Source organism: Stenotrophomonas sp. YJH_SMC_119, assembly GCF_059368315.1.
This window is the reverse complement of record NZ_JCAFRP010000013.1, coordinates 1-114,255: the sequence shown is the minus strand read 5'-3', so window position 1 is coordinate 114,255 and position 114,255 is coordinate 1. Positions and strand designations below refer to the sequence as shown.

At 67.7% G+C, this 114,255-nt stretch carries 97 protein-coding genes (1 of these 97 only partly in view); 47 read left to right on the top strand and 50 right to left on the bottom strand.

What is annotated here, in order from left to right; translation table 11 throughout:
- Positions 1-792 carry the 3' end of a phosphoethanolamine transferase EptA gene (gene eptA, locus AC5P6S_RS17460; RefSeq protein WP_495204689.1) on the top strand. It extends 1,020 nt beyond the left edge of the window, so the window shows 792 of its 1,812 coding nt (coding positions 1,021-1,812); the start codon falls outside the window, past its left edge; it ends in the stop codon at positions 790-792.
- On the opposite strand, the gene AC5P6S_RS17455 is transcribed toward eptA, so the two are convergent.
- Positions 696-1,616, bottom strand: a complete 921-nt coding sequence (locus AC5P6S_RS17455) for a M14 family metallopeptidase (RefSeq protein WP_005409936.1) — start codon at positions 1,614-1,616, stop codon at positions 696-698. The genes eptA and AC5P6S_RS17455 overlap by 97 nt on opposite strands.
- Before the next feature lie 145 nt (positions 1,617-1,761).
- Between AC5P6S_RS17455 and AC5P6S_RS17450 the strand changes: the two genes are divergently transcribed.
- The 4 genes from AC5P6S_RS17450 to AC5P6S_RS17435 are packed head-to-tail and all read left to right on the top strand — an operon-like array spanning position 1,762 to position 5,683.
- The gene (locus AC5P6S_RS17450; protein WP_065183844.1) at positions 1,762-2,415 is read left to right on the top strand and encodes a DUF3348 family protein; all 654 of its coding nucleotides are present in this window, start codon (positions 1,762-1,764) and stop codon (positions 2,413-2,415) included.
- Between the two features lie 10 nt (positions 2,416-2,425).
- Positions 2,426-4,690: a DUF802 domain-containing protein gene (locus AC5P6S_RS17445; protein ID WP_076740105.1), complete on the top strand. Its 2,265-nt coding sequence runs from the start codon at positions 2,426-2,428 to the stop codon at positions 4,688-4,690.
- Entirely contained in the window at positions 4,687-5,325 is a 639-nt protein-coding gene (locus AC5P6S_RS17440; protein WP_005409939.1) for an OmpA family protein, read from the top strand. The genes AC5P6S_RS17445 and AC5P6S_RS17440 overlap by 4 nt, the downstream gene beginning before the upstream one ends.
- A complete protein-coding gene (locus AC5P6S_RS17435; protein ID WP_329757757.1) occupies positions 5,243-5,683 on the top strand; it encodes a DUF2894 domain-containing protein in 441 nt (146 codons plus the stop codon). The genes AC5P6S_RS17440 and AC5P6S_RS17435 overlap by 83 nt, the downstream gene beginning before the upstream one ends.
- 827 nt (positions 5,684-6,510) lie before the next feature.
- Here the strand turns inward: AC5P6S_RS17435 and AC5P6S_RS17430 are convergent.
- The 10 genes from AC5P6S_RS17430 to AC5P6S_RS17385 form a co-directional block, all read right to left on the bottom strand.
- On the bottom strand, positions 6,511-6,957 hold the full coding sequence (locus AC5P6S_RS17430) for an REP-associated tyrosine transposase (protein ID WP_024958589.1): 447 nt from the start codon (positions 6,955-6,957) through the stop codon (positions 6,511-6,513).
- Positions 6,958-7,126: 169 nt separating this feature from the next.
- Positions 7,127-7,885, bottom strand: a complete 759-nt coding sequence (locus AC5P6S_RS17425; protein ID WP_495204688.1) for a 2,3-dihydro-2,3-dihydroxybenzoate dehydrogenase — start codon at positions 7,883-7,885, stop codon at positions 7,127-7,129.
- On the bottom strand, positions 7,876-11,766 hold the full coding sequence (locus AC5P6S_RS17420) for an enterobactin synthase subunit F (RefSeq protein ID WP_495204687.1): 3,891 nt from the start codon (positions 11,764-11,766) through the stop codon (positions 7,876-7,878). Before AC5P6S_RS17420 ends, AC5P6S_RS17425 begins: the two co-directional genes overlap by 10 nt.
- Complete coding sequence (locus AC5P6S_RS17415) at positions 11,763-12,020, bottom strand: phosphopantetheine-binding protein (RefSeq protein WP_005409947.1); 258 nt, start codon at positions 12,018-12,020, stop codon at positions 11,763-11,765. The genes AC5P6S_RS17420 and AC5P6S_RS17415 overlap by 4 nt, the downstream gene beginning before the upstream one ends.
- Entirely contained in the window at positions 12,020-12,652 is a 633-nt protein-coding gene (locus tag AC5P6S_RS17410; protein ID WP_033835614.1) for an isochorismatase family protein, read from the bottom strand. Before AC5P6S_RS17410 ends, AC5P6S_RS17415 begins: the two co-directional genes overlap by 1 nt.
- The gene (locus AC5P6S_RS17405) at positions 12,652-14,304 is read right to left on the bottom strand and encodes a (2,3-dihydroxybenzoyl)adenylate synthase (protein ID WP_012480510.1); all 1,653 of its coding nucleotides are present in this window, start codon (positions 14,302-14,304) and stop codon (positions 12,652-12,654) included. The genes AC5P6S_RS17410 and AC5P6S_RS17405 overlap by 1 nt, the downstream gene beginning before the upstream one ends.
- Entirely contained in the window at positions 14,301-15,494 is a 1,194-nt protein-coding gene (locus AC5P6S_RS17400) for an isochorismate synthase (RefSeq protein ID WP_495204686.1), read from the bottom strand. Before AC5P6S_RS17400 ends, AC5P6S_RS17405 begins: the two co-directional genes overlap by 4 nt.
- Positions 15,491-16,687: an MFS transporter gene (locus tag AC5P6S_RS17395; RefSeq protein ID WP_242875163.1), complete on the bottom strand. Its 1,197-nt coding sequence runs from the start codon at positions 16,685-16,687 to the stop codon at positions 15,491-15,493. Before AC5P6S_RS17395 ends, AC5P6S_RS17400 begins: the two co-directional genes overlap by 4 nt.
- A 153-nt stretch (positions 16,688-16,840) precedes the next feature.
- Positions 16,841-17,152, bottom strand: coding sequence for a DUF3817 domain-containing protein (locus tag AC5P6S_RS17390; protein WP_076740115.1), 312 nt, complete (start codon positions 17,150-17,152; stop codon positions 16,841-16,843).
- Between the two features lie 125 nt (positions 17,153-17,277).
- Complete coding sequence (locus AC5P6S_RS17385) at positions 17,278-18,213, bottom strand: TIGR03571 family LLM class oxidoreductase (RefSeq protein WP_076740116.1); 936 nt, start codon at positions 18,211-18,213, stop codon at positions 17,278-17,280.
- A 66-nt stretch (positions 18,214-18,279) separates the two neighbouring features.
- Between AC5P6S_RS17385 and AC5P6S_RS17380 the strand changes: the two genes are divergently transcribed.
- From AC5P6S_RS17380 to AC5P6S_RS17360, 5 genes are all read left to right on the top strand, one after another.
- Positions 18,280-18,729 carry a GNAT family N-acetyltransferase gene (locus AC5P6S_RS17380; protein ID WP_065183539.1) on the top strand — a complete coding sequence of 150 codons (450 nt, stop codon included), beginning with the start codon at positions 18,280-18,282 and terminating at the stop codon, positions 18,727-18,729.
- 129 nt (positions 18,730-18,858) lie between these two features.
- Positions 18,859-20,379: a thioredoxin family protein gene (locus AC5P6S_RS17375; protein ID WP_449342889.1), complete on the top strand. Its 1,521-nt coding sequence runs from the start codon at positions 18,859-18,861 to the stop codon at positions 20,377-20,379.
- 241 nt (positions 20,380-20,620) lie between these two features.
- Complete coding sequence (locus AC5P6S_RS17370) at positions 20,621-21,250, top strand: superoxide dismutase (protein WP_049451607.1); 630 nt, start codon at positions 20,621-20,623, stop codon at positions 21,248-21,250.
- Positions 21,247-21,822, top strand: coding sequence for a flavin reductase family protein (locus AC5P6S_RS17365; protein ID WP_012480517.1), 576 nt, complete (start codon positions 21,247-21,249; stop codon positions 21,820-21,822). Before AC5P6S_RS17370 ends, AC5P6S_RS17365 begins: the two co-directional genes overlap by 4 nt.
- Positions 21,822-22,157 carry a tetratricopeptide repeat protein gene (locus AC5P6S_RS17360; RefSeq protein WP_495204685.1) on the top strand — a complete coding sequence of 112 codons (336 nt, stop codon included), beginning with the start codon at positions 21,822-21,824 and terminating at the stop codon, positions 22,155-22,157. The genes AC5P6S_RS17365 and AC5P6S_RS17360 overlap by 1 nt, the downstream gene beginning before the upstream one ends.
- Before the next feature lie 5 nt (positions 22,158-22,162).
- On the opposite strand, the gene AC5P6S_RS17355 is transcribed toward AC5P6S_RS17360, so the two are convergent.
- Together AC5P6S_RS17355 and AC5P6S_RS17350 are read right to left on the bottom strand one after the other, a co-directional pair.
- Positions 22,163-23,311, bottom strand: a complete 1,149-nt coding sequence (locus AC5P6S_RS17355) for a fatty acid desaturase family protein (protein WP_005409959.1) — start codon at positions 23,309-23,311, stop codon at positions 22,163-22,165.
- A gap of 11 nt (positions 23,312-23,322) precedes the next feature.
- Complete coding sequence (locus AC5P6S_RS17350; protein WP_262101627.1) at positions 23,323-24,393, bottom strand: ferredoxin reductase; 1,071 nt, start codon at positions 24,391-24,393, stop codon at positions 23,323-23,325.
- 92 nt (positions 24,394-24,485) lie between these two features.
- On the opposite strand from AC5P6S_RS17350, the gene fabR reads away from it, so the two are divergent.
- From fabR to AC5P6S_RS17330, 4 genes are all read left to right on the top strand, one after another.
- Entirely contained in the window at positions 24,486-25,142 is a 657-nt protein-coding gene (gene fabR / locus AC5P6S_RS17345; protein ID WP_005409961.1) for an HTH-type transcriptional repressor FabR, read from the top strand.
- A gap of 788 nt (positions 25,143-25,930) precedes the next feature.
- Complete coding sequence (locus tag AC5P6S_RS17340; protein ID WP_495204684.1) at positions 25,931-27,910, top strand: autotransporter family protein; 1,980 nt, start codon at positions 25,931-25,933, stop codon at positions 27,908-27,910.
- Positions 27,911-28,170: 260 nt separating this feature from the next.
- A complete protein-coding gene (locus tag AC5P6S_RS17335; RefSeq protein ID WP_065183534.1) occupies positions 28,171-30,330 on the top strand; it encodes a TonB-dependent receptor plug domain-containing protein in 2,160 nt (719 codons plus the stop codon).
- The gene (locus AC5P6S_RS17330; RefSeq protein ID WP_032965900.1) at positions 30,320-30,868 is read left to right on the top strand and encodes a thioredoxin-like domain-containing protein; all 549 of its coding nucleotides are present in this window, start codon (positions 30,320-30,322) and stop codon (positions 30,866-30,868) included. The genes AC5P6S_RS17335 and AC5P6S_RS17330 overlap by 11 nt, the downstream gene beginning before the upstream one ends.
- A 40-nt stretch (positions 30,869-30,908) precedes the next feature.
- On the opposite strand, the gene mntR is transcribed toward AC5P6S_RS17330, so the two are convergent.
- Positions 30,909-31,379: a manganese-binding transcriptional regulator MntR gene (gene mntR, locus AC5P6S_RS17325; protein WP_005409965.1), complete on the bottom strand. Its 471-nt coding sequence runs from the start codon at positions 31,377-31,379 to the stop codon at positions 30,909-30,911.
- Between the two features lie 117 nt (positions 31,380-31,496).
- Here mntR and AC5P6S_RS17320 point away from each other — a divergent pair, with 117 nt between their 5' ends.
- Positions 31,497-32,828, top strand: coding sequence for an Nramp family divalent metal transporter (locus AC5P6S_RS17320; RefSeq protein WP_012480522.1), 1,332 nt, complete (start codon positions 31,497-31,499; stop codon positions 32,826-32,828).
- 112 nt (positions 32,829-32,940) lie between these two features.
- Here the strand turns inward: AC5P6S_RS17320 and AC5P6S_RS17315 are convergent, their stop codons facing one another.
- The 4 genes from AC5P6S_RS17315 to AC5P6S_RS17300 all read right to left on the bottom strand — a co-directional run bounded on the left by AC5P6S_RS17315 (position 32,941) and on the right by AC5P6S_RS17300 (position 37,311).
- Positions 32,941-33,267, bottom strand: a complete 327-nt coding sequence (locus AC5P6S_RS17315; RefSeq protein ID WP_043035264.1) for a thioredoxin family protein — start codon at positions 33,265-33,267, stop codon at positions 32,941-32,943.
- Positions 33,239-33,706, bottom strand: a complete 468-nt coding sequence (locus AC5P6S_RS17310) for a flavodoxin (protein ID WP_080334823.1) — start codon at positions 33,704-33,706, stop codon at positions 33,239-33,241. Before AC5P6S_RS17310 ends, AC5P6S_RS17315 begins: the two co-directional genes overlap by 29 nt.
- A gap of 25 nt (positions 33,707-33,731) precedes the next feature.
- Positions 33,732-34,772, bottom strand: a complete 1,041-nt coding sequence (locus AC5P6S_RS17305) for a ribonucleotide-diphosphate reductase subunit beta (RefSeq protein ID WP_024957408.1) — start codon at positions 34,770-34,772, stop codon at positions 33,732-33,734.
- 175 nt (positions 34,773-34,947) lie between these two features.
- Complete coding sequence (locus tag AC5P6S_RS17300; RefSeq protein ID WP_262206115.1) at positions 34,948-37,311, bottom strand: ribonucleoside-diphosphate reductase subunit alpha; 2,364 nt, start codon at positions 37,309-37,311, stop codon at positions 34,948-34,950.
- Positions 37,312-37,742: 431 nt separating this feature from the next.
- On the opposite strand from AC5P6S_RS17300, the gene AC5P6S_RS17295 reads away from it, so the two are divergent.
- Together AC5P6S_RS17295 and AC5P6S_RS17290 are read left to right on the top strand one after the other, a co-directional pair.
- Positions 37,743-38,720, top strand: a complete 978-nt coding sequence (locus AC5P6S_RS17295; RefSeq protein ID WP_262206114.1) for a zinc-binding dehydrogenase — start codon at positions 37,743-37,745, stop codon at positions 38,718-38,720.
- 350 nt (positions 38,721-39,070) lie between these two features.
- A complete protein-coding gene (locus AC5P6S_RS17290; RefSeq protein ID WP_262238630.1) occupies positions 39,071-41,698 on the top strand; it encodes a TonB-dependent receptor in 2,628 nt (875 codons plus the stop codon).
- Positions 41,699-41,771: 73 nt separating this feature from the next.
- Here the strand turns inward: AC5P6S_RS17290 and betT are convergent, their stop codons facing one another.
- Together betT and AC5P6S_RS17280 are read right to left on the bottom strand one after the other, a co-directional pair.
- A complete protein-coding gene (gene betT, locus AC5P6S_RS17285) occupies positions 41,772-43,751 on the bottom strand; it encodes a choline BCCT transporter BetT (protein WP_164173254.1) in 1,980 nt (659 codons plus the stop codon).
- 203 nt (positions 43,752-43,954) lie between these two features.
- Positions 43,955-44,335, bottom strand: a complete 381-nt coding sequence (locus AC5P6S_RS17280; protein WP_495204683.1) for a VOC family protein — start codon at positions 44,333-44,335, stop codon at positions 43,955-43,957.
- A gap of 150 nt (positions 44,336-44,485) precedes the next feature.
- Here AC5P6S_RS17280 and AC5P6S_RS17275 point away from each other — a divergent pair, with 150 nt between their 5' ends.
- From AC5P6S_RS17275 to AC5P6S_RS17265, 3 genes are all read left to right on the top strand, one after another.
- A complete protein-coding gene (locus AC5P6S_RS17275; RefSeq protein ID WP_005409975.1) occupies positions 44,486-45,004 on the top strand; it encodes a sigma-70 family RNA polymerase sigma factor in 519 nt (172 codons plus the stop codon).
- The gene (locus tag AC5P6S_RS17270) at positions 45,001-45,945 is read left to right on the top strand and encodes a FecR family protein (RefSeq protein WP_495204682.1); all 945 of its coding nucleotides are present in this window, start codon (positions 45,001-45,003) and stop codon (positions 45,943-45,945) included. The genes AC5P6S_RS17275 and AC5P6S_RS17270 overlap by 4 nt, the downstream gene beginning before the upstream one ends.
- 69 nt (positions 45,946-46,014) lie before the next feature.
- Positions 46,015-48,963, top strand: a complete 2,949-nt coding sequence (locus AC5P6S_RS17265) for a TonB-dependent receptor (protein ID WP_495204681.1) — start codon at positions 46,015-46,017, stop codon at positions 48,961-48,963.
- A gap of 218 nt (positions 48,964-49,181) precedes the next feature.
- On the opposite strand, the gene AC5P6S_RS17260 is transcribed toward AC5P6S_RS17265, so the two are convergent.
- Complete coding sequence (locus tag AC5P6S_RS17260) at positions 49,182-49,505, bottom strand: DMT family transporter (protein WP_012480533.1); 324 nt, start codon at positions 49,503-49,505, stop codon at positions 49,182-49,184.
- Positions 49,505-49,858, bottom strand: coding sequence for an SMR family transporter (locus AC5P6S_RS17255; RefSeq protein ID WP_012480534.1), 354 nt, complete (start codon positions 49,856-49,858; stop codon positions 49,505-49,507). The genes AC5P6S_RS17260 and AC5P6S_RS17255 overlap by 1 nt, the downstream gene beginning before the upstream one ends.
- A gap of 160 nt (positions 49,859-50,018) precedes the next feature.
- Here AC5P6S_RS17255 and AC5P6S_RS17250 point away from each other — a divergent pair, with 160 nt between their 5' ends.
- Entirely contained in the window at positions 50,019-50,870 is an 852-nt protein-coding gene (locus AC5P6S_RS17250) for a LysR family transcriptional regulator (protein ID WP_024957419.1), read from the top strand.
- A gap of 462 nt (positions 50,871-51,332) precedes the next feature.
- Here AC5P6S_RS17250 and AC5P6S_RS17245 read toward each other — a convergent pair whose 3' ends face one another.
- On the bottom strand, positions 51,333-52,253 hold the full coding sequence (locus AC5P6S_RS17245; protein ID WP_005409981.1) for a M14 family metallopeptidase: 921 nt from the start codon (positions 52,251-52,253) through the stop codon (positions 51,333-51,335).
- A 131-nt stretch (positions 52,254-52,384) separates the two neighbouring features.
- On the opposite strand from AC5P6S_RS17245, the gene AC5P6S_RS17240 reads away from it, so the two are divergent.
- The 3 genes from AC5P6S_RS17240 (at position 52,385) to AC5P6S_RS17230 (ending at position 57,145) form a co-directional block, all read left to right on the top strand.
- A complete protein-coding gene (locus tag AC5P6S_RS17240; protein WP_049453433.1) occupies positions 52,385-54,466 on the top strand; it encodes a TonB-dependent receptor family protein in 2,082 nt (693 codons plus the stop codon).
- A gap of 62 nt (positions 54,467-54,528) precedes the next feature.
- Complete coding sequence (locus tag AC5P6S_RS17235) at positions 54,529-56,301, top strand: chloride channel protein (protein WP_483723519.1); 1,773 nt, start codon at positions 54,529-54,531, stop codon at positions 56,299-56,301.
- A 127-nt stretch (positions 56,302-56,428) separates the two neighbouring features.
- Entirely contained in the window at positions 56,429-57,145 is a 717-nt protein-coding gene (locus AC5P6S_RS17230) for an MgtC/SapB family protein (protein WP_065183526.1), read from the top strand.
- 71 nt (positions 57,146-57,216) lie between these two features.
- Here AC5P6S_RS17230 and AC5P6S_RS17225 read toward each other — a convergent pair whose 3' ends face one another.
- Positions 57,217-57,624, bottom strand: a complete 408-nt coding sequence (locus tag AC5P6S_RS17225; protein WP_065183525.1) for a MerR family transcriptional regulator — start codon at positions 57,622-57,624, stop codon at positions 57,217-57,219.
- Between the two features lie 63 nt (positions 57,625-57,687).
- Between AC5P6S_RS17225 and AC5P6S_RS17220 the strand changes: the two genes are divergently transcribed.
- Positions 57,688-58,515 (top strand): class I SAM-dependent methyltransferase, encoded by an 828-nt coding sequence (locus AC5P6S_RS17220; RefSeq protein WP_065183524.1) that lies wholly within the window; start codon positions 57,688-57,690, stop codon positions 58,513-58,515.
- Between the two features lie 80 nt (positions 58,516-58,595).
- On the opposite strand, the gene AC5P6S_RS17215 is transcribed toward AC5P6S_RS17220, so the two are convergent.
- From AC5P6S_RS17215 to AC5P6S_RS17200, 4 genes are all read right to left on the bottom strand, one after another.
- The gene (locus AC5P6S_RS17215) at positions 58,596-58,886 is read right to left on the bottom strand and encodes a DUF6959 family protein (protein ID WP_019659952.1); all 291 of its coding nucleotides are present in this window, start codon (positions 58,884-58,886) and stop codon (positions 58,596-58,598) included.
- A 121-nt stretch (positions 58,887-59,007) separates the two neighbouring features.
- Positions 59,008-59,844, bottom strand: coding sequence for an OmpA family protein (locus tag AC5P6S_RS17210; RefSeq protein WP_005409988.1), 837 nt, complete (start codon positions 59,842-59,844; stop codon positions 59,008-59,010).
- Positions 59,845-59,906: 62 nt separating this feature from the next.
- Complete coding sequence (locus tag AC5P6S_RS17205; protein ID WP_495204680.1) at positions 59,907-65,480, bottom strand: ESPR-type extended signal peptide-containing protein; 5,574 nt, start codon at positions 65,478-65,480, stop codon at positions 59,907-59,909.
- A gap of 235 nt (positions 65,481-65,715) precedes the next feature.
- Entirely contained in the window at positions 65,716-66,696 is a 981-nt protein-coding gene (locus AC5P6S_RS17200; protein ID WP_005409990.1) for an AraC family transcriptional regulator, read from the bottom strand.
- Between the two features lie 694 nt (positions 66,697-67,390).
- On the opposite strand from AC5P6S_RS17200, the gene AC5P6S_RS17195 reads away from it, so the two are divergent.
- The 13 genes from AC5P6S_RS17195 to AC5P6S_RS17135 all read left to right on the top strand — a co-directional run bounded on the left by AC5P6S_RS17195 (position 67,391) and on the right by AC5P6S_RS17135 (position 80,000).
- The gene (locus tag AC5P6S_RS17195) at positions 67,391-67,597 is read left to right on the top strand and encodes a Flp family type IVb pilin (RefSeq protein ID WP_012480544.1); all 207 of its coding nucleotides are present in this window, start codon (positions 67,391-67,393) and stop codon (positions 67,595-67,597) included.
- An 88-nt stretch (positions 67,598-67,685) separates the two neighbouring features.
- Positions 67,686-68,231: an A24 family peptidase gene (locus tag AC5P6S_RS17190; RefSeq protein WP_005409992.1), complete on the top strand. Its 546-nt coding sequence runs from the start codon at positions 67,686-67,688 to the stop codon at positions 68,229-68,231.
- Positions 68,228-68,704 (top strand): TadE/TadG family type IV pilus assembly protein, encoded by a 477-nt coding sequence (locus AC5P6S_RS17185; protein WP_005409993.1) that lies wholly within the window; start codon positions 68,228-68,230, stop codon positions 68,702-68,704. Before AC5P6S_RS17190 ends, AC5P6S_RS17185 begins: the two co-directional genes overlap by 4 nt.
- A gap of 23 nt (positions 68,705-68,727) precedes the next feature.
- Positions 68,728-69,765: a Flp pilus assembly protein CpaB gene (cpaB, locus tag AC5P6S_RS17180; protein ID WP_005409994.1), complete on the top strand. Its 1,038-nt coding sequence runs from the start codon at positions 68,728-68,730 to the stop codon at positions 69,763-69,765.
- Between the two features lie 18 nt (positions 69,766-69,783).
- Positions 69,784-71,139, top strand: coding sequence for a type II and III secretion system protein family protein (locus tag AC5P6S_RS17175; protein WP_005409995.1), 1,356 nt, complete (start codon positions 69,784-69,786; stop codon positions 71,137-71,139).
- 27 nt (positions 71,140-71,166) lie between these two features.
- Positions 71,167-72,423 (top strand): CpaE/TadZ family protein, encoded by a 1,257-nt coding sequence (locus AC5P6S_RS17170; protein WP_032965901.1) that lies wholly within the window; start codon positions 71,167-71,169, stop codon positions 72,421-72,423.
- Entirely contained in the window at positions 72,408-73,757 is a 1,350-nt protein-coding gene (locus AC5P6S_RS17165) for a TadA family conjugal transfer-associated ATPase (RefSeq protein ID WP_005413742.1), read from the top strand. Before AC5P6S_RS17170 ends, AC5P6S_RS17165 begins: the two co-directional genes overlap by 16 nt.
- A gap of 2 nt (positions 73,758-73,759) precedes the next feature.
- Positions 73,760-74,716, top strand: a complete 957-nt coding sequence (locus AC5P6S_RS17160) for a type II secretion system F family protein (RefSeq protein ID WP_065183523.1) — start codon at positions 73,760-73,762, stop codon at positions 74,714-74,716.
- Positions 74,717-74,744: 28 nt separating this feature from the next.
- Complete coding sequence (locus AC5P6S_RS17155) at positions 74,745-75,680, top strand: type II secretion system F family protein (protein WP_005409999.1); 936 nt, start codon at positions 74,745-74,747, stop codon at positions 75,678-75,680.
- Positions 75,680-76,570, top strand: a complete 891-nt coding sequence (locus tag AC5P6S_RS17150; protein ID WP_065183522.1) for a tetratricopeptide repeat protein — start codon at positions 75,680-75,682, stop codon at positions 76,568-76,570. The genes AC5P6S_RS17155 and AC5P6S_RS17150 overlap by 1 nt, the downstream gene beginning before the upstream one ends.
- Positions 76,567-77,025 (top strand): DUF3613 domain-containing protein, encoded by a 459-nt coding sequence (locus tag AC5P6S_RS17145; RefSeq protein WP_044570426.1) that lies wholly within the window; start codon positions 76,567-76,569, stop codon positions 77,023-77,025. The genes AC5P6S_RS17150 and AC5P6S_RS17145 overlap by 4 nt, the downstream gene beginning before the upstream one ends.
- An 8-nt stretch (positions 77,026-77,033) precedes the next feature.
- Complete coding sequence (locus AC5P6S_RS17140; RefSeq protein ID WP_111198469.1) at positions 77,034-79,187, top strand: TadG family pilus assembly protein; 2,154 nt, start codon at positions 77,034-77,036, stop codon at positions 79,185-79,187.
- 99 nt (positions 79,188-79,286) lie between these two features.
- Positions 79,287-80,000: a DUF2968 domain-containing protein gene (locus AC5P6S_RS17135; protein WP_012480553.1), complete on the top strand. Its 714-nt coding sequence runs from the start codon at positions 79,287-79,289 to the stop codon at positions 79,998-80,000.
- Positions 80,001-80,075: 75 nt separating this feature from the next.
- On the opposite strand, the gene AC5P6S_RS17130 is transcribed toward AC5P6S_RS17135, so the two are convergent.
- On the bottom strand, positions 80,076-80,471 hold the full coding sequence (locus AC5P6S_RS17130) for a hypothetical protein (RefSeq protein WP_111198471.1): 396 nt from the start codon (positions 80,469-80,471) through the stop codon (positions 80,076-80,078).
- A gap of 186 nt (positions 80,472-80,657) precedes the next feature.
- On the opposite strand from AC5P6S_RS17130, the gene AC5P6S_RS17125 reads away from it, so the two are divergent.
- Positions 80,658-81,482 carry an alpha/beta fold hydrolase gene (locus AC5P6S_RS17125; RefSeq protein ID WP_049397699.1) on the top strand — a complete coding sequence of 275 codons (825 nt, stop codon included), beginning with the start codon at positions 80,658-80,660 and terminating at the stop codon, positions 81,480-81,482.
- Between the two features lie 399 nt (positions 81,483-81,881).
- On the opposite strand, the gene AC5P6S_RS17120 is transcribed toward AC5P6S_RS17125, so the two are convergent.
- From AC5P6S_RS17120 to AC5P6S_RS17090, 7 genes are all read right to left on the bottom strand, one after another.
- Entirely contained in the window at positions 81,882-83,528 is a 1,647-nt protein-coding gene (locus AC5P6S_RS17120) for an MFS transporter (RefSeq protein ID WP_235643532.1), read from the bottom strand.
- Complete coding sequence (locus AC5P6S_RS17115; RefSeq protein WP_495204679.1) at positions 83,522-84,805, bottom strand: alginate export family protein; 1,284 nt, start codon at positions 84,803-84,805, stop codon at positions 83,522-83,524. Before AC5P6S_RS17115 ends, AC5P6S_RS17120 begins: the two co-directional genes overlap by 7 nt.
- Entirely contained in the window at positions 84,784-86,631 is a 1,848-nt protein-coding gene (locus tag AC5P6S_RS17110; protein ID WP_495204690.1) for an amidohydrolase, read from the bottom strand. Before AC5P6S_RS17110 ends, AC5P6S_RS17115 begins: the two co-directional genes overlap by 22 nt.
- A 119-nt stretch (positions 86,632-86,750) precedes the next feature.
- Positions 86,751-87,176, bottom strand: a complete 426-nt coding sequence (locus AC5P6S_RS17105; RefSeq protein ID WP_005410009.1) for a DoxX family protein — start codon at positions 87,174-87,176, stop codon at positions 86,751-86,753.
- A 2-nt stretch (positions 87,177-87,178) separates the two neighbouring features.
- Positions 87,179-87,835: a hydrolase gene (locus AC5P6S_RS17100; protein ID WP_005410010.1), complete on the bottom strand. Its 657-nt coding sequence runs from the start codon at positions 87,833-87,835 to the stop codon at positions 87,179-87,181.
- Complete coding sequence (locus AC5P6S_RS17095; protein ID WP_049395203.1) at positions 87,832-88,275, bottom strand: helix-turn-helix transcriptional regulator; 444 nt, start codon at positions 88,273-88,275, stop codon at positions 87,832-87,834. Before AC5P6S_RS17095 ends, AC5P6S_RS17100 begins: the two co-directional genes overlap by 4 nt.
- A gap of 50 nt (positions 88,276-88,325) precedes the next feature.
- Positions 88,326-88,658: a hypothetical protein gene (locus AC5P6S_RS17090; protein ID WP_005413754.1), complete on the bottom strand. Its 333-nt coding sequence runs from the start codon at positions 88,656-88,658 to the stop codon at positions 88,326-88,328.
- A 96-nt stretch (positions 88,659-88,754) separates the two neighbouring features.
- Between AC5P6S_RS17090 and AC5P6S_RS17085 the strand changes: the two genes are divergently transcribed.
- Together AC5P6S_RS17085 and AC5P6S_RS17080 are read left to right on the top strand one after the other, a co-directional pair.
- A complete protein-coding gene (locus tag AC5P6S_RS17085; protein WP_065183519.1) occupies positions 88,755-91,784 on the top strand; it encodes a sensor histidine kinase in 3,030 nt (1,009 codons plus the stop codon).
- Positions 91,777-92,430, top strand: coding sequence for a response regulator (locus AC5P6S_RS17080; RefSeq protein WP_043035219.1), 654 nt, complete (start codon positions 91,777-91,779; stop codon positions 92,428-92,430). The genes AC5P6S_RS17085 and AC5P6S_RS17080 overlap by 8 nt, the downstream gene beginning before the upstream one ends.
- A 42-nt stretch (positions 92,431-92,472) precedes the next feature.
- On the opposite strand, the gene AC5P6S_RS17075 is transcribed toward AC5P6S_RS17080, so the two are convergent.
- Entirely contained in the window at positions 92,473-93,666 is a 1,194-nt protein-coding gene (locus tag AC5P6S_RS17075; RefSeq protein WP_049395181.1) for an MFS transporter, read from the bottom strand.
- A 93-nt stretch (positions 93,667-93,759) separates the two neighbouring features.
- On the opposite strand from AC5P6S_RS17075, the gene AC5P6S_RS17070 reads away from it, so the two are divergent.
- Positions 93,760-94,689: a LysR family transcriptional regulator gene (locus AC5P6S_RS17070; RefSeq protein ID WP_043035217.1), complete on the top strand. Its 930-nt coding sequence runs from the start codon at positions 93,760-93,762 to the stop codon at positions 94,687-94,689.
- Positions 94,690-94,782: 93 nt separating this feature from the next.
- Here the strand turns inward: AC5P6S_RS17070 and AC5P6S_RS17065 are convergent, their stop codons facing one another.
- Both AC5P6S_RS17065 and AC5P6S_RS17060 read right to left on the bottom strand, forming a co-directional pair.
- Entirely contained in the window at positions 94,783-96,240 is a 1,458-nt protein-coding gene (locus AC5P6S_RS17065; protein ID WP_049395182.1) for an amidohydrolase family protein, read from the bottom strand.
- A 51-nt stretch (positions 96,241-96,291) separates the two neighbouring features.
- A complete protein-coding gene (locus tag AC5P6S_RS17060; RefSeq protein ID WP_049395183.1) occupies positions 96,292-96,993 on the bottom strand; it encodes an ankyrin repeat domain-containing protein in 702 nt (233 codons plus the stop codon).
- A 122-nt stretch (positions 96,994-97,115) separates the two neighbouring features.
- Between AC5P6S_RS17060 and AC5P6S_RS17055 the strand changes: the two genes are divergently transcribed.
- Together AC5P6S_RS17055 and AC5P6S_RS17050 are read left to right on the top strand one after the other, a co-directional pair.
- The gene (locus AC5P6S_RS17055) at positions 97,116-97,997 is read left to right on the top strand and encodes a LysR substrate-binding domain-containing protein (RefSeq protein WP_005410020.1); all 882 of its coding nucleotides are present in this window, start codon (positions 97,116-97,118) and stop codon (positions 97,995-97,997) included.
- Positions 97,998-98,129: 132 nt separating this feature from the next.
- Positions 98,130-98,567, top strand: coding sequence for a DUF3806 domain-containing protein (locus tag AC5P6S_RS17050; protein ID WP_012480567.1), 438 nt, complete (start codon positions 98,130-98,132; stop codon positions 98,565-98,567).
- A gap of 77 nt (positions 98,568-98,644) precedes the next feature.
- On the opposite strand, the gene AC5P6S_RS17045 is transcribed toward AC5P6S_RS17050, so the two are convergent.
- Positions 98,645-99,805: an amidohydrolase family protein gene (locus AC5P6S_RS17045; RefSeq protein WP_043035214.1), complete on the bottom strand. Its 1,161-nt coding sequence runs from the start codon at positions 99,803-99,805 to the stop codon at positions 98,645-98,647.
- Positions 99,806-99,987: 182 nt separating this feature from the next.
- On the opposite strand from AC5P6S_RS17045, the gene AC5P6S_RS17040 reads away from it, so the two are divergent.
- Complete coding sequence (locus tag AC5P6S_RS17040) at positions 99,988-100,629, top strand: hypothetical protein (RefSeq protein WP_012480569.1); 642 nt, start codon at positions 99,988-99,990, stop codon at positions 100,627-100,629.
- A 29-nt stretch (positions 100,630-100,658) separates the two neighbouring features.
- Here the strand turns inward: AC5P6S_RS17040 and AC5P6S_RS17035 are convergent, their stop codons facing one another.
- Both AC5P6S_RS17035 and AC5P6S_RS17030 read right to left on the bottom strand, forming a co-directional pair.
- A complete protein-coding gene (locus AC5P6S_RS17035; RefSeq protein WP_227860284.1) occupies positions 100,659-101,054 on the bottom strand; it encodes a hypothetical protein in 396 nt (131 codons plus the stop codon).
- A gap of 341 nt (positions 101,055-101,395) precedes the next feature.
- Entirely contained in the window at positions 101,396-104,122 is a 2,727-nt protein-coding gene (locus tag AC5P6S_RS17030; RefSeq protein WP_065183517.1) for a TonB-dependent receptor plug domain-containing protein, read from the bottom strand.
- A gap of 217 nt (positions 104,123-104,339) precedes the next feature.
- On the opposite strand from AC5P6S_RS17030, the gene AC5P6S_RS17025 reads away from it, so the two are divergent.
- Positions 104,340-104,939: a GNAT family N-acetyltransferase gene (locus tag AC5P6S_RS17025; protein ID WP_033833900.1), complete on the top strand. Its 600-nt coding sequence runs from the start codon at positions 104,340-104,342 to the stop codon at positions 104,937-104,939.
- Here the strand turns inward: AC5P6S_RS17025 and AC5P6S_RS17020 are convergent.
- Both AC5P6S_RS17020 and AC5P6S_RS17015 read right to left on the bottom strand, forming a co-directional pair.
- A complete protein-coding gene (locus AC5P6S_RS17020; RefSeq protein WP_012480573.1) occupies positions 104,936-105,712 on the bottom strand; it encodes a CDP-diacylglycerol diphosphatase in 777 nt (258 codons plus the stop codon). The two genes, AC5P6S_RS17025 and AC5P6S_RS17020, sit on opposite strands and share 4 nt — an antisense overlap.
- A 68-nt stretch (positions 105,713-105,780) precedes the next feature.
- Positions 105,781-106,461, bottom strand: coding sequence for a decarboxylase (locus AC5P6S_RS17015; protein WP_065183516.1), 681 nt, complete (start codon positions 106,459-106,461; stop codon positions 105,781-105,783).
- 170 nt (positions 106,462-106,631) lie between these two features.
- On the opposite strand from AC5P6S_RS17015, the gene AC5P6S_RS17010 reads away from it, so the two are divergent.
- The gene (locus AC5P6S_RS17010; protein WP_005413768.1) at positions 106,632-106,928 is read left to right on the top strand and encodes a hypothetical protein; all 297 of its coding nucleotides are present in this window, start codon (positions 106,632-106,634) and stop codon (positions 106,926-106,928) included.
- Positions 106,929-107,022: 94 nt separating this feature from the next.
- Here AC5P6S_RS17010 and AC5P6S_RS17005 read toward each other — a convergent pair whose 3' ends face one another.
- The 6 genes from AC5P6S_RS17005 to AC5P6S_RS16980 all read right to left on the bottom strand — a co-directional run bounded on the left by AC5P6S_RS17005 (position 107,023) and on the right by AC5P6S_RS16980 (position 114,012).
- The gene (locus AC5P6S_RS17005) at positions 107,023-107,907 is read right to left on the bottom strand and encodes a hypothetical protein (protein ID WP_049395924.1); all 885 of its coding nucleotides are present in this window, start codon (positions 107,905-107,907) and stop codon (positions 107,023-107,025) included.
- A gap of 111 nt (positions 107,908-108,018) precedes the next feature.
- A complete protein-coding gene (gene dld, locus AC5P6S_RS17000) occupies positions 108,019-109,719 on the bottom strand; it encodes a D-lactate dehydrogenase (RefSeq protein WP_049442216.1) in 1,701 nt (566 codons plus the stop codon).
- Entirely contained in the window at positions 109,716-110,855 is a 1,140-nt protein-coding gene (gene lldD, locus AC5P6S_RS16995) for an FMN-dependent L-lactate dehydrogenase LldD (RefSeq protein WP_005410033.1), read from the bottom strand. Before lldD ends, dld begins: the two co-directional genes overlap by 4 nt.
- 4 nt (positions 110,856-110,859) lie before the next feature.
- Complete coding sequence (lldR, locus tag AC5P6S_RS16990) at positions 110,860-111,624, bottom strand: transcriptional regulator LldR (protein ID WP_012480578.1); 765 nt, start codon at positions 111,622-111,624, stop codon at positions 110,860-110,862.
- Positions 111,625-111,677: 53 nt separating this feature from the next.
- Positions 111,678-113,336: an L-lactate permease gene (lldP, locus tag AC5P6S_RS16985; RefSeq protein WP_012480579.1), complete on the bottom strand. Its 1,659-nt coding sequence runs from the start codon at positions 113,334-113,336 to the stop codon at positions 111,678-111,680.
- A 223-nt stretch (positions 113,337-113,559) separates the two neighbouring features.
- Entirely contained in the window at positions 113,560-114,012 is a 453-nt protein-coding gene (locus tag AC5P6S_RS16980; protein ID WP_005413774.1) for an MgtC/SapB family protein, read from the bottom strand.
- Positions 114,013-114,255: the final 243 nt, after the last annotated feature.

Sequence of the window (114,255 nt, the reverse complement as noted above, 5' to 3'; positions counted from 1 at the left end):
CCCGCGCTGAAGGTGGCCGGCCAATGTGTCAATGCCGACGGCACCTGCTATGACGAGGTGCTGCTGCATCAGCTCGGTACACGCATTGACGCCATGAACGGTGACGCCCTGGTCGTGCTGCACCAGCTTGGCAGCCACGGCCCGACCTACTTCGAACGCTACCCGGCACAGTCGCGGGCATTCAGTCCGACCTGCGACAGCAACCAGATCCAGCGTTGCAGCAACGAGGCGCTGATCAACACCTACGACAACACCCTGGTCCATACCGACCGCATGCTTGGCAAGACCATCGACCTGCTGCAGGGTTATGCGGACCAGCGTGATGTCGCACTGATCTATGTGTCAGACCATGGTGAGTCGCTGGGCGAACGCGGAATGTACCTGCACGGCACGCCCTACTTCATCGCCCCGCGCGAGCAGACCCAGGTGCCGATGGTGATGTGGTTCTCACCGGACTTCGGCCGCAACGCGGGCGTGGACCTGGCCTGCCTGCGCGGGAATGCCCTGCACCGGGCGCACAGCCACGACAATGTCTTCCACTCACTGCTGGGCCTGTTCGGGGTCAACACCACGGTGTACCAGCCCGATCTGGATGTCTTCGCCGGATGCCGCGCGTCGGCTTCGCCGGCTGTGGCCACCTCGCCAGCCAAAGAACGGCGCCGGTTGATGCCGGTCGCTGCCCGCAACGTGGCGCGTTACTGCGCCGCCAGGGCGAAATCCAGGCCCGCACACACCGCCGCCACCTGGGCGTCGTTGCACTCCTGCGGGTTGGTGCGCGGGCTGTCCGGGTAGACCTCGGTGGTGGTGGCAAAGCGCGCGTCGGTGAAGCCGGCGCAGGCGCCGATCGACCGCGACTCACCCCACACCACGCCCGGTGACTGCAGCGGCAGGCCGACCAGGTTGCCCTCGGCGTCGGCCGGGGCGATATGGGTGACTGGCGCGACCGCAGCGATCAGGGCCTTCTGGAACTCGGCCTGCGGGTCTTCGCTGTTGCCGATCACGTAGAAGCCATCCGGAATGGTGTCGCGCTCGAACGGCTTGCCGTCGCGGGCGCAGCGCGCCGGATCGAACTCGTGCAGGTCGCTGTCGGTGGTCTCGTGCAGGTCCAGGTGCACCAGCAGGTTCGGTTTGCGCTCGGCCACCCAGGCCATCAGCGCGGCCGCTTCCTCGATCTGGCCGCCGTCACGGAAGCTGCGGTTGGGGTCGATGGCATCCGGGTTCCAGCGCTGGATGCGCTCGTAGCCCCACGGGCTGACGCACGGTGCCACGATCAGGTTCAGCCGGCCCAGGTAACGCTCAGCCTGCTGTTCCAGGAACTGCAGGGCGCCATGCACGCCGCTGGTTTCGTAGCCATGCACGCCACCGGTGATCAGTGCGGTCGGCAGCGCCGGGTTCCAGTCGTGGTTGACCACGGCGAACAGCGGGTAATGGTCCGGCGCATAGTCCAGCTGGCCGTACTGGATCACATCGAAGCTGTCGTCCAGGCGCTCGAGCGCGGCCACCACGTCATCGTGGTAGCTGCGCTGGCGCTGCTGGCGAGCCCGCCACTGTGCGCGTTCCGCGTCGCCCCAGGGCTGTCCGGGGGTGCCGATCGGGTAGAACTGCGCAACGGTCATTGGGGAACTCCAGGGGTCGAACGGATGGGTGCAGCCGGACATTCTAAGCCTTGTCGCGCCTGCGGGCGCCCCCGCCCGGCCCCGCCTTCATCCAGGCCGGGTCATCTGGTTGTAAAATCAACGGTTTTTGGCCCCTCACCCCTTGATGGCGAACGCAGCGCAGCCGGTCCTGGGTGGACCGGAATTCCTCCGCCTGCTCGCCCGTCTCAGCGACGGCGCGATGCCGGCCAGCAGTCCCGCCCTGACCGATCGCCTCGGCCAGTGGGTGGACTGGAGCCGTGCCGTGGCCCTGTCCGGGGCGCTCGGCGGACGCCTGCCCGAGCCCGGTGAAGCCGCCGAAGCCGTCGAGGATGTGCTGGCCGACTGCGTCCAGGCGCACACCAGCCTGCTGGCCTCGATCAGTGAGGACGCCGAGACCGAGCGCCTGCTGGATCTGGCCGAAGCTGCCGCTGCACCCAACTTCGCCTCGCTGCGCCAGCGCTACCGGGTACTGCAGCAGGCCATCCAGACCGCCACCGGGCGCCTGCGCGGCCGCCTGCGCGACCAGCTGGTGCAGGTTTCGCCCGAGCTGGCGCGGCTGGCCGAGGTCGATGCGGTGATGGAACAGACCCTCACCCCGCGCGAGCACAGCCTGCTGGCCACTGCGCCGGCCGTGCTCGGCGCCCGTTTTGAACGCGTGCACGGCCAGCCCGGCTGGCGCGCGGCCTTCCGCCATGACATGCGCACCCTGCTGCTCGCCGAGCTGCAGCTGCGCTTCCACCCGATCGAAGGGCTGCAAGACGCCCTGCGCTCCCACTGACCGGAACACCATGTCCAGAACTGCTTTCCATGTCGTTGTTTTCCTTGTCGGCCTGCTGGCCGTGTGCTGGATCGGCATTGGCTATGTTTCGGTGCATCCGCTGGGTGCAGCGGTGGCGGCGATCATCGCGGCCTGCTACATCGCCGGTGGCGTGGAGCTGTACCGCTACCGCCAGGCCAGCAACGGCCTGCGCAGTGCACTGAACGACCTGTCCAGCGCGAAGGAGAGCCTCACTCCCTGGCTGGAGCGCGTGCCCGCAGGCCTGCGCAATGCCGTGCGCCTGCGCGTGGAGGGCGAGCGCACTGCCCTGCCCGCTCCGGTGCTGACCCCTTACCTGGTCGGCCTGCTGGTGCTGCTGGGCATGCTCGGCACCCTGCTGGGCATGATGGACACGCTGCGTGGCACCGGACTGGCCCTGCAGAGCGCGACCGACATGGCCGCGATCCGCGGCTCGCTGGCTTCGCCGGTGCAGGGCCTGGCGGTGGCATTCGGCACCTCGATCGCCGGTGTGGCCAGCTCGGCCATGCTCGGCCTGCTGGCGGCGCTGCTGCGTCGTGACCGCCTGCAGGCCGTGCAGCAGCTGGATCGCGCCATTTCCGGCGACCTGCATCCGTACTCGCAGGCCTGGCAGCGCGCCGAGTCGCTGCGCCTGCTGCAGGCACAGTCCGCGGCGCTGCCGGCGCTGGTCGACCGCCTGCAGGCGATGACCAGCACCTTTGAACAGCACAGTGCGGCCGCCAATGAGCGCCTGCTGGCCGGCCAGGCCGAGTTCCTGACCCAGAGCCAGGCACTGCAGGAACGCCTGGCGGTCTCGCTGCAGCAGTCGCTGCGCGAAGGGGCTGAAGCCAGCGCCGCCGCCATCGGTGGCGCGCTGCAGCCGATGGCCGAGACCACCCTGGCTGGCCTGGCCCATCACGGCGAAGCACTGCATGCCCGCGTCGAGCAGGCCGTGCAGCAGCAGCTGGCCGGCCTGAGCGACGGTTTCGAGCGCAGCCGCGTCGCAACCGAGGCCAGCTGGGCCAAGGTGGTGAGTGAACAGACCCAGGCACAGCAGGCACTGGTGAGCGACCTGCGCCAGCACCTGCAGGCCTTCAGCGATGGCCAGGCCACGCATGCCGAAGCGCTGGTCACACGTATCGGCGAGCGCCTGCAGGCCGATGCACAGGACAATGCGGAGGCCTTGCGTGCTGCCGCCGAACAGCAGCAGGCCCTGAACAGCGCGCTGGTCGAGCGCCAGCAGCAGGCGTTGATCGCCGCCAGCGAGCATCTGGACGCGCGTGCGCAGGCGCTGCTGCAGGCACTGGAGCAGCAGCACAGCGCCAGCCAGTCGCTGCTGCAGGACCACGAACTGCAGCGTTCGCAGCAGTGGCAGGCAGCGCAGGCCACCGCCGCGACCGCGCACGCCGAACTGCAGGCCAGCCTGGACAGCCGCGAGCAGCAGCGCCAGGCGCGCTGGGACGCGGTCAGCGCCGAGTTGCAGCAGGCCCACGCCGCCCTGCAGGCGCAGTTGCAGGCCGGCGACGAACAGCGCCTGCAGCGCTGGAGCGATGCTCTGCAGCACGTTTCCACCGAGCTGGCCGAGCGCCTGCAGGCCAATGGCGAACGCCTGGCCGCGCAGCAGCAGCGCGTCTGCGACACGCTGGCGGAGACCGCACAGCAGATCGGCGAGAACGGTCGCGCACAGGCCAGCGCCACGCTGGCCGAAGTGTCCACCCTGCTGCAGACCGCCGCCGCCGCGCCCAAGGCCGCTGCCGACGTCATCAACGAGCTGCGCAGTACGCTGTCCGAGAGCCTGGTGCGTGACAACGCGATGCTGGAGGAACGCGGACGCCTGCTGGCCACCGTGCAGACCCTGCTGGATGCGATCAACCACGCCTCGCACGAACAGCGCACCGCTGTGGACGCACTGGTCGGTGGCTCGGCCGAGCTGCTGGAACGCGTCGGCAACCGCTTCACCGACCATATCGCCGCCGAGACCGGCAAGCTGGATGGCATTGCCGCAGCGCTCCACGGCAGCGCGGGCGACGTCGGACAGCTGGCCAGCAGCTTCGGCGAAGCGGTCGCGCAGTTCGGCAGCGCCTCCACCGAGCTGTCCGGCCGCCTGGAACAGATTGGCGGCGCACTGGACGCCTCGCTGGCCCGCAGCGACGAGCAGCTGGCCTACTACGTGGCGCAGGCGCGCGAGGTGGTCGACCTCAGCCTGCTGTCGCAGAAGCAGGTGATGGAAGAACTGCAGCAGCTTGCCACGCGCCGCGGCAAGGCCGGTAGCGCATGAGCGACGAGCTGGAGGTCGATGGCGGTTCGCACGCCCCGATCTGGGCCGCCTTCGGCGACCTGATGTCGGTGCTACTGGGCGCGTTCGTGCTGATACTGGTCGGTGTGGTCGCGGTGCAGCTGGAGCTGTCGCAGCGGCTGGACCAGGAAGTGAAGCAGCGCCAGGCCGAAGCCAAGCGCCTGCAGACCCTCGAACAGGCGCTGGCGGGCCCGTTGGCCGCCGGTCGCGTGACGCTGGTGGATGGCCGCATCGGCATCAGCGGCAGCGTGCTGTTCGCGCTGAACTCCGACCAGCTGCAGCCGGAAGGCCAGGAGCTGCTGCGCAGCCTGGCCGCACCGCTGGCCGCCTATCTGGGCAGCCGCGAAGAGATCCTGATGGTCAGCGGCTTCACCGATGACGCACCGGTGCGCGAAGGCAACCGGCGTTTCGCCGACAACTGGGAGCTGTCCGCGCAGCGCTCGCTGACCGTAACCCGCACCCTGATCGCCGATGGCGTACCGGCTGACGCCGTGTTCGCCGCCGCGTTCGGCAGCGAGCAGCCGGTCAGTTCCAATGCCAATGAGGAAGGCCGCGCACGCAACCGCCGCGTGGAGATCGCGCCGATTCCCAAGCCCAAGGCCCCGGATGCCAAGTAAGCTTTCAGCGCTCGAAGGCCTGCGCGCACTGGTGCGCGACCTCGATGCGGGGTCGCGCTCGCTGCCGCATTACCCGCAGGTGCCGATGCTGCAGCAGGTGCAGCGCGAGTGGTCGGAGCTGCGCAGCGAACTGCAGGTGCGCCGCTCACTGCGCACCGAGGCCCCGGCCGACGGCGGCCCGCTGAACTCGGCGGTGCTGGTGCAGCGCATGCTGGACACGATGCAGGCCACCAGTCCCGGCTACCTGCGCCACTTCATTGATTACGTGGACACCCTGTCCTGGTTGCAGGCGCTGCAGGATGGCGCCGCCAGCAGTGCGGATGCCGCAAAGCCGAAGCGGACACGCAAGCCGCGCTGAACATTCACTGGTAGTGCCGGCCGCTGGCCGGCATCAAACCGGACCGACCACGGCCGAAGCGCGCGCAAGCGGCGCTGAACAGCGAATGGCCGCGCTGAACATTCACTGGTAGTGCCGGCCGCTGGCCGGCAGCCATGCATCTCCGCGCAGGTCATGAGGTTGCCGGCCAGCGGCCGGCACTACCATCGAGGGTGCTCTGTGCGCCGGAATGCAATCTGCGCTGCGCTTCGCCATTGCTTTGGTAGTGCCGGCCGCTGGCCGGCATCACAACCAGACCGACCACGACCGAGGCGCGCACAAGCGGCGCTGAACAGTCAATGGCCGCGCTGAACATTGACTGGTAGTGCCGGCCGCTGGCCGGCAGCTATGCATCTCCGCGCGGGTCATGGGGTTGCCGGCCAGCGGCCGGCACTACCACCGAGGGCGCTCTGTGCGCCGGAACGCAATCTGCGCTGCGCTTCGCCTTTGCTGTGGTAGTGCCGGCCGCTGGCCGGCATCACAACCAGGCCGACCACGGCCAAGACGCGCGCAAGCGGCGCTGAACAGCGAATGGCTGCGCTGAACATCGACTGGTAGTGCCGACTGCCGGCCGGCAGCCATGCATCTCCGCGCGGGTCATGGGGTTGCCGGCCAGCGGCCGGCACTACCATCGAGGCTGCTCTGTGTGCCGGAACGCAATCTGCGCTGCGCTTCGCATTTGCTTTGGTAGTGCCGGCCGCTGGCCGGCATCACAACCAGACCGGCCACGGCCGAGGCGCGCGCAAGCGGCGCTGAACAGCGAATGGCCGCGCTGAACATTCACTGGTAGTGCCGGCCGCTGGCCGGCATCACAACCAGACCGACCATGCATACGGATACTCGCCAATCTGCCCAGCAAGACCGGCGCGCACCGGATTCCCCAGGATGTACAGCGCTTGCTGCGCCAGCGACTCCTCGGCCCTCACGGCATGATCAAAGTAGCCAGACTGCCAGACCGTACATCGACGCCCCACCAGGCGATTCAGGGCGAGCGCGCTCGACGATTTCATCCGGCGCGCGATGTCGGGAAGGTGAGCTGCGCGCAGCTCGAACATCCAGTGGACGTGATCCGGCATGACGACCCATGCGTGTGACTGTACGAGCCCGCGCTGTTCGATGTAGTGGAACTGGTCGATTACACATGCTGCTGCAGCTTCGCTTTCAAAGAGCCGGCGGCGCTGGTGTGTCGTGGTTGTCAGAACGTAGGACTGGCCGATGATCGAGTGACGGCCCAGGCGGAGGCGATGGCTGCTCATGCGCCATGGTGGGTCGATCATTGGGCGCTGGCTGTCGGGCCATGCCTCGATGGAGGTTGGGAGATGTCTGAAGTTGAATGAGCTTGCCGGCCAGCGGCCGGCACTACCGGAGCTGTGGGTTGCCGGCCAGCGGCCGGCACTACCACTGCCGGCAGGCGGCCGCCGGGGCTCAGCCGCGCAGGGTGGCGCCGCCGTCGACGTACAGATCACTCATCGCCACATGCCCGGCCTGGTCGGAGAGCAGGAACATCACTGAGTGCGCAATGTCCTCGGGGGTGGCCAGCTTGCGCAGTGGAATGCCGGCCTTGTAGGACTCCAGGCTGCCGGCGATTACCCGCTCGGCACCGCGCTCGTCCTGCCACATGCCGGTCTGCATCGGGGTCAACGTGGACCCCGGGGCGACGATGTTGCAGCGGATGCCCAGCGGCGCCAGCTCCAGCCCGAGGCAGCGGGTGAACATGGTGGCGGCGGCCTTGGACGCGGCATACGCCGCCATGCCATGCCGCGGCACACCGGCCGCATTCGAGCTGACGGTGACGATCGCGCCCTGGCCACGCGGTGACATCACCCGCGCCAGCGCACGCCCAACGTGGAACACGCCATCGGCGTTGACCGCGAACACCCGGCGCCAATCGGTATCGGTGGTCTCCGCAACAGCTCCCACATGCAGAACACCCGCCACGTTGGAGGCAAGGCCAATGGGCCCGATGCCGGCTTCCACACGATCCACCAGGGCGTCCACCGCTGCGCTGTCGGTCACGTCGAGTGCGAACGACCTGACCCGCGTATCGGCCACGTGTGGCGCCTCACGATCGGTCGCCACCACCGTGCAGCCGGCCTCGACCAACAGCCGTACCAGTGCCTCGCCGATGCCGCCGGAGGCACCGGTCACCAATGCCACGCGGCCTTCAAAACCGGTCAACTGCATGTTGCGATCTCCTGTTGCTCGTCCCATTGGCGCAGCCGCGCCGACAACCATGGCGCCAGCTGCGCCACCGCATCGCGGCCGGTCAGCTCGGCGTGCAGGAACGGCAGTTCCAAGGCCTGCACCTTGCGCGCGTGGGTCCGCCACAACGCCGACTGCAGCTGTGGTCGCGCCTGGTGATCCCGGCCCGCGCGGACGTGCACCAGCGTGCCATCGAACCGTTGGTGGATGTGTTCGCGGATCAATCGATTGGTGCCGGTCACCGCGCGCACCACGCCGTCGAGCACCACATCCGGCAGGCTGCCGAGTGCACTGCCACCACGCCGCAGGAACGCCAGAATGCGTTCACGGCTGTCCAGCTCCGGATGCGCATCCGGATCGTGGCCGGCAATCGCCAGCAGTGCCCGCAATGCAGCGATGGCATCGGGTTCCGGCTCGGCCCGCCAGCACTCGCTGGGATAAGCGTCCAGCAGCACCAGCTCGCCAACCTCGCGCCCGATCTCGTGGAGGCGCACCGCCATCGCCTGGGCGAGGATGCCACCCACCGACCAGCCCAGCAGATGCACCGGCCCCTTCGGCTGCAGTGCGACCACGCGCTGTACGTAGTCGTTGGCCATCGCCTCGATGCTGCTTGGCAGCGGCAGCCGCGCGTCCAGTGCCGGCGACTGCAGGCCATACACCGGGCGTGCCGGCTGCAGTGCACGGGCCAGGGTGCGGTAGTTCCAGGCGATGCCACCGGCCGGGTGCAGCACGAACAGCGGCGTGGGCCCGGCAGCGTCGGTCGCGGCCAGCGCGATCACTGGCCCCAGTGCGTGATCGGCCAGCGCGGGCGGCTCGGCAATTCGAACCGCCAGCGCGGCCACGGTGGGCTGCGCGAACAAGGCACCCAGACCCAGATCGCAGCGCCAGCGCTGCTCGATGGCCAGCAGCAGGTGCACCGCCGAAAGCGAGTCACCGCCGAGACTGAAGAAGTCCGCATCCACCGCCACCGGCGCCTCACGCCCAAGCGCCTGGGCGAACAGCAACGCCAGCTCCTGTTCCAATGGCGTGCGCGGCGCCAAGCCGGCAACTTCAAGTTGCGGTGGCTTCGGCAACGCGTTGCGGTCGAGCTTGCCGTTGGCGGTCACCGGCCAGTGGTCCACGCCGACAAACGCCGAGGGAACCATGTAGTCCGGCACACGCGTGGCGAGGTGGCTGCGCAGCATTACGGCATCGGCAAGCGCGGTTGGCACATAGGCCACCAGCCGGGCGTCGCCGGGCGCATCCTGGCGCAGCAGCACTTCCACGCGCTCCATGCCAGGCAGTTCGCGCAGTGCCGCCTCGATTTCGCCCAGTTCGATACGCAGGCCGCGCAGTTTCACCTGGTGGTCGCTGCGGCCCAGGTACTCCACCGCACCATCGCGGCGCCAGCGTGCTACGTCGCCGGTGCGGTAGATGCGCTCGCCCGCCAGGAAGGGATCGGCCAGGAAGCGTTCGGCGGTCAGGTCATCGCGACCGAGATAGCCACGTGCCAGTTGCACCCCCCCCAGGTACAGGTCACCGGCCACGCCTACCGGCACCGGCTGCATCCGCGCGTCCAGCACGTACAGGCGGGTGTTCCAGACCGGGAATCCGATCGGCACCGGCCGCGAGCGATCCTGCGCCGACGCCGGCCAGTAGCTGACATCCACCGCGGCCTCGGTCGGGCCGTACAGGTTGTGCAGCTCTGCGTGCACGTGCGTGTGGAAACGGTCGCGCAATGAGGCGTCCAGCGCCTCACCGCTGGTGAACACCCGGCGCAGCTGCAGCCCTGCCGAAGCCGGCGCAGCGAGGAAGGCATCGAGCATCGACGGCACGAAATGCGCCGTGGTGATCCCATGCCCACGGATCAAGCGCGCCAGTTCGGTGGGATCGCGATGCGCGTCAGGCCCGGCGACCATCAGGGTGGCCCCACACAGCAGCGGCAGGAAGAACTCCCAGACCGAGACATCGAAGGTGGCCGGGGTCTTCTGCAGCACGCGGTCATCGGCGCGAATGCCGTAGTGCTCGCGCATCCACAGCAGGCGGTTGACGATGGCACGGTGTTCGATGACCACGCCCTTGGGCTCGCCGGTGGAACCGGAGGTATAGATCACATAGGCCGCATCGCTGGGCGCCGGATCGGCCCACGGCGCGGCGAAGCTCAGCGCGGTCCACTGCTCCGGCGCGAGCACCGGTACGCCGGCCATGCGCGCCGAATCCTCGGCCGCAGCCAGTACGCACACCGGCTGTGCCGAGGCGAAAATACGTGCCAGCCGCTCATCGGGATGGGCAAGGTCCAGCGGAAGATAGGCCGCGCCTGCGCGCAGTACCGCGACCAGCGCGATCACCAGCTCCAGCGAGCGCGGCAATGCCACCGCCACCACGCTGCCCGGGCCGACATCCATCGCCCGCAGCTGCGCCGCCAGCGCGAAACTGCGCGCTTCCAGCGTTGCGTAGTCCAGCGTAGTGTCGCCGAACACCAGCGCAGGCGCGTGCGGATCCCGATCCATGCCCTGCTGCAGCAGCTCGACCAGGGTCGTCTCCGGCAGCGCGTGCGCGGTGGCATTGAATTCCTGCAGCACCTGCTGCGCCTCCTCGGGCGTCGCCAGGGGCACGGCTGCGATATCGTCAGCCTGCAGCGCCGCCGATACGAAATGCAGCAGCCGCGCCGCGTGCGCCTCGACATCCTCGCGACTGTACAGCGCGGGATTGGCCTCGATCTCCAGATCCAGCAGCGCCTGGCCATCGCCACGGAAGCCCAGCGTCAGGTCATCCACCGGCCCGGTGCACAGCACCTCCAGCGTCGCCTGCACGTCGGCCAGCGTCAGCGCCTTGTAGAACGGCTGCACATTCACCAGCGGACCGTGCAGGCGCTGCTGCGCGCCGACCAGGCCCAGGTCCCGGCGCAGCTGCTCACCGCGGTAACGGCCGTGCTTGCGACCCTGGCTGAGCTGCCGGCCCAGGCCGCGGGTGAAGGCCTCCACGCTGCCCTCGCCGGCCGCCACGCGCAGCGGCAACACATTCATCACCATCGCCGGCACCCGCGCCGACGCGTTGCCGAGCCGCCCCATGTAGGGCACGCCCAGCACCACTTCATCGGCCGCGCTCATCCGCCGCAGGTACTCGGCCGACAACGCGGCCAGCACATCCGGCCAGGGCTGCAGCCAACGCACAGAGGCCTGCAGCAGCTGCTCACGGAAGGCCGCATCGAGCGGCTGCACCCAGCGCAGCGCGTCGTCACTGGCCGCGAGCGTGCCGGCCAGGCCCACGCCTGCCGGTGCGCCCTGCATGTGCTCACGCCACCACTGCCCGGCCAGCGCGCGGCGCGGATCGGCACGATAAGCGGCATCATCGGCCAGCACGCCCGCCAGCCCCGGCAGTGGCTCACCCATGCGGCCGGCGTACAACGCGCACACGCGATCGGTGAACAGCGCCATGCCATAGCCATCAGCCGCCAGATGATGCACCCGCAGGTACCAGACCCAGCGCTGCCCGCCCAGCTCAAGCAGCATCTGTTGGCTGATCCGGTCGCGGGCGGGGTCGACCGGGCTCAGCCGGTCGGCGTGCATCAGGCTGCGTGCCGCAGCGGCAGCATCCGCTTCGGCGGAAACATCACGCACCGAAAGCAGCGGCACGTGTGCCGGGTCGTACCACTGCAGCGGCTGGCCATCGGCCCCTTCGGCAAAGCGCAGCGCAAAGGCCTGGGCTTCGAACGCAGCCTGGTCTGCCGCTGCAACGAACGCGGTCACGTCCAGCGGGCCATCGATCCACACCGCGTGCGCGGTATTGAATGACGGATTGTCCGGCGCCAGCCGCTGTGCAAACCACAGTCCGGTCTGGGCCTCGGTCAATGCCACCGGCGTGGCCAGCGCAGCGGCGTTCATGCGTTCTGCGCGGCCTGCAGCGTCTGCACCACGTTCCACCATTGGCGCAGCGTGGTGTGCTCGGCCAACTGCGAGAACTCAATCGGCAGGCCGGTGTTGCCCCAGGCCAGGACCAGGCCGAGCATGCGCATCGAGTCCAGGTCCAGGTCGATCAGGTTGTCGTCGTCACCGATCTCGGCCGGCGTACATTCCAGAACGCGCGCCACGTCGGCACGCATCCGCTCCAGATCCAGCATCTCAGCGGTGGCAGCCATCACAGCACCTCCAGCAACTGGTCGGTGGTCATCGGCACGCCACAGGTGCGTGCGATCCAGTGCAGCGCCTGATCGTGATCGGCGCGCGAGAAGTCCGCCACGGCATCGGCGGCGATGAAGGCCTCGATATCACGCTGGAACGCTTCGACCACGGTCGCGGTGCAGCCGATATGGGCGTACACGCCGGTCACCAGCAACTGGTCGCGGCCACGCACCCGCATCAGCGTCTCCAGGTTGCTGCGCTGGAACGCGCTGTAACGGTGCTTCACCAGCACGTGCTCGCCCGGCTGCGGTGCCAGCGCGTCGATGATCGGTTCATGGTCGGCGCTGCGGCGCATGCCCGGTCCCCACAGGTCGGCCTGCAGGCCACGGTCACGGCGATCCTGGTCGCCATGCTGGGCGGTGTAGAACACCGGAATACCGCGCGCGCGGCAATGCGCCAGCAGGCGTGCGATGTTGTCCACGGCCGGCCGCAGCGGTGCATTGCCGGCGTCGAATGCGGCCAGGAAGTAGCGCTGCATGTCGTGCACCAGCAAGGCGACACGATCGCGCTGCGGGCGCCACGGGCCGCGTGCCTGCGGCAGTTCGGCGGCGGTCGGCAAGGGGTAATCGGTGATACGGGGCAGCGCCATCAGCGCGTTCCTCCTGTCTGTTGCAGATGACGCGCACGCAACTGCGCGCGCAGTTCGCGGCGGCTGATCTTGCCGACCGCGGTGGTATCGAAACTGTCGACCAACACGACCTGGTCGGGCACCTTGAACGCCGCCAGGCCGCGCCCGCGCATCCAGGACTTCAGCGCCGGCGCCTTGAACGGTTCGCCCTGCGGAATCACGAAGGCACAGCTGCGCTCGCCCAGGTACTCGTCGGGAATGGAGACCACGGCCGCATCGAACACACCGGGGTGGGCCAGCAGGTGATCTTCGATCTCTTCGGCGGAGATCTTCTCGCCGGCACGGTTGATGTGGTCACCGGCGCGGCCCTGCACCACCAGGTAGCCTCCGGGCAGCTGCTGCACACGGTCACCGGTACGATAGAAGCCGTCATCGGTGAACGAGCGCGCATTGGCGACCGCGTCGTTGTGGTAGCCGCGGATGGTGTACGGCCCACGGGTGAGCAGATGCCCTACCTCGCCTTCGGCCACCGGCTGGTCGTGATCATCGACCACGCGCACTTCATCATCCGGACTGATCGGCCTGCCCTGGCAGGCCACGATCAGTTCCTCCGGGTCATCCAGCCGTGTGTAGTTGACCAGGCCTTCGGCCATGCCGAACACCTGCTGCAGCGTGCAGCCAAGGCCATCGATCACCCGTCGTGCGGCTTCCGGCACCAGTTTGGCGCCGCCTACCTGCAGTACCTGCAGGCTGGACAGATCATGCTTGCTGGTGGCGGCGGCCTGTGCCCACAGCAACGCCAGCGGCGGCACCAGCCCGCAGCAGGTCACCTGCTCGCGGGCGATCAGCGGGAAGGCCGCATCCGGACCGGGGCCGGGACTGAGCACCACGCGGGCGCCGGCATACAGTGCGCCGAAGAAGCCCGGCGAACTCATCGGGAAATTGTGCGCGGCCGGCAGCGCGACCAGATAGACGCTGTCGCGGTCGATGCCGCAGAGGTCATTGCTGGCGCGGAACGAGTAGATGTAGTCGTCGTGGGTACGCGGAATCAGCTTGGACAGCCCGGTGCTGCCTCCGGATATCTGCAGGAACGCCACCGACTGCGGGTCCGGATCGGACGGCAGCTGGCTGCGATCGCCCTGCAGTGCCTCCAGCGCGATGAACTCCGCCGCATCGCCGTCGATCACCACATGGCGAACCGCCGGCACTTCGGCCTGCAGCGCCCTTGCCAACGCGCGATGATCGAAGCCATCGTGCAGTGCGGTGGTGATGTAGGCACTGGCTTCCGCCTTGCTGGCGAAGTGGACCAGCTCGGTGATGCGGTGCGCCGGCAACGCATACACCGGCACCAGGCCGGCGCGGAACAGGCCGCAGACCGTGGTGATGAACCCGGCGGTATTGCCCAGCTGCACCAGCACCCGTTCGCCAGGCTGCAGGCCGAGCGCCAGCAGGCCCGCACCGATGCGGCCTGCCTCATGCCACAGCTGCGCATAGCTCAGGCGTACGTCGCCGGCGACTACCGCGATGTCATCGGCGTAGCGTTCTGCACGCTCGCGCAGGAAACCCGGGAAGGTCTCGCCACGCCAGTGACCGGCTTCGCGATAGCGCGCCACCAGCGTGTCGGGCCACACCTGCTGCAGTGGCAGGCGGGAAGAGTCAGTGGAGGTACTCATGCGGCAGGCTCGATGGCGGGCGCGGATTCATGGACACCCAGCGCGTTCAACAGGGCAGCGAACTTCGCTGCGGTTTCGGCCACCTCGGCCTCGGGGTGTGACTCGGCGACGATGCCGGCACCGGCATACAGGCGCAGCTGCGTGCCCTGCAGGCGCGCGCAGCGGATCGCCACGTACCAGTCGCCGTCACCCTGCGCGTCCAACCAGCCCACGGCACCGGCGTAGAAGCCGCGCGGCACCGGTTCCAGCTCGCGGATGCGCTGCAGCGCCGCCAACCGTGGCGTACCGCAGACTGCCGGCGTGGGGTGCAGCTGCGCCAGCAGTTCGGCGGCAGACGCCTGCGGATCCTTCAGGGTGGCGTGGATGCGGGTGCCCAGGTGCCACATGCTGGCGGTGGCATGCAGCACCGGGCGCGGCTGCGCATCGATGTGGCTGCAGTACGGTGCCAAGCCCTCGACGATGGCTTCGACCACGTGGCGGTGCTCGTCGTGGTCCTTGGTCGAGGCCAGCAGCGCCTGCGCCGCACGCTCGTCCTCGGCGGCATCGGCGCTGCGCCGCGCGGAACCGGCCAGAGGATGCGACAACAGCTCGGCGCCGCGCTTGCGCAGCAGCAGTTCCGGCGTCGCGCCCACCAGCCAGGCCGGCGCCTGGCCCAGCTCCACCGGCAACGGCACCGCGTAGGTCGCCACCGACGGATCTGCGCCCAGGCGTGCCAGCAGCACGTCCGGAGACAGCGCCTGGCGGGTGCGTGCCAGCAGGCTGCGCGCCAGCACCACCTTCTGGAGGTTCAGTTCGGGCGCGCGCAGTACCTGCACCGCCGCGGCAACCGCTGACACATAGTCCTGCGGCGCAGGCTCGGCGCACAGAGCACCGTCCAGCGGCGGTGCGGCCTGCGGCTGCAGTGCCAGCGCTGGCAGCAGGCGCTCGGGCTGGAACAGCGCATCGTCCGCACGCGGTTCGAACGGCACTGCGCCAACCAGCAGGCCCGGACCGCCACGCTGCCGGGCAAAGAACGCCGAGACGCGTTCTGCCAATGTCGCCAGCGCACCGGCCGGCAGCGTGGCGCGGCAGCCGCGTGCGTGCACGTGCTGGCCGGCATGCTGCAGCAGGAACAGCGACGCGTCGTCGGTGCTGTCCAGTGGCGCTGGCGCAGCCTCCGGCCACGCGCCCTGCATCAGGGAATCGTTCATGGGGTCTCCTTCATCCGATGCGCTGCAGCCAGCGCGCACAGCAACAGCAGCAGCGCACCGACCAGCAGGTAAGGCAGGCTTGGCCCGCCGCGATACAACAGCGTGCCGAGCATCGGCCCGGCCACCATGCCCAGCCCCTGCGCGGCAGCGACGGTGCCGGCGGCGGCGCCCTGCTCGTGCGCCTCCACCGCATCGGCGGCCAGCGCCTGGAACGAGGGGAATACGAAGCCCATGCCAAACGCAGCCAGCGCGTACGCCGCCGGCAACTGCCAGCCCTGCTGCACGCCCGCCACCGAAGCAAAGCCAATGCCGGAAATCAGGGCGCCAAGGACGATCCAACGGCGTGGATGTACCTCCAGCTTCATCACCAGCGCCTGCGCCAGGATCAGGCCGACACCAACGGCGGTAAGTGCGATGCCGGCCATGCGTGCACCGGCCGCCGCATCCAGGCCCAGGCGATCAATCGCGAAGAAGCCGACCGTGACCTGCGCGATGGTCACCGAGACCATCGCGATGAACGCTGCCAGCTGCGGCAGGCGCAGGCGCGCGTCGAGACGGCTCATCGGCGAGCGGCGCCGCGCGGATGCTCCCACCACCGGCGGCGTCGCTGGCAGCCGCCAGGCCAGCAATGCCAGTGCCAGCAACGGCAGCAACGCGGCCACGTACAGCGCCAGCGAAAGATTGGTATAGGCCAGCCAGCCAGCCGCAGCCGGTCCCAGCACCATGCCCAATGCGTTGGCGCTGCCCAGGCGGGCGAGGAACTTCGCACGTTGGCCGGTCGGTGCCTTGTCGGCGATGAGCGCGGCTGCGGTAGGAGGCACCGCCGCGTAGAACAGGCCGATCAGGCCACGCGCGCCGACCAGCACCAGCACCGACACCAGTACCGGCGGCACCGCCTGCAGGGCGACGTCGATGAACACCGCCAGTGCGATGTAGACCGCCGTATAGGCACTCATCGCCAGGATCAGCACGCGCTTGCGCCCAATGCGGTCGCTGAGCTGGCCCCAGGGGCGCGCGGCCAGCATCCACAACACGCCTGCGGCGGTGACCGACAGGCCGGCATGCCACTCGGACAAGCCGAGCATGCGGACCACCGGGCCGATCACGGCGACGAAGGACATCATCGCCATGGTGCCGATCAGGGCAGCCAACACCAGCGCCGGCAAGCCGGGAACGACGGGACGTGCGTGCATGGAACACCAGCCGTAACAGGAAAGGATGGCCGGGCACGCCTGCGCACCCCGCCCGGCACCGGCCCTGCTCAGGACCGGACGCCACCCTTAAATGATAACGGCTCGTATTTGCATTTGATACCCATTCTCTTGAATGGGCGCGCAACAGTGGGTTCAGCGCATCGCACGCAGGCCCAGCAGGCCACGGCGCTTGAACCACCACTCCAGCGGCAGCGTCACCAGCGGCGGGATGGCTGCCAGCAGCGCCAGCGCACTGGCCCACCGCGGCCAGCGCAGGCGCACCGCCGCGAACAGGGTGACTGCCACATAGACCAGGAAGGCCACGCCGTGCAGCGGCCCGAACAGCTTCACCAGCGCCACGTTGGCCATCGGGCCGTACTTCATCCACATGCCGATGAGCAGGCCGGCCCAGGTCACGGCCTCGATGAAAGCGACCGCGGCGAACAGACGTCCGGTCGGGTGCATGGGGGAACGTTGGGTCACGCGGGGCTCCAGCATCGGGGTATCAAATGCGAATGATACGCAGATGCGAACCCCATGTAGAGTCGAGCCGTGCTCGACTGCTGGAGCGTGCCCACCGAGGTGGACAGCTACCGGAGCGTGTGTGGCAGAACGTGCTCCCCGATCTCACGCAGCATCGCGTCCATCGGCCGCCCGTTGTCGACCAGGTTGAACATCACGTGCGCCACGCCCTGCGCATGCACGCGCAGCAGGTAGTCACGCAGGCCATCGCGGCCGACCTTCAGGCCCAGCGGCAGCGGCTCGGCTGGCGCCTGCGGATCGGCCTGCAGGTCCAGCAGCATCGACTGCACGAACGGCTTGGCTGGCCCACCACGCTGCACCAGCGCCTGCTGCCACAGGCCGATGCGCCCTTCCTGCGCGGCCTCCTCGCGGTGATAGGTGGCCCAGCCTTCGGCCTCGCGCGCGATCCACTGCAGGCTCTGCCGCGCGGTACCCACCACCAGCATCGGGATGCGGGTTGCCGGCGCCGGCAGCACGTCGAAGCCACCCGTCGCCTGCAGTACGGCGGTCCGCTCATCGGCCTCCGGTGACAGCGCCGCGCGCAGCAACGTCCAGCGCGCACGGAAGGTCGCCGCCCTGCCCTCCAGATCCTCGCCGAATGCGGCGAACTCTTCGGGGCGGTCCCCCGAACCCAGGCCCAGCACGAACCGTCCGCCGCTGATCCGGTCCAGGCTCAAGGCCGACTTCGCCACCTGCAGCGGCTGCCGCAATGGCAGCACGATGGCCGCGCTGCCGACCACGATGCGTCCGGTCGCGGCAGCCAGCATGCCCAGCCACAGGAACGGGTCATCCAGCGCGCTTGCTGTCGCGTCCGGACCCTGCGGCACCATCAGTGGTACATCACGCGTCCACAATGCGGCAAAGCCCAGATCATCGGCCAGTCGCGCAATGCGCCGCGCCTCATTCGGATCGGCCAGTCCATGCGCGGCGACAGGCGTCATCAGGCCCAGGCTCAGGCCCTGTTGCGGAAACAAGGCAGCGTAAGCAGGATTGAAATCACTCATGCCGCCAGCTTAGCGTGCAGGCCTGCGGCAACGATGACGCGCCGCCCACTACCGGAAGAACACTGCATGCCGACGATCCGCCCTGCCCACGTCGATGACCTGCCTGCGATCAGCGCGGTGTGCCTGGCCGCGTTCACTGCGGCGGTCGCGCCTTCGCTCAGCGCGGCCGGCATCGCCACCTTCGGCAGTGTCGCCGCTGCCGAAGCATTCGGCGCGCGCCTGCACGGTGACAGCCACATCCTGGTGGCCGAGCAGGACGGCCGTGTCGTCGGCGTGATCGAACTGAAGGAGGGCCGGCACCTTGCGATGCTGTTCGTCGATCCCGCCTGCCAGGGCCAGGGCATTGGCCATGCTTTGTTCGAGGCGGTGCTTCCACAGGTGCGCGAGGCGGTCCTGACCGTGCGCGCCTCGCTCAATGCAGTACCGACCTACCTGCGCTATGGCTTTGCGCTGGACGGTGACGTCGGCGAGTTCAATGGGTTGGTGTATCAGCAGATGGTGCGGGCAGCGGCCTGAAGGCATGCGCCCGGCGTTGCCCGGCAATGCCGGGTGGGCGTCATGCCCTGCAGCACGCCCGTCATGAGCAAACTGAATCAGCGGGCTCGCCGGCGGTTCCTACAATGGCCTGTCACCCTGCCCTTCGAGATGCTGCCGATGCGCGTCGCGCTTTCCGTGTTGCTGCTGGCTTCGGCGCTGAGCGCCTGCACCCCGGCCCCGGTTTCCACCGCCAACTCCGCCGAGGCACCCGCGCCGGCGTCCGCCATCGCCTGGCGCCAGGGCGATGTGGACGATGCCTTCGCCGAAGCCGCCGACAGCGGCAAGCCGGTGCTGCTGTACTGGGGCGCGGTCTGGTGCCCACCGTGCAACCAGCTCAAGGCGGGCCTGTTCAAGGACCCGGCCTTCATTGCGCTGACCAGCAAATTCGTGCCGGTCTATCTGGATGGCGACGAGGAAGGAGCGCAGGCCTGGGGCGAACGCTTCGGCGTACGCGGCTATCCGACCCTGATCGTGCTGGACCCACAGCGCAACGAAATCACCCGCGTGGCCGGCGGCAACGACGCCGCCGAACTGACCCGGGCGCTGACCGTTGCCGCAGGCCGCCGCAGTGCTATTGCCGCCACCTTGGCCACCGCGTTGGCAACGCCGGACCGACTGGCCGCCGAAGACTGGCAGGTACTGGGAGACTACGGCTGGGAAGTGGACGCCAACCGCCTCGCCGGCGAGCGCAAGAGCCAGGACGTACTGCGCCAGTTGTCCAAGGCGGCACCGGATGCCGCCCTGCAGCGCCGCTTCGCTCTGCTTGCCTTGGCAACAGCCGAAAAGCCCGATGCCTCGCCCACCGAAGTACGCGAGCTGCTGCAGGCGGTGCTGGCACAACCGGCGGAAGTGCGCCGCAACCGTGAGTTGCTGGGCTATGCAGGCGTGCAGCTGGTCAAGCAGGCCAGTGCCGGGCCGGCCACCAGCAACACGCTGGGACAGCAGCTGCTGGTCGCACTGGAGCGCGCAGACGCCGAGCGCGGTGATCGCGCCGACGACGCGTTGTCGCGTGCGCTGACCGAAGTATCGCTGGCCCGCCAGCAGCAGCCGAAGGGTGCACTGCCCGCGGCCCTGGTTGAGCGGGTCAAGCAGCGCGTGGCCGCTGCCGATGCCGCCGCCACCGATGCGCATGCGCGCCAGGCCACCATCAGCAGCGCGGCGTACGCATTGCGCCAGGTCGGCGACGACGCGGGCGCCGAGGCGCTGTTGCTGGCCGAGCTGAAGCGCAGCGAGCAGCCGTACTACTACATGCCCGAGCTGGCCGAGCTGGCCGAACAGCGCGGCGATACCGCCGGTGCACTGGAGTGGTTGAAGCGCGCCTACGACGGTGCACAGGGCCCGGCCACCCGCGTGCAGTGGGGCGTGCTGTACGTGGAAGGGTTGCTGAAGCTGGCACCGGACGACGCACCACGCATCGAGCAGGCCACCGCGTCGCTGATCGCCGAACTGGAAGCGCAGCCGTCGGGCTACCACCAGCGCACCCGCCAGCGCTTCGAGCGCCTGGCCGGGCAGTTGAAGACGTGGAGCGGCAAGCACCAGGGTGCGGAGACGCTGGCGCGGCTGCAGCAGCGGATGCAGCAGGCATGCGGTGACCAGGTGGATGGTGCGTGCAAGGACTGGTTGAGTTGATGATAACGCTGGCAGCGGGCACGTCAGCGCGCCGGCGAGGTTCGAAAAGCGGGTTCTGGTAGTGCCGGCCGCTGGCCGGCAACCCGACCTTCGCTGATTGCCGGCCAGCGGCCGGCACTACCATGCCGCTCCTGCTCCCTTTCACGCATCCCCCCCCGCCCCTTGACCTCAACCAATGTTGAGGTGCGATAACAGTCTCCCCACGGCCAGCCCTCTGGCCTTCCCCACGGAGATTGCTTCAATGTCGTACTCGCTTCCCCCGCTCCCCTACGCCTACGACGCCCTTGAGCCGCATTTCGATGCGCGCACGATGGAGATCCACCACAGCAAGCACCACCAGACCTACGTCAACAACCTCAACGCCGCCATCGAGCAGGCCGGCATCGCCGAGCAGCCGGTCGAGGCGCTGATCGCCAACCTCGATGCCGTGCCCGAGGCGCAGCGTGGCGCGGTCCGCAACAACGGCGGTGGCCACGCCAACCACAGCCTGTTCTGGACCGTGCTCAGCACCCACGGTGGTGCACCCGATGACGAGCTGGCCGCCGCCATCGACCGCGATCTTGGCGGCTTCGATGCCTTCAAGGACGCCTTCACCAAGGCGGCGCAGACCCGCTTCGGCAGCGGCTGGGCCTGGCTGACCAGCGATCGCGATGGCCGCCTGCAGGTGGAAAGCAGCGCCAACCAGGACAGCCCGTTGATGGGTGCAGCCGTGGGCCTGTCGGGCAACACCCCGATCCTCGCACTGGATGTCTGGGAACACGCCTACTACCTGCACTACCAGAACCGTCGCCCGGACTACATCGGTGCGTTCTTCAACATCATCAACTGGGCCGAGGTCGGCCGCCGCTACCGCCAGGCCAGGGCCTCATGAGCGGCGAGACACTGCCGTACGCCGGGCCGTGGGCGGGGGTATTCCCCGCCCCGGCGCCGGTGCCGTCGGTCGAGATGCCGCCGCGCGCACTGCGGCGGCTGCTCGGCCACTTTCCTACCGGCGTGGCCATCGTCTGCGCACGCGATGCGCAGGGCAAGCCCATCGGCCTGACCATCAATTCGTTCGTGCCGGTGTCATTGCAGCCGCCGCTGGTGCTGTGGAACCTGGCATTGCACGCGCAGAGCCTGTCCACCTTCCAGCGCGCCACCCGCTTTGCGATCAGCGTGCTGGCGGCCGACCAGGAAGCGCTGGCCCGGCGCTTTGCCGATCCGCAGGTGCGCAACCGCTTCGATGGCCTGGCATTGCTGGATGACGACGAGGACGCCCCACCGCGCATCGCCGGTGCGGTCGCCCATCTCACCTGTACCCGCCACGCACAGTGGCCGGTGGGCGATCACCTGCTGCTGGCCGGCCGCATCATCGACGTGCACGAGAACGGCGGCGCGCCGCTGCTGTTCCATCGCGGCCGCTTCCAGCCCGGCCCGGCCGAGCTGCTGGTGGAGGTGCGCTGATGAACATCGAAGCTCTGGAATGCATGCTCGCCGCCGGCAAGGACGGCGCGCTGCTGCGCTTCGGCCTGGGCAAGGGCTGGCTGGATGCCGGCAACCCGGTGCGCGCGGCCACCCATCTGGGCCGTTGCGTGGTGCTTGATCCGCAGTACTCGGCGGCGTGGAAGCTGCTGGGCAAGGCCTGGCTGGCCAGTGGCCAGCCCCAGGCGGCGCGCGAAGCATGGCAACGCGGCCTGAGCGTGGCCGGCGGCAAGGGCGACCAGCAGGCACGCAAGGAAATGCAGGTGTTCCTGCGACGCCTGGACCGCGAGCAGGCGGACCTGGCGAAAGCGGGCTGAGTCGATCAGCCCGCGTTGGCCGATGCCGGTGCGGACATGATGTCCGACATCGGCAGGCGACGCGGCTTGCTCGGGAACGCGTGACGCAGGATGCGCCAGACCACCTGGCCGAACTGGCGCGGCAGCGAGCCGTTGTTGTAGTGCTGGCCGTAGCGGCGGCAGATGTCCTTCACTTCATTGGCGATGGCCGCATAGCGGTTGGCCGGCAGGTCCGGGTAGAAGTGGTGCTCGATCTGGTGGCTGAGGTTGCCCGACAGCACGTTGATCAGGAAGCCGCCACTGATGTTGGACGATCCACGCAGCTGGCGCAGGTACCAGTGGCCGCGCGATTCATTGCGCAGGCATTCCTTCGGGAAGGTTTCCGATTCGGCGGTGAAGTGGCCGCAGAAGATGATCACGTAGGTCCAGATGTTGCGCAGGCCGTTGGCCACCATGTTGCCCAGCATCACGGTGAGGAAGAACGGGCCGGCCAGCAGCGGGAAGAACACGTAGTCCTTCAGCACCTGGCGGGCCATTTTCCGCGCCACCGGGCGGGTCTGCATCCACATCGCACGGCCGCTGATACGACCCTTCAGCCAACGGCCCAGCCGCAGGTCCTGCGCGGCCACGCCCCACTGGAACAGCAGCGCGAAGATCGGTGCGATGATCGGCTGCAGCAGGTAGAACGGCTTCCAGCGCTGTTCCGGGAAGATGCGCAGCAGGCCGTAGCCGATGTCATCGTCCATGCCACGCACGTTGGTGTAGGTGTGGTGGCGGAAATTGTGGGTCTTGCGCCAGTTGTCGGCGGTGGCAACGATGTCCCACTCGTAGGTGTTGCCGTTGAGCTTGGGGTCGCCGGTCCAGTCGAACTGACCATGCATGACGTTGTGGCCCAGCTCCATGTTCTCCAGGATCTTCGACAGCGCCAGCAGCAGCGTGCCGGTGATCGCGGCCGGCCACAGCAGCGGCATCCAGAACAGTGGCGAGAACGCCGCAAGGAACAGCAGGCCACGGCCGCCCACGCCGAACCAGCGCACGGCGGCGGCAACGCGGCGGATGTAGCGGGTATCGGAGGCGCCGAGGCTGCCGATCACACGGTCGCGGATCGCGTCGAGTTCCTCACCGAAGGCATGCATCTCGGCAGTACTCAGGGCACGGTCGGTAGCGCGGGTCATGGCAGGCGTCCTCAGAGATCCAAAGTCAGGTCGGTGGTCGGTGCGCTCACGCAGATCCGCACCGGCTGTGCCGATTCGGACTGCAGGTCGCCGGTGCGCAGATGGCGGGTGGCGCCACTGACGCGATCACAGGTGCAGGTATTGCAGATGCCCATGCGGCAACCATGCTTGGGCTTGATGCCATGGGCTTCGAGGCTTTCCAGCAGCGAGCGGCCACGCGGCACGCTCAGCTGGCGGCCACTGCGCGCGAGCGTCAGCGACACCTCGCCTTCGCTGCTGGCATCGCACAGCGGCGCCGGCGGGGTGAAGGCTTCGGCCTGGAAGCCAGCCACCTGGTGCGCCAGGCGCTCACGCGCGGCAGCAACGAAGCCGTCCGGGCCGCAGGCCAGCACATGGCGCTGCGCCAGCGGCGTGTCATCGCCGGCCACCTGCAGATCATGGGTATCGATTCGCGCGGCCGGCGCCTCACCCTCGCGGGTGGTCAGCAGGTGCACGCGCAGGTTCGGATGGGCCGCGGCCAGCGCCTGCAGTTCATCACGGAACTGCAGATGGGCGGCGGTGCGCTCCCAGTAGAACAGGTCCACCGGCGCTGCCAGCGGGCGCTGGCAGGCGTCGCGCAACAGGCTGCGCATCGGCGTGATGCCACTGCCAGCCGCCAGCAGCAGCACCGGCGCCGCGGCCGGCATATGGAACTCGCCGAAGGCGGCATCGAGGCGGAACAGTTCGCCCGGCTGCGCGTGGTTGACCAGATGCTGGCTGACCCGGCCGCCGTCGATCGCCTTGACGGTGATCGCCAGCTCGCGCCGACCCAGTGCGGTGGGGCTGTAGCTGCGCTGCCACAGGCGTCCTTCAATCTCGACGCCGAGGGTGACGTGCTGGCCGGCACGCATGCCGGCCCAGTGCCGGTTGGTGCGCAGGACCAGCGTCGCCGCGCCCTCGCCGGCCGGCTCACGCCGGACCAGGCGGGCCACCGGCTCGCGCAGGGTCCACAGGGGATTGAGCTGGCCCGCCCAGAAATCGAACAGCGACGGCGAGACCCAGCGGTACGGAGAGAACAGGGACGGACGGACGACAGCGCTCATGAGCGAACTATACGGGCGCACATACACCTGTGTATACATGTGTATATTGAACCGGATTGGGTATGATTCAGCCTCGCCCCACCGGAACCCCCATGGCCGCCGCCACCGCCTTGTCGACGCCCGAAGATGCCAACAGCCCGGCCCGCCGTACGGTGAGCCGCGAGGATCTGCTGGCCGCCGCCCTGAAACTGATCGGGCCGCACCGCAGCCTGTCCACGCTCAGCCTGCGCGAAGTGGCACGTGAGGCCGGCATCGCGCCGAACAGCTTCTACCGTCAGTTCCGCGACATGGATGAACTGGCCGTGGCGCTGATCGACGCCGCCGGCCGCTCGCTGCGCACCATCATCGGCGAGGCCCGCCAGCGCGCCACCTCCACCGCCACCAGCGTGGTGCGCGTGTCCGTGGAGACCTTCATGGAGCAGCTGCGTGCCGACGACAAGCTGCTGCACGTGCTGCTGCGCGAAGGCGCGGTCGGCTCGGACGACTTCAAGCACGCGGTCGAACGCGAGCTGCACTACTTCGAAGAAGAGCTGCAGCACGACCTGGTGCGCCTGGCCGCACTGGATGGCGCCGTACTGCATGCCCCGGAACTGGTGGCCAAGGCCATCACCCGCCTGGTGTTCGCCATGGGCGCCACCGCCATGGACCTGCCGCCGGAGAAGGATCCGGAACTGGTCGAGCAGATCTCCACGATGATCCGCATGATCATCGTCGGCGCCCGCACCCCCGCCGCGTTCCGCCGCGGCTGATCAAGCTCCCCTGGGCCGGATCCCTTTCCGCAGGAAAGGGCCCTGCCCCGCACACCTGGACTCCAGCCTCCCACACGGCACTGCCGTGCCGGTGAACCGTGGGCGCCATCACAGAACTGTTTCGCGAATGCGCAGGTTGGACATCCTGCACGCGCCATTCACTGAGATCTCACGCACGCTGAATTATTCAGACCGCGCACTCCATTCAGTTTGGTGAGTTATTGAACGGGGTTTGAACCCGGCACGTGCCGCTGCAGTCGCTTCAGATTAATTGCATGGCCCAGGCAAGACCCGATCCGCAAAGTGCCGCCTTCCGGCCCTGCGGATGCAGGTCCCACCCCAATGAGCTTCAAGGAGAAACACCCATGCGCATGATGCAGTTCACGCCGAAGTTTCCTTCCACGTTTGTCCGTTCGCGGTTGGGTCTGGCCGTAGCCAGCTCATTGATGCTCGCCGCCATGGGCACCGCAAATGCTGTCGACGTCGGCCCAGGCCAGACCGTCACCATTACCCCAGGAAGTGCCTTCGAGGGACAGAATCTCTCCGTCCATGGAGGAACCGCCAATGTTCTGGGCGCCCGCATGGGCGCACTGGACTCGTTCTCTGCAGGCGGCACACACCAGACAATCATCAACGCAGATGGTGCTGGCTTCACGTCAACCACAGGCAATTTCGTACGGAGCTCAACAGCGGTCTTCCGCAATTCGGTGCTGAGCGCCACAACCGGCCCGGCCCTTGGTTTGGCACGATCAGGCGCTGTCGATGGCAATGGACGCCCCTACCCCAGAGTGTCGTTGATCGACAGCTCGCTCACTTCCACACGCATCGGACTGCAGGTGCTCGCCGGCGGCTACGCTGATGTAGACGGTTCGACCATTTCCGGCGGTACGTATGGGGTCTCTGTCGGTGCGGGCTCCGTTTCGCTGCGCAATGGCTCGACGGTCAACGGAGCCACAGCTGGAATCCTGATCATCTCGAGCCCAACCATCGAAGAGAATCTCGCCGACTGGGGCGTGATGGTTGATGGTTCACACGTCGAAGCAAGCAACGGCAGCACCATTCTGTTCGGCGCTCATCTGCCTTCTGTATCCCGCCCGGATACGCTGTTGATACAGAATGATGCGACTCTGGTGGGGAGCAACGGCGTCATCATCTCTACCCGCGACAACGCCCACTTCGACCTCACCGCCCGCACCTCCACGCTCAAGGGCGACATCACCATTGCCGATACCGCCAGCGGCACGCTGCGCTTCCTTGACGGCCTCGACCTCACCGGCCGTATCCTCGGCCCAGCCGACGTCATCGTCGACCAGGGCGGTCGCTGGACGCTGTCCGGCGACAGCAACACCGGCAACCTCACCCTGGGTGCAGGCAGCAGCATCTTCCTCGGTGCAGCGGGCACTGCGGCCTATCCGCAGCTGACGGTCAACGGCAACTACACCGGCAATGGCGGCACCCTGCACTTCAACACCGTGCTGGCCGGCGACGACGCAGCAAGCTCGCGCATGCACGTGACCGGTGATACCAGCGGCACCACCCAGGTCACCGTCAACAACATTGCCGGTGCTGGCGCACAGACCGTCAACGGCATTCCGCTGGTGCAGGTGGACGGTGCCAGCAATGGCCACCTCGCACTGCAGGGCCGCGCCATCGGTGGCATGTACGAGTATTTCCTGCGCAAGGGCACTCCGGGCGCCAACAACGGCAACTGGTACCTGACCTCGGCCTACACCGGCAATCCGTGCGATATCAATCCGTCGCTGCCGGAGTGCACGCCGGTGGACCCGGTGGATCCGGTCGACCCTGTGGACCCGGTCGATCCCACCGATCCGGTCGATCCGGTCCCCGTGCTGCGTCCGGAGCCGGGCGCGTACCTGGCCAACCAGGCCGCGGCCGTGCAGATGTTCCAGCTGCGCCGCCATGACCGCGGCGAGCCCGGCTTCGACCGCGCCCGCATCGGCACCTGGGTGCGCGCCGGGCGTGACCAGCTGCAAGCCAACGTGGCCGGCCAGGTCGATGCCCGTACCCACATCAACACCCTGCAGCTGGGCAGCGATGTCTGGCGCTGGGGCGATGGCCGTGGCCAGGTCGGGGTGATGCTCGGCACCGGCGATGCGACCACACAGGCGGTGTCGACGCTGAGCGGTTATGGCACCCGCGGCAAGGTCAAGGGCAAGTCGGCCGGTGTCTACCTGGGCTGGGTGCAGGATGCACAGAGCAGTGCCGGCCTGTATGTGGACGGCTGGCTGCAGGCGGCGCGCTTCGACAACGAGGTGCAGGGCGAAGGCATCGCCCGTGAGACTTACGACTCCAGGACCCGCAGCGCATCGTTGGAAGCCGGTTATGCCTGGGCCATCCGCAGCAGTGAGGCCAGCACGCTGTACCTGCAGCCGCAGGCGCAGCTGACCTGGACCGACTACGAAGGCGACAGCCTGGTCGAAAACAATGGCACCACGGTCGAAGACGGTCGCGGCGGCGGCCTCAACAGCCGCCTCGGCCTGCGCCTGTTTGGCCAGAGCACGCTGCAGGGCAACCGCGTGCAGCCGTTCCTGGCGGCGAACTGGCTGCGTGGCCAGCGCGATGAGGCCATGCGCTTCAACAGTGAGTCGTTCAGCGCGAAAACGCCGGAGAACCGCTACGAAGTGCAGGCCGGTGCCCAGCTGCAGCTGGGCCAGCGCTGGAGCGCGTGGGGTGACCTGCGTGTGCAGCGCGGCGACTGCGGCTACCGCAACCATGGTGCCCAGGTGGGCCTGCGCGCCGCCTGGTAAGGCCACCGCCGCCCCGGGCCCAGGCCTGGGGCGGCGTTCCTCAACTCCTCTCGCACCCTGCCGGGAATGACATCCGGCAGGGTTCTGGCGCTTATTTGTAATGTTATAACATCGTCGTCCGCGATGTTCTGATCCCGCTTTCGGCTTCGTGATTGCACGGACTTATTTATATAGCCGTTGCTATATTTATAACCCTCTGCTTTCATATGCGTCAGCCAGGTCGCCCTCGCCGCCTTTCCTCTCCCAAGGACGACGCCTTCATGCCCGTTGCCACACCCCTCTTCCATCGGCTGCCCCTGGCCGCCGCCATCGCCCTGACCCTGCCGCTGCCCGCACTGGCCGCCACACCGAAGCCGACCGAGCTGGACCGCGTGCAGGTGAAAGTCAGCACCGCCACCCGCAGCGAACGCCTGCTGTCCGATGTCCCGATCCGCACCGAAGTGCTGCGCAAGGAAGACATCGCGTTGCGCGCGGCCACCGACTTCTCCCGTGCCGCCGAGCTGATCAACGGCCTGCGCGTGGAAAGCAACTGCCAGAACTGCAACACCAGCGAAGTACAGCTGCTGGGCCTGCCCGGTGCCTACAACCAGCTGCTGTTCGATGGCATCCCGCTGCTGTCCACGCTGGGCAGCGTGTACGGCCTGGAACAGATCCCGGCCGGGTTCGTCGACCGCATCGAAGTGGTCAAGGGCGGTGGCTCGGCGCTGTACGGCCCGGGTGCGGTTGCCGGTGTGATCAACCTGATTCCGCCGCTGCCGGCGCGCAGCGGTGGCCATGTGCAGGCCGGCGTGGATGTCCTGAAAGGCACGCCGCAGAAGAACGCCGATGTGCGGCTGGACCTGGTGGCCAAGGAAGCAGACGCCGGCCTGTCGGTGATTGCCCAGCGCAACTGGAACAGCGGCATCGACTACAACGGTGACGGCTACACCGAAATCACCCGCAAGAACCTCAAGGTCGGCGGGCTGCAGGCCTGGTACGCACCGACGCCGGGAACGCGGCTGCGCCTGGACCTGCAGGTGACCGATGAAACCCGGCGTGGCGGCAACCGCTTGGACCAGCCGGAATACCTGGCCAACATCGCCGAATCGCTGGATACGAAATACCGCCGCGGCAGCGTATCGTGGGACCAGGAAATCAATGCCGACGTCGATTTCCGCCTGGCCTACGCCTTCGCCGACATTGACCGCGACAGCTTCTATGGCGGTCTGGGCGACGTCGTTACCGATCCGTCCGCGCCGGGCTATGACCCGTCGCAGCTGGACCCGAACGTGGCCGGCAGCGCGGCCTCGCGTTCGTGGCGCCAGTACGGCCGCACCCACAACCCGCTGCACTACATCGACAGCCAGTTGAACTGGCGGTTGGGTGCGCACGCGCTGGCCTTCGGCGTGCAGTACAAGCACGAGGCGCTGCGCGACGACAACCGCACCGGTGACGGCCAGCGTCTTGCGGTACTGGAGGATGCGACCTTCCACAACCTGGGCGCCTTCATCCAGGACGAGTGGAGCCTGCGCGACAACGTCGACCTGGTGTTGGGTGCACGCGTGGACAAGAGCTCGGAACTGGACAGCGCGGTGTTCTCGCCGCGCATCGCGCTGGCCTGGCAGGCCACGCCCAACCTGAAGTGGCGTGCCGGCATCGCTACCGGCTTCCGTGCTCCGGAGATCTTCGTCGAGGACGTGCATGTCGACACGCTGGGGGGCGAGCAGGTGCGCGTGCGCAATACCGATGGCCTGAAGGAAGAGCGCGCGTTGACCACCCTGTTCGGCTTCGACTGGCGCTCGGACCCGGCCAATCCGGTGTGGAGCTGGGATGCCACGGCCTCCTATGCACGCATCCGCGACACCTTCGCATTGGGTGAGATCCAGCGTGGCGATGACGGGCAATTGAGCCAGCTGCGCTACAACGCCTCCGGCTCAAACGTGCTGGGCGCGGAAACCAACCTCGGCTGGCAGCCGTCTCCGCAGTGGCGCCTGACCGCCGGTGCCTCGTGGTACCGCTCGCGCTTCCGCGAACCACAGCGCATCTTCGACGACACCGGCGATGGTGGCGACACCGTGATCGAAAGCCGCGACTACCTGAAGACCCCACGCTGGACCGGCCTGGCCCAGCTGAGCTGGATGCCGGCCGAACCGTGGGAGACCTTCGTCGCGCTGCGCCATACCGGGCCGATGTCGGTGCTGAACAACCGGCTGGGCGAGCTGCACCGTACGCGCTCGTTCCTGGTCACCGATCTCGGGGCGCGCTGGCACCGGCATCTGGGCGCGCAGGCGCAGCAGGAAGTGTCGGTAGCCGCTGGCGTCAAGAACGTGTTCGATCAGCGCCAGAAGGATCTGGAAGTGGGCGCGCTGCGTGACAGCGACTATGTCTACGGGCCGCGCTTCGCGCGCTCGTGGTACGTCAACCTGCGCTATGCGTTCTGAGTTGCTGCGAACGTTGTCGCTGGTCAGCGCCCTGCTGCTGGGCGCACCCGCAATGGCCACGGACCTGCATGCGCAGGTTTCGGCCTCGCTGATGCGGCCGGAACAGCGCACGCTGCGGCCGATGCAATGGACGCCGCCGCCGAAGCTGGTGGCGCTGTACTTTGGTGCCGACTGGTGTGCACCGTGCCATGCCTTTGTACCCACCTTGCGCAGCGTGCGCGACGCGTTGCGCGAGGCCGGCGCCGATACCGAAGTGGTGTACGTCAGCCTGGATGAGAGCGAGGCCGCGCTGCGCCGCTACATGCACGCGCAGGACATGCCGTGGCCGGTGCTGGACCCGCGCCGCACCGCGCGCATGCCGGCACTGCAGGCGTTGGCTGGGCTGGCACCGCCGAATCTGGTACTGATCGATGCCGACGGCACGGTGCTGGCCAATGGCTGGCAAGGGCGACGCTACGACGGCCTGCAGCCAGTGCTGAAGGAATGGACGAAACGGGCGTGCGCGCAGGAACAGGCACGCTGCCCGCCTGGATTGTAGGGTCGCGCGAAATGCCGCCGGGCATGGCCCGGCGCTACCGTTACAGCGCCCCGCCCTCGGCCTTGCGCACGAACGCTTCAAACAACGCCAGCGTCTGCTCGCTCACATGGTGCTCGATGCCCTCGGCATCGCGCCGCGCGGTATCCGCGTCCACGCCCAGCGCCAGCAGGAAACGCTCCACGGTCTGATGACGCTGGCGGCTGGCATGGGCCAGCGCCTCGCCTTCCGGGGTCAGGAACACGCCGCGGTACGGCCGCTGCACCACCCAGCCATCGCGGGCCAGGCGCCGCAGCATCTTCGCCACGGTGGGCTGGGCCACGCCCAGGCGGGTGGCGATGTCGACCTGGCGGGCCTCGCCGCCGTCGGCCAGCAGGTCCGAGATCAGCTCGACATAGTCCTCCACCAGCTCCATCCGGTGCGCCTCGCGCACTTGCCGGAAGCTCTCGACCTGGCGCTCGGCCTCGATCAAGGGGGTGCTTTTCAGCGATGTCGAATCGTCGGTCTTGCCCACGCCTGCGCCTGTCCTTCCGGGGGGATCCGGTGTTGAACCTGAATTCTGGACCAGTAACGCGATAAAGACGATTGTTTCACATTGCTAATGACTATAGCCGGAGCTATATTCGAATCCATGAACACCCTGGCGCCCCGTGACCCTTCGGCCTCCACTCCGGCCAGCCTGGGTGCGCTCAACGCCTCGGTCGCGGTGCCCGACAAGGGCCATTGGTGGTTCCGCCTGCTGGCCTTCCTCGGCCCCGGCTACATGATCTCGGTCGGCTACATGGACCCCGGCAACTGGGCCACCGACCTCGCCGGCGGTTCACGCTTCGGCTACCTGCTGCTGTCGGTCATCCTCGTCTCCAACCTGATGGCGGTGATCCTGCAGGCGCTTTCGGCGCGGCTGGGCATCGCCACCGGCATGGACCTGGCCCAGGCCTGCCGCGCGCGTTACCCCAAGCCGGTTAACCTGGCGCTGTGGGCGCTGTGCGAGGCGGCGATCATCGCCTGCGACCTGGCCGAGGTGATCGGCACCGCGATCGCACTGAAACTGCTGTTCGATCTGCCACTGCTGTGGGGCGCGGTGATCACCGCCCTGGACACGCTGCTGGTGCTGCTGCTGATGAACCGCGGTTTCCGTGCGCTGGAAGCCTTCGTGATCGCGCTGCTGATGGTGATCTTCGGCTGCTTCATGGTGCAGATCGCGCTGGCCGCACCGCCGGTGATGGACGTGCTGGGCGGCTTCATTCCGCGCGCGCAGGTAGTGACCGATCCGCACGCGCTGTACATCGCGATCGGCATCATTGGTGCCACGGTGATGCCGCACAACCTGTACCTGCATTCGTCCATCGTGCAGACCCGTGCCTACCCGCGCACCGATGAGGGCCGTCGCAGCGCGCTGCGCTGGGCGGTGACCGACAGTACCCTTGCGCTGACCCTGGCACTGTTCATCAACGCCAGCATCCTGATCCTGGCGGCGGCGGTGTTCCATGCCAATGGCCGTTTCGACGTGGAAGACATCGAACAGGCCCACCAGCTGCTGGCGCCGATGCTGGGGGTGGGCGCGGCGGCGACGTTGTTCGCGGTGGCCCTGCTGGCGTCGGGCCTGAATTCGACAGTGACCGCCACGCTGGCCGGCCAGATCGTGATGGAAGGCTTCCTGCACCTGCGCCTGCCGCCGTGGCTGCGGCGGCTGATCACGCGCGCACTGGCAATCATTCCGGTGGTGGTGGTGATCATGCTGTTCGGCGACCAGGGCGCCGTAAAGCTGCTGGTGCTGAGCCAGGTGGTGCTGTCGATGCAGCTGCCGTTCGCGATCATCCCACTGGTGCGGATCGTGACCGACAAGATGACGATGGGCGCGTTGGTAGCCCCGCGCTGGCTGGGCGCGATCGCCTGGGTGATCGCGCTGGTGATCGTGGTATTGAACGTGAAGCTGCTGGTGGATACCTTCAGCGGCGGGTGATGCCAGATCCAGGGGTTGGACCCAGTAGATCCACGCCATGCGTGGATGCCTTTACACGATGCGGGGTCAGAGCCCTTGCCTCTGGCAAGGGATCCGACCCACCATCTCCACGCTACAGATGCAACGCGATCGCGGCCTCGATCTGTTGCGGCGACTGGAATCCGGCCAGGCGCGTACGTTCGTCACCGTCACGGAACAGCGACAGCGTCGGCGTCTGCCGCAGCCCCAGCTCCCTGAAGAACGCCTCACCCAGCACTTCCAGCTGCACGCGCAGCAGGGTCGTTCCCTGCCCCGCCGCGCTGTTGGCCACCCGGTGCAACGACATCTCCAGCATCCGGCACCCCGGGCACTGGTCCTTGTGGAAATCCACCAGCACCCGCGGGTGCTCGGCCAGCAGCTGCTGGAACTGCTCAGGCGTGGTGGCGTCGATGATCTGCATCGGTGTTGCTCCAATAGTGGGCCAGGACCGCGTCGGTCCAGGCCTCGATGGCCCCCGCATGGCGTTGCCCATGCGGCATCTGTTCGATTTCCAGCGGCGGATAGTCGCTGCGGAAGTAGCGGATCAGGCGGTGCACGGCGCCGCAGTAGTACTCCTGCCCCCACTGCGTTTCGCCGGTGCCGAACACCGCCAGCTGCCGCGGCCGCTCGCCGCGTTCGGCGATGCCGGCCACCCATGCCTTCATCTCCGACGGCGTGCGGCCGGCGTTGTCGGTCCAGCAGCCCAGTAGCACCAGGTCGGCCTCGTCGGCCGCCAGCGGCGGCGCCTGGCGCAGGTCGTCAGCGTCCTGCCAGTGAACCGCATGACCGGCAGCGCGGCAGCGCTCGGCAATCTGCCGGCCAAGTTCGCGGGTATTGCCGCTCAACGAGGCGACCACCACCAGGATGCTCAGCGCGGCGCCGGACTCACAGGTCGTCGAAGCCGTTGTCGACGTTGGTCTTCTTGTAACTTGCATTGCGCATCTCGAAGAAGTCGGTCTTGGTTTCGGTGAAGTTGTCGGCGTAGGCCTTGATCCACGGCATCACGTTGTCGGTGGTATCGCTGTACAGGCGTTCGATGCCGAGCATGCCGGCCATCTTGTTGGCGCGGTACTTCACGTAGCGCACCATCTCGTCCACGTCGATGCCGTCGATGCCATCCAGCACCTCCGACGACCACTGCGTCTCCAGCTCGATGGCATGCTCGAACGATTGGTGTACGTAGGCGGTCAGTTCATTGGTCTGCAACTCCGGGTTCTCGCCGATGATGGCGCGGATCAGCTCGCTGATGAATTTGGTATGCGCCAGCTCGTCGCGGTTGATGAAGCTGATGATCTTGCCGGTGCCGTTCATGCGGTTCTGCCGCACCATGTTGTAGAAGTACGCGAACCCGGAATAGAAATTGATGCCCTCCAGGATCGAGGACTGGATCAACGACTTGAGCAGAGTCTCGGCGGTCTTCTCGCGCATGAAATCGTCATACGCCCCCATGATCGGTGCATTGCGCTTGATGATGGTCGGGTGGGTGCGGGCGATCTCGAAGATGCGGTTCTGGTTCGGCAGGTCGGTGATCGAGGCCAGCACGTAGCTGTAGCTCTCGTTGTGGATCACTTCCTGCTGCCCGATGATCGCCGCATTGGCGTGCGCGGCCGGGTCGGTGATGTACTCGGCCACGTTGTAGATGAAGCGGGTCTGCGGTGAGTCGAGCGTGGCGAGCAGGCCGATGATCGAGTCGTAGGCGTTCTTCTCGCGCGCGTTGAGCTCGCCGTACTGGCGCGCGTCCAGCTTCATGTCGACCTCGTCGGGAATCCAGAAGTTGGTGGACAGCTCCTTGTAGGCCCGATAGAACGACGGGTACGGGATGTCGTTCCAGTTGAGGATGCCGCTGGTGCGGCCGTTGATGATGCCGGTGCTGCGGTTGGGATGGCGCGGTTCGAGGATCTTGATGCGGTCGAGGGGAGTTGCCATGGTTTTCTGCCTTCGTTCTCTTTCTATCGTGTTGCCGGCCAGCGGCCGGCACTACCGAAGATCGCGGGATTGCCGGCCAGCGGCCGGCACTACCGAAGATCACGGGGTTGCCGGCCAGCGGCCGGCACTACCGAAGATCACGGGGTTGCCGGCCAGCGGCCGGCACTACCATTGATCAGCTGGAGCACCACTCGCATTCGCTGATGTCGATGTCGTTGGAGCGCACGTAGTAGGTGGTCTTCAGGCCCTCGCGCCAGGCGCTCAGGTGCAGCTCCAGCAACGTGCTGGCGCGGATGGTGCTGGGCACGTACAGGTTGAAGCTGATCGACTGGTCGACATGGCGCTGGCGGCGCGCGTTCTGGCGCACGCTGGCGAACTGGTCGACCTTGTAGGCACCCTTCTCGTAGTACGGCCAGGTCTCCAGCGACAGGCCCGGCGCCGCCACCGGCCGCCGGAAGTCCTTCTTTTCCTCGTAGTAGAACGCGCTGTAGATCGGGTCGATCGAGGCCGTGGAGCCCGCAATCTGCGCGGTACTCATGTTCGGCGCCACCGCCAGCAGCCAGCCGTTGCGCAGGCCGTGCGTGGCCACTTCGTGGGCCAGGCTGTCCCACGCGGCGCCACTGTAGTCGCGGTCACGGAAGTAACGCCCGTTGTGCCAGTCACTACCCGCGAACATCGGGTAGCTGCCCTTCTCCTTCGCCAGCTGCGCGCTGGCCTGGATGGTCAGGAAATTGATGCGTTCGTAGAGCCGGTCGGCCAACGCCTCGGCATCCGGTGATTCCCATTGGATTGCCTGCTGCGCCAGCAGGTGGTGCCAACCGAACGTGCCCAGGCCGATGGCGCGATACTTGCGATTGGTGATCGTGGCCTGCGGCACCGGCAACGCATTGAGGTCGATCACGTTGTCGAGCATGCGCACCTGGATCGGGATCAAGCGCTCCAGCACATCGGTGGCCAGCAGGTCATCCGGTGCGCTGATCGCCCGGCCGAGGTTGATCGAGGACAGGTTGCAGACCACGAAATCGCCGGCACGGCGTGTGGTGACGATCTGGTCGCCGCTGACGATCTCCTGGATCATCCGCGTCGGGCTCATGTTCTGCAGGATCTCGGTGCACAGGTTGCTGGAATAGATCATGCCCGCGTGCTTGTTCGGGTTCCGGCGGTTGACCTCGTCGCGGTAGAACAGGAACGGGTTGCCGGTCTCCAGCTGGCTGAGCATGATCCGCTTGAACAGATCGATGGCCTTCACCGTGCGGCGGCTGATGCGCTCGTCGGCCACCAGTTCGGCGTAGCGGTCGCGGAAGCTGCCCGCGCCGCGCGTCTCGTCGTAGAAGTCCTGCAGGTACCAGCCCTTGGCCTGCTTCACCTCGTGCGGGTCGAACAGGTACCAGTCGGCGCGGCGCTCCACCGCCTCCATGAACAGGTCGGGCACGCACACCGAGGTGAACACATCGTGCGCGCGCAGGCGCTGGTCGCCGTTGTTGAGGCGCAGGTCCATGAACGCTTCGATGTCGCGGTGCCAGATGTCCAGGTACACCGCCACCGCGCCCTTGCGCTGGCCAAGCTGATCGACCGACACCGCGGTGTTGTTGAGCTGCTTGATCCACGGCACCACGCCGCCAGAGGAATTGGCCACGCCACGGATCGGCGCGCCGCTGCTGCGCACATAGCCCAGGTATGCGCCAACGCCGCCGCCATGCTTGGACACACGGGCGATATCGGTGTTGGAGTCATAGATGCCCTGCAGGCTGTCATCCACCGTGTCGATGAAGCAACTGGACAGTTGCCCACCCACCTTGCCGGCATTGGCCAACGTTGGTGTGGCGACCGTCATGTACAGGTTGGACAGCGCCCAATACGCCTCGCCGACCAGCTGCATGCGCCGCTCACGCGGTTTTTCTTCCTGCATGAGGTACAGCGCGATGGTCAGCCAACGCTCCTGCGGCAGCTCGTAGACCTCGCGGCTGCGATCGCTGGCCAGATAGCGCGTGGCCAGCAGGTACAGGCCGTTGTAGGCGAACAGTCGATCGCGCTCCGGATCGATCATCTCGCCGGCCTGCTGCAATTCTTCCTTCGAGTAGCAGCGCAGGATGTCGTTGCTGTAGATGCCGCGGTCGGCCAGGCTTTCCTGCAGGCCCACGTAGGAGCCGTACTTCAGGCCGACATCGTAGAAGCGGTTGCGGCTGGCGCGCTTGTACAGGCGGCGCAGGTAGATGCGCGCGGCAACCTGTTCCCACTCGGGTGCGACCAGGTCCACCCGCGACTCGGCCTCGCGGATCAGCAGATCGACCAGGTCATCGGCGCTGAGGCTGGGCTTGCGCTCGACCATCGCCTGCACCACGCGGCGGTAGTCGCTCACGTCCAGCTGCGGGAACTCGGCATGCACGGCGTCGATGCTGCGCTGCAGGCGTTCGGCCTCGAACGGCAGGCGGCGGTTGCCGGCCTCCTTGGTGATCCAGGTCGGCACGCGCTCGCCACCGGCGCGCAAGGCGTCGCCAGCGCCGGCCAGATCGGCCACGCGGAAGGTACTGTCGGTCATGGTGGTGAAACTCCAGGCTCGCGCGCGCGTTGGCGGTCGATGCCATGGCGGCCCTGAACGCGATACCGGCGCACGGGGCGAACGGGTGGGATTGCCAGGGCACGGGAACGTAGGTCGTCGGCATCTGCCTGCGCCTGCGGCCGGTATCCGGGCCGTGGGGGCGACCTGCGTCCGCACGATGGCGGCCGCGTCGACACGGCGAGCCTCAGGGGCGGGCCGCGGGACGTTTGCTGCATGTCCGGCGGCGGCGGCTGACCGGGAGTGACGGCCACAACATAGTGGGGATATCCGAACTCGTCAACACAAGATGCGGTAATCAATACATGTCGCGACGATCAGTCGCAGGATGCCGTGTTGCACCTGCGGCGCCTTGTCGACAGCGCCTGCGTCCCCAGTTCGGTACAACATCAACTTTCCCCGGAACACCGCCCATGCGCGCTGCCCAGTACCCCTCCTTCGGCAACCCGGCCGACGTCCTTGCCATTGCCGATGCGCCGCTGCCCGAGCCCGGCCCCGGCGAGGTGCGCATCCGCACCGTGCTGGCCTCGATCCACAACCACGATCTGCTGACCGTGCGCGGCCTGTACGGCTACAAGCCGACCCTGCCGGCGATCGGTGGCAGTGAAGCACTGGGCGTGATCGATGCACTCGGCGATGGCGTCGACGGCCTGCAGGTCGGCCAGCGGGTGGCCGCTGCCTCGGTGCACGGCACCTGGGCCGAAGCGTTCATTGCGCCGGCACGCATGGTGATTCCGATGCCGGAGGCGATCCCGGACGAAATGGCCGCGCAGCTGATTGCCATGCCGCTGAGCGCGCTGATGCTGCTGGAGTTCCTGCACGTCGAGCCGGGCCAGTGGATCGTGCAGAACACCGCCAACGGCGCGGTGGGCAAGTCGCTGGCGATGCTGGCGCGGGCGCGTGGCGTGCTTGTGGCCAACCTGGTGCGCAATGCCGATGCAGTCGCGCAGTTGCAGGCGCTGGGCATCGATCATGTATTCGACACCTCGGTGGACGGCTGGAAGGATCGCGTGCGTGAAGCGACCGGCGAAGCACAGGCCGCGGCCGCGGTGGATTCCATCGGCGGCGACGCCAGCGGTGACCTGGTCGACCTGCTCGGCCACCACGGCACGCTGGTGTCGTTCGGAGTGATGAGCGGCGAACCGATGCGCATTCCCGCCGGCGGCCTGATCTACAAGGAAGCCATGGTGAAGGGTTTCTGGGGCAGCAAGGTCAGCCAGGCGATGGCGGTGGAGGACAAGCGCCGGCTGGTCGGCGAACTGCTGATGCGTGCGGGGAGCGGCGAACTGACCCTGCCGGTGGAGCAGATCTTCGCACTGGACGACATCGCCCAGGCAGCGAAGGCTGGCGCCGGTTCGGGCCGTAACGGCAAGGTGCTGCTGCGGCCTTGATGCCTCAGCGAATGGCGCTGTCCCGGTAATGGCGCTGTCCCGGTATGGCGCTGTCCCGGTATGGCGCTGTCCCGGTAGAGTCGACTGTCAGTCGACTCTCGCGCGTAGCGCGGGGGGTATGAGGCTTCTTTCCACAGGGAAAGGGCTGTGACGCTGCAGGGGTGTGCGGACCAACGGTCCGCACCCACCAAAGATCGGTCCCGCACCCACCGAGTGGGTCTGCTCCAACGGAGGCACCGACTTTCGTTAAGAACCTGTGATGTATAACTGAATGCGCTTTCGTCATTGGAAGGCGCACGTGCCTGCGTGCGGTACTGACGGCTCCTCCCCCGTTCGGCGTTGTCGCTTCCATGTACCGCACCACCCTGAACCTGCTTGCCGGCGCGATCGCGCTGGGCCTCACCGCCGGCGCTGCCGGCGCCGCTGAAACCGCCGATACCGGCAAGGACAGCACCACCTTGGGTGCCGTGCTGGTGACCGGCTCCAACATCAAGCGCAGCGATACCGCCGGGCCGAACCCGGTGCAGATCGTCAGCCGCGAACAGATCGAGCAGACCGGCCGCTCCACCCTCACCGACGTGCTGCGCAACCTGTCGGCCAATGCCGGCAACAGCTTCGACGAACAGTACACCGGCAGCTTCGCGGCCGGCTCGGCCTCGATCGGCCTGCGTGGCCTGTCTCCGAAGAACACGCTGGTGCTGGTCAACGGCTACCGTGTCTCCAACTTCGGTTTCGCGCTCAACACCCAGGACACCTTCGTCGACCTCAACGCGCTGCCGATCAGCGCAGTGGAACGCATCGAAGTGCTGAAGGATGGCGCTTCGGCGGTGTACGGTTCCGATGCCATCGCCGGCGTCATCAACATCATCCTGCGCAAGAACTTCCAGGGCGTGGAAGTCGGCGGCGGCTTCGGTACCGCCACCCAGGGCGGCCTGAACGAGCGCAAGGCCAGCCTGCTGGCTGGCTTCGGTGACCTTGAACAGCAGGGCTGGAACGTGCTGTTCGGGCTGGACCTGCTCAAGCGTGATCGCCTCGACGCCGACCAGCGTGCCTACACCCGCAGCGGCGATTTCCGCGACAAGCCCGGCGGTCGCCTGGCCGGTTGGTCCACCGCCGGTGGCAACTGGCTGTCCAACCCGCGCGCACCGCAACCGTTCGCCAACTGCCCGGATGGCAGCCAGCTGCGCCCGTACAGCGATTTCGGCAGCACCCTGCCCGGCCAGGCCTGCGCCTTCAACGCCCAGCCGTTCAAAACCCTGCAGCCCGGCGCCGAGCGCCTGCAGGCGTCGTTGAGCGCGACCTACCGCTTCAACGACAGCGTCGAAGCCTTCGCCGACGTACTGTACAGCCACAACAAGGCCGACCAGATCTTCAGCGCGCCGCTGACCGTCGGCCCCGGCCTGCGCGCGTACAACCCGGCCACCGGCACCCTGATCGACGTGCCGGCGGTGCTGCCGGTCGGCCACCCGAACAATCCGGGCAGCACGCCGCTGCCGTTCGAGTACACGTTCTTCGACCTCGGCCCGCGCCTGAAGGACAACACCCAGGTGTTCTACCGCGCCTTGGCCGGCGTGCGTGGCAGCGGCGAGCGATGGGACTGGGAAGTGGCGGCGCTGACCTCGCAGAGCGCGCAGCGCGAATACGTCGACAACTTCGTCAACCGCTACGCGTTCGAGCAGATCCTGCGCGATGGCAGCTACAACTTCCTCAACCCGTCCAGCACGCCGGGCGCGCTGGATGCACTGCGCCTGCAGACCAAGCGTCCGGGCTGGTACAAGCTGCATTCGTTGAACGTGAAGGCCTCGACCTCGCTGTGGGAGCTGCCGGCCGGTGCGGTCGGCTTCGCCTGGGGTGCCGAGTTCCGCAAGGAATCACTGGACGCGCGCACCAGTGCGCAGGTGTTGTCGGGCACCGAACTGCGCCCGGCCATCAACGTGGTCAACGGCGAGCGCCAGGTCAGCGCCGCCTACGCCGAACTGAGCGTGCCGCTGCACCGCACGCTGGAGCTGCAGGTGGCCGGTCGTGGCGACCACTATGACGACTTCGGCAACGCGTTCTCGCCGAAGGTGGCGCTGCGCTGGCAGCCGTTGGACAGCCTGCTGCTGCGCGGTTCGTTCTCGCGCGGGTTCCGCGCGCCTTCGCTGCCGGAGATCGCGCCGGGCCAGACCGTCAGCTACGGCTCGGTGATCGATCCGCTGGACCCGCTGCAGCCCGGCGGCAGCCGTGGCGTGACCAACATCCGCACCGGCAATCCGGACCTGAAGGCCGAACGCTCGCGCAACTTCAACGTCGGTGCAGTGTGGTCGCCGGATGGCGACACCAGCATCGGCCTGGACTGGTACCGCATCGAGCAGGACAACCTGGTCAAGCCGGACAGCGCGCAGTTCATCGTCGACAACCCGACGCTGTTCCCCGGACGCGTGCAGCGTGATGCACAGGGACGCATCCAGTTCATCACCAACCAGTATGCCAACCAGGGCGAACTGACCACCTCGGGGCTGGATCTGGAAGCCAACCGCACCTTCCGCACCGAAGGCTGGGGCAACTTCACCGTTGCCGGCAGCTGGACCCACCTGCTCAGCTTCAAGCAGCCGCTGGTGGCCGGCCAGGCCCCGTATGAAGGGGCCGGCAACAACCGCCACGGCGCACTGCCGCGCACCCGCGGCACCACCTCGTTGAACTGGGCAGTGGGCGACTGGAGCAGCACGCTGAGCCTGCAGTACGTGAGCGGCTACGACCAGCGCGTGGCGACAGCGACCAGCAACCCCGGCCTGCGTGATCGCATCAAGCCGTATCACCAGCTGGACCTGTACGTGGCGTACGAAGGGATTCCCAACACCACGCTGTCGCTGTCGGTGCTGAACCTGACCGACAAGGACCCGCCGTTCGACCCGGCCGGTGGCTCCAATGGTTTCGACATCAGCCAGTACAACCTGCGCGGGCAGTTCGTTTCGCTGGGGGCGCGCTACCGGTTCTGATGCGCCACCTGCAGAGCCGAGCATGGGCTCGGCTCTGCAGGGGTGTGCGGACCAACGGTCCGCACCCACCGCATCACCGGCTCAGGTGCAGGAACTGCAGGTGCCGTTCGTACTGGCTGATGATGTCGTTGATGATCTGCTTGCGGCTGTAGCCCACCAGGTCGTAGTCCTGGCTGCCTTCGAACAAGTGCACCTCGGCGCGGTAGTAGCGCTGGTTGCGCAGCTGCTGGGCCGCGAACGACGGGGTCAGGTAGCCACTCAGGATCACCCGGTACAGGAAGTCCTGCTGCTCGCCGTGATTGACCGTCAGCTCCATGTCGCCGGCCTCGAAGCGCGTGGATACATCCCAACCCTGCCCGCGCAGCTGTTCGGCCACCGCTTCCATCGCCGGCTTCACCGTATCGTCCATGAAGCGGTAGACCTGGTCGCGCACCGGGAAGTGCATGGCCTGGCTCAGGCGCTGACGCCAGCCCTGGTGGTGGCGGTCGTCGCCGATCAGCGGCGAGGGCCGGTACTGCAGCGCGCGCTTGCGGTGCGATTCGTCACTGAAGGCGCGGGTCAGCCCCCACATCATCAGCAGCAGCACCGCCGAGAACGGCAGCGACGCCAGCACCACCGCAGATTTGAGCGCATCGATGCTCCCAGCCAGCAGCAGCCCGGCGGTCAGTACGGCGATCACCGTGCCCCAGAACACACGCAGCCAACGCGGACCATCATCCTCCGGTGCACCGCCATGCGAGGACAGCGTGGACAACACCACCGCCCCCGAGTCGGCCGAGGTCACGAAGAAGATGAAGCTGACCAGCACCGTCACCGCGATCACTGTGCGGCTCCACGGGTAGCCATCCAGCAGTGCATACAGCACCGTCGGTGGATCATCCACCGCCAGCTGTGCCAGTTGCTGCTGCCCGTGGTGCAGCACCTGGTCCAGCGCGCTGTTGCCGAAGATCGACAGCCAGGCCAGGGTGAAACCCAGCGGAATCAGCAGCACGCCGAACACGAATTCGCGGATGGTGCGGCCACGTGAGATGCGCGCGATGAACAGGCCGACGAACGGCGCCCAGCCGATCCACCACGCCCAGTAGAACACCGTCCAGCCGCCCAGCCATTCGGGGCGGCCGCCATAGGCGTACACATCGAAACTCTTGCCGACCACGCTGCCCAGGTAGTCGCCCAGGTTCTGCATCAGCGTGCTGAACAGGTACTGCGTCGGCCCGGCAAACAGCATGAACAGCACCAGCGCGATCGCCAGCAGCATGTTGATGTTGGCCATCCAGCGCACGCCCTTCTCCACGCCTGAAACGGCCACGGCCACCGCCGCGCCCATCATGCTGACCACCAGGATGATCTGCACCAGGTTGGAATGCGGGATGTTGAACAGGTGCGACAGGCCGGCGTTGAGATGCAGCACGCCGAAGCCCATGTCGGCGCCGATGCCGAACACGGTAGCGACAATGCCCAGCGCGTCTACGGTGTAGCCGATCGGCCCGTTGATGCGCTTGCCGATCAGCGGGTACAGCGCCGAGCGCAGGGCCAGTGGCAGGTTGTGGCGGTAGGCGAAGTAGGCCATCGCCATCGCCGCCAGCGCGAACACACCCCAGCCGTGCAGGCCCCAGTGCAGGAACAGCAGCTGCATGGCCTGGCGCGCGCCGGCCTCGCCCGCGGCCGGATCGCCCTGCGGCGGCTGCAGGTAGTGGGTCAGCGGTTCGGAAACGCAGAAGAAGAACAGGGTGATGCTGATGCCGGCAGCGAACAGCATGCCGGCCCAGGAAAGGTAGCTGAACTCCGGCTCGTCATGGTCGGCGCCGAGCTTGATGCCACCGTACTTGGACAGCGCCACGCCGACCACGAACACCAGGTAGAGGGTCATCGCCAGCAGGTAATACCAGCCGACATTGAGTGCGGCCCAGTCCTGTGCCTTCAGCAGAAGGCGGCCCGCACCAAGCGGGAACAGGCTGACGAACAGCGCGAACGCCACGACAACGATCGCCGCGAAGGCGAACACAGGCCGAAGGGTGCGCACCGGGGATTGTTGCGGCTCCAGTACATCCATGGGGCGGCGTTCTCCGGTAGATCAAAGGGTTAGCCGACCAATTCTGGCTGAACCGCAGTGGACAGAGCATGAAGTTGCGGCCTGTGGTCACAGGCCCGGCCCGCCATTCCGTGTTATCACGCGCGCGCCGAAGCGTACCTGCGAGCGCAGCCGCGCGCGGACCGCGTGCATCGCGGCCACGCGCGTACTGTCCAATCACGACATCACTGCACCACATGCACCGCGCACAGCTTGTTGCCGTCCGGGTCGCGCAGGTAGGCCAGGAACAGCTGGCGCCCAGCCATGCTGCGGATGCCAGCCGGGTCTTCGATAGCCGTACCGCCATGGGCCACGCCAGCATCCTGCCAACCGCGCACGGCCTCGGCACTGTCGAGGGTGAAACCAATGGTGCCGCCGTTGGCATGGCATGCAGGCTGCCCATCGATGGGCGCGGTGACGCCGAACATCCGCCCATCCTTGAAGTACAGCAGCCGACCCTTTTCGTCGAACACACCCGGACGTGCCCCCATCGCGGCGAACAGGGCATCGTAGAAGCGGCGCGCGGCATCCATGTCGTTCGTTCCTACGGTGATGTGGCTGAACATGCGGGCACTCCTTGTGGAAAGCCGCAGTGTCGGCGAGCACGCCGCGCATCGCAAATCCGGCGATCTCTCCTGCTGCGGCATGCGCAGGATTTGTCGTGCGCCGCCCGATCACCCTATAATGGGAATCATTCTCATTAATGACCCGTGCCGATGGCCGTGCCCGCCGCCTCCAGCACCGCGCTGGCGGGGTTCTACCGCGAACACCATGGCTGGCTGCTGGGCTGGCTGCGCCGCCGCACCCACAACGCCGACTGCGCCGCCGACCTGACCCAGGACACCTTCCTGCGCCTGCTCAGCCGGCGCGTCGATCCGTCCGAACTGCGCCTGCCGCGCGCCTATCTCAGCACCATCGCGCACGCGCTGCTGGTCAACCACTGGCAGCGCGCGGACCTGGAGCGCGCCTATCTGACCGCGCTGGCCGCACAACCGGAGCCGGTGCATCCCTCTGCGGAGGAGCGCACGCAGGCGCTGCAGCTCCTGCATGCCATCGCTGACATGCTGTCCGGCCTGGCCGAGCGGCCACGGCGTGCCTTCCTGCTGGCCCGGCTGTCCGGACTGGGCTATGCGGAGATCGGCCAACAGCTGGGCGTGTCCGAGCGCATGGTCAAGAAGTACATGGCGCAGGCGATGCTGCATTGCCTGCGCCTGTCCGGCGACGCGGCGGCATGAGCGCGGCAGTGGCCGGCCCGGCGCTGGAGCAGGCGGCAGAGTGGTTCGCGCTGCGCCAACAGGGCTGGAGCGACGACGACCAGCAACACTGGCGTGCGTGGCTGCAGGCCGACGCCGGTCACGCCGACGCCTGGCGCCGGGTCGAGGCGGTCTGGCAGTCGTTCGCCCCGCTGTCGGCACCGGCGGCAGCAACGGCGCTCGATGCCGCCGGCCATCGCCGCCGCCGCGCGCTTCGCAGTCTCGGTGGCGCCCTCGGCATCGGTGCGGTCTCGCTTCTCGGCCTGCACGGGCTGCAGGCGCAGCGCCACCTGCAGACGCAACGCACCGCTGCCGGGCGCACCGGTCATTGGACGCTGGCCGATGGCAGCCAGTTGTGGCTCAACGCCGGCAGCGAAGTGACCGTCGACATCGGCAACGGCAACCGCGCCCTGCATCTGCTGCGCGGCGAACTGCTGCTGCAGACCGGCCACCACCCCGCATTCGTCGGCCTGCCCCTGAGCGTGCATGTACCCGGCGCGCGCCTGCAGCCGATCGGCACCCGCTTCGCGGTCGGCCGCGAAGCCCAGCACAGCCGCTTGGACGTGTTCGAAGGCGTGGTGCGGTGCCTGCCGATGTTCGGCGCGGCGCTGGATGTGCCTGCGGGAAGTGCGCTGCAGATCGGACCGATGGGGGGGCTCACAACGGTCGCTGCCGATCCTCTGCGCGGCGACTGGCAGGACGGACGCCTGCAGGTGCAGGACACGCAACTGATCCGGGTGATCGACGAACTGGCCCGTCACCATCGGGGCTATCTGGGCTGTGATCCGGCACTGTCCGCATTGAATGTCACCGCGGTATTGCCGCGCCTGGACAGCCTGCAGGCCCTGAAACTGCTGGCGCGCGCCCTGCCGATCCGCATCGAGCAGCGCTGGCCATGGTGGACCGTTGTGCGTCCGCGTTGAAATCGCGGTTCCCTTTCTGCGCGCTCGGCGGGCACTACAAGGGAACCCATTGCGGATGTCGCCGCCCCCATGAAACTACCCTGCCCTTCCCCTCGCCCGCTTGCCATCGCGCTGTGCCTGGCCCTGGCCACGCCGTGCCTGTTGCCGGCCGCCGCCCACGCACAGAATGCTGCCTCCGCCGTTCGCTGGCAGATCCCGGCCGGTCCGCTTGACCAGGCCTTGACCGCGTTCGGTCAGCAGTCCGGCCTGTCCATCGCTGCCGATGCGCGCCTGACCCGCGGCCGGCACAGCGGTGGCGTGCAGGCCTCGCTCAACACCGAGGCCGCGCTGGCACAGCTGCTCACCGGCACCGGCCTTTCGTTCCAGCGTGATGCCAGCGGCGTGGTGCTGCAGGCCGCCCCGGCCACCGACGCCGGCGTACGCCAGATCGGCACCCTGCGCGTGGCCGGCCAGGCCAGCGAAGGTGCTTCGCCGTGGGGGCTTGCCGATGCCGATGCTGTCTACCGTGACAGCGGCTCGCGCGTGCACCTGGACCACCAGCAGCTGGAACGCTTCCGCGGCCAGTCGATCGGCGATGTACTGGCCGGCGCAGTCGGCGTGCACACCGGAGACGTACGCAATGGCGGCGCGCTGGACGTCAACATCCGCGGCCTGCAGGGCCAGAACCGGGTGCCGGTGATCATTGATGGTGGCCAGCAGGCCATCGACGTGTACCGCGGCTATGCCGGCGTGCAGCAGCGCAGCTACCTGGACCCGGACCTGATCAGCGCGATCAGCATCGAGAAAGGGCCGAGCCTGGCCGCCAATGCCGTCAGCGCGATCGGTGGCGTGGTCTACATGGAAACGCTGAAGGCCGAGGACATCCTCGACGACGGCCAGGACTGGGGCCTGCGCGTGCGTGGCGGCGTGGCCGACAACAGCATCGACCGCACCCGTACCTTCAAGCAGATCGCGCGTGGCAGCGACAACCACAACAGCCTGCGCGACCCGCGCGACTGGAACGGCAGCGTGGCCTTCGCCCAGCGCGGCGAAGACTGGCAGCTTGTCGCAGCCTACGCACGGCGCCGCCAGGGCAACTACTTCGCCGGCAGCAACGGCGCCCACCGCTACGACGACCAGCACCTGTCCAGCGGCGGTACCGGCATGTCCAGCCAGGCCGTTTCCAAGCTGTACCATCCGGGCGATGAAGTCCTGAACACCCACACCGACAACGAATCGGCGTTGCTGAAGTTCAGCTGGACGCCCAACCCGGACCAGCGCCTGGAGCTGAGCCACCGCTTCTTCAACTCCAGCTTCGGCGAAATCATGCCGTCGGCGATCGGCCGCGTGGGTGAGTCCAACGAATGGGTGACCTACGTGGACAAGGCCAACACCATGTACCAGTTCGAGCCCGGGAAGATGCGGGTCAACGCCACTTCGCTGCGCCATCGTTACCGCCCCGAGGCGCACCCGTGGCTGGACCTGAACAGCACGCTGTGGTTCACCACGGCCACCAGCCGCATGTTCAACAGCAATATCGCCAACACGCCGCTGTTCAAGGACGTGCCCAACGACCAGATGCCCGACACGCTGGGCGAGACCTACGGCCCTGGGCTGCAGTCGGACGTGAAGACCCGGCGCTGGGGCCTGGACAGCAGCAACACCACGCGTTTCAGCAATGATCTGGGCGACTGGACGCTGCGCTATGGCGCGTCCTTGCAGCACGAAGACACCGCACCGAACTCGCCGGTGCTGCCGGTGGACTACAACAACAACCGCTACCTGCGCTCGGGCACGCGCCGCGAGGCCAGCGTGGTCGCGTCGTTGCAATGGCAGCCGTGGGACTGGCTGTCGCTGATCGCAGGCGGCCGCTTCATCGACTACCGCACCCGCGACCGCAACCGCGTGGCCTTCGTCAGTGAATCGCGCGACCTGCGCTATACCTTCGCGCGCCTGAGCAAGGGCGGCCAGCTGCTGCCAGGCTGGTACAAGGAGTGGTACCCGGATGCACAGGGCAACTACACCTACGACTCGCTGCGGGCCACGCCGTACGGCGACAGCACGCTGGGCCAGAGCTACGATTTCGACGGATTCATCCGCGATCCGCGGGGTGCCAATGGCTTCCATACCAAGCAGATTCCCACCGCCTGGGGCTACAAGCCGGCGATCCGGCGCTCGGGCCACGGCTTCGCACCCTATGCCGAGGCGCGCTTCAACCTCGACGCAGACACGTTCTTCTACGTGAAGTACGCGCAGGGCTGGAAGATGCCCAGTCTGTTCGAATCGACGCTGGGCAACAGCACCTCGGCGCCGGTGGCCGACCTGAAGCCGGAGAAGAACCGTTCCTGGGACATCGGCTTCAGCCTGCTCAAGCAGGACCTGTGGCGTGACGGTGACCGGCTGGCGTTCAAGGTGGCCTGGTTCAAGAACGATATCGACAACGCCATCACCCGCCGCTTCGATTCCAGCAACTGGGCCTTCTACGTCGACAATGTCGACAACTACACGGTGTCGGGCTACGAGCTGCAGTCCGGTTATGACGCCGGCATTGCCTACCTGGACCTGTCGGCCAGCTATTACCAGCGCGCGCGCACCTGCGATGCGGCTACCGCCAAACGCCTGCGCGAAGACCCGTATGCGAAATGGAGCAAGCTGGACACCACGCCGGACTGCGTGGACGGCGGCTTCGGCACCTCGTTCGTCAACGCGCAGAACCCGCCGAAGTACTCGATCCACAGCACGCTGGGCGTCCGCCTGTTCGACAAGCGACTGGATACCGGCATCCGCCGCACCTACAACAGCGGCCCCACCCATGAACTGGACAAGCCCTGGAACACCACCGGCTCCACCGGCCTGCAGAACATCTACCTGCCGACCGCGATCTATGACTTCTATGCGCGCTGGCAGTTCACCCCGAAGGCCGAAGTGGAACTGGTGGTGAGCAACCTGCGCAACACCTACTACATGGACACGCTGGCGATGAGCCTGATGCCGGGCCCGGGCCGCACCACGCGGCTGAACTTCACCGCACGGTTCTAACTGCTGCAGAAACAGCAACGCCCCGGAGAGATCCTTCGGGGCGCTTGCCTGCGGCGGCTCACGCTCTGGCAGGTGCCAACCTGGGTTGGCACAGCGCTTCCGCACCGGTAGATGCCAACCTTGGTTGGCACAGCGCTTCCGCACCGGTAGATGCCAACCTTGGTTGGCACGGCGACTCAGCACCGGTAGGTGCCAACCTTGGTTGGCACGGCGACGCGTTACTTCGCAGTACTCAGCAACAGCACCGCGACGGTCACCAATGCGATGCCGATCCAGCCGATCGGACGCAGGCGGTTGCCGAACAGCAGACGACCGCAGGTGGCGGTGCCGATCACGCCGATCGCCCCCCACATCGCATACGCGGTGGCCAGGTCCATGTAGCGCACGGCCTGGCCCAGCAGGGCAAAAGCAATCCAGACCATGACGATCGCGCCGACGCCCCAGCGCCAGCGGCGGAAGCCCTCCGACTTGGCCACCATCATGTTGGCGGCAACGTCGATCAGTGCCGAACAGATCACGAAAAACAGGGCCAGGGTGTTCATCAGTGCGCCTCCCCGAGGGTGACGCAGACGATTCCGACCACTGCCAGCACCAGGCCGGCGAGCTGCTGCAGCGACAGGCTCTCACCGAAGACGGTGAGACCGACCACGGTCAGCAGGGTCAGGCCCAGGCCTTCCCACACTGCGTAGGCCACGCCCACGGCGATGCGGCGCACCGACTGCGCCAGGAAGAAGTAGGACAGCGCCAGCGCGCCGGCCATGATCAGGTAGCCGGTCCAGCCGCCATCGCGGGCGGCATGGGCCATGAACGAGGTGCCGACCACTTCGGCGACGATCGCCACGGTCAGACAGGCCCAGGCGACCAGCGCGCCACGGGCGGGAACAGTACGGAACATGTGAAACTCCTTGCAGGACGGGGACCGCACCGCCTCATCAATAGATCCACGGCATGCGTGGTGGGTCCGGAACGCCCCGCAGACAGGGGCGACGGCGACCAGTATCATCGTCTTTTACGGTGGGATCAAAATGGATTCCATCGAAAGGAGCGATGGATCAATGCCGTACTCCCCTGAATCCCTGCAGGCCTTCGTGGAAGCCGCGGCGCTGGGTTCGTTCTCGGCGGCGGCGCGACGCCTGCGCAAGACCCAGTCGACAGTCAGTACCGCCATTGCCCACCTGGAAACCGACCTGGGCGTGAGTCTGTTCGATCGCAGCGGGCGCTACCCGCAGCTGACCGAGGCCGGGCGACAGGTATTGGGGCACGCGCAGGAAATCCTGGCTGCCGATGCGCGCCTGCAACAGTTGAGCGTGCGCCTGGCCGCGCCGGTCGAGCCTCGCCTGACCGTGGTGTTTTCCGATGTCTACCAGCTCGATCCAGAGCAACGGATCCTGCAACGCTTCGCCGAGGCGTTCCCGGAGATCGAACTGGAATGGCTGGATGCCGAGGGTGAGGACGTACTGGAGCTGGTCGGCAGTGGTCGCGCCGCGCTGGGCCTGCTGCCCAGGCAGGAGCGCTATCCCGGTGAATTGACGGCCCGGCCGCTGGCCCACCACAGCGAACTGTCGGTGTACGTGGCGCGGGAACATCCGCTGGCCAGCGCCGGGCGTCGCGCCGCCGCACAACTGGCGCGGCATCGGCAGGTGCGCCTGAGCGCGGAAGTCGATCAATCGCGCGTGGTCACCGGCCTGGCCTGGACCGCCACCGACTACCTGATGGTGATGGAGATGGCCGAGGACGGCATCGGCTGGGCTGAACTGCCGCGGGCGCTGGTGCAGCGCTACGACCGTGGGCGACTGGTGGAACTGGTGCTGCCCGGTTGGCCGCGGCGCATCCACAGCGACCTGCTGTGGCGCCGCGACACGCCTCCCGGACCGGCCGCACTGTGGTGGGCCGACGCGCTTGGATGAGGTAGTGCCGGCCGCTGGCCGGCAATCCCAGTGTCCCGTGGTTGCCGGCCAGCGGCCGGCACTGCCGATCAACGATGGGCGAGCGCGTAATCCAGCGCCGAGCACACCGCCGCCACCTGCGCGTCGTTGCACTGCTGTGCCGTCGCGACACGCCGCCCGGACCGGCCGCACTGTGGTGGGCCGACGCACTTGGATGAGGTAGTGCCGGGCGCTGGCCGGCAATCCCAGTGTCCCGTGGTTGCCGGCCAGCGGCCGGCACTACCGATCAACGATGGGCGAGCGCGTAGTCCAGCGCCGAGCAAACCGCCGCCACCTGCGCGTCGTTGCACTGCTGTGGCGCCGCGACACCCCGCCGGGACCGGCCGCACTGTGGTGGGCCGACGCGCTTGGATGAGGTAGTGCCGGTCGCTGGCCGGCAATCCCAGTGTCCCGTGGTTGCCGGCCAGCGGCCGGCACTGCCGATCAACGATGGGCGAGCGCGTAGTCCAGCGCCGAGCACACCGCCGCCACCTGCGCGTCGTTGCACTGCTGCGGGGTTGCCCGCGGGCTGTCCGGGTAGACCTCGGTGGTGGTGGTGTACTTCGCGCCGGTAATGCCGGCGCACAGGCCCAGCTTCACCAGCGGGTACTCGATCACGCCATGGGCCACCACCGGCGAACCGATGATCTCGCCCTTGTCGTCGGCCGGCGCGATGTGGGTGACCTTCTCCACCGCGGCGATGACGGCCTGCTGGAAGGCCGGTTGTGGGTTCTCGCTGTCGTCCACCAGGTAGAACCCATCGGGAATCAGGCCCGGCTCGAACGGCTTGCCGTCACGCGCGGCCAGCGCCGGGCGGAACTCGCTCTCGTCGCTGTCGGTGGTTTCGTGCAGGTCGATGTGCAGCACGAACTGGCCCTTGTACGGCGCGATCAGTTCGATGACGGCGGTCGATTCGCGGGCCGGGCCGTCGGCGCGGAAGTTGCGGTTCGGGTCGATCGCATCGAAGTTCCAGCGGTTGATGCGCTCGAAGCCCCACGGATTCACGCACGGCGTCACCAGCAGGTTGGCCTTGCCGGCATAGTCGGCGGCGTGCTTTTCGAGGAACTCCAGCGCGCCCATCACGCCGCTGGTCTCATAGCCGTGCACGCCACCGGTGACCAGGGCAGCCGGCAGCGCCGGGTTCCAGTCGCGGCTGCGCAGGGCGAACAAGGTGTAGGTCTCGCCCGCGTAGTCGAGCTGGCCGTAGGCCACCTTGTCAAAGCGCGAAGCCAACGCCTCGATGCGCGGCAGCACCTCTTCGTCATAGCGACGCAGGCGCTGCTGGCGGCCACGCCACGCCTCCCGCTCCGCCGCTCCCCACGGCTGGCCAGGGGTTCCGACGGGGTAGAAAGCAGCTTGGGACATGGCGGATCTCAGCGGGTCAGGAAGCAATCACCCACTCTACCACCGGGACATCGGCATGAACCGGAGGCGCATTCCAATAGCGAATGGAATCAGCAATAATTCTCATTTACGACCTTCCACAACCCGCACCGATGCCCATCCACGCCCTGCAACCGGCCCGCCTGCCCCTGGCTGCCGCCCTCGCCCTGTGCCTGCTCCCGGCCACCCGTGCCTTCGCCCAGGACGGCGCCACCACGCTGGACAGCATCCAGGTTTCCGGCAGCTGGCTGGGCACCGGCCTGCATGACAGCGTCAAGAGCTTCGCCGGCGCGCGCACGGTGGTCGACCGCCAGCGCATCGAGGCCAGTGGCGCAGCCAGCATCGGCGATGCCATGCGCCGCATCCCCGGCGTGCAGGTCACCGACAACTCCGGCACGGCCGGCAGCTCGGTCTCGCTGAACATCGGCGTGCGCGGCCTGACCGGGCGCTACTCGCCACGCTCGACCGTACTGCTGGACGGCGTGCCGCTGGCGGTGGCGCCGTATGGCCAGCCACAGCTGTCGTTCGCACCGACCAGCCTGTCCAACATCGAATCGATCGACGTGGTGCGCGGCGGCGGCGCGGTGCGCTACGGCCCACAGAACGTGGGCGGCATCATCAACTTCAGCACCCGCGCCATTCCGACCGGCGCGGGCCTGCACGGCGAAGCGGGTGTGCGCTACACCGCCTACGACCATGGCGGCGGTGACAGCACCCAGTACAACGCCTTCCTCGGCGGCACCGGCGGCAACGGTCTGGGCGCGGCGCTGCTCTACTCGGGCCAGGACGGGCGCGGCTGGCGCCAGGGCAGCGATGACCGCTTCAACGACCTCGCGCTGAAGTTCGCCTATGCCATCGACGAACAGCAGGAACTGCGCGCCAAACTGTCCTACTACGATGTGCGTTCGCTGACCCCGGGCGGCCTGACCCGCGCCCAGTACGAGGCCGATCCGTTCCAGAACACCCGCCCCACCGATTTCTGGAAGGGCCACCGCACCGGCATCGACCTGGGCTACACCAATACGCTGTCGGCCAACAGCGAGTTCGAGGTGCTGGCCTATTACAACGAAAGCAGCCGCGCCAGCTCGCTGATCAACGCCGCCAACACCCAGCTGACCGTGCAGCCGCGTGACTACCGCGTGCTCGGCATCGAGCCCCGCTACACCCAGCGCCTGCACTGGGGCGCCAGCGTGCACGACATCACCGCCGGCTACCGCTTCCTGCGCGAACGTGGCAACGACCGCAGCTACACCGTCACCCGCCGCACCGGCGTGGCCAGTGCCACCAACCGCTTCGACAACGCCACCGACGCCCACGCGTTCTACATCGACGACCGCATTGCGATCGGCCAGTGGCGGATCACCCCGGGCGTGCGCATGGAATGGATCGACATGGACCGCCGCCAGGCCGGTGGCACGGCGACCTTCAGCAGCCGCAACGACAAGGCTCTGCCCTCGCTCAACATCGCCTACCTGCTGACCCCGCAGCTGACCGTGTTCGGCAACTACACCACCTCGTTCGGGCCGGTGCAGAACATCCAGCTGAATTCGCAGACCGCCAGCAATCCGCTGAACCCGGAAATCGCCAAGACCACCGAACTCGGTGCGCGCTGGCAGGACGGTGCACTGCGCGCGGAAGTAACCGTGTTCAAGATGCGCTTCGACAACCAGATCCTGCAGGTGCCGGGGATCACTCCGCCGACTTTCCAGAACATCGGCGCCACCGATCACAAGGGTGTGGAGAGCGCACTGGAATACCGCTTCGCCGAGGACAGCGCGCTGGCCGGGCTGGAGCTGTACGCCAACTACACCTGGACCAAGGCGATCCAGCAGTCCGGCGACAACCGTGGCCTGGACGTGCCCTTCTACGCGCGCGACACCGACAGCGTCGGCGCCCGCTACGCACTGGCCGGCTGGACCTTCAATGTCTCCAGCACCCACCAGAGCGGCCAGTACGCCGACGCCGCCAACACCTGGGCCGAGAGCGCCGATGCGCGCGTGGGCCGCGTGCCGGGTGTTCGCCTGTGGAACGCGCAGGTGGCCTGGCAGGTGCCGGGACTGGGTGACAGCGAGATCGCGCTGGGCGTGAACAACCTGGCCGACAAGCGCTGGTACACCCGCAACGTCGATGGCAACGCCGGCCGCATGGTGGCCGCGCCGCGTACCTTCTACGTGCAGGGCCACTACCGCTTCTGAAGCGGTAATCGCCCGATGCAGTGACGGTGGCGATCACGGTGGCGGCGTATCATGCCGCCACCATGTCACTGCCTGTTTCGTCATCGCGCCTGCACTCAGCTTTCCAGGGCCTGCGCCTGCGGCTGCGCGGCAGTGATCTGTGGTTCATCGCACTGGCGTTGCTGGTCGGACTGATCGCCGGCTACCTGACCCTGCTGCAGTCGGGCATCGCGCGCTGGTTGCAGGGCACGCTGTATGGGCTGGACGAAGGCATGCGCCTGAGCTCCCTGCCCTCGCTGACCTGGACCGCGCTGCTGGTGCTGCCACTGGGCGGCCTGCTGGTCGGCCTGGTCAGCCTGGCCGCGACGCGGCTTAAGCGCCCCCTGCTCGATGCGGTGGAAGCCAATGCCCTGCATGGCGGCCGCATGTCGATGCGCGACAATCTGATCGTGCTGACCCAGACACTGCTGTCCAATGGCTGCGGCGCCTCGGTCGGGTTGGAGGCTTCGTATACGCAGATGGGTGCCGGCAGCGGTTCGCAGCTGGGCCGGGTGATGCGCCTGCGTCGCAACGACGTGCGCATCCTGGTCGGTGCCGGTGCCGCCGGTGCCATCGCCGCCGCCTTCGGTGCGCCATTGGCTGGTGCGTTCTATGCCTTCGAAATCGTCATTGGCGCCTACACCCCGGCCGCACTGGCACCGGTGGCCGTCGCCGCGCTGGCCGGTGCGTTCGTGGCCGACCAGGCTGGCATCGAGGCCTACCTGCTGCCCGCCGCCTCGACCATCGACGTGCGTGCCGCCGACTACGCCATCTACGGCCTGCTCGGCTGCTGCTGCGCGATGTTCGGCATTGTCATCATGCGCCTGATCGCTTCGATCGAAGGCACGGTCAAGCGCAGTCCATTGCCGCTGTGGGGTCGCCCGGTGGTGGGCGGCCTGCTGCTGATCCCGCTGGCCCTGGCCAGCCCGCAGGTGCTCTCGTCCGGCCATGGCGCGCTGCACCTGGACCTGACTACCCACCTGCCGTTGATCTGGATCGGCGGCCTGCTGACCCTGAAGTGCCTGGCCTCCGGCATCTCTCTCGGGTTTGGTTTCCGTGGCGGCCTGTTCTTCGCCTCGCTGTTCATGGGCACCCTGGTCGGCGCCCTGTTCGCCGGCCTGCTGGCGATGGCCACCGGCGTGCCGGTGGTCGACGCCACGTCCGCCGCGCTGGCCGGCATGGCAGCGCTGGCCGCGGCGGTGGTCGGCGCGCCGATGACCATGGCCATGCTGGTGCTGGAAGGCACCCACGACTTCCTGCTGACCAGCGTGGTGATGAGCGCGGTGCTGGTGTCCAGCACGCTGGTACGGCAGTGGTTCGGCTACTCGTTCTCGACCTGGCGCATGCACCTGCGCGGCGAGACCATCAAGAGCGCCCGCGACGTCGGCTGGGTGCAGAACCTCAACGCCGGCCGGCTGATGCGCAAGGGCGTGGCCACCGCGCCGGCCGATCTCGATGCCGCCGCGTTCCGCCAGCGCTTCCCGCTGGGTTCGGGCAGCCGGGTGATCCTGATCGACAGCGAAGGCCACTACGCCGGCATCGTGCAGATTCCGCGCGTCTACGGCGACGGCGTGAAGCCGGAAACCACAATCGGCGAGCTGGCCGAGAACCGTGGTGTGTCGCTGTCGCCGGCCGCGGACGTGGTCAGCGTGATGCAGCGCTTCGACCAGACCCAGGCCGACGAACTGGCCGTGGTCGCCGCCGACGGCCAGGTGCTGGGCGTGGTCTCTGAAGCCTTCGTACGCAAGCGCTACGCCGAGGAACTGGACAAGCGCCAGCGCGAACTGATGGGCGAACGCGTCGAGGACACCGACTGACCCCGCAAAAAGGGGACGGAGGGGATTAAGTCGTTTCTGGCACCTGACTAACCACGCGTGGCGTGGACCGCTGGAAATCCACGCATGGCGTGGCTCTACTGTCACCTCGACCGGGTAGACTCCGGCCATGCGCTTCATTGAGACCTTCCAGGCCGGTCCCTTCGCCGACACCGTGGTGAGCCTGCTGGCCGCCTTCGTGCTGGGCACGCTGATCGGCGCCGAGCGCCAGTACCGGCAACGCACCGCCGGCCTGCGCACCAACGTGCTGGTCGCCGTCGGCGCCGCCGCCTTCGTCGACCTGGGCATGCGCATCGCCGGCAGCGCCGAGGCGGTGCGGGTGATCTCCTACGTGGTCTCCGGCGTCGGCTTCCTCGGTGCCGGCGTGATCATGAAGGAAGGCATGAACGTTCGCGGCCTCAACACCGCCGCCACCCTGTGGTGCTCGGCGGCGGTGGGCAGCTGCACCGGCGCGGACATGCTGGCCGAAGGCGTGCTGCTGACCTTACTGATCATCGCCGGCAACACCCTGCTGCGGCCGCTGGTGAATGCGATCAACCGTATCCCGATCAACGAGGCCGCCACCGAAGCGACCTACGAAGTGCGCCTGAGCGTGGATGCCGAAGCCGTGCCGCGGGTGCGCGAGCGCCTCGTCGATGCGCTGGAGGCTGCGCAGTATCCGGTCGGCGACGTGCAGGTGGTCGAGCATGCCGATGCACCCACCGATGTGATCGCGGTGCTGGTCAGTACCGCCGTGAGTGCCGATGAGCTGGATGTGGTGCTGGCGCGGATGGAACACGTGCCGGGCGTGCTGCACGCCACCTGGGAAGTCAGCACCCGCGATTGATTCATCCACGCATGGCGTGGATGTAGCGAGGTCGTGGTGAAGTAGATCCACGCCATGCGTGGATGCTTCTCTCACCGACCCGCCATGCGCTGCTGTGCGCGCAGCAGCTTGCGGAATGAACCGCACTGCCGCGCGTCCTGCGCTTCCGGGCAGGCCGCCGCGCGCTGCAGGTGCCGGCGCACCCGCTGCAACTGGGTGATCTGCCGCTGGAGCACATCGGCCTGTGCCAGCAGCGCCTCACGGTCCAGCGAGATACATCCATCCTGTGGCGGCAGCGACAACCCGATCTGCTGCAGCGACAACCCGGCCGCCTGGCCAAGACCGATCAGCGCCAACCGTTCCAGCACGCGCTCGTCGTACTGCCGGCGCAGGCCGCGACGGCCCAGTGCCTGCAGCAGCCCAAGCTGTTCGTAGTAGCGCAGGGTCGAGGCCGGCACGCCACTGCGCTTGACCACCTCGCCGATATCCAGTTCACGCACGGGCTTGACCTCAAGTGACCTTCAAGCGCCAACCTATGGGCGACTTCCCCGCAAGGCAAGACCATGACCAGTACATCCCCCGTTGATCAGAACGCGCTGTGGAACGGCCCCGGCGGTCAGATCTGGGTTGCGCAGCAGGCCATCCTCGACGGCCTGTTCCAACCCCTGGCCGACCTGCTGGTCGACGAACTGCCCGACACCGTCACGCAACTGCTGGATGTAGGCTGCGGGACCGGTGCCAGCCTGCTGGCATCAGCCGCCGCACGCCCGTCGGCGCACTGCACCGGCCTGGACATCTCCGCGCCGATGCTGGCGCTGGCCCGTCAACGCGCCGAGGCGGCAGGACTGGACGCAGACTTCATCGTCGCCGACGCACAGCAGCATCCGTTGCCCACCGCGCACTTCGACTGGATCCAATCGCGGCTGGGTGTGATGTTCTTCGAAGACAGCCAGGCCGCCTTCGCCAACCTGCACCGTGCCGCGCGACCGGGTGCCGGCCTGCGTTTCATCGCCTGGCGCAGCGCAGCGGAGAACCCGTTCATGACAACGGCCGAGCGCGCCATCGGCGATGCACTGGATCTTCCGCCCCGCGCGCCCGGCGCACCGGGCCAGTTCGCCTTTGCCGATGGCGAGCGTGTGCAGCACCTGCTGCAGGCCGCCGGCTGGAATGACGTGGAGGTTGTTGCGGTAGACCTGCCCTGCTCGCTCGCCCGCGAAGACCTGCCGACCTATGTCGGCCAGCTGGGCCCGTTGGGCCTGGCGCTGCGCAATCTGCCCGAAGACCGGGCCACCTCGCTCCGGAACAAGGCGGTAGCGGCATTCACCCCGTTCATCGAGGGCGACCGCGTACGCGTGGATGCCGCCTGCTGGCTGGTCCGCGCCCGCGCCTAGGAAAAGGGGACGGAGGGGATTAAGTCGCTCTTGCCCCGAGTGTGCCGGAAACGACTTAATCCCCTCCGTCCCCTTTTTCCCTACAGCGCCTCGCCGGCGTCGGCCAGGCGCGATTCGATCAGCGCATACCACTGCTGCAGCACGTCGATCAGCATGTCCAGCTCGGCGTCGGTACGCTGTGCGCGGCCACTGCGCAGGCAGGCCTGGGCTTCCTGCAGCTGGGCCAGGAACCCGGCCACGGTGTCTGCCTGCAGGATCAACCCCGGCAGGCGCCGCCCGGGAATGCGCACCACGGCATGGTTGCCGAGCTGGCCGTACACGCTGAGTGTGGTTTCCGTCTTCATGGAAAGAGGCAGGAATTGAGCGTTCATCGCGGGCACCATGGAAAACCTGAGCCGCCGGCAGGCGTGGTCAACGGGGGAGACGTAACCACGTCCTGCCGACGGTCAGGGGGGACTCGGGATACCGGGGCATGGCCCCGGTGCGGGACTCTCAGCGCGGTTGGGCGATCCCAGCGATCTGCACGCGACGGTTCGGCGCCAGGCAGGCGATCAGCTCGCGCCGATTGCGCTGCTCGCACTGCACGATCGGCTCGGCTGCGCCCCGCCCTTCGGCGCTGATGCTGGCCGCAGGCACCCCGCCCTGCACCAGCGCGCTGCGTACGGCCTCGGCACGTCGCTGCGACAGGGTCTGGTTGTAGCTGGCACTGCCGATACGGTCGGTGTACCCGGTCACCCGGATCGACTGCACCTGCGCAGCCTCGCGCACCTGCGCCAGGATGCCCTGCACCGCCTGCTGGCCTTCGGCGCTGAGTACCGCGCTGTCGAATCCGAACAGCGCGTCGGCCGACAGCCGCAGGGGTTGCTCCGGCAGCGGTGCCGGTGCAGGCGGCGCCGGTGGCCGTGGCGGTTCGATCACCGCCGCGCACGATTCCGGCTTCCAGTAGCCCCCCTGGGCGATGCCCTTGCTGTCGAAGCGCACCTGGAACTGGCAGGTGAAATACTCCGCGCCCTGCGCGGTGCGGAAGTTGAACAGGTAGTTCCACTCGCGCACGCCCCACATGCCTTCGTTGAAGTGCGGCGTGCCCAGCAAGGTATACAGCTGCCGCTTGCTCATGCCCGGCGCGAATCTGCGCAGGTCGGCGACGTCGGGATAGATGCCCTCCTTCAACGAAGCCTTCGACGCCTCCGGGAACTGCACGGCGGTGGTGTCGGCAGGACGGTCGGCGGCCGGCGCATGGCTGCGGCAGGCGGCCAGCAGGCCCATCCCCAGGACCAGGCCCAGCACTGCGGCCATCTGGCCGGTGCGGGCGATGCGATGCTGTTTCATGTCATTCCCCCCTTTGGACGTTTCCGCGATGCCGGGCCGCGCGTGCGGCCCGGCCGCGGGGATCACCACTGGATGCCGGCACCGACGGCCACACCGGCCTCGCCAAGGCTGTTGGTGGAGCCGCTGAACTTGTAGATCCAGCGACCACCTTCAGAGACACCGGAGATACCGATCGCCACGCCCGACTCGCCGTTGTAGCTGCCAGCGGCGACCGAGGCCATGCTGCGGCCCGCTTCGCTGGGCTGCGGCAGCGCTGCGGTGGCCATCGCCGACGCGATACCGGCCGAGGCGCGGTTGTCGGTCTTGCGCAGGTCGCGCTCGAAGCCGCCCATGCGCTCGTCGGTGTACGCCTTCGACCAATCCAGGGTCTGCGCCATGCCCGACTTCAGCTGGTCCACGTTGACCGCGTCGGTACCGGCGGTGCCGGCGGCGACGTTGCGCACCGTGGTCGGGCCGCTGCTGGTGCTGCCCAGGGTGACGCTGTTGTAGTTGGTCGCACCGTTCACCGTGGTGTCGTAGCGGATCGTGCCCTGCTGCGAGGCCTGCAGCTGGCGTACGTTGACCGCATCGGTGGCCTGCGAACCGTCGGCCACGTTGACCACCTGGCGTTCGGCACCAGCGGCACCCACCGAGACCGTGTTGGCCCGGTTCGCCACCGAACCCGCACCCAGCGCCACCGAGTTGTCGGCCTGCGCCTGCGAACCATTGCCCAGCGCGCTCGAGTTGGCGCCGGCTGCGGTTGAGCCTGCACCACCGGCGGCCGAGTTGGCACCGCTGGCGGACGGGTCGGCCAGGTTGTTGGTGTTGTTGGCGCGGAAGCTGCCGGCCACGTTGGTGATGTTCTGGATCTTCTGGTCGGTGTACTTCTTCGATTCGTCGATGGCGTAGTTCACGCCGTTCTTCAGCTGGCCGACATTGGTTGCGTCGTACGTATCGGAACCGTCGGCGACATGCGTGATCTTGCGCTCGCTGCCAGTGCTGCCGATGGACACCTCACCGGCCGAGTTGCTGGCGCCGGTCTGCCCGTACGCGCCGGTATAGCCGCTCTGGGCGCCAACGCTGGCCACCGAACCGGCACCCAGCGCCACGCTGTTGCCGGCGCTGGCGCTGGCGCCGTTGCCGACCGCCACGCTGTTGGCACCGGCCGCACTGGCCTGCGGGCCGACCGCCACCGCCTCCGCCCCGGCCGCCGTTGCGGCCGCTGCCGTCGAGTTCACCGCCAGGTAGGCACTGCCACCGCCGCCGTTGGTGATGCGCTGGTTGAGGACCTTCAGCGAGCCGTCCACCGCAGTGAAGGCGGCGGTGACGTTGTTGTAGTCGCCGCTGGTGAAGGTGCCATCGGTGGCGATGCTGGAGATGCTGAACTTCGGCGCGGTCCACACGTTGGTGGTGCCGTTGTAGGCAGTGGTGCCACCGAAGTAGTTGGCGATGGTGCTGTTCGTGTTGAACAGCTGGTCGCCGGTGATGGCATCGCTGCTGCCGGCCAGGATGCTGCCGGCGGCGACGTTGGTGATCTTCACCGCGCCGGTGCCGGTGCCCGTCAGCGTCACGCTGTTGAGCACGTTGCCGCTGGCGTCGACGTCGTACTTCACGGCCAGCTTGTCGATCTCGCCGGTCTGGTCGGCAACGTTGGCCAGCGAATTGCTGACCGCGTCGAAGGCGGTACCGACGTCGTTGTAGTTGCCCTTGGTAATCGTGCCGTTGGCGGCCACGTTGTTGATCGAATAGGTCGGTGCGGTCAGCACGCCGCTGGCGTTGACCGCCGCGCCACCTCCGAGGTGGGTGGCAACGGCCTGGTTGGCCGCAAACAGCTGGGCACCGTTGATGGCCTCGCTGCTGGTGGCGCTGACCTGGCCCGGGCCCAGGTTGCGCAGCGTGGTGGCGGTGCCGCTCTGGCCCAGCGTGGCACTGGCGTAGTTGACGCTGCCGTCGCCGTTGAGGTCATAGCGCAGGGCGCCCTGCTCCGACGCCTGCAGCTGGCCCAGGTTGACCGCATCGGTCGCGGCGGTACCGGCGGCCATGTTGGTGACCTGGCGTTCGGCACCGGCCGCACCGATGGACACGCTGTTGGCACGGTCGGCCAGGCTGCCGGCACCCACCGCGATACTGTTGGCGGCGGTGGCGCGGGCGTTGGTACCGACCGCGATCGAGTCGGCGCCAGTGGCCAGCGCCTCGGTACCGGTCGAGTTCACCCGCAGGTACTTGGTGCCACCGTTGCGGATATCGGTGATCTGCGTGTTGAGATTGACCAGCGAGCCGTCGACCGCGGCGAAAGCATCAGTGGCGTTCTCATACAGGCCCTTGGCGATGGCGCCGCCGGTGGAGATGGTGCTGATCTCGAACAGCGGTGCAGTGAACGCGCCGCTGGCCGGATCGAAGGCCGCGCGGCCGCCGAAGAAGCTGGCGATGGCAGCATTGGTCGCCGCCAGCTGGCCGCCATTGACCGCTTCCAGACTGCCGGCAGTGACTGCGCCGCCGGCCAGGTTGCCGATGGTGGTGGTGCCGGTGCCCGCGCCAAGCGTGACACGACGGTAGTTCGGATTGCCGCCAGCATCCAGGTCGTAGGTGACGGCGGCATCGGCCACGCCGTTGATCAGGCTGATCGCGCCCTTCAGCTGGGCTACGTTGACCGCATCGGTGTTGACGCTACCGGCAGCCACGTTGGTGATCTGGCGCTCGCCACCACCGGCGGTGCCCACCGACACTTCGCCCGCCGAAACCTGCGGAGCAGTCAGGCCGTAAGCACTGTAGCTGGCCTGCGCGCCGCGCAGTGCGGCCGAGCGGTAGCCCAGTGCGACCGAGTTGGCCTGGTTGGAGGTGGCTTCAGCACCGAGCAGGGTCTGCCCGTTTGCGGTACCGACGGCACTGTCGCCGACGATCACCGAATGGCCCATGCGCGCAGCGTAGTCGGCGGTCGGCACACCGGTCGGATTGCTCGGGTCGTTGACCCCATCACCCGGGAAGGCGACGTTGGCATCGACCTTCGGCAATTCGTGCCGTGCATTGGCACCGATCACCACTTCCTTCGAACCGTTGGCGAAGGCGCCATCGCCCATCAGCACCTGGTAGTCCTGCGCGGCGTTCACGGCCCAGCACGAGATGTCAGCCAGGGCGACGTCCAGGCACTTGGCGGCCCACGCCGGCGAGTCCTTCGGCAGCAGCAAGCCCAGCAGGCCACCCGGATTGCCGTTGTTGATGTTGTAGATGTAGCTGTCGGAGGTGACGCCACCGATCAGGGTCAGGTGCGAGCTGCCACCGGTAGCGGCACCGCCCAGCCCGTTGAGGGTGCTGCCGACCGGCGACAGGTTGACCACCGGCAGGCCCAGCACATTGACCGTCGAGTAGGTCTGCATCACGTTGGCATTGCTGAGCTTGAGGTTGCCGTTGCTCAGGTAGCCATCGCCACCGAACAGGCTGGTGGTGGTCGGGCCGATCAGCTGCCCCACATTGCCGACCAGGCCGCCGGTGCCGATGATCAGGCCCGCGTTCGGATCGGCCGGAGCCGGCGCCTTCGGGCTGGTGGGCGGGATCGCCGAGGGCTTGGTCAGGCCGAGGCCACCGAGCGTGCCGCCGACCAGGCCGCCGACCGCGCTGCCCAGATTGCCGAGGGTGCCATTGAGGTTGCCGTTGAGCAGGTTGCCCACGGCACTGCCGACGTTGCCGAGCGTGTTGCCCAGCAGGCCACCCAGGCCAGTGCCGGAGCCGGTGGCGCCATTGAGCAGACCGCCGACGGAACCGACGGTGTTGTTGAGCGTGCCGCCGACCGCAGTGCCGACGCTGCCAACCGTGCCGCCGACTGCGCCACCCACGCTGCCGACGGTGCCATTGAGGGCGCCGCCGACCGCACCACCGACGCTGCCTACGGCGCCATTCAGTGCGCCACCCACGGCGCCTGCAGTGTTGTTGAGCGTGCCGCCAACAGCGCCGCCCACGCTGCCGACCGTGCCATTGAGGGCCCCGCCGACGGCACCACCGACGCTGCCTACGGTGCCGTTCAGTGCGCCACCCACGGCGCCTACAGTGTTGTTGAGCGTGCCGCCTACGGCGCCGCCCACGCTGCCAACCGTGCCATTCAGGGCACCACCGACCGTACCACCGACGCTGCCTACGGCGCCGTTCAGTGCGCCGCCGACGGCGCCCACGGTGTTGTTGAGCGTGCCGCCCACGGCACCGCCCACGCTGCCGACCGTGCCATTGAGGGCGCCGCCGACCGCACCACCGACGCTGCCCACGGCGCCGTTCAGTGCGCCGCCAACGACGCCCACGGTGTTGTTGAGCGTGCCGCCTACGGCGCCGCCCACGCTGCCAACCGTGCCATTCAGGGCACCACCGACCGTACCACCGACGCTGCCTACGGCGCCGTTCAGTGCGCCGCCCACGGCGCCCACGGTGTTGTTGAGCGTGCCGCCCACGGCACCGCCGACGCTGCCGACCGTGCCATTGAGGGCGCCGCCGACCGCGCCACCGACGCTGCCTACGGCGCCGTTCAGTGCGCCGCCTACGGCGCCCACGGTGTTGTTGAGCGTGCCGCCCGCGGCACCGCCCACGCTGCCGACCGTGCCATTAAGGGCACCACCGACCGTACCACCGACGCTGCCTACGGCGCCGTTCAGTGCGCCGCCCACGGCGCCCACGGTGTTGTTGAGCGTGCCGCCAACGGCGCCGCCGACGCTGCCGACCGTGCCATTGAGGGCACCACCGACCGCGCTGCCGACCGTACCGACGGTGCCGTTGAGCGCACCACCGACTGCATTGCCTGCGGCGCCGACCGCACTACCCACCAGCCCACCGACACCCAGTGCGCTGTTCTGCGCCGCAACCGTTGCCTGGCCGGCCAGTTTCAGATTGCGATCGGCAACCACTTCCTGGCCATTCGGCGCCTGCACGCGCACCTTGCCGGCAGCACCAGCATCAAATGCTGCGGTGATCGCGCGATCGTGGGTTTCTCCCGGCAGTTCCTCCTTGGCGGGCAGCGTGATCGCCGCCGTCGCCTTTACCTGGCCCTGGGCGTCGATCTGGTGGCCTGCCACCTTCAGCTTCGAATCCAGCGCCCCATCCACAGAAGCCTTCAGACCCCGCAGTGCGCCCGCCGGCGCGCCGCTGATGCCGGCGGCCGCCTTTGCACCGGTATCGATTGATGCCACCTGCCCGCCGCCAAGACCGATGTTGGCATTCGCTCGGACATCAGCGGCAAGCCTTGGCACGGCGACCTGCTTCGGCGCTGTGTTCGCGGCCAGCTTGACCTGCACGGAGGCCGGCAGCACGTCACGCACCACCGGCAGCGACGCGGTGCTCAACTGCAGGCCGACGCGCGCATCCGCGCTGATCGCCGGGCTGCTCTGGGCCTGGCTTGCGGCAGCCGCGAGGGCTACCTCGGCATCGACCTTGACTGGCATCGGCTGGGTGTACTTGGCTGCAAGAGCCTGCAGATCACGCAGCGACTGATTGGATTCGGATGCTCCCGCGTGGCCACTGGCCAGCACGCACAGCAGTGCCAGGGCGAGCGTGGTGGGCATCAGCAGGAAGGCGCGCGGATCCCGCGCGGCGCTGCCGCCGCTGTCGCCGGTGGCCAGTTCCGAGGCCACAACCAGAGCATTGAGCTGGCGGTTCCATACACGCCGGTAGATGCGATTCATGAGCACTTCCCCCGTAGGCGAACAACTTGAATGTCAGTGGACTTGCCGTTAGGCAGGTGACTGACATTTCAGCGTTTGCAACGGTGGCTGCGCACTTCATTCCGGCACGGCAATCGTGCATTCCGGCAAATCCACGGCCGGAATCGGCAGCGGGCTATGCAGAAGCGGCAACGATATCGGCAAGCACATGGGCAATTCCGGCAGAAACCACCCCGAAACCCTTGCGGCGCTTGATTCAGGCCGGCTGGCCGATCTGCGCGGGAGCGCGCATCAGCGTATCGCGCGGCAGCTCGCCGAAAACCTTGCGGTAGTTGTCGGCAAAGCGGGAGAGGTCCCATAGGCCACAGCTGAGGGCGATCGCCTTCACCGAACGGCGGCTGGAATCGGCCATGGACAGGCTGCGGCAGGCAGCGCACAGGCGCAGCATCGACAGATAACGGTTGGGCGAAGTTCCGAACAGGTCCTCAAAGGCATAGCGCAGGCCGCGTTCGCTGACACCCGCCGCGTCGCATATCTCGTTCATGTAGATATTGCGGCGCAGGTTGAGCCGCATGAAGTTCTCCGCCCGCTGCGCGATCAGATAATGCGTGCGCCGGGCGCGGCTGCAACCGGGCCGATCGGCGGCGCCTGCGCCGAGCAGGGCCTGCACGTGCTCGTGCAGCAATCGTTCGGTTTCCTGCGGCTGCAGGCCAGCGCCCTGGCCGAGCTGAAGATGCAGCTGCTGATAATGATGGGCGAGTGGCGCCGAATCGTTCGCCAGATTGAACAGTGAAAGTGCCTGGCCCGCGGGCGGTGTGCTGCGCAGGCTGAGTTCGGTCAACTTGCGTTGCACCCGTGCGACCGGCACCAGCATCAGGGTCATGTGCGTACCGGGGCTGAGCGTAAACTCGCTGATGCCTTCGGGCATCACCGTCAGCGCCATCCCCGGTGCAAGCGGCACCCCGTGGCACCAGCTCAGTGTTTCATCGGTGGCGTGCAGATACCCCAGCATCGCCCAGTCGGGTGGCAGCATGAAGCGGCCACGGCAGTGGAAACCGCAACTGATGCTGCAGAACAGGGCTTCCTCATGCACGCGCGAAGCGAAGGCCGCCCGCGGCCCGTTGCCATCGAGCAGCAGCAGTTCGACATCGCACACGCGAAGTACGCCGCCCAGCGTCGCCAGATCGATCGATCGCAGGCCGCTGTCGTCGCTGTCTTCTACCCCACCATCGACCATGACAGTGTCGTCCCCCCGTTGATCCGCAACTCGCTGCGGCCCCCACTGCCTGACAGGGCCACACCATTCCTCCAGGAACCTTCGCCATTGCCGGGATGGCCTCGGCCGGTGCCACGCGACCAACCCGGTTGAAAGCAGCAACGTGAGAGCGAGTATGCCCGATAATCATCGAAGGTAAACCCGAACTCCGTATTGAAGAAAATAGATACAGAGATGAAGAAAATGTCGTCGCCAGTGGCACGATATTCGCATGCACCATTTGCTCCATCACAATATCTGCACGTCGATGAATCGTTTTGCCAGCGAACGGATACGCGTCACAGAAACAACCTGAAAGTTTAAGGGCTGCCGCGTTTCTGCCGAATTTGCATATAGGTTCCAGTTGCAGCCAACCGCCATTCAGGCAAAGTCGACGACACGGTGATCCGGTCGCTTCAAAAACGACCACACCTGGGGGAGCGTATGACCACGACCGTATCGCAGAACAGTTCGACCGCCGGCGCATCGCCGCGTGGTTGCGACGTTGCGGCCGGCATTTCCCCCGGGGCAGATCACCAGGAATGAGCACGGCGGGTCATTCCCGTCATGCCACCCCGCCAGGATGTGCGGGGCCCACGGACGATCCCGGCGGAGCCGGGCCACCGCCCAACAGGTGTCCTGCATCTGCAGACAACAAGTAGAGGGAGACAAGGCCATGAACGCATCCATCCGCAAGTTCCTGAAGGAAGAAGATGGCGTCACCGCGCTCGAGTACGGGCTGCTGGCCGCCGTCATCGCCGGCATCCTGATCGCGGTCGGCAACAAGGAGATCAAGGGGTTCTTCGAGACGCTGTTCAAGAACCTCTCCGACCTTGCCACCAAGGCCTCCGGGTCGGCACCTGCGACCAGTGGTGGCGGCTGAGCCTGCGCGCATCGCACATCCCTGCAGCGGTGCTGGGATGTGCCGGTGGCAACTGCAGGCTGTCCAATGACGGACGACGGAGTGTGTGATGACGTTGCTGGGACTATTGGCCATCGGCGTGTGCCTGCGGATCGCGATCAGCGATCTGTATGCCCGCCGGGTGCCCAATGCCTGGCTGTTGTCTGCGTCCATCATTGCCATCGCATTGATCATCGCGGGGCAGTTCAGCACGCCGCGCCAGCCGTGGCCTGCCCACGCGGCGGGCGCGGCGCTCGGCCTGGTCGCCCTGCTGCCGTTCTATGCCATCCGCTGGATGGGCGCCGGTGACGTCAAGTTCTTCGCGGTACTGGGGCTGATGCTGGGCTGGAAAGCCCTGCTGCCGATCTGGATGGTGGCCAGTCTCGCGGCCGGCCTGCACGCGGCAGTGATCATTGTTGGCCGCCGCCTGGGCGTGATGCTGCCCACGGGCCTTCAGATGCAGGTCAACCGCGCCAGCAGCCAATGGCAATCGCACCCCGCCCTGCGCGACATGCAGGCCGCGCGCCAGGGACGACATGGCATTCCCTACGCAGCCTACCTGGCCATCACCGGCATCGGCTGGGTCCTGGCAAGCGTCTATGGAGGTGTGGCATGAACATCCGCGATCCACGGCGTCAACGCGGTGCAGCCAGCATCGAATTTGCCCTGATGCTCATGCTGGGCCTGCTGCCACTGCTGCTGTTCACGTTCTCCGGCGTGATGATCATGGCCGCGCAACAGACATTGGCGACGGCCTCGGCCGAGGGCGCTCGCGCTTCGTTGCGCTATGGCAGCGCCAATGAACGGCGTACCGCAGCCTGCGTAGCAGCCCGCAGTTCGATGCAGTGGCTGTTGAAATTCTCTGGACAGGGTGTCGACTGCAGCAATGGCGGCAGCAACGCAATCGTTGTCTCCGCGCAGGCACCCTGCGCCGGCCTGGCCACTGCCCAGTGCATGACGGTGACCGTCAGCTACGACTACGCCAGCCATCCCTTCCTGCCGGGCACCGCCACGCTTTACAAGTGGGTGATGCAGGCCCCCATCCGTAGTGTCGCGGTCGCCCAGCTCGACCTCGGCAGCGGCAACTGACCATCGGCACAGGAGACGGTTCCATGCTCAAGTTGACCCGCATCGCTGCCGTCGCCCTGATCGGGCTGGCCGTGCTGCTGGCGGTGATCGCCTTGATGATCGGGCGCAAGCAGGCCGCGCCGGCCACGGTTGCCCCGGTTGCGCAGAGCGAAGCCCAGGCGATCACCGTGGTAGAGGCGGTGGCACGACTGCCGGCCGGTGAACCGATCTCTGCCAATGGAGTGCGCCTTGCGCAGCGGACCACGGCGGTAGCCGGTGCTGCCACCAGCATCTCGGCCGTGGTCGGCAAGGTGCCGGTGCAGGACATCGCCGAGGGCACCGCCATCAGCAGCGGCGCCCTGGCACAGGGATTCTCGCTGCAGCTGCGCCCCGGCGAACGCGCGCTGGCCGTCCCGGTGGACGAACTGGTCGGCGCCGGAAACCGCATCCTGCCGGGTGATTTCGTCGATGTCTTCCTCAACCTGCGCAATGCCCAGCCCAACGCCAGCGGTCCGGCAGAGGCCGCGCAGACCCGCCTGCTGCTGTCGCGGCTGCGCGTGCTCAGCTACGGTCAACAGGACATCGCTCCGGTCACCGGCGATGCCGTCGCCGGCAACGAAGGCGATACCCGCAACGATCCCCGCGCCGCCGACATCACCGGCAATGGCAGCAATCATGGCTCGGGCAACGAGGCCACCCAGCCGGCACGCAGTGCGGTGCTGGCAGTGCCGGTGGCCGATGCCAACCGGCTGCTGCTGGGTGCGCAGCAGGGAAAGCTGTTCCTTGCCCTGCGCAACCCGGCCGATACGGGGCAACCCGACCTTGCACTGTTTCCACAGGCGCGTGGCGTGATCGATCCCGTGCGTGGCCTCGATGCCGAACAGCAGCTCGCACTGCAGCGGCCGGAGAACCACGCCTTCGCCGGCATCGATGGTGATGCCCTGGCCGGCCGCGGCAACAGCGCAGCCCGCAGCAACCCGCAGCCGCCGGTGCATGCGCCGGCGGCTCGACGCAGCGCACCGCGTGCGTCGGGCATCGAGATCATCCGTGGCGACAGCTCCGCCCCCCGCGGTTCCCTTTGACCTGCATCGAGCGCATCCATGACCGAACGCCGCCGCCCACGCCCCTCCCCCCGCCAGTGCTGGCTGGCCCTGCTGCTGGTGCTGCTGGCTCCGGCAACAAGCGTGGCCGCAGACGATCTCGTGTTGCAGGCGCGTGAGCAGCGCCCGTGGACGCTTCCGGCCGATCTGGAACGGGTCGCCATCGCCGACCCAGGCGTCGCCGACATCGTGATGCTGCGTGGGCAGCGGCAGGCCCTGCTGGTCGGAAAAGCGCCGGGTACGACGACCCTCCTGCTGTGGCACCGCAAGCAGGCCGAGCCGCAACGCCTGCAGGTGCGGGTGCAGAGTGCCGTGCAGGGCGCGGCAGACGCAGGCTCCAACGGGCTGGTGTTCACCCAGCAGGACAACCAGGGCCTGCTGCAGGGAAGCACCGATAGCCTGCTCTCGCACATGCAGGAACAGAAGACCGCGGCCATGGCGCTGGGCAAGGACGGGCTGCTTGCCGACGCGTCGACGGTCAGCAGCGGCGGCGTGGTGCAGGTCGAGGTCAAGGTGGTCGAATTCAACAAGACCGCGTTGAAGCAGATCGGCATCAGCTTCCAGAACCGCAATGGCAGCTTCGCCTACGGCTTCGCCCGCCCGGGCGGCCAGTTGCCGGGCAACACCGGCATCCTGCCGGGCATGAAGGAAGGCAACTCCGGCAATGAGGCCGAGTCGCCCATCTCTTCGGCGTTCCGGCTGGTGTTCGGCTCGACCAAGGGCCTGTGGAACGCCGATGTCGACCTGTTGCAGAGCAACGGCATGGCGCGCGTGCTGGCCGAACCTACCCTGGTCGCACTATCCGGCCAGAGCGCCAGCTTCCTGGCTGGCGGCGAACTGCCGATCCTGGAACCGCAGGGCCTGGGCACCACCACCATCACCTATAAACCGTTCGGTATCGGCCTGACGGTGACACCAACGGTGCTGGCCCCCAACCGCATCGCGCTGAAGGTCGCACCGGAAGCCAGTGATCTGGACTACAGCAACGCCATTGCCCTCAATGGCGTGCAGATTCCCTCGATCACCACGCGCCGTGCCGACACCACGGTCGAACTGGGCGATGGCGAGAGCTTCGTGATCGGCGGCCTGGTCAGCTCCAATGTCGTCTCCAACGTCGGCAAGATCCCGCTGCTGGGCGACCTGCCGATCATCGGCTCGTTCTTCCGCAACTTCGACTACAAGCGCCAGGACAAGGAGCTGGTGATCATCGTCACGCCGCGGCTGGTGCAGCCGCTGGCGCGCAACACCGAGCTGCCGTTGCCTGGCGAACGCGAGGCCAAGCCGCACATGCCCGAATGGGGCGCCTGGCTGCTGGGTCCCATCAGCCAGGACCCGGTGCCCGGCTTCTCACGCTGATTCCATGATGCCTGCGATACCACGCCCATGCCCTACGCCACTGCCCAGCCGCTGCATCCGCAAGGACCGCCGATGAATCTGGTCCTGTACGGAATGGATCGCGAACTGCTGCCCCGGCTGGCGGCCAAACTGCCGCCGACCACTACCCTGCACTGGCAGGACAGCAGCGCGCCGACCTCCGCTCTGGACCTGCAACGCGGGCCGCAGAGCCTTGTGCTGCTGGATTTCCGCCCTGAACATGCCGCCGCCTCCAGCGTGCTGGCGCAGCAACTGCAACAGACCGAACCGGATCTTGCATTGGTTGCCGTCGGTGCCACCAGTACCGGCCAGGTGGAAGGCATCGTCATTGCATTGCGGGCGGGCCTGCGCGACGTGCTGGACCTGGACAGCGACAACGTCGGCATCGAGGCCGCGCTGCGCCGCGCCCTGTCGCCACGACCGGCTGCCGCCGCGCAGCACGCGCACAAGGCGCGCCTGATCGTACTGCTGGGCGTGCGCGCCGGAGTGGGCACCAGTACGCTGGCCGCGCATCTTTCGGTGCTGGCACAGCAGACCCGTGCGCTGGCGCAAGGCGAGGCGCTGCAGCAGGACGGCCTGCTGATGGAGCTGGCCCAGCCTTCGGGTGACCTCGCGCTGTACCTCAACCTGGACAGCCGCTTCCATTACGAAGACGCGCTGCGCAACGCCAGCCGCATCGACGCCACCCTCGCCCGCACTGCGATGGCTCGCCATGACACCGGCCTGGTGCTGCTGGACCGCGCCAGCGGCAGCGATGCGGTGCCGCCATCCGATCCGGCTGCGCTGCTGCAGCGCCTGCGCCACGTATTCGCCAGCGTGCTGTGCGATGCCGGTGGCTGCCCGCTGCGGCAGCTACCGCCGCTGTTGCTGGACCAGGCCGACGAGATCTGGCTGGTCACGGACGCTTCGATCGCCACGCTGGTATCGCTCGACCAGGCCTTGAAGCACCTGGCCGGCCAGCGCGAACGGGAGAAGCGCCTGCAGCTGGTGATCAACCGCCACGACGACAGCAGCGGCATGAGTCCCGACCAGATCGCACGCCGATTCGAAGTGCCACTGCTGGCCACGCTGCCCGAACGCCCGCGCGTGCGCCTGGCGGCCAGCCAGGGACATCTGCTGCTGCAGGACGCACCGCGCGACCCCTACCTGCGTGCCCTCGCCCCGCTTGTGTCGCGCCTGGATCCGGCTGCCTGCCCGGTCCAGGCCCATGGCCTGCGGGAAAGACTCTCCCTTGCCCTGGGTGGATCGCAATGGAAGACAAGGTAACCCCGTTCCCGCATGCCGCCACCCGCCCGGTGCTGCCCGACAGCGCCCCGGCCCACCTGCCGTTCGCGCAGACCGAGCAGTACCAGAAGGTGCTGTCGGCCGCCCATGAGCACCTGCTCAACAGCATCGAGGACGAGCGCATCGACATCGATTCCTGGGCCCCTGACACCATCGCCCGCTGGGTGCAGGTGCAGACGGTGGGCTTCATCCAGGAATGGCGCATCCCGATCAACGAGGAGGAGATGCAGGTGGTGGCCGAAGGCCTGGTCAAGGAGCTGACCGGCTTCGGCCCGCTCGACGACCTGCTGCACGACCCGACGATCGAGGACATCCTGATCAACGGGTTCAAGGATGTGCATGTCTCGCAGGGAGGACAGCTCAAGCGCGCCACCCAGCGTTTCACCGACGACACCCACCTGCTGCGCATCCTTCGCCGCATCCTCGCGCCGCTGGGCCGCCGACTGGACGACTCCAACCCGATGGTCGATGCGCGCCTGCCCAACGGCGGCCGCCTCAACGCGATCATCTCGCCGCTGGCAGTGGATGGGCCGATGGTCTCCATCCGCAAGTTCCGCAAGGATCCGTTCACCCCCGACGAGCTGCTGGCCAAGGGCACCTTCGATGCGCCGATGCAGGCGCTGCTGAAGGCCATGGTGCTGGGCCGCTGCAACATCCTGGTGTCCGGCGGCACCAGTTCCGGCAAGACTTCACTGCTGAACGCACTGGCCAGCTACGTGCCGCCGAACGAACGCGTGATCACCGTCGAGGACACCGCCGAACTGTCACTCAACCACCCGCACGTGGTCCGCCTGGAAAGCCGCATCGGTGGCGCCGAAGGCCATGGCGCGGTGAGCATCCGCGACCTGGTCCGCAACAGCCTGCGCATGCGCCCGGACCGTATCGTGGTCGGCGAGGTGCGCGGCGCCGAAGTACTGGAAATGCTGCAGGCGATGAACACCGGCCATGACGGCTCGATGGCGACCATCCATGCCAACTCTCCGCGCGACTGCCTGTACCGCATCGAGATGCTGGCCGGCTTCGCCGGGTTCCAGGGCAGCGAGGACAGCCTGCGCCGGCAGATCGCCAGCGCCATCGACTTCATCGTGCAGATCTCGCGGCTGGGCAGCGGCCGGCGCGTGCTGGTCTCGATCACGGAAATCACCGGTGTCAGTGACAACCTGATCACGACCCAGGAAATGTTCCGTCACGAACTGCAGATCGATGGCAACGGCAAGGAAATCGATCGCTGGATCGGACTGGGCTTCCACCCGCATTCGCACAAGCTGGAGCCGTTCCGGCAGCAGTTGCGCGAATCGTTGTACGGAGACTTCTGAGCATGGGCACGGGCCTGATGCTGGGTGTACTGAGCATCATCTCGGTGCTGCTGGCGCTTGCGGTATGGCTGTGGGGCACCGCCAGCAACCGGGAGCAACGCCAGGCTTCGCTGCAGCACGCCGAGCAGCAGCTGGCTCGCGGAGGCGCCAGTGGCGGAGCCCCGGCCGGGGCATCCGTAGCCGCCGCCAACGACCCGGCGCGACCGGCAAGTGCCGGGCGCCGGGTGTTGCCGCTGGACGGCCTGCTGCAACGTGCGGGCCTGCAGACGGGTTGGAAGCTGCCCATCATGGTGCTGGTGCCGGGACTGGTGCTTTCGGTCGTGGCCATGCTCAGGCTCGGTACGGCGTGGATGTTCCCCCTGACCCTGCTGCTGTACCTGCTGGCCTGCTGGCTGTGGGTCATGCGCCGCACCACGAAACTGCGTGCACAGCTGCTGCACCAGCTGCCCGACTTCCTCGACAACCTGGTGCGGCTGACCGCGCTCGGCAACAGCCTGCAGGCTGCCTTCCAGGTGGCGTCGATGCAGACCAGCGCGCCGCTGCGCGGACTGCTGGACACCACCGTGCGCTACGCGCGCAGCGGCATGGACCTGGACCGTGCCCTGAGCCTGGCGGCACAGCCCTACCGGATGGATGTGCTCAAGGTGCTGTCCGTCGTGATCGGTGTCAGCGTACGCATCGGCGGACGCTCCGATCAGATCCTGCAGCGCATGGGCGATTTCATGCGCGACCTGGAGCAGGCCCAGCAGGAGCTGGCCGCGACCACGTCGGAAACGCGCATGTCAGCCTGGGTGCTCGGCCTGCTGCCACCGGCCAGCGCGGTGCTGATGGCCATAACGAGCCCCGAATTCTTCCAGCCGGTGCTGCACGATCCGCTGGGTCACAAGATCCTGTTGATCGCGCTGGGGCTGGAGCTGTTTGGCGCGTTCCTGCTCTACCGCCTGGCCAAGTCGCTATGACCACCCGGATCCGCCACGGAGGTGCCCGATGAGCGCCAGCACCTGGTTTGCCCTGTCGCTGCTGGTTCTGGCCGCCGGTGTTGCCCTGCTGGGCATCGCCGGATGGGTGCGCAGCCATCGCGAACAGCGCACCTCGGCCACCTTGAAGACCGCACTGCAACCGCGGGATGAGGCGCGCGACACGGAGGCCGCGCGCCGTGATTCGCTGGGTTGGCTGGAACGCTTCGGGCGCGCGCTCAGTGGCGGCCGCCTGGAATCTGCATTGCTGGCCAATGAAGACCGGCTGCTGCTGGACCTGGCGGGCTGGAACACACGTCGTGGCACCGCCATCTATCTTGGCCTGCGCCTGCTGCTGGGCGTGCTGGTGCTGGTGCTGGCCCTGGCGTTCAGCAGCGCCCAGGGGCTGGCCAGGATGATGGTTGTGATCGGTGCGCTCGCGGCAGGCCTGCTGCTGCCGAAGTTCATCCTCTCTTCGTGGGTGAAGCGGCGCCGGCGCGCCGTCGACAACGAGCTGCCCCTGCTGATCGACCTGCTGCGCCTGCTGCAGGGCGTGGGCTTCAGCATGGACCAGAGCCTGCAGACGCTGGGCGACAAGCTGCGCGACGCGTTGCCGGTGCTTGGCGGCGAGTTGCAGGAGGCCAACGTCGCGTACACCCATGGCCGCACGCGCGCGCAGTCCCTGCGCCGGCTGAGCGAGGTCTACGCGGATGATGACCTGACCAGCCTGATGCAGTTGATCCTGCAGGTGCACGCGCACGGCGGCGCAGTGCAGGAACCACTGCGGCAGTTCAGCATCCGGTTGCGCGAACAGCGCCGCAACGCCCTGAAGGAAAAGGTTGGCAAGCTCTCGGTGAAGATGACCGTGGTGATGATGCTGACCCTGCTGCCAGCGCTGATGCTGGTTCTTGCCGGACCGGCGCTGGTCGCGCTGGCCACCACCATGTCCAAGATGGGATCGCCCTGATGCCTGCCCTGCGCACCTCCTGCCTGTTGCTCGCCCTTGCCGCCGTCGCCAGTGGTTGTGCGTCGACCACGCCGAAGTACCTGCGCGCGCCCAGCCTGGCCGCGCCCGAACCGGCGCCGCAGGACAACCGCAATGCCTACCTGGAACTGATCGGGCGCATGCAGCAGCAGGGTGCCTGGTATGCCTCGCTGGCCCACGTCGATGCCTTCCGCCAGCGCTATGGCGACCCGCCGGCGTTGCGCCTGCTGCAGGCCGACGCCCTGCGCGAGACCGGCCAGGCCGACGCTGCCATCGCCCTGTACCGCGAGCTCTCCAGTGGCCCGCAGGCCGCTGCAGCCGCACACGGCCTGGGCCTGATCGCCGCGCGCCGTGACGACGATGGCGGCAGCGAGGAGGCACTGGCCCGGGCCACGCAGCTGCAGCCCTTGAACACCGATTACCTGGGCGATCTCGGCTATGCACGTCTGCGTGCAGGTCAGTTCGAACAGGCGCGTGAACCGTTGGCCAAGGCGCTGGAGCTGTCTCCAGGCAATGCCAAGGCCACCGCCAACCTCGCCCTGTGGGCGGAGCTGCGTGGCGACACCACCACTGCAGAGCGCCTCGCCGGACAGGCCAATCTCAACGAGGACACCCGCCGCAGCATCCAGCAACAGGCCGCGCAGATCCGTGCCCGCCTGCAGCAGCGCCAGGCCGCCGCGGCAGCTGCCGCAGTCGTGCCGGCCCCCGCGCGTGCTACCGCCAGCGATGCCGGCAGCAACCGGCCCGGCGCCACGCGACTGGCGGCGGAACCACGCCGCGACAGCCGCGATGAGCGCGATCCGCAGCGCCTGCCGCCCTCGATGCTGGAACGCTTCAGCACCTCCGATCAGCCGAACGGAAACACTCCATGAGCGCCATGCCCCTGACCCGACACCTGTTGCCTGCACTGGCCTGCCTGCTGTTGACCGGCGGCGCGCAGGCGCAACAGCAACCCCTGACCGGGCAGATGCTTGGCGGCAGCACGCCCGCTGCGCCGGCTTCGCAGCCGCTGCAGTCCGAGTCACTGGCCACCGTGGACCTGGCGACCCCGCCGGCACCGGTGCCGCAGGCGGCGCCTGCAGCGGTCGCCACCACCGACGGCAACGCTGCAGCCGCGCGACCCGGCCGCGGCCAGATCGGCGACACCACGCGCGACCTGTTCCACCTGCAGGCATCAGGGCAGCAGGCCGGGCAACGCCTGCCGATCCTCGGCGACCAGGCCACGTTGAGCTACGCCCGCTACATGAAGAGCTTCGAACACGAGATCCCGGACTTCTTTGAAACCGATGTCGCCAAGTCCAAGGGATCATCCTCATCGGGACGCTGAGGTAGGCCATGAAACGCCCACGCCAGTTCAGTTTCGGCCGCCCACGCGGCGGCATGTCGGTCACCATGATGCTGGTCATGCTGGCGCTGCTCGCCATGCTGGGCCTGGTAGAGATCGGCTATCTGTTCTGGGCCAAGCGTGACGCACAGAAAGTCGCGGACCTCGCTGCACTGGCCGGTGCACAGCGGCTGGAGCTGTGCACGTCTGACAACAGCGACAACAGTGCAGCGCGGCAGAGCGCGGTCACCCAGAACAGGTTTGCAGGCACCGTGCAGATCCGCTGCGGCAACTGGAGCGCCATACGCAGCACGTCGAACCGCTTCGTCACCACCGTCGATGCCAGCAACCCGCGCAATGCCGTGCAGGTAGTCGCGCAGCGCAGCGTGCTGCCGTTCTTCGGCCAGAACACCGGCCTGCCCACCGTCAGCGTGGAGGCCGTAGCCCGCCGTTCGGAGCCCACTGCAGTATTCGCGGTCGGTTCGCAGCTGCTGCGCACCAATGGCGACTCGGTACTGTTGTCGACCCTGCGCCTGGTCGGCCTGGATGTGACCAACGCCACCGTGCTGTCCTATGACGGCCTCGCCCAGGCCAACGTCACGCCGTCGGGCCTGCTCAAGGCATTGAACATCCCGGTCAGCGCCAACCTCAGCGTGGCTGACTTCAACCGGCTGCTGTCGGTCAACAAGATCTCGCTGGCACAGCTGGTCGATGCCACCGCCACCGTGGTCGGCCGCGACAGCACCGTGGGCGTACAGCTGCGTGCACTGTCCGATCTGGTCGCCACCCAGCTGGACATCAACAAGCTCAACATCGTGCTGGGCAGCCAGTCCGGTGGCGGCGGTCTGTTCGCCGAAGTGGTCTCGCCCGATGGCACGATCGGCAGCGCGCTGGAAACGAAGGTCAACGTGCTCAACCTGATCAGTACCGCCATCTCCATCGCCAACGACGGCAATGGCGTTGCGGTGAAGGGACTGGACCTGCTGGGCATCAACATCCAGGCCGGCGTGGTGGAACCGCCCTCGATCGCCATCGGTGGCGTCGGCACACGCGCGTACAACGCGCAGGTGCGGCTGATGGTGGACGTGGACAGCAACAACCTGTTCGCGGTGGGCCCGTTGCTGAACCTGCTCGGCACGCGCCTGCACCTGCCACTGCATGTCGATGTCGCCAACGCGATGGGCACGCTGACCGGTATCCAGTGCGGCGCCAGTCCACCCAAGGCCACCATCCAGGTCGATTCGTCGGTGCTGCGCGCCTGCGTCGGTAATGTCGACCCGGCGCAACGCTTTTCCAGGAGCAATGTCTGCGACGCCACCCTGAAGAACGAGCAGTTGCTGAGACTACTCGGACAACCCTTGATCAATGACAGGATCACCCTGCCCGCCCTGACCAGCTCCCAGAACCTGACCCTGGCCGCCGGCGAGACCGCCTCGACCCGGATCAACCCGCTGGCAGTAGGGAACGCGGTGTCTGACCTGGTCAATGAACTGCTGCGCGTGCTGTCAGGCATGCTCAGCTCACCCAAGCAGGGCATGAGCGCCAACGACACTGCCAAGGCACTGGCCGACCGCTACCTGCAGGCGGCCTTCCCGCCGAACACCCGCTATGAGGTGGACAAGTTGATTCCACTGCTGCGCGATGGCGACGCAAGCCGGCAACTGGCCCCGCTCAACAGCTGGACCGTACCCGGAGGCCTGCCCTACGCCTGCGGCCTGCTGAACCTGGCCACCTGCCACAAGGACGGTCCGGTCTGGGACGCGTTCAAGGTGACCGTCACCGGCCAGGGACTGGGCGTGCTCGATGGGCTGCTGGGATCGCTGGTGGGCGGCCTGCTGATCAACCGCTGCGACAGCCTGCTGGGCAACCTGATCGACTACAACGGGTGTGTACGCAACAACCTGGCCTCGTACATCCAGACCGCGCCGGCCGGCTTCCTCGATGGTACCGGTGGAACCGGCGTCACCAATCCGGATGGCAGCGTGAGCTGCAGCGGCCTGCTGTGCACGCTGCTCAAGCCGATCCTGACCGCCCTGCGGCCGGTGCTCAACAGCGTCGGCACCCTGCTGACCAACCTGCTGGCGAGCGTGCTGGGCCTGGAACTCGGCCGCACCGACGTCAACGTGCAGTCGATCCAGTGCAGCGCGGCGCAGCTGGTCTACTGACCCGTGACGGGCGCCCTTGGCGGCGCCTGCGCCCATGCTAGACTCCCGGCGGGGAACCACCTTCATCTCAACCCACACTCATCCGTGGATGGTCTAGACATGCGAGAAACTTCAGGGGGCGCGGTCTTCGCCCGGCACGCGCGCGGCGCGGCACTGCTGGCCGTAGCCATGATGCTGGTGGCACCGGCGGCAATGGCTGCCCGTGGCGACCGCGAAGCAGCCGCAGAGCCGGCCGCACGCAGCGCGCCGGTGGTGCGCAACACCGTTGACGAGCTCAAGCAGCTGATGGATTCGCGCCAGCTGACCGAGCTGCGCACGACCTACAACGGCAACTATGGCGCCAGCCTGCTGTTCAACGCCAACACCCTGACCTATTACGTCGCCCTGTTCCAGGAGAAGAACTTCTGGCGGGTGATCAAGACCGATGCGGTCGACAACGCCGAGCGCGTCTACCGCACCTTTGCCCAGCAATCGGAACAGCTGGCGCAGGTCTACATCGATACGACCCGCCTGGAAGCCGGCAAGCGCTACACCGAGCGCCTGGTGGCCTACAACGAGGAGCGCCTGCGCACCCTGCAGCAGGAAATGGAACAGCAGCAGGCGCAGTCGGCCCAGGTCAGCGCGGCCCTGCAGCAGGCGCAGCAGCAGGCGGTCAGCCTCAGCACCGACGTGCAGAGCACCAACAGCCAGCTGGACGCCCTGCAGCGCCGCATCCAGATCCTGCAGGCCGAACAGGGCAACCCGGAACTGAGCCTGCCCAAGCCGGAAAGCGTGCCTTCGCCGGCACCGGCTGCCGCCAGCGACGGTCGCTGAGGCCCGGCCATCCGCATCCACGCACAACGGCGCCACAGGGCGCCGTTGTCGTTTACGGCCTTTCGTGAGCCACGCTCAGCGGCAGGCGTCGTACACCGCGTCATCGAGCTGCCGACGCTGTACGAAGTCCAGGCGCTTGGCCTTGGCCAGCACCTCCCCGCGGCGCTGTCGTGCGCGCTCACAGGCCCTGGGGTCCGTGCTGATGGGTATCAGCGCGGCCTGCGGCCGCCCCGAGCGCACGGTGCGCGGTCGCGCCGGCACCGCGCTGCCCCCGCTGGCCGGCTTTGGCACCGGTCCGCGTGACAGCGACTGCTCCTCGGGCACCTCCCAGCGCCATTCCGCATGCCCCTGGCAGGGTGTCTGCTGATAGACCGGATGTGGCCCGTCCACGCATTTGTAGACGCTGGTCTGCGCATGAACCGCCGTGACCAGCATCAGGCACAACAGTGGGCTGCATCGCATTCTCGGCATCACAGGCTCCTCGACCAGGCTGCCGCCATCGTCTGTGCGGTGGCCGCTTCATGCCAGAGCGATACGCGTCACAGTCCGGGCAATCCAGCACAGCCGTGCAAGCCGTCCGATGTGCACTGCGATGTACTGCCGAAGGCACCGGCACCGCTGCCAGTGCCTTCCCTCCCTTCCGCCAAGGAACCCGCAATGAGCAATTACGTCACCGTCGCCGATGGCGCCCGCATTTTCTACAAGGATTGGGGCACCGGCCAGCCGGTCGTGTTCGCCCACGGCTGGCCGCTGTCGTCCGATGCCTGGGACCCGCAGATGCTGTTCATGGGCCAGAACGGCTTCCGCGTGATCGCCCACGACCGTCGCAGCCACGGCCGTTCCAGCCAGACCTGGGATGGCAACAACATGGACACCTACGCCGATGACCTGGCTGCGGTGATCGAGGCGCTGGACCTGAAGGACGCGATCCTGGTCGGCCATTCCACCGGCGGCGGCGAAGTGGCCCACTACATCGGCCGCCACGGCAGCAAGCGCGTGTCAAAAGTGGTGCTGGTCGGCGCCGTGCCGCCGCTGATGCTGAAAACCGACGCCAATCCGGCCGGCACCCCGCTGGACGTCTTCGACGGCATCCGCAAGGGCACGGGCGGTGACCGCTCGCAGTTCTTCAAGGACCTGACCACACCGTTCTTCGGTGCCAACCGCGATGGCAATACCGTTACCCAGGGCATGCGTGATTCGTTCTGGCTGCAGGGCATGCTCGGCGGCGTCAAGGGCCAGTACGACTGCGTGCACGAATTCTCGGAAGTGGACTACACCGAGGACCTGAAGAAGATCGACGTGCCGGCGCTGGTGGTACACGGCGATGACGACCAGATCGTCCCGTTCGATGCCTCGGCGAAGCTGTCCTCGCAGATCATCAGGGATGCCGAGCTGAAGGTGTACGCCGGTGCGCCGCATGGCCTGACCGTCACCCACGCCGACCAGTTCAACGCCGACCTGCTCGCGTTCGCACGCAGCTGATGTACCGCGGCGGCGCCGTAACGGCGCCGCCGCCCCTTCGGTAGTGCCGGCCGCTGGCCGGCAACCCGATCACCATCGTGATCACGCGCAGCCGGCCAGCGGCCTCTGCTTCGGTAGTGCCGGCCGCTGGCCGGCAACCCGATCACCCATCGTGATCACGCACAGCCGGCCAGCGGCCGGCTCTACCACCGGCGCGTCAACCGCCTCTGCTTCGGTAGTGCCGGCCGCTGGCCTGCAACCCCATCACCCATCGTGATCACGCGCAGCCGGCCAGCGGCCGGCTCTACCACCGGCGGGTCAACCGCCTCTGCTTCGGTAGTGCCGGCCGCTGGCCGGCAACCCCGATCACCCATCGTGATCACGCACAGCCGGCCAGCGGCCGGCTCTACCACCGGCGGGTCAGATGTCGGTGTGGTGATGCGGCACGGCGGCAGGCAGCGGGTCATGCCCACCCACGAAGTGACGCACCACGGGGGCACGCTCACCGCGATGCAGCTCCCGCAACACTTCCTGGATGGCCTTGTCATCAGCGGTGATGCGTTCGTGCTGGCGCAGGTGCTCGAGCCACGACGGGGTCACGAAATACTCCAGGTGGATGCCTGGACTGGCCACGTCCTCGACCACGCCCCAGACCACCGCGCCATCGCGGCGGCGGATCGTGCCCAGCGCGCGCATCTGCGACTGGAACGCGGCACGATCAGCACCGTCGATGCGGTACTCGATGGTGACCAGCACCGGGCCGCGATCGTTCGACACCGGCACCGACAGCTCGGGTGCGGGCCAGTGCCCGGCCGGACGCAGGTTCAGATCCTCGGTGCCAGCAATCCGCACGCGCCACACCAGCAGTCCGCCGATCACCGCACCTGCGGCAGCCACCAGCAACGCCAGCTCCGGCGAGGTGCGCTGTGCCAGCGCGCCCCAGCTCAGGCCACCGGCCGCCACGCCGGCCGAGAACACCATGATGTACAGCGCCAGCGCACGCGCGCGTACCCATGCCGGCACCGCCGTCTGCGCGGCGATCTGCAGCGACGACAGCACGGTGATCCAGGCGAAGCCATTGACCAGCATCACAGCCGGAAGCACGTACCAGCTGCGGGTCAGCGCCAGCCCGACCAGGCTGAGCGCCAGCGACAGCGTGGCCAGCAGCACCAGCAGGTCGCGATCCAGCTGCGCGCGCAGCTTCGGCAGCAGCAAGGCCCCACCCACTGCACCGATACCGATGCAGCCCAGCAGCATGCCGTACTGCCCCGCCCCACCCTGCATCTGGCCGCGTACCACCACCGGCAGCAGTGCATTCATCGCCGCAGCAAAGAAGAAGAAGCCCACCGACTTGATCAGCACGGCCTGCAGGCGTCCAGCGCGGCTGGCATAGCGCAGGCCCGCCTTCAGCCCTGCACCAAAGCCTTCCGGTGGCAGGCTGGATTGCTTGGGATCACGCTTCCAGCCCCACACCACGAACAGCATCGCGGCAAAGGTGATGGCATTGAAGCCGAACGCCCACACCGCACCCAGCTGCGCCACGATCACGCCACCAATGGCCGGGCCGATCGAGCGGGCGATGTTGATGCCGATCGAGTTCAGCGCCACCGCCGAGGCCAGCATCGGCTGCGGCACCAGCTCGGACACGATTGCGGCCTGCGCCGGCATTGCCATCGCTGCACCGCAACCCATGCAGAAGGTCAGCAGTACCAGCAGCTGCGGAGTCAGCATGTCCATCGCAGTCAGCGCCGCCATCACGGCCGCGACCAGCAGCATCCAGCCCTGGGTCGCCAACAGGTACCTGCGGCGATCGACGATGTCGGCCAGCGTTCCGGCGGCGAGTGCCAGCAGCACGATCGGCACCGTGGTGGCCGACTGCACCAGCGCCACCATCAACGGCGAACCGGTACGTTCGGCCATGACCCAGGCGGCCGCCACGTCATTGACCCAGGTGCCGATGTTGCTGGCCAGGATCGCCAGCCAGATCGAGCGGAACATCTGGATCTTCAGCGGGGACCAGGCACCTGCGGCCTGTACGGGGGGTTGCGACGCGCTTGCGTTCACCATTGCCATGCTCCAACGATCGAGGCGAACAGCGTGTCCTGGCCACCGGCCTGCTTCAGCGCAGGACCGGCATCGACCCAGGCCAGCTGCAGCTGCCATTGCCAGTGTTCGCTGGCCTGCCAGCGGGTTTCGGATTTGTATTGATTACCGATGCGGCGCGCAGCACCGGCACTGCCTGGCAACGCCACCAACGGCGCCGGCGTGGTGTAGACCGCATCGGCGCGACGATGCTTCCAGGCCATCTGTACGCCCAGCTCCGTCGTCACCGTGTCGTGCAGGCGCAGGGTCAGGGTCGGCTGCACGTCCATCAGATTGGCCGGGGCCAGCAGGCTGGCCTCGCTGAAGTAGGCCGATTTCGGGAACAGCGCATTGAAGGTCCCCAGGCGGCCGTCACGCGGATTGCCATCGCCACTGGCGATGTCGGCCTTCAGCCCCAGACGCGGCTGCAGCGGCAGCTCCGCCCAGCGCCACCCTGTATCGGTGGCCAGCGTCCAGGCGCGGATATCGAGCGTGCCGACGGCCGTTCGCAGTTCACCGCCCTGCGCCACCAGCTCGCTGTTCCAGTCCAGTGCACCGGCCTGGCCGAACCAGCGCGCACCCAAGGTCTGCCGCCGCTCGATGCCGGAACCCGCCGCGAAGCGTGCGCCTTCGCGGCGGTAGTCCAGCAGATACAGATCCCACTGCCCCGCGCCCTGCCCGCGTGCCGTGGTGGCATAGGCACCCCACAGGTGGGCACCGTGCTCCCCGCGATCATCAAAGGCACCCGGCCGGTTCTCCACCGGTCGCAGTGCCATCAGATCAAGCGTGCCGAGGCGGCCCTTCCAGCCCAGGCGCGCACCATCGAAGGCCAGGCGGATGTTCGGCCCATCGCGCACAGACAACAGTCGTGAGCTTCCGTAGCCGGCTTCCTGCCGACCGAGTTGCAGGTGGAAGCCGCCGCGCTGCCAGCGCCAATACGCCTGCTGCACGTCCAACGCGCTGCGGTCGGTGCGGCCGGGTCCGCCGGCCCTGCCATTCTCAGCATGCACGCCCAGCTGCAGCTTTGCCTGCCAGCGGTCCTCCACATAGGTGGCCGAGGCCAGCGCACGCAGCAGGCCATGGCCATCTTCGCTGCCACCGATACCGAACCGGGTCGGGTCGTAGTACAGGCCACGCACGCGCAGTGAGGCATCCCACTGCAATTGGCCGTCACCGGCATCAGTGCAGTGGCCACCCTCGCAGGCCAGCGCCAGCGATGGCACGGCCAGCAGCGCCAGGCTCAGAACGCGAAGCACGAGCATCCCATCGCGCCCCAGAACGCGGTCAGGTCATTGGTCGGCGCCGCGTGCTGCGCGGCATGCCCGTGCGCACCGTGGGTACTGCAGGCCACGCCGTGATGGCGGCGATGGGTGGTGGCCAACCCGGTGGCCGCACCGCCGACGTGGTAGCCACCGAACCGGTTGACCGGCGACCAGTCCGGCATCGCCGGCGGCAGCTGCGGCGCAAGGCCGGCGTAGTCGCCGTCGGCGTGCACGATGCGGCCGCCGACGACGGTCAGCAGGCTGGTGATGTCGGCGATCTGCGCGTCATCCACGCGGAAGAAGTCGGCCGAGAGCAGGATGAAATCAGCCAGCTGACCGGCTTTCAGCGTGCCCTTCACCGCTTCGTCGCCGGAGAACCAGGCGCTGCCTTGGGTCCACAGGCGCAGCGCCTGCTCGCGTTCGAGCAGGTTCTCATCGCCATACAGGGCCAGACCGCCCACGGTGCGCCCGGTCACCAGCCAGGACAACGCCACCCACGGGTTGTAGCTGGCCACGCGGGTGGCGTCGGTACCGGCACCGACCGGTACGCCATCGGCCAGCATGCGCTTGACCGGCGGTGTATGCCGCGCGGCCTGCACGCCATAGCGCTCGACGAAGGCTTCGCCCTGGTAGGCCATGCGGTGCTGCACGGCAATGCCGCCACCCAGCGCACGGATGCGTTCGATGTTGCGCGGGGTGATGGTCTCGGCGTGGTCGATGAACCAGTGCAGGCCATCGAACGGCACCTCGCGGTTGACCTGTTCGTACACATCCAGGATGCGGGTGATGCTCTCGTCGTAGGTGGCGTGGATGCGGAACGGCCAGCGCTTCTCGACCAGCAGCTTCACCACGTCGTGCAGTTCCGGCTCAAGCTCCGGCGACAGTTCCGGGCGGGGCTCGTTGAACAGTTCGAAGTCGGCGGCGGAGAACACCAGCATCTCGCCGGCACCGTTGTGGCGCAGCAGGTCATCGCCCTGGCGCGGCTGCAGGATCTCGCTCCAGCCACGGAAGTCATCCACTTCCCTGCCCTTGTTCTGGGTGAACAGGTTGTAGGCAATGCGCACCGTCAGCTGATCATCGCGGTGCAGCTGCTCGATGATTTGGTAATCCTCGGGATAGTTCTGGAAGCCACCGCCGGCGTCGATCACCGAGGTGATGCCAAGCCGGTTCAGTTCGCGCATGAAGTGGCGCGTCGAGTTCGCCTGGTACTCGATCGGCAGGCGCGGTCCCTTGGCCAGCGTCGCGTACAGGATCAACGCATTCGGCTTGGCCAGCAGCAGCCCGGTCGGGTTGCCCAGCGAATCGCGCACGATCTGCCCGCCCGGCGGATCCGGCGTGTCCTTGGTGTAGCCGCAGGCGCGCAGCGCGGCACGGTTGAGGAGTGCGCGGTCATACAGGTGCAGCAGGAACACCGGTGTATCCGGCGCGATGTCGTTGAGCTCCTGCAGGGTCGGCAAGCGCTTCTCGTTGAACTGCGCGGCAGTGAAGCCACCGACCACGCGTACCCACTGCGGCGCGGGCGTGCGGTCGACCTGGGCTTTCAGCATGTCCAGGGCGTCGCCCAGCGAGCGCAGGCCGTCCCAGTGTAGTTCCAGATTGTAGTTCAGGCCACCGCGGATCAGGTGGGTGTGGCTGTCGTTGAGGCCGGGCAGCAGGCGCCGGCCCTGGGCGTCGATCAAGGTCGCTTCATTGCCCCAGCCACGCATGATCTCCTCGTCGCTGCCGACGGCAACAATGCGTCCTTCCTGCACGGCCAGCGCCTGCGCATGCGGCTGCTGCGGGTCGAGGGTGGTGATGCGGGCATTACGGATGACCAGCGTGCTCATGCGACGCTCCTTGGAAGTGGAATCGAGTTCGGCACCGGCACGGCCGGCCAGACCGAGCGCAACAGCGGCGCCGCTGGCCAGCAGCACGTTGCGGCGGCCGTGATCGAGGGGATCGTGACTCATGCGAGGTCTCCCGGAAGGCGGTGGACGTCCAGTGCCCAGGTGCCGGGCCCGGCCAACGCGATGGCCAGCAGTACCGTGGTCCACATCAACGGGTACTCACTGCCACCGCGCATCCAGAACCAGCCCCTGGGCAGGGCCAACAGGACGGTGAAGCCGATGAAAGCAGCCGCTGCAAGCGCGGCGATGCGGGTCTGCCATCCCAGCAGCACGGCCAGCCCGGACAGCACCTGCAGCAGGGCCAGCAACAGCGGCAACGGTGCCACCGCTGGCAGCCCGAAGCCGCGCAGCTCGGTAGCGAAGCCGGACAGCCCCGGTCCACCGAACCAGCCGAACAGCTTGCCCAATGCGTGCGGCAGCAGGAAGCCTCCTGCCGCCACGCGCAGCATCAGCAGGGCCAGGTCGAGGCCATGGCCAGCCAGCATGCTCAGTGCCCGCCTTCCTGCGCGCCGAACATGCGCTTGGCGTACTGGATGCCGATGCCGTAGCCGCCGGCATGGTCGCGGGCAATGCCGGTGGTCAGGTCGTAGGTTTCACCGCGTGCCCAGTCGCGCTGCAGTTCAAGCAGGTACTGCACGCTGGTCATCGGCACCGCGCCGGCCTGCACCATGCGGGTGATCGCACGCTCGTGCGCTTCTTCGCTGACATCGCCGCAGGCATCGGTGATCACGTAGACCTCGAAACCCTGCGCCAGCGCCGACAGCGCCGGCCCGACGATGCAGACGCTGGTCCAGAGGCCGGCAAGCACCAGGCGGCGCTTGCCGATGCGGTTGATCTCATCGATCACCGGCTGGTCTTCCCAGGTATTCATCGAGGTGCGGTCGAACACCGGCTGGCCAGGGAAGATCTGCGGCAGTTCCGGGAACATCGGGCCGGAGAACGACGCTTCTGCAACCGTGGTCAGCACCACCGGCACATTGAAGCCCTTGGCCCCCTTGCTGATCAACGACACGTTGTTGCGCAGCGCGGAGATGTCGATGGTATGGGTAGCGAATGCCATCTGTGACTGGAAGTCGATCAGCACCAGGGCATGGTCGGTGGGCGACAACAGGGCCGGGGCGGGCGTGGCGGTGGCAAGGCTCATGGGTGGACTCCGTTGGAAACACGATCAGGGGGAAGCAACAGGGCTGCATCGCCGGCCAGGTACTGGCCGGGGCTGCAGCCGGTCTCGGCGCGGAAGCTGCGGACGAAATGGCTCTGGTCGAAGAAGCCGAGCTGCTGCGCCAGGCAGGACATCGGCAGGTGCTGGGCCGACAACAGCTGGCGCGCACGTTCGATACGGCGACGGCGTACATAGCGCAGCGGGCTGGCGCCGGTACCGCTGCGGAACAGGCGCACCAGATGGAAGCGACTGACGCAGGCGACGGCCGCCAGTTCGGTGACCCGCAGCGGCTGTGACAGGTGTTCATCGACATAGCGCAATGCACGCTGCAATGCGGCGACCTGCTGCGGCGCCAGTGAAGCGGCGGGCGGATCAGGCGGAAAGATGGTGGCCATGCGGGACGCCGCGAAGGGATGCCCCATGGTGCGTGACCCCTGCGTGATGCCCTACCCCCGTCGGTCGAGGCCAGCACCTACCCGAATGGGGGAGGCCGACGGCCGAGCAGGCGGCGCCCGAACAACCGCGCATCCAGTGAATAGGCGCCAGGGCCCAGCGCCAGCAAGGCCAGCGGCAACACCACCAGTGGCCACGGCAGTGCCTGTGCATACAGGCCCAGTGTTGCCGGCACTACCGCCAGCGGCGTCAAGACGCCCAGTGCAAGCATCGCCACCGCCAGCAGGCATAGTGCCGACAGCCAGCCCGCGTGCGTGCCCGGCGTGCACAATGCAGCGGCCACGCACAGCCGCAGCCACAGCAGGCCGATGCCCGGCCCGCGGTCGGGGAACATCACGAACAGGCGCTGCATGGCCGGACTCCACAGGACATGCCGGCGTGATAGCCGACCACGGCACCAGGCGCCTACCCCGTTCGGGTCACCCGCGGCTGCCCCGCACCTGCCAGAATGCGCGCCATGCACCGCCGCCCCTTCCCGTTCCTGCGTCGCCTGCCGGCGCTGCTGGCGTGCCTGCTGCTGTGGACCGCCCTGCCCGCCCTCGCCGTGCAGCGGCCGGCCGTGAGCAGCGGGTTGCCCGGCTACGAGCACACCGCCTGGCGGGTCGGCCAGGGTGCACCCGGTGACATCTGGGACATCAGCCAGGACCGTGACGGCCTGTTGTGGTTGGCTACCGGTTCGGGCCTGTACCGATTCGACGGACGTCGCTTCGAACGGCAGGCGCCACCGGCTGGCACCCGCTACCCGTCCACCAACATGGTCACGTTGGAACACAGCGCCGATGGCGCACTGTGGATCGGCTACTTCCAGGCAGGCATCAGCCAGTTCGCGCGCGGCCAGCTGTACAACTACGGCCGCGGCCAGGGCGTGCCGGTTGGCGTGGTACCGCACTTCAGCCAGGACCGAGACGGCCGCATGTGGGCAGCCATCAATGGAGGGCTGCGCGAGTTCGATGGCCAGCGCTGGCAGCCGCTGCCCGCAGACACGGGCGTTCCGGAACACCGCGTGCAATGGGTGCTGCACGACAGCCGTGGCACCTTCTGGGTACTGGCCAACCTCAGGATCTGGATGCGTCCTGCAGGCCAACCGCGTTTCGAGGACACCGGCATTGCTGTATCCCAGATGGCGACGCTGACCGAGAGCCCGCAGGGCGAAGTCTGGCTGGCCGACCGTGTGCGCGGCACCTCGCCGCTGGCCAATGCGCAGGGCCTGCTGCCGGACAGCGAACGCGAAGCGCGACGCCTGCCGGACCTGGTCGCCGCACGCCTGCAGTTCACTGCCGACGGCGCGTTATGGGCCACGATGAGTCCGCATGGCGGTGTGGCCCGGGTCACGTTCGACGGCAGCCGCGCCGTGCGCATGGAGCGCTTCGATTCGCCGCACGGGCTGACCGCCACCTCGGCCGTGCCGATCATCGCCGACCGCGAAGGAAATCTCTGGGTCGGCACCAATCTGGGCCTCAACCGCTTCCGCGTGCGCAGCGTGCACACGCTGGCGGTCGGCCCCAGTGATCCCTATCGCTCGCTGGTGCGGGCCAGCGATGGGCGTGTGTACGGCTACGGCGAGGACCTCAAGCCGTACGACCTGCGCCGGCCACTGCTGGAAGGCAGCGCCGCACAACTGCAGGCGGCCGCGCGCCGGGCGCCCACGCCGATCTGGCAGTTCGACTGGGTCAACCTGGCACGCACGGTGGCCGGCCACACCACGCTGATTCCGCTGCCCGAGCCCTTCACCGGGCAACCGCTGCATGCCCTGCTGTTCGCCGATGACGACCAGGCCTGGGTCTGCACCGGTGAACGTGGCGTGCTGCACTATCTGCACGGCCAGTGGCAGCGCGAAACGCGCCTGCCCGAACAGGCCTGCTCATCACTGGCGCTGGATGCCAATGGCCAGCTGCTGCTCGGCTATGCCGACGGCCGGCTGCGCAGCATGGGCGCGACCCGCATCGAAACCTTCGATGCCAACCACGGGCTGTTGGTCGGGCCGGTCACCGCGCTGCTGCACCACCAGGACCTGTTGCTGGTGGCCGGTGAGGCCGGGCTGGCCGCCCGCCTCGGCAATGGCCGCTTCATGCCGGTCAGCACCGACATGGCCGGCGTGCTGGAGGGCATCACCGGCATGGTTGCCGATGCGCACGGTCACCTGTGGCTCAATGGCAGTCGTGGCCTGGTCCGGTTGGGGAGCGATCAGTTGCGGCGGGCGCTGCGTACCGGGCAGCCGGTGACGCCACGCCTGTTCGATGCGGTGGATGGCATGCCGGGCATCGCCCTGCAGAGCGGACCGATCCCCACCGCCGTGCTGGCCGACGACGGCCTGCTATGGCTGGCCACCAACCAGGGCCTGGCCTGGCTGGACACCACCCGGTCGCACGTCAATGCGATGGCTCCCAGCGTGCGCATCGGCGACGTGCTGCATGGCAGCGAACGGCAACCACTGCGGGACGGCCTGCGCCTGCCGGCCGGCACCAGCCAGCTGCAGATCGACTACGTGGCGCTGTCGCTGGCACGCCCGGAACGCAACCGCTACCGCTATCGCCTGTCCGGCGTTGACGATAGCTGGCAGGACGCGGGCAGCAGCACCCGCGCGTATTACACCAACCTCGCGCCAGGCAACTACCGGTTCGAGGTGGAAGCCGCCAATGAGGACGGCATCTGGAGCACCGCACCGGCCAGCCGCAGCTTCCGCATCGCGCCTACCTTCATCCAGACCGTGTGGTTCAAACTGCTGTGCACCGCCGCCGTGCTCGCACTACTGGTGCTGGCAGTACGCATCCGCAGCGGGCAGCTGGCCGCGCTGTTCCGTGCGCGCCTGCAGGAACGCAATGGCGAACGCGAACGCATCGCGCGCGACCTGCACGACACCCTGCTGCAGGGCAGCCAGGGCCTTATCCTGCGCCTGCATGCGATCAGCCAGTCACCCCAGACCCCCGAGCCGGTGCGCAGCCAGCTGGAGTCGGCGATGCAGCTGGCCGAGCGCAACCTGGCCGAGGGCCGCGAGCGGGTCAATGCGCTGCGCGAGGGGCCGTTCGCGGGTCGCGACCTCGCTTCGGCACTGGCCGATGTGCACGCCGAGTATGCCGGGCACGGCACCAATCCGCTGCGCCTGACCGTGGAAGGCCCCCACCCACCGCTGCAGGCTGATGCCGCCGAGGAAGTGTTCCTGATCGGACGCGAGGCGATCCGCAATGCGCTGCGCCATGCCAATGCCAGCGCCATCGAAGTGGAGCTGTCCTACGGCACGCGGTGCTTCCTTCTACACGTGCGCGATGATGGCGTGGGCATCGCCGACGAAAATGCCGGCCATGGCCATTGGGGCCTGCAGGGCATGCGCGAGCGCGCGCAGCGCCTTGGCGCGGAACTGCAGCTGTGGACCCGCCCCGGGCTGGGGACCGAAGTCGCGCTGGCAGTTCCCGCCCGGCGCCTGTATCACCGCCGCCCATCACGTTGGCGCTGGCCCTGGAGTAGAACGAGCCATGACTGAAACCCCTGCCCCGATCGGCGTACTGGTGGTCGACGACCACCCGCTGCTGCGTGACGGCCTGGCCGCCCTGCTGGGCGCACAACCCGATCTGCGCCTGCTCGGTGAAGCCGCCGACGGCGAGGAAGCCATCGCACGCTACCAGCAGCTGCAGCCGGACGTGGTGCTGATGGACCTGCAGATGCCCCGCCTGGATGGTGTGGAAGCCATCGTGCGGATCCGCGCGACGGACCCGCGCGCGCGCATCATCGTGCTGACCACCTACCGCGGTGACGTACGTGCGGTGCGGGCGTTGCAGGCCGGCGCCAGCGCCTACCTGCTGAAGGACATGCTGCGCCACGAGCTGGTCGACACGATCCGCATGGTTGCGGGCGGCCGGCGCGCGCCGATTCCACCAGCGGTGGCGGCGAGCATCGCCGCGCATGTGGTGGAAGACCGGTTGTCGCCGCGCGAGACCGAAGTACTGCGGCACGTGGCCGGTGGCCTGTCGAACAAGCGCATCGGCGAGCGCATGCAGATTTCCGAGCAGACGGTGAAGGCGCACATGAAGAGCCTGATGGACAAGCTCGGCGTGGGCGATCGCACGCACGCGGTGACCCAGGCGCTGCGGCGCGGCATCATCAGCCTGGACGACAGCGGTCACGATTAGTGGGTTGTTCGGCAGGGCTGCAAGCCCTGCCGAACGCCCCCCTTACTTCAAGCGCAGGAGCAGGCTGCCGCCCGCACACACCACTGCCAGCCAGGCCACGCCGTGCCACCCCCACTGTGCCAGCGCCAGGCTGCCCAGCGCACCGCCGGCGGCCATGCCGATGAACATGCCCGTGAACAGCAGCGCATTGAGGCGGCTGCGGGCCGGCGGCACCAGGCCATAGACCAGCGTCTGGTGCGCCACCAGCGCTGACTGGAAACCGAAGTCGAACAGCAGCGCACTCACCACCAGCAGCGGCAGCAGCGCGGCGGCCGGCATCCAGGCTTCGGCCAGCAGCAGCCCGAAACCCAGCAGCGCCACTGCGATCGCCAGCCGCGCCACCGTATGGCAACCCAGGCGATCGGCGAAACGTCCTGCAAACGGCGCAGCCAATGCGCCGGCCGCACCGGCGATACCGAACGCACCCGCCGCCGCACTGCCCAGGCCCAGGCGGGCATGCAGCATCAGCGCCAGCGTCGACCAGAACGCGCTGAAGCCCACTGCCAGCAACGACTGGCTGGCCACCGCACGGCGCAGCTGCGGCTGCTCGCGCCACAACGCCAGCAACGAACCCAGCAACGCCGGATAGCGCAGCGTGCTGGTCGGTGCGAAACGCGGCAGCGCGCGCGCCATCACCGCGCCCATCGCCGCCACCGATACCGCAGCCAGTACGAACTGCGTGCGCCAACCCCATGCTTCAGCCACCACGCCACTGACCACGCGCGACAGCAGGATGCCGAGCAGCAGGCCGGTCATCACCCGGCCGACGATCTGGCCGCGTTGTGCATCCGGTGCCAGCACCGCAGCGGCGGGCACGATGTCCTGCGCCAGCGTGGCCATCAGCCCGACCAGCAGGCTGGCCATCAGCAGCCCCGGCAGGTGCCCGGCCATCGCTGCGGCGCCCAGTGCCAGCGCCAGCAATGCGGACTTCAACAGGATCAGGGTGCGGCGGTCGAAGCGGTCGCCCAGCGGTGCCAGCAGCAGGATGCCCAGCGCATAGCCGAGCTGGGTCAGGGTAGGTACCAGGCCGGCGGCGCGCTCGCCTGCGCCGAGGTCCTGGGCGATCAGGCCCAGCATCGGCTGGCTGTAGTACAGCGAGGCGACCGAGAAGCCGGCGCCGGCCGCCATTGCCAGCACCAGCGGGGTGGAGGGTGCGGTCGCGGGCGCGGCGGCGACGGATAGCGAAGGGGTAGACATGGGGGAGTCCGGTGGAGGAAGTGGACGTATCCTGCCGGTATTCGCCCGGCGTCTGTAGTAGGCTCCTGCACATACACTTCATACGTGAAACGCATGAATGACCTCGCCACCGGCGCGGATCGCCTGGATCTGCTGCGCACCTTCCTGCGCATCGTCGATGCCGGCAGCCTGTCTGCTGCTGCCGTGCAGCTGGGCACCACCCAGCCGACGGTCAGTCGCCGCCTGCAGGCACTGGAGCGACAGCTCGGCCTGCGCCTGCTGCAGCGCTCCACCCACGGCCTGCAGCTGACCGAAGATGGCCTGCGCTGCCAGCGCCATGCGCAACGCGTGGTCGACGAATGGGAGTCGCTGCAGGCCGAACTGCACGGCGAACCGGAAACGCTGCGCGGACGCCTGCGGGTAATGGTGCCGCACGCCTTCGGCCAGGCGCAGCTGCTGCCGACCATGCTCGCGTTCCTCGCCCAGCACCCACAGCTGAGCCTGGAGTGGATCCTTGAAGATCGTCGCCCGGATTTCATCGCCGAAGGCATCGACTGCGCGGTGCGGGTGGGTCCGGTCGACGAACCGCGCATGGTCGCACTGCCGCTCGCCGAAGTGCCGCGCATCGTCGTGGCAGCGCCGTCGCTGGTGCAGGCCACCGCGATCAGCACACCAGAACAAGCGCAGGCACTGCCGTGGATCTCACTGGTCACCTACTACCGCGAACGCCTGCTGCTGCATGACGCACAGGGCCGCGCGCATACGCTGTCGATCAGCCCACGCCTGCTCAGCGACAACCTGTTCGTGGTGCAGCAGGCCGCACGCGCTGGGCTGGGCGCAGCGGTGGTCTCGGCCTGGCTGGTAGCCGACGATCTCGCACAGGGGCGGCTGGTACAGCTGCTGCCGGACTGGCAGGCGCCGGCACTGCCGGTGCATGTCGTGTTTCCTGCTGCGCGCCAGCAGCCGCCGCGGCTGCGCGCCTTCATCGATGCGATGAAGGCCGCACTGCCGCAACTTCATGGAATGCGGCCGGCACCGCGTTAGGCCAGCGGCCGCGTCATCCACGCATGGCGTGGATGCCGTCCAACCCCATAGGGTCGGATCCCTTCCCACCGGGAAGGGCTCTGACCCTGTCGGTCACTGCGTCTTCGCCGCCTCGGCATTCCACGCCGCGACCTTGGCCTTGGTCTCGGCCAGCATCTTGTCTAGTGCGGCGCGGTCATACACGCTGCCACGCAGGATCACGCTGTCGATCTTCCCGGTGGCGGCGATGTCCTGCAGCGGGTTGGCGGTCAGCAGCACCAGATCGGCGGCCTTGCCCTGTGCGACACCACCGTAGCGGTCCATCTGGCCGAACCAGGCCGGACCGGAACGGGTTGCGGCCGACAGCGCCTGCGGTGCGGTCAGGCCTTCCTTCACGAACAGCTGCAGTTCCTGGTGCAGCGCGATGCCCGGGAAGTTGAACGAATTGAGGAAGCCCGCATCGGTACCGGCGATGATCGTCACGCCCGCCTCCTGCAGCAGCGGCAGCACCGCGGCCACCTGGTGGTACTGCGCGTGGCGCGCTTCAATCTGCGCCGGCGTGGCCTTGGCTGCGCGGTCCACGCGCCACTGGTAGGTCGCGCGCAGGCCAGGGCCGATGTAGGCCAGGTACGGATCGTTGGCGTGGTCATCCTGGTCAAGGAAGTCGAGGATGCGGCCACCGTTGAGGGTCGGGGTCACGAATACGCCGCGCTTTGCGAAATCACGGTAGGCATGCATCGCAGTGTCACGGTCGAAGCTGGCGTCGAGGCGCCGGTTGGCTTCGGCACGGTCGATGCGGCCGGCTCCAAAGTCAGCGGCGATCTGCGCCTCATCCTTGCTGCCGGCCTTGAATGCGTAGTCCAGATGCTCGATCGAAGCCAGGCCGGCATCGACCGCCTGCTCCACGGTCAGTGCCATCGGAATATGCCCCGAGGCTTTGAAGCCGGCCTTTCGCGCAGCGCTGGCCGAGTACAGGAACAGTTCCGGCTTCAGCGTGCTGTCGGTGATCTTCACGAAATCGACCTTGTCATGCTGCAGGCGGGTAATCGCCTTGTCGGCGTCGGCCTCGCTGCCCACTTCGATCGTGCCCTTCCAGACCGGCTTGATGCCTTCGATCTTCGCGCCGGAACTGAGCAGGCGCGGGCCGAACAAGGTGCCCTTGGCGATCTCGCCACGCCACTGCAGCACCTGCTCGGGCAGATCGCCGGAGCAGTCACGCACCGTGGTGATGCCATGCGCGATGTACAGCGGCAGCAGCGCCTTGTTCTCTTCGATCAGCGCCGGACCACCACCGAAGTGCACATGCATGTCCCACAGGCCCGGAATCAGGTACTTGCCCTTGGCATCGATCTGGCGGGCCGCACTCCATTGGCTGCGCAGCTGCGCGTCCGGACCGACGGCGACGATGTCCTCGCCACGGATCACCACGCTCTGCCCGGCCAGCGTGCTGGCGTGCTCGACATCGACCACGGTGGCATTGCGGATCAGCAGGTCGGCGCGCTCGGCGGCAGACGCCGACAGCGGTGCTACCGCAAGGAGGATGGCAAGGGACAACGGACGGGAACGGAACATGGACAGCATCCTGATGGGCACGCCCAGCGTGCGGGTGGAAGGGGGTTGCATTCAACGCACCGCGCCGTGCTGGCGCAGCAGGGTCTCAATTCCGGTATAGCCGCGCTGGCGCGCGTGCGCCAGCGGCGTCACGCCGTCGCCGTCGGCAAGCTCCGGGTCGGCACCGGCCTCCAGCAGCAGCTGCACGATCTGCACGTGGCGCGCACCGCCATCGCCGAGCAGGATCGCTTCCAGCAGCGCGGTCCAGTGCAGCCGGTTGACATGGTCCACCGCCACACCGGCCCGCAGCAGCGTGCGCACAGTGGCGACGTGACCGCGCTCGGCGGCCGGAATCAGCGCGGTGCCGCCATAGCGGTTGGTGCTGCGCAGATCGGCGCCATGCGCCAGGGTCATCGCCAGGATCTCGTCCAGGCCGCGCGCACCGGCGTACAGGTAGGCGCTGTCCTGCAACGCGTCCTTGGCGTTGACGTCTGCCCCGGCCTCGATCAGCTCACGCGCGGCATCCACGTTGTTGCCATGCGTGGCCAGCAGCAGCGCGGTGCGGCCCTGGCCATCGCGCGCCTCCAGCGTGGCGCCATCCTCGATCGCCTGTCGCACCGCATCGGCGTCGCCGCGGCTGGCGGCATCCCGCAGGCGCGCGTCTGCGTCGGCCCTGGACGTGGCGGTGCAGGCGGGGGTGACCATGGCCAGCAGGCACAACAGCAGCACGCGCGTTAACGGCGCAGGCCAGCCAGCGGAATGATGGACGCGCATGACAGTGTCTCCTCATGTCCGTCGCCACGGAACGCCGTGCGACGGTAGCAACAGCCGGGCATTGCCGGCCCCTGCCCTGCATGGTAAAAGTCGGCCTGGGTATCCAGAAGTGAAATGTTCAAATGCAAGACAGTGCCAAATCGAATAGAACCCTGTTCGAACTGGACCTGCTGCGGGCGCTGGTGATGGTGGCCGACTGCGGCAGCTTCACCACGGCGGCCACGCGCCTGCATTCGACCCAGTCCACGGTCAGCCAGAAGGTGCGCCGGCTGGAGGAACTGGCCGGGCATCGCCTGCTTGAACGCGGCCATCGCGACGTGCACCCCACCGATGCCGGCCACACCCTGCTCGGCTACGCGCGGCGCATGCTCGACCTGAACGAGGAAATGGCGCAGGCGCTGGCCGGTGCGACGGTGGAGACCGCGGTCCGCATCGGCGTGCCCGAGGATTTCGTCAACGCGCAGACCACGCGCATGCTGGCCGCCTTCAGCCGTCGCCACCCGCAGGTGAAGCTGGAGATCAGCAGCGGCCTCAGCCGCGACCTGGCGCAGGGCTTCGACCACGGCGAGCTGGACCTGGTGCTGGTCAAGCAACGCCGCAACAGCCGCCAGGCGGTGCATTGCCGGCGCGAGCCGATGCACTGGATCGACAGCCTGCGCAGCAGCTGCCTGCAGCAGGACCCGCTGCCGCTGGTCACCTTCCCGCCGCGCGGGCTGTACCGCGACGAGATGATCCATGCCGTGGAAGCGCTGGGCCTGCGCTGGCGCATCGCCTTCACCAGCTCGTCGCTGAGCGGCATCCAGGGCGCGGTGGCCGATGGCATCGGCATCAGCCTGCTGCCGCGCCGCGCGGTCAGCCGCGAGCACCGCATCATCGATGGCGAGCGCGAGCTGCCGGTGATCGACAACTACGAGATCGGCCTGCTGCATCGCGCGGACGCCGATGATGCCGTGCGCGCACTGGCCAGCGAGCTGTGGCGGCAGGTGCAGCGCGAACCGGAATGACCACGGTAGATCCACGCCATGCGTGGATGCCTTTCGCGCATCACGCATCGAAACATGGTCACTCCGGCCGTGTAGCGGGCAACAATCGCCTCGTAGAGTGCCTGTTGTTTCCGTGCCCCACGGCGCCCTGCCATGTCCGACGAAATCCCCACCCGCTTCGATCCCCTGCCCGCTGCCCTGCAGACGCATCTGCAGCACCAGCGCTCGCTGATCGCCGCGCGCGTGGCGGCCGGCTTCCCGACGTTGCCGGTGCAGTGGCCGCTGGCGGCCAGCACACTGCAGCGCGTGATCGATGCCAAGCTGATCGACCGTGCCGACTGCGATGGCTGGGAAGCGCTGGGCGTGGCATTCGGTGACACCCTGGCCCAGCGCGTGCCGGGCCTGGCCTGGATGCAGGTCACCGATGCATGGGGCATCGACGCGGTGCTGCGTTATGCCGACAGCAGCCTGCAGATCGGCGCCAGCACACTGCTGCTCAAGCGCGTCGAACAGGGCGAGATCATCGACATCGCCCACCTGCTTGCGTGGCTTGAGGAATTCGTCGCCACCCGCGCCGACGATTACGCCTGACGGTACATCGGGGTAGATCCACGCCATGCGTGGATGAATGAGACCACGCGATGGCGCATCCACGCCATGACGTGGATCTACAGCCAGCGGCCGTCGACCACCACGCGGCGCTCCACCGGCACCCCGGCCACAGCGGCCGGGCCGTGGTCGGCACGCACGGCCACGAACGTCGCCGGCCGGCCTTCGGCAATACCATGCTGCGGCAGGCCGATCGCCTGCGCGGCGTGGGTGGTGACCATGTCCAGCGCCAGCATCAGGTCGGCATCGGTGTAGAAGCCGGACCGGTAGCCCAGCAACATCGCCCGCTGCAGCAGGTCGCCGTTACCGTACGGCCACCAGCAGTCGCGGATGTTGTCGTTGCCTGCGAACACGCGCACACCGGCATCATGCAGCGCGCGCAGCGGCGGGAAAGGATGATCGCCCGGCGCGTTGCTCATGATCGCCACACCCGCCGTGGCCAGTGCTTCGCCCACCTGCAGCGCGCGCGCCAGCGGCACGTCGCCCAGCGAATAGGCATGGCTGACCGCAACCCGCCCCTGCAGGCCGGCGGCCCGCGTCCGCGCCGCGATGCGCAGCAGCTGGGCCAGGCCGGTTTCGCCGGGCTCGTGCAGATGGATGTCCAGCTGCACGCCGTAACGCTCGGCCAGGCCGAACAGCAGCGCCAGCTGGCCTTCGGCATCACCATCGAGCGTGGTCGGGTCGATGCCGCCGAGCACCTCCACGCCCGCGGCAAGCGCCTGCTCCAGTACGGCGGCGGTGCCGGGACAGGACATCACCCCGGCCTGCGGAAACGCCACCAGCTGGATCCGCATGATGTCGGCGCAGCGCAGTGCCGCCTCGCGCACCGCTTCGAGATGGCCGAGACCGGTGCTGCCGTCGATATCGACATGGCAGCGCATCGCCACCGTACCGAAAGCACTGCATTGGCGGATCAGCGCCTCGGCACGGTCCACCATCGGTGCCGCACCCGCCACCGCCGCCTTCTCCACCGCCAGCCGCTCACGCAGGCTGTTCACCGGCTGGTGCGGGTGCCAACGGTCGCCGACGAAGCTCTTGTCGAGGTGAATGTGGCCGTCGACCAGCCCGGGCAGCACCGCGAAGCCCTGCAGGTCGACGCATTCCGCCGCGTCGGCCGGCGCCGCCTCGCCATTGAGCCCGCTGATGCGGCCATCACGGATATGGAAATGCAGTGGCGCACCGTCGCGGTCGACACCGCCATGGACGAACTGGAGGGTCATCGGGAACTCCCGGAATGCCAAGAATGGCGCCATCGTGCGCCTCGCCGCAGCCATCGGCCAACGAAATATCTGGATGGCACGCATTCACCAGAACGATGACTGCCCTGCGACAACCGGTCGCAGCCACGCCGTGCACACCCCTGAACGGGTAACATGGGCGCCTGTTTCCGCTGTGATGCCGCATGGGCCCATCCGACCGCCACGATCGTCTCCGCCGCTGGCAGGCCGCGTCCCTGCTTGCCGCCGCCCCGATCGCCAGCCTGTCCGCCACTGATGCGGCGGCCGCTGCGCCGCTGCAGTCGCCGCCGGGTCAGCAGCGCATTGCCCCGGCTGCACTGGTCGAGCGCCTGCACCAGCGCGTGCTGTCCGGGCAGAGCGCCACTGCCACGCTGGAACACTGGTGCGCCGAGCACGGCCTGGCCGAACAGGCGCGGGTGCGTGCAGTGCGCGTACACGGCCAGGACAAGCCTGCCCCCGCCGACGTGCTGCAGGCGCTGGGTGTGAAGCCAGGTGCCGAGCTGCGCTATCGCCGCGTGCAGCTGGTCTGCGGCAGCCGCGTGCTGTCCGAGGCCGACAACTGGTACCTGCCCGGCCATCTCAGCCCGGCCATGAACCAGGTGCTGGACAGCACCGACGAACCGTTCGGTCGCGTGGTCGGCCCGCTCGGTTTCCAGCGCCAGACCTTGGCCGACCAGACGTTCTGGCCGCCGCGGGGCGAAGGCGACCGCGGCGTGATCCTTGAAGTGCGCGCCCTGCTGCGCGACCGCCAGCAGCAGCCTTTCAGCTACGTCATCGAGTCGTACCTGCAACAGGCGCTTCCGTAACGCGCCGTGGCGCCGGTCATCCGCCGGCGCTACGGGCCCGTGATGCCGTTGGCGGCCGGATCCACCGAGAACACGAAGCGCCCGCCATGCTGGTCCCTGCCCCATGTCATCGGCGCCGTGGCCAGGCTGTAGACCGGGGCCACCTTGTCCATGCCGATCGCCTCGGACCAGGCACTGAAATCCTCATCGGTACGGCTGCGGATCTCGCCAACGCACAGGCTGTAGCCGCAGGCAAAAGACACCAGCGTGCCGTCGTTGCCGATGAGCCGGGTCGCGGCCGCCCTGTAGAGCCGGGTCAGGTCCTGCACTTCCAGGTGACCGGCTGCATCGCGCTCGAACTGGCTGATCGCCTGCGCGAAGGCCTTGTCGGAACCCAGCACCGCCTCGCTCTTCTGTGCGGACACCGCACCCTCGTTCAGCAGCATGCGCTCGCCCTCGAGGAAGTGACCCTCCGGTTGCGCGAGCCCAGGGGCAGCCGTCGTGGTACTCGATGCCGTTGGCACGCGCGCTGATACAGCATCGGTCGCGGGGTTGGAAAGGGACGGCGCAGGCGCGGCATTGGCCACCTCCGCGGCATCCTCCACGCTGGCCGCCTGCCTGCCACTGCAACCTGCAATGGCCAGCACGGCAATCACACTCCACCCCCTGACATCCATGCGCATCCTCCTCCGTGTATCGCCCCAGCATGCCATGTGCGCGCCGGCAACACGGATGCACTGCACAAAGAAAAGCCCGGCAATGCCGGGCCTTTCGTTCGCCTGCCGGATCAGCGGAACCGGTAGTCCAGCTGCACCCAGTACTGGCGGCCATACGGATCGTAGTTGCCGACCGGATAGAACGGCCAGCCGCCACCGTTCTTGTCCGCCGGCGGGCGGCTGTCACGCAGGTTGTTGACGATCACGCCCACCGACAGGTTCTCGCCGAATTGGCGGAACACGCTGGCGTTGTAGGTCATGTACGGCGCGATGCGGCCACTGCCATCGGTCTTCGGCAGCGAGCCGAAGCGGTTGCCGTACAGCGTGGTGGTCCAGTCACCCTGGTTCCAGGTGATGCTGCCGTTGGCCTTGCTGCGCCACTGGTAGTCATCCAGCGAATTGCGGATGTCACGCTCCGGATCATCGGAGAACTGCCGGTACTTGTGCTCCAGCACCACGGTGTAGGCCAGGCGCGTGGTGAAGCGGCCATAGCGACCGGCATCGAAACGCCAGTTGCCCTTCAGGTCCAGCCCGCGAACCGATTCGGAGGCGGCGTTGATCGGATTGATCAGCACACGGGTCACCTGGTCCGGCTGCACGGTTGCATTGGACGGGTTGCGGATCACACGCGACAGCGCGTCCAGGCACAGCGGTGAGCCGATGTCACGCGCCTCGCCGCCCAGCGTCTTTCCCAACCGGCAATCGGCCTCGTCGCGCAGGATGCGGCTGGTATCAAGGCTGGTCACCTCGTTGTCGATGCGGATGTCGTAGTAGTCGGCACTGAAATCCAGGCCAGCCAGCGGCGACCAGACCACGCCGAAGCCATACGACTTGGCCGACTCCGGCTGCAGCTGCGGGTTGGCACGGTTGCTGTAATCGATCGACAGGCCGTTGTAGTCGCAGTTGTCATACGACTGGCCTGCGGTGCGGCAGCGCCAGTAGTCGGTCATGCCCGGGTTGTAACCACGCGTCTCTGTCGCGAACACGTAGTTCATGTCCGGCGCCCGGAAGCTGGTGGCAGCGGTACCACGGATCAGCAGGCTCTCGATCGGGCGGAACTCGACGCCGAAGCTCCAGGTCGCCTTGCCGATATGCTCACCACCGGCTCGGTACTGGTCATAGCGCCCGGCCAGGGTGGTGGTGAGCGACTGCAGCAACGGCAGCTGCAGCTCCACGCCGGCAGCATAGCGGTCGCGCTCGCCACCGGCACCAATACCGGCGCTGGTGTTCCAGAATTCACCGGTGCCCAGTCGGGGGTCCGGTCGATTGCGATAGCCCTGGCTGCCAGCCTCGACCACCGCAGCCAGCGCAGCGTCGCCACCGGGCAGTGCGAACAGCCGGCCGTTGACGCTGGCGCTGAAGGTCTGCAGCCACGCCGCGTTGCGGCTCTCCTGGTAGCCGGACAGGCTCTGGTACTCGTTCGGGCTCAGCGGCTGGAACAGGCGCGCGGGATCCGGCGCATAGACCTCTACGCCATTGCGCACGCCCAGCTTCGGGCCCAGCAGGTATTCGTTGATACCGGCCAGCAGCACCGGGCGGCGGGTGCGGTTCTCGTAACGCGAACGGCTGTAGACCGCCTCATAGTCCCAGCCACTGTCGCCGATCTGGCCGCGCGCGCCGACGTTGAATGACCACGAGTTTTCCAGGAAGCGGTTGGCATTGCGCGGCAGGCCACCGATTTCCTCGGGCGCAAACCGGCGGTACCAGCTTTCCAGGTTGCCGGTGGTCTGGTTGTAGAAGTAGTTGCGGGCCGAGGTCCAGGTGGGCGCACGGGTGTTGTTGGTGATGCGTGCGCTGCCCACGGCCAGATCGGCGAACAGGTCGGTGGTCTCGTTGACGTGGAAGGTCAGCAGGCCGTAGCCGTTGAGGTTGCGCTTCTCGGTCTGCACCGTCCAGTAGCTGGAGGCGGCCTCGTTGCTGCCGCAATACCAGCCCTGGCGCGGGTTGAAGGCACGGAACACGCTGCCGCCATAGATATCCGACGCCGCGTCGCAGCCATTGGCGCCCGGATCGATGTTGCGACCGGTCGCGGCGTTGCGGCGATACGCGATCGCGGTCGCCTGCGGCGCCTTGCCGGCGGGGTCATCATCCAGCGAGTCCATGAAATCGCGCTGGCGCGCATGGATCGCCTTGCGCACATCGAACTCGAAGCCGAACAGGGCATCCCAGCGCTCGCCGGAACTGCCACCAACCACCTGCGCGCGCTGGTTGTCGCCACCGCCCTGCTGGGTGCCGCCGGCCCGCACGTTCACGTCCACACCCTCAAAGCGGTCCTTGAGGATGATGTTGACCACACCGGCGATGGCGTCGGAGCCATACACCGCCGACGCACCGGCCGCCAAGACCTCGATGCGCTCGATCAGCGCACTGGGAATGTTGGCCAGGTTGACCACGTTCACCGAGCCCTCGTAGGCCAGCGGGTAGTCGGCCTGGCGGCGGCCGTTGACCAGCACCAGCGTGCGGTTCGGGCCCAGCCCGCGCAGGTTGATGGTGTTGGCCGCCGGGGTGAAGGTGTTGCCGAAGTCCTCGCCCTGCACGTTGCCGGTGTTTTCAGTCAGGGCGCTCAGCGCGTCGAACGCGTTGCGGTAGCCCTGCGCGTCGATCTGCTCGCGGCTGATCACGGTCACCGGCGACGGCCCTTCGACACTGGCGCGCGGAATGCGCGAGCCGGTGACCTTCACTTCCTGCAATGAGGTGGGTGCGCTTTCCTGCGCGAAGGCCGGCGACGACACCAGCATCAGGGACGACAGCGCGAGCACCAGCGGACGCGGGCGCAGCGCCTTGTGGGAGGCAGACATGGGCTTCCTGGGGGAGTTGGACGGGTGGTATGGGACCGGAGGCCTGCGCGGCGCATAACGATCCCGTAACGAAAGTGTCCTGAATGGATGGTTTCAACGGAAATGACCAGCCCTGATGGACTTATGCCTGAACCGAATCAGGCTCCGCCCGGTGGTCGTCGCGTTTTTGCAATCTTTTGAATGGTCTGGCGAAGCGGGCATTGCCATCGTTCCGGGGATGATGACCCCGTACCCCACATCCCTCCTCCCCCCGCTGCGCCCTGTGTCGCGCCGCCATCTGCTGCAGCTGCAGGTGGCACCGGTCACCCTGCGCCCGTTCCAGCGGGCCGATCTGCCGGCCTGGCGCCTGTTCGACGACCGCCGCCGACGCGGGCGCCGCCATCCGGCCGGTATCGACGAAGAAGCCCGCTTCCTTGCCCACATGCATCGCTCGCGGCTGGAGCAGGACAACGACCAGCTGCTGCTGGGTGTGTTCGATGACGAGCACGGCACTGTCCTGGACCAGCTGCATGTCCGCCTGCAGTCCCTGCATACGCGCTGCGCCGAGCTGCTGTCGCTGCAGCACTGGCACCCGCACGTGGATGCAGCGCTGCGCGCGCTGTGCCCGTTCCTGTTCGAGGATGTGGGCGTGCACCGCCTGTTCGTGATGCTGCCACCGGACTGCAGTGACCCGTTCGCCACTGCGCTGCACGCCTTCGGCTTCGAGCACGAAGGCCTGTTGCGCGACCATCATCTGGATCTGGATGGCTGGCAGGACCGCCAGCTGCTGGCGCTGACTGCACCGGTCTGGCGCAGCCGCCAGCAGCCACCGGGTTAGCGGACCCGCTCCAACGCGTCGCCTGCGCCGGTCAGCACCGAGCAGGCGTGGTCCTGCAGTTCTTCGGCGCTGGCCTCGTTGCCGGTGCCGGCGTCCACCCGGGTCGCCAGCAGGATGAAGCCCGGGCCGCCCTGCACGGCGTCCCGGCCGGCCACGACCAGGCTCCACTGACCAACATCGTCCACGCCTGCGAGATCGTAAGCCAGCAGATTGAGCGGATTGGCGGTCAGTTCCGCGCCCGCCAGCAGGCGTGCCTGGTATTGATGGCCGCGCAGCAGGACCGGCAGCGGTGCCCAGCGGCTGCCGAGGGCGGCAGCATGCGTGTCCAGCGCCTGCAGCACGTCGGCGCGCAGGCAATCCACGTGGATATGCAGCTGGTGCTGCGAGCGGCCGTGCGGCGAGTTCAACGCCAGGCTGGCGACGTTGCGCGGCAGTGGTTGCCGCAGGGCCTGTTCGGTGTGGCTGCGCGCCTGCCAGGCGGCAGCGAAGTAGTTCGGTGCACCACGCTGGTACAGGCTGCGGCTCTCGATACCGCTCACCTTGTCCAGCGGCATCAGCAGGAACTGGTAGTCGCCGTGCGCATCCTTGACCAGCACATCGCGGCGGTCTGCGGCCGTCTCCACGCGCAGGCAGTCGCCGCGTGGACCTTCGGGGCCCCGGCAGTCACGTTCGATCAATCGCCACAATGCATCGGAATGGGCCGGCGGCGGCGGCGCACTGGCACAGGCGGACAACAACAGCAGGGACGACAGCAGGAAGGGGCGCAGGGACACGGCAACGACTCACGGAGCAGGCACGGCAGACAGCGCCGCGCTGCATTCTAGCCAGTGCGAAGCTGCAATCAGTAGGTGCCGAACGGCACTTCAACCACGATCGGGGCGGCACCCTCGCCGGCCTGCAGGCTGTAGCGGTCCAGCGCCCCATCGTCATCGGCGTGCGGCTGGCGCTGGAAATGCAGCGGGTAGCGGGTGTCCCCCAGGCGCACGGCGCTGCCGTCGGCCTCCAGCGCTGCACCTTCCGGAATCAGCAGCCCGCCCAGGTCACTGTAGGCGCCAGGCACATCGGCGAAGCTGTAGTCGACCAGCTCGTCCACCCGCTGCATCGCATAGACGTGCGGCACATAGGGGCGTGCGGGGCTGCGGCCATTGCTCAGGTCGGTCACCCAGGCCTGCGGCAGGTGGTACTGCTCGCGCAGCGCAGCCACGCCCAGCGAGGGACTGGCCACCTGCAGGCAGCACACCGTCCGCTTGCCTTCACGGTCGAGGATGGCGAAACGATCGCCTCGGGTCGCCGCCTGCGGCAGCATGGCAAACGCCAGGTTGCGCTGCGCAGGCTCGTAGCCCGCTTCGGTCTGCAGGTTGCGCCAGGCACCGAATACCGGGGTTTCGATCGGCGCAGGTTCCGGATCGGCAGCGGAGGCGGAGGCGGAGGCGGAGGCGGAGGCGGCAAACGCTACGCCCAGCAACGACAACACCAGCGCCGTCATCGTCTTGTCCTTGCCGCGCAAACTGCCTGCCGTCATACCGTATCCAACACCTGCGCCGGAAAGGCCCGGCCTGCCCGCTGGCGTACTGCCAGCCATTGCTCCCACTATGCAATGACCACGCTGTGCCGGCAATGACCGGGGCGCTGACGCCTTTCGCACGCTCGGTGCTATCGTTCCCGCCATCTTCCCTGCGCAGGAGCGCTCGCATGTCTGCATTCCGTCTGTCCCTGTTGCTGCCGGCCTCTGCCCTGCTGCTGTCGGCCTGTGTCAGTACGCCTGGCCCGGAAGTCAAAGGCAGCGGCCGCTGCGACGCCAGCCAGCTGGGCTGGGCGATCGGCCAGCCGGCCAACGAGCCCAACATCCGCCGCCTGTCCCGCGAGAGTGGCGCCGGCCTGGTCAACCCGATCGGCCCCAGCACCATCACCACCAAGGACATCCGCCAGGACCGCCTGCGCGTGTTCGTGGACAAGGACAACATCATCACGTCCACGCGCTGCGAGTAAGCGCCGCCACCGCTTTTGTAGGGTCGAGCCATGCTCGACTGGCTTTTCGCGCCGCCCATCCGAAGACCCGTCGAGCATCGCTCGACGCTACAATTCAGGGTTCGGTATAGCCGGCACAGTCCGGCAGTGCCTGGTCCGGGTGGAACATCCCCGCCCCGAAGCGGAACAGCCGGGTGTAGGTACACGCCGGGTCCTGTTCGATGCGCAGATCCTGCTTCTTCAGCGGCCCCCTGGCCAGCGAATCCTCGAAGCGCGAAACACCGGCCGGGTACCGGGTCGCCACGGTCTGGTAGCGCAGCACTGGCATGCCCTCGGCAACCGTATCCAGCGCCAGCTTCGCCGAGAACCCGTATTCGTCGTGGCAGGCACCGGCGCGCTGCTTGATGTCCTGCTCGCTGAAACAGGCGCGGATCATCGCATTGCCCAGCCATGGCACGGTCAGCACGTCGTCGTCCACCTGGATGTCGTCCTGCAGGTGACGCACGCGTGCCAGCTGCAGCGTGGACGCGTCGGCACCTCCACCGGAGTACATGGTGCTGAACTTGACGATGCCACCCACCAGCACATTCTGGCGGGCGCGCTGCTGCGGGTCGGTCACCGGTTCATCGCTGCCCACGCCAGGGGCCAGCCGCACGATCCATGGCCACAGCGACAGCTCGCTTTCCTGCGGCACGTCGATGCTGACGTGGTAGGTGTGCGGCTTGCCCTGGCCCGGTGCCTTCTCAAGCACTTCCAGCACGGTCGGCCGGTCACCCTCCTCGGCAACCGGCTGCACGCGCACGCACCAGTTGCCGTCCCGCGTGCAGTCATAAAGCCCCGACGGTCCAGTCTCACTCGCGATCAGTACCTGTCCCAGCGGCTCCATCACGTTGCCGGCAGCATCGCGCTGCTGCGGCAGGATCGCGCTCTGGGCCAGCGCCAGCAGCGGGGTCGCCAGCAATGCAGTGCACAGGGTGGCGCAGACGGCGGCGGTGGGCATGGATGGCTCCTGCGGATGGGCTTCCGATGGTAACCGTTGCCCGGGCGGCGTCGAGCCATGCTCGTCTGCTGTCTGTCGGCAGGAGCAGCCGAGCATAGGGGCGGCTCTACATCATCCGCAATCGCAGCCACCCCAGCCCTTGGCCTTCGAGGTCTGGCCGATACCGGGATTGAACGTGTTGCTCGGGTCCAGCTGCCTGTAGAACCCGGCCAGCGCCGGCTTGGCCGGGTACAGGTGACCGACATTGTGCTCGGCCGGGTACTCGGCACCGCGCTGGTCCAGCAGCGCCCACATCGCGTGCTCGATCGCCATCGGGTCTTCACCCTTGCGCGCGATGTAGTCCTGGTGGAACACGTGGCACAGGAAGTGCCCGTAATACAGCTTGTGCAGCAGGCGGCCGTCGACATCGGCCGGCAACTGCTCGAACCAGTCGGCATCATCTCGGCGCAGGGCAATGTCCAGCGCCACGATGTCCTGCACCTGCCCGCGATGCACTTCGCGGTAGCGCACCGCGGCACCGGCCACGGCGAAGCGATGCAGGAACGCCTTGCGCCCCTCCTCGGCCGTGCAGTGGAAAAAGCCGCCTTCGTGCCCGGCGAAGAAGGCGCGCAACCAGGCCTCGGTTTCCGCAGCGTCCTGGGCAGAGACCTTCAGCAACAGGTGATGCTCGTAGCGCTGGCGGAACTCGCCCATGCGCTTGGGCAGGTGCGAGGGCAGCAGGCCGGTCAGAACCTGCATCACCCGGTCAGTCACCCCACGCAGGCCCAGCCGTTCGAACCAGCCGTCGACGCGGCTCTTCAATGCGAACGCGGCAGGTACACGTGCGGTGCCGAGGCGATCGATCAGCAGGAAGCTGTCCTTGCCGTAGCGCTCGCCGATGTCATAGGCATCGCGGTGGATGTACTCACCGGCAATCGGCAGGCGCTCGAAGCCGGTCAGCAGCTGGCGCCGGATCGCCGTGAGGCTGTCGGTGCGGTTGCTGCCGATGTAGAAGACTTCGGCGGCCTCCTTTTCGAAGGTATCCAGGCGCACCGCGAACACCGCCAGCTTGCCGGCCGAACCGGCAGCCTCGTAGTGGCGGCTGGGATCAGCATTGAAGCGCGCCGGGGTATCGGCGTCGACCTTGCGCACTTCGTCGGCGTAGCGCGGATCGGAGGCCGCGCGGCCGTCGCCGTCCCCCACATCCGACGCACTGTAGTCGCCGGCCTGCAGGCGCTGCAGGATCTGCTCGGGCGTATCGCCCAGCGCGATGCCGAGATGGTTGACCAGCTGTAGTTGGCCCTGCGCATCGACCCGCGCGTACAGCGCCAGCTCGGTGTAGGCCGGGCCACGGCGCACCAGCGCGCCGCCGGAGTTGTTGCAGATGCCGCCCAGCACCGAGGCGCCGATGCAGGACGAGCCGATCACCGAATGCGGTTCACGGCCCAGCGGTGCCAGCGTCTGCTCCAGGCGGTCGAGCGTGGCACCGGGCAGGCACAGCACCTGGCGGCCTTCGTTCAACAGCTGGATGCCGGTCAGGCGCAGCGTGCTGACCAGCACGATCGGCCGGCCGTAGTCATCGCCGTCCGGGGTCGAGCCACCGGTCAGCCCGGTATTGGCCGCCTGCAGGATGACCGCCGCCCCACCCTGCACCGCTGCCTGCAGCACGCGCCACAGTTCCAGCAAGGTACCCGGGCGCACCACTGCCAGTACCGGGCCATCGCCGAAGCGGTAGCCGCGACGGAAGCGGCGCGTGGCCTTGTCGCCGGTCAGTACATGGCGGCTGCCGACCGCGTCGCGCAACTGTGCCAGCACGGCATCGTGGCCATTCATGGCAGGCTGACCAGCGAATCGCGGCCGATGTCAGCGATGCGACGCGCACCGGTCAGTGTCATCGCCACGCGCATCTCCTTGGCGATCAGGTCCAGCAGGTTGGCCACGCCGGCCTCGCCCTGCGCGGCCAGCGCATAGACGAAGGCGCGCCCCAGCAGCACGGTATCGGCACCGAGCGCCAACATGCGCACCACGTCCAGGCCGGTACGGATGCCCGAATCGGCGAGAATCTTCAGATCGCCCTGTACTGCGTCGGCAATCGCCGGCAGTGCGCGTGCGGTGGACAGCACGCCGTCCAGCTGGCGGCCACCGTGGTTGGAGACCACGATGCCATCGGCACCGAACCTGACCGCATCACGCGCGTCATCCGGGTCAAGGATGCCCTTGATCACCATCGGGCCCTTCCAGAATTCGCGGATCCACTCCAGGTCCTTCCAGGAAATGGAGGGATCGAAGTTGCTGCCCAGCCAGCCGATGTAATCCTCCAGCCCGGTCGGGTTGCCACGGTAGGTGGAGATGTTGCCCAGGTCATGCGGGCGGCCGAACAGTCCCACGTCCCACGCCCAGTGCGGATGGGTGATGGCCTGGCCGATACGGCGCAGCGAGGCGTTCGGGCCGCTCATGCCGGAGTGGGCATCGCGGTAGCGCGCACCCGGCACCGGCATGTCCACGGTGAACACCAGCGTGGTCACGCCAGCGGCCTGCGCCCGCTCCAGTGCGTTGCGCATGAAGCCACGGTCGCGCAGCACGTACAGCTGGAACCACATCGGCCGCTGGATGGCCGGTGCCACTTCCTCGATCGGGCACACCGATACGGTCGACAGCGTGAACGGGATGCCGCGGCTGTCGGCCGCGCGCGCCGCCTGCACTTCACCGCGCCGGGCATACATGCCGGTCAGGCCGACCGGCGCCAGCGCCACCGGCATTGCCAGCGTTTCGCCGAATAGCTCGGTTTCCAGGCTCAGGTCGGACATGTTGCGCAGGATGCGCTGGCGCAGCGCGATGTCGGACAGGTCGGAAACGTTGCGCTTCAGCGTGTGCTCGGCATACGCGCCGCCATCGATGTAGTGGAACAGGAACGGCGGCAGCCGCCGTTCGGCAGCAGCACGGTAATCGGTGGAGGCGGAGATGATCATGGGGTCAACCGTGTGGGGAAGGTAGACGCGAGGCCCGCGCACGCCGGGCTTCGTTGTCATCGAGCGTGCGCAGCGTGGTGTGCACGAACTCGAGGTGGGCATGCGCGGCGGCGCGCGCGCGTTCGGGGTCGCCGGCCAGCACCGCGTCCATCATCTCGCGATGCTGGTCGGACAGCGGCGAGAAGGTCCTCGCCGAGGTGTAGAGCTTCTCGCGGCTCTGCGAGATGTTGGTCTGCAGCAGTTCGAACAGGCCGCGCATCACCTGCAGCAGCACCAGGTTGTGCGAGGCCTCGGCGATGGACAGGTGGAAGGCCGCGTCAGCCTCCGCTTCACCGGTGGGGTCGTCCTTGCCGTGCGCGTCCATCATGGTCTGGAAGGCCTGCGCGATGCGCGTGCGGTCCTCGTCGGTGGCACGCAGCGCCGCATGCCAGGCGGTGGCGCCTTCCAGCGCATGGCGGATCTCCAGTACGTCGAAGCGGTATTCCGGGTCGCCCTGGAACAGCGGCAGGTACGGCGCCAGCGGTTCATCCAGCGCCTGCCGCGCGCGCGCCGCCGGTTCGGCCACGTAGGTGCCGCCACCGACCCGTGCGGTCAGCAGGCCCTGGCTGGCCAGCTGCGCGATGGCCTCGCGCAACGCCGTGCGCGAGACCCCCAGCTGCACCGCCAGCGTGCGTTCGGCCGGCAGCCGATCGCCCGGCTGCAGCCGCTGTTCCTGCACCAGGCCGCGCAGCTGCGCGGCCACCTTGTCCGAGATACGTTGCGTGCTCATGGCGCCATTGTGGCCCGAAGCGCGCAGCGGGTGGTCGGCCAGCCGTGCATGGCTCAGGGGATCATCCAGGTCAGCCAGTAGGCCTGGGCCAGGGTGATCAGGCCGACCATGGTGGTGAAGACCAGGCTGTGCTTGACCGTGAAACGGAACAGGTCCGATTCCTTGCCGGCCAGGCCAACCGCCGCGCAGGCAATGGCGATCGACTGCGGCGAGATCATCTTGCCGGTGACGCCGCCGGTGGTGTTGGCCGCCACCAGCAGCACGTCGGACACGCCGATCTGCTGCGCGGTGGTCGCCTGCAGCGCCGAGAACAGCGCGTTGGACGAGGTGTCCGAGCCGGTCAGGAACACGCCCAGCCAGCCCAGGAACGGCGAGAAGAACGGAAAGGCGTCGCCGGTGTGCGCCAGTGCCAGCGCCAGCGTTGCCGACAGGCCCGAATAGTTGGCGATGAAGGCGAAGGCCAGCACCATGCCGATCGAATAGATCGGCATGCGCAGCTCACGCACGGTTTCACCGAAGGTCTGCAGCGCCGACCGGGCCGGCATGCGCAGCGCGATGATCGCGATCACCGCCGCGAGGATGATCGAGGTGCCGGTGGCCGAGAACCAGTCGAACTTGTAGACCGCCTCATAGCTGAGCGGCGCGTCCACGATCGGTGGCATCTTCTGCACCCTCTGGTCGAGGCCCGGCACCGGGAGCTTCAGCACCCAGCCTTCCAGCGGGCCGCCTGCCGCGAACAGCGACTTGAACGGCTTGATGCTCCACAGCGTGACCATCGCGGTGAGGATCAGGAACGGCGACCACGCCTTGGCGATCTGGCCGATGCTGTAGCGCGGCGCCTCCAGTGCCTGTGCGGCCGCCTCGGCGCTGGTTTCGGTATCGAAGCGGAAGATCCGTACCGGCTTCCAGCGGCGCAGGAACAGGGTCAGGCAGACCAGCGACGCCAGCGAGGCGGTGATGTCCGGCAGTTCCGGACCGATGAAGTTGGAGGTCAGGTACTGCGCGATGGCGAAGGAGCCACCGGCCACCAGCACCGCCGGCCAGGTTTCCTTGATGCCACGCCAGCCATCCATGATCGCCATGATCCAGAACAGCACGATGACGGTCAGGAACGGCAGCTGGCGGCCGGCCATCTGGCCGATCTCGAAGGCATCCAGGCCGGTGACCTGCCCGGCCACGATGATCGGAATGCCCATTGCACCGAACGCCACCGGCGCAGTGTTGACGATCAGGCACAGGCCGGCGGCATACAGCGGCTTGAAGCCCAGCCCGACCAGCAGCGCCGCGGTGATCGCCACTGGTGCGCCGAAACCGGCCGCGCCTTCCAGGAAGGCACCGAAGGCGAAGCCGACCATCAGCATCTGCAGGCGCTGGTCTTCGGTCACCGACAGGATCGAAGCGCGGATGATGTCGAACTGACCGGTCTTGACCGAGACCTTGTAGAGGAACACCGCGCCGATGATGATCCAGGCAATAGGCCAAAGGCCGTAGACGAAGCCGAAGCCGGCCGCACCCAGCGCCTGGCTCAGCGGCATGCGGTAGAACAGCAGGGCCACGCCAAGCGCGATGGCCACGGTGATCGTGCCGGCCAGCCAGCCCTTCATGCGCAGCACGGCCAGGGCAACGAAGAAGAACGCGATCGGCAGCAGCGCGATCAGGCTCGACAACCACAGGTTGCCGGCGGGGTCGTACAGGTGTTGCCAGGGCTGCATGAAGACTCTCGACTGGATGCGGAAGGTGCCCCACCGCAGGCGGTGGATCGCCGTGGCTGTCGATTATTGGTCGTACCAATAATGATTTCGATCAGACCACTTGCAGCGGATTTAACCGCCACTCCGGCGAGGAACCTATTAGACCATAGGGCTAGATGCCATATTGGTCCGACCATTTAGTCCGCATGGTAGTGCCGGCCGCTGGCCGGCAATTCGAGATTCCCTACGAGATCCGTTTCTCCAGCCGCCGCATCACTGCCAGCACCAGCACGCACAGCACGCTCACGCCGATGGCAATCACGTACTTGCTGATCCCCACCGCAATCCCGATGGCCGCCGCCATGATCAACGAGCTGGCCGTGGTCAGGCCGCTGACCTGGTCCTCGCGTGACCCACGCAGGATGGTGCCAGCGGCAACGAAGCCGACACAGGCCACCACCGCTTCGATCAGGCGTACCGGATCAACCTGCAGCAGGTCGCGGTAGCGCTCCTGCTGGAAATGCTCGGCCACCGAGTCGCCAAGGCCGACGATCAACGCGGCGGCCCCTGCGATCAGCATGTGCGTACGCAGGCCAGCGGCGTGCTTGCCCATCTCGCGCTCGACGCCGAGCACGCCGCCGAACAGCATCGCTGCGGCAACGCGCAGCAGGATCGAGACATCCTGGGTAAGTTCCATGGGAAAGCTCCGGAATTTTCCCGGAGCGTCGCGCGGCGATCGTGGGACGGCGGTGAAGGCGATGGCACGCCTTCTTCACCGCACGCATTCCTCCACGCATGGCGTGGATCTTATCTCTTGCCAATCTGGCACCTTGGGTGCCGAGAGCCCGGCGTGGGCGACCGTGTGGATCCAGGTCTTGCGACCGAGAAGTAGCTTGGGTCCCCACGCCGGATTCTCCCTGAACCGCCCGAACAGTTGGTT

What these genes read in the sequence shown, in the direction of transcription:
- AC5P6S_RS17455 (WP_005409936.1), bottom strand. Translation starts at nt 1,616, where the DNA reads ATGACCGTTGCGCAGTTCTACCCGATCGGCACCCCCGGACAGCCCTGG.
- AC5P6S_RS17450 (WP_065183844.1), top strand. Translation starts at nt 1,762, where the DNA reads ATGGCGAACGCAGCGCAGCCGGTCCTGGGTGGACCGGAATTCCTCCGC.
- AC5P6S_RS17445 (WP_076740105.1), top strand. Translation starts at nt 2,426, where the DNA reads ATGTCCAGAACTGCTTTCCATGTCGTTGTTTTCCTTGTCGGCCTGCTG.
- AC5P6S_RS17440 (WP_005409939.1), top strand. Translation starts at nt 4,687, where the DNA reads ATGAGCGACGAGCTGGAGGTCGATGGCGGTTCGCACGCCCCGATCTGG.
- AC5P6S_RS17435 (WP_329757757.1), top strand. Translation starts at nt 5,243, where the DNA reads ATGCCAATGAGGAAGGCCGCGCACGCAACCGCCGCGTGGAGATCGCGC.
- AC5P6S_RS17430 (WP_024958589.1), bottom strand. Translation starts at nt 6,957, where the DNA reads ATGAGCAGCCATCGCCTCCGCCTGGGCCGTCACTCGATCATCGGCCAG.
- AC5P6S_RS17425 (WP_495204688.1), bottom strand. Translation starts at nt 7,885, where the DNA reads ATGCAGTTGACCGGTTTTGAAGGCCGCGTGGCATTGGTGACCGGTGCC.
- AC5P6S_RS17420 (WP_495204687.1), bottom strand. Translation starts at nt 11,766, where the DNA reads ATGAACGCCGCTGCGCTGGCCACGCCGGTGGCATTGACCGAGGCCCAG.
- AC5P6S_RS17415 (WP_005409947.1), bottom strand. Translation starts at nt 12,020, where the DNA reads ATGGCTGCCACCGCTGAGATGCTGGATCTGGAGCGGATGCGTGCCGAC.
- AC5P6S_RS17410 (WP_033835614.1), bottom strand. Translation starts at nt 12,652, where the DNA reads ATGGCGCTGCCCCGTATCACCGATTACCCCTTGCCGACCGCCGCCGAA.
- AC5P6S_RS17405 (WP_012480510.1), bottom strand. Translation starts at nt 14,304, where the DNA reads ATGAGTACCTCCACTGACTCTTCCCGCCTGCCACTGCAGCAGGTGTGG.
- AC5P6S_RS17400 (WP_495204686.1), bottom strand. Translation starts at nt 15,494, where the DNA reads ATGAACGATTCCCTGATGCAGGGCGCGTGGCCGGAGGCTGCGCCAGCG.
- AC5P6S_RS17395 (WP_242875163.1), bottom strand. Translation starts at nt 16,687, where the DNA reads ATGCACGCACGTCCCGTCGTTCCCGGCTTGCCGGCGCTGGTGTTGGCT.
- AC5P6S_RS17390 (WP_076740115.1), bottom strand. Translation starts at nt 17,152, where the DNA reads ATGCACCCGACCGGACGTCTGTTCGCCGCGGTCGCTTTCATCGAGGCC.
- AC5P6S_RS17385 (WP_076740116.1), bottom strand. Translation starts at nt 18,213, where the DNA reads ATGAGTGATTTCAATCCTGCTTACGCTGCCTTGTTTCCGCAACAGGGC.
- AC5P6S_RS17380 (WP_065183539.1), top strand. Translation starts at nt 18,280, where the DNA reads ATGCCGACGATCCGCCCTGCCCACGTCGATGACCTGCCTGCGATCAGC.
- AC5P6S_RS17375 (WP_449342889.1), top strand. Translation starts at nt 18,859, where the DNA reads ATGCTGCCGATGCGCGTCGCGCTTTCCGTGTTGCTGCTGGCTTCGGCG.
- AC5P6S_RS17370 (WP_049451607.1), top strand. Translation starts at nt 20,621, where the DNA reads ATGTCGTACTCGCTTCCCCCGCTCCCCTACGCCTACGACGCCCTTGAG.
- AC5P6S_RS17365 (WP_012480517.1), top strand. Translation starts at nt 21,247, where the DNA reads ATGAGCGGCGAGACACTGCCGTACGCCGGGCCGTGGGCGGGGGTATTC.
- AC5P6S_RS17360 (WP_495204685.1), top strand. Translation starts at nt 21,822, where the DNA reads ATGAACATCGAAGCTCTGGAATGCATGCTCGCCGCCGGCAAGGACGGC.
- AC5P6S_RS17355 (WP_005409959.1), bottom strand. Translation starts at nt 23,311, where the DNA reads ATGACCCGCGCTACCGACCGTGCCCTGAGTACTGCCGAGATGCATGCC.
- AC5P6S_RS17350 (WP_262101627.1), bottom strand. Translation starts at nt 24,393, where the DNA reads ATGAGCGCTGTCGTCCGTCCGTCCCTGTTCTCTCCGTACCGCTGGGTC.
- fabR (WP_005409961.1), top strand. Translation starts at nt 24,486, where the DNA reads ATGGCCGCCGCCACCGCCTTGTCGACGCCCGAAGATGCCAACAGCCCG.
- AC5P6S_RS17335 (WP_065183534.1), top strand. Translation starts at nt 28,171, where the DNA reads ATGCCCGTTGCCACACCCCTCTTCCATCGGCTGCCCCTGGCCGCCGCC.
- AC5P6S_RS17330 (WP_032965900.1), top strand. Translation starts at nt 30,320, where the DNA reads ATGCGTTCTGAGTTGCTGCGAACGTTGTCGCTGGTCAGCGCCCTGCTG.
- AC5P6S_RS17320 (WP_012480522.1), top strand. Translation starts at nt 31,497, where the DNA reads ATGAACACCCTGGCGCCCCGTGACCCTTCGGCCTCCACTCCGGCCAGC.
- AC5P6S_RS17315 (WP_043035264.1), bottom strand. Translation starts at nt 33,267, where the DNA reads ATGCAGATCATCGACGCCACCACGCCTGAGCAGTTCCAGCAGCTGCTG.
- AC5P6S_RS17305 (WP_024957408.1), bottom strand. Translation starts at nt 34,772, where the DNA reads ATGGCAACTCCCCTCGACCGCATCAAGATCCTCGAACCGCGCCATCCC.
- AC5P6S_RS17300 (WP_262206115.1), bottom strand. Translation starts at nt 37,311, where the DNA reads ATGACCGACAGTACCTTCCGCGTGGCCGATCTGGCCGGCGCTGGCGAC.
- AC5P6S_RS17295 (WP_262206114.1), top strand. Translation starts at nt 37,743, where the DNA reads ATGCGCGCTGCCCAGTACCCCTCCTTCGGCAACCCGGCCGACGTCCTT.
- AC5P6S_RS17290 (WP_262238630.1), top strand. Translation starts at nt 39,071, where the DNA reads ATGTACCGCACCACCCTGAACCTGCTTGCCGGCGCGATCGCGCTGGGC.
- betT (WP_164173254.1), bottom strand. Translation starts at nt 43,751, where the DNA reads ATGGATGTACTGGAGCCGCAACAATCCCCGGTGCGCACCCTTCGGCCT.
- AC5P6S_RS17280 (WP_495204683.1), bottom strand. Translation starts at nt 44,335, where the DNA reads ATGTTCAGCCACATCACCGTAGGAACGAACGACATGGATGCCGCGCGC.
- AC5P6S_RS17275 (WP_005409975.1), top strand. Translation starts at nt 44,486, where the DNA reads ATGGCCGTGCCCGCCGCCTCCAGCACCGCGCTGGCGGGGTTCTACCGC.
- AC5P6S_RS17270 (WP_495204682.1), top strand. Translation starts at nt 45,001, where the DNA reads ATGAGCGCGGCAGTGGCCGGCCCGGCGCTGGAGCAGGCGGCAGAGTGG.
- AC5P6S_RS17265 (WP_495204681.1), top strand. Translation starts at nt 46,015, where the DNA reads ATGAAACTACCCTGCCCTTCCCCTCGCCCGCTTGCCATCGCGCTGTGC.
- AC5P6S_RS17260 (WP_012480533.1), bottom strand. Translation starts at nt 49,505, where the DNA reads ATGAACACCCTGGCCCTGTTTTTCGTGATCTGTTCGGCACTGATCGAC.
- AC5P6S_RS17255 (WP_012480534.1), bottom strand. Translation starts at nt 49,858, where the DNA reads ATGTTCCGTACTGTTCCCGCCCGTGGCGCGCTGGTCGCCTGGGCCTGT.
- AC5P6S_RS17250 (WP_024957419.1), top strand. Translation starts at nt 50,019, where the DNA reads ATGCCGTACTCCCCTGAATCCCTGCAGGCCTTCGTGGAAGCCGCGGCG.
- AC5P6S_RS17245 (WP_005409981.1), bottom strand. Translation starts at nt 52,253, where the DNA reads ATGTCCCAAGCTGCTTTCTACCCCGTCGGAACCCCTGGCCAGCCGTGG.
- AC5P6S_RS17240 (WP_049453433.1), top strand. Translation starts at nt 52,385, where the DNA reads ATGCCCATCCACGCCCTGCAACCGGCCCGCCTGCCCCTGGCTGCCGCC.
- AC5P6S_RS17235 (WP_483723519.1), top strand. Translation starts at nt 54,529, where the DNA reads ATGTCACTGCCTGTTTCGTCATCGCGCCTGCACTCAGCTTTCCAGGGC.
- AC5P6S_RS17230 (WP_065183526.1), top strand. Translation starts at nt 56,429, where the DNA reads ATGCGCTTCATTGAGACCTTCCAGGCCGGTCCCTTCGCCGACACCGTG.
- AC5P6S_RS17220 (WP_065183524.1), top strand. Translation starts at nt 57,688, where the DNA reads ATGACCAGTACATCCCCCGTTGATCAGAACGCGCTGTGGAACGGCCCC.
- AC5P6S_RS17215 (WP_019659952.1), bottom strand. Translation starts at nt 58,886, where the DNA reads ATGAACGCTCAATTCCTGCCTCTTTCCATGAAGACGGAAACCACACTC.
- AC5P6S_RS17210 (WP_005409988.1), bottom strand. Translation starts at nt 59,844, where the DNA reads ATGAAACAGCATCGCATCGCCCGCACCGGCCAGATGGCCGCAGTGCTG.
- AC5P6S_RS17205 (WP_495204680.1), bottom strand. Translation starts at nt 65,480, where the DNA reads ATGAATCGCATCTACCGGCGTGTATGGAACCGCCAGCTCAATGCTCTG.
- AC5P6S_RS17200 (WP_005409990.1), bottom strand. Translation starts at nt 66,696, where the DNA reads ATGGTCGATGGTGGGGTAGAAGACAGCGACGACAGCGGCCTGCGATCG.
- AC5P6S_RS17195 (WP_012480544.1), top strand. Translation starts at nt 67,391, where the DNA reads ATGAACGCATCCATCCGCAAGTTCCTGAAGGAAGAAGATGGCGTCACC.
- AC5P6S_RS17190 (WP_005409992.1), top strand. Translation starts at nt 67,686, where the DNA reads ATGACGTTGCTGGGACTATTGGCCATCGGCGTGTGCCTGCGGATCGCG.
- AC5P6S_RS17185 (WP_005409993.1), top strand. Translation starts at nt 68,228, where the DNA reads ATGAACATCCGCGATCCACGGCGTCAACGCGGTGCAGCCAGCATCGAA.
- cpaB (WP_005409994.1), top strand. Translation starts at nt 68,728, where the DNA reads ATGCTCAAGTTGACCCGCATCGCTGCCGTCGCCCTGATCGGGCTGGCC.
- AC5P6S_RS17175 (WP_005409995.1), top strand. Translation starts at nt 69,784, where the DNA reads ATGACCGAACGCCGCCGCCCACGCCCCTCCCCCCGCCAGTGCTGGCTG.
- AC5P6S_RS17170 (WP_032965901.1), top strand. Translation starts at nt 71,167, where the DNA reads ATGCCCTACGCCACTGCCCAGCCGCTGCATCCGCAAGGACCGCCGATG.
- AC5P6S_RS17165 (WP_005413742.1), top strand. Translation starts at nt 72,408, where the DNA reads ATGGAAGACAAGGTAACCCCGTTCCCGCATGCCGCCACCCGCCCGGTG.
- AC5P6S_RS17160 (WP_065183523.1), top strand. Translation starts at nt 73,760, where the DNA reads ATGGGCACGGGCCTGATGCTGGGTGTACTGAGCATCATCTCGGTGCTG.
- AC5P6S_RS17155 (WP_005409999.1), top strand. Translation starts at nt 74,745, where the DNA reads ATGAGCGCCAGCACCTGGTTTGCCCTGTCGCTGCTGGTTCTGGCCGCC.
- AC5P6S_RS17150 (WP_065183522.1), top strand. Translation starts at nt 75,680, where the DNA reads ATGCCTGCCCTGCGCACCTCCTGCCTGTTGCTCGCCCTTGCCGCCGTC.
- AC5P6S_RS17145 (WP_044570426.1), top strand. Translation starts at nt 76,567, where the DNA reads ATGAGCGCCATGCCCCTGACCCGACACCTGTTGCCTGCACTGGCCTGC.
- AC5P6S_RS17140 (WP_111198469.1), top strand. Translation starts at nt 77,034, where the DNA reads ATGAAACGCCCACGCCAGTTCAGTTTCGGCCGCCCACGCGGCGGCATG.
- AC5P6S_RS17135 (WP_012480553.1), top strand. Translation starts at nt 79,287, where the DNA reads ATGCGAGAAACTTCAGGGGGCGCGGTCTTCGCCCGGCACGCGCGCGGC.
- AC5P6S_RS17130 (WP_111198471.1), bottom strand. Translation starts at nt 80,471, where the DNA reads ATGCCGAGAATGCGATGCAGCCCACTGTTGTGCCTGATGCTGGTCACG.
- AC5P6S_RS17125 (WP_049397699.1), top strand. Translation starts at nt 80,658, where the DNA reads ATGAGCAATTACGTCACCGTCGCCGATGGCGCCCGCATTTTCTACAAG.
- AC5P6S_RS17120 (WP_235643532.1), bottom strand. Translation starts at nt 83,528, where the DNA reads ATGGTGAACGCAAGCGCGTCGCAACCCCCCGTACAGGCCGCAGGTGCC.
- AC5P6S_RS17115 (WP_495204679.1), bottom strand. Translation starts at nt 84,805, where the DNA reads ATGCTCGTGCTTCGCGTTCTGAGCCTGGCGCTGCTGGCCGTGCCATCG.
- AC5P6S_RS17110 (WP_495204690.1), bottom strand. Translation starts at nt 86,631, where the DNA reads ATGAGCACGCTGGTCATCCGTAATGCCCGCATCACCACCCTCGACCCG.
- AC5P6S_RS17105 (WP_005410009.1), bottom strand. Translation starts at nt 87,176, where the DNA reads ATGCTGGCTGGCCATGGCCTCGACCTGGCCCTGCTGATGCTGCGCGTG.
- AC5P6S_RS17100 (WP_005410010.1), bottom strand. Translation starts at nt 87,835, where the DNA reads ATGAGCCTTGCCACCGCCACGCCCGCCCCGGCCCTGTTGTCGCCCACC.
- AC5P6S_RS17095 (WP_049395203.1), bottom strand. Translation starts at nt 88,275, where the DNA reads ATGGGGCATCCCTTCGCGGCGTCCCGCATGGCCACCATCTTTCCGCCT.
- AC5P6S_RS17090 (WP_005413754.1), bottom strand. Translation starts at nt 88,658, where the DNA reads ATGCAGCGCCTGTTCGTGATGTTCCCCGACCGCGGGCCGGGCATCGGC.
- AC5P6S_RS17085 (WP_065183519.1), top strand. Translation starts at nt 88,755, where the DNA reads ATGCGCGCCATGCACCGCCGCCCCTTCCCGTTCCTGCGTCGCCTGCCG.
- AC5P6S_RS17080 (WP_043035219.1), top strand. Translation starts at nt 91,777, where the DNA reads ATGACTGAAACCCCTGCCCCGATCGGCGTACTGGTGGTCGACGACCAC.
- AC5P6S_RS17075 (WP_049395181.1), bottom strand. Translation starts at nt 93,666, where the DNA reads ATGTCTACCCCTTCGCTATCCGTCGCCGCCGCGCCCGCGACCGCACCC.
- AC5P6S_RS17070 (WP_043035217.1), top strand. Translation starts at nt 93,760, where the DNA reads ATGAATGACCTCGCCACCGGCGCGGATCGCCTGGATCTGCTGCGCACC.
- AC5P6S_RS17065 (WP_049395182.1), bottom strand. Translation starts at nt 96,240, where the DNA reads ATGTTCCGTTCCCGTCCGTTGTCCCTTGCCATCCTCCTTGCGGTAGCA.
- AC5P6S_RS17060 (WP_049395183.1), bottom strand. Translation starts at nt 96,993, where the DNA reads ATGCGCGTCCATCATTCCGCTGGCTGGCCTGCGCCGTTAACGCGCGTG.
- AC5P6S_RS17055 (WP_005410020.1), top strand. Translation starts at nt 97,116, where the DNA reads ATGCAAGACAGTGCCAAATCGAATAGAACCCTGTTCGAACTGGACCTG.
- AC5P6S_RS17050 (WP_012480567.1), top strand. Translation starts at nt 98,130, where the DNA reads ATGTCCGACGAAATCCCCACCCGCTTCGATCCCCTGCCCGCTGCCCTG.
- AC5P6S_RS17045 (WP_043035214.1), bottom strand. Translation starts at nt 99,805, where the DNA reads ATGACCCTCCAGTTCGTCCATGGCGGTGTCGACCGCGACGGTGCGCCA.
- AC5P6S_RS17040 (WP_012480569.1), top strand. Translation starts at nt 99,988, where the DNA reads ATGGGCCCATCCGACCGCCACGATCGTCTCCGCCGCTGGCAGGCCGCG.
- AC5P6S_RS17035 (WP_227860284.1), bottom strand. Translation starts at nt 101,054, where the DNA reads ATGCTGCTGAACGAGGGTGCGGTGTCCGCACAGAAGAGCGAGGCGGTG.
- AC5P6S_RS17030 (WP_065183517.1), bottom strand. Translation starts at nt 104,122, where the DNA reads ATGTCTGCCTCCCACAAGGCGCTGCGCCCGCGTCCGCTGGTGCTCGCG.
- AC5P6S_RS17025 (WP_033833900.1), top strand. Translation starts at nt 104,340, where the DNA reads ATGATGACCCCGTACCCCACATCCCTCCTCCCCCCGCTGCGCCCTGTG.
- AC5P6S_RS17015 (WP_065183516.1), bottom strand. Translation starts at nt 106,461, where the DNA reads ATGACGGCAGGCAGTTTGCGCGGCAAGGACAAGACGATGACGGCGCTG.
- AC5P6S_RS17010 (WP_005413768.1), top strand. Translation starts at nt 106,632, where the DNA reads ATGTCTGCATTCCGTCTGTCCCTGTTGCTGCCGGCCTCTGCCCTGCTG.
- AC5P6S_RS17005 (WP_049395924.1), bottom strand. Translation starts at nt 107,907, where the DNA reads ATGCCCACCGCCGCCGTCTGCGCCACCCTGTGCACTGCATTGCTGGCG.
- dld (WP_049442216.1), bottom strand. Translation starts at nt 109,719, where the DNA reads ATGAATGGCCACGATGCCGTGCTGGCACAGTTGCGCGACGCGGTCGGC.
- lldD (WP_005410033.1), bottom strand. Translation starts at nt 110,855, where the DNA reads ATGATCATCTCCGCCTCCACCGATTACCGTGCTGCTGCCGAACGGCGG.
- lldR (WP_012480578.1), bottom strand. Translation starts at nt 111,624, where the DNA reads ATGAGCACGCAACGTATCTCGGACAAGGTGGCCGCGCAGCTGCGCGGC.
- lldP (WP_012480579.1), bottom strand. Translation starts at nt 113,336, where the DNA reads ATGCAGCCCTGGCAACACCTGTACGACCCCGCCGGCAACCTGTGGTTG.
- AC5P6S_RS16980 (WP_005413774.1), bottom strand. Translation starts at nt 114,012, where the DNA reads ATGGAACTTACCCAGGATGTCTCGATCCTGCTGCGCGTTGCCGCAGCG.